Annotated in this window: 93 protein-coding genes and 1 tRNA gene (1 of these 94 running past the window's edge); 53 read left to right on the top strand and 41 right to left on the bottom strand. The window is 63.9% G+C overall.

Translation table 11 applies throughout. The features are described from left to right. The 5 genes from DC366_RS00465 to DC366_RS00445 all read right to left on the bottom strand — a co-directional run. Positions 1 to 347, bottom strand: the 5' portion of a protein-coding gene (locus DC366_RS00465; RefSeq protein WP_108690233.1) for an RSP_2648 family PIN domain-containing protein. 193 nt of this gene lie to the left of the window's left edge; 347 of the gene's 540 nt are visible here — the first part of the coding sequence; the start codon lies at positions 345 to 347; the stop codon falls past the left edge of the window. After that, positions 344 to 1558, bottom strand: coding sequence for an RSP_2647 family RNA methyltransferase (locus tag DC366_RS00460; RefSeq protein ID WP_108690232.1), 1215 nt, complete (start codon positions 1556 to 1558; stop codon positions 344 to 346). The genes DC366_RS00465 and DC366_RS00460 overlap by 4 nt, the downstream gene beginning before the upstream one ends. Positions 1559 to 1652: 94 nt before the next feature. Continuing rightward, entirely contained in the window at positions 1653 to 2300 is a 648-nt protein-coding gene (locus DC366_RS00455) for a DUF6778 family protein (RefSeq protein WP_243404990.1), read from the bottom strand. 222 nt (positions 2301 to 2522) lie between these two features. Continuing rightward, complete coding sequence (locus DC366_RS00450) at positions 2523 to 2798, bottom strand: hypothetical protein (protein WP_108690231.1); 276 nt, start codon at positions 2796 to 2798, stop codon at positions 2523 to 2525. Beyond that, positions 2795 to 5617, bottom strand: coding sequence for a [protein-PII] uridylyltransferase family protein (locus DC366_RS00445; protein ID WP_108690230.1), 2823 nt, complete (start codon positions 5615 to 5617; stop codon positions 2795 to 2797). Before DC366_RS00445 ends, DC366_RS00450 begins: the two co-directional genes overlap by 4 nt. A 177-nt stretch (positions 5618 to 5794) precedes the next feature. Here DC366_RS00445 and DC366_RS00440 point away from each other — a divergent pair, with 177 nt between their 5' ends. The 5 genes from DC366_RS00440 (at position 5795) to DC366_RS00420 (ending at position 10445) form a co-directional block, all read left to right on the top strand. Continuing rightward, entirely contained in the window at positions 5795 to 6241 is a 447-nt protein-coding gene (locus tag DC366_RS00440) for a DUF2852 domain-containing protein (RefSeq protein ID WP_108690229.1), read from the top strand. Between the two features lie 92 nt (positions 6242 to 6333). Beyond that, positions 6334 to 6807 carry an RDD family protein gene (locus tag DC366_RS00435; protein ID WP_243404989.1) on the top strand — a complete coding sequence of 158 codons (474 nt, stop codon included), beginning with the start codon at positions 6334 to 6336 and terminating at the stop codon, positions 6805 to 6807. 119 nt (positions 6808 to 6926) lie between these two features. After that, positions 6927 to 7757 carry an arginyltransferase gene (locus tag DC366_RS00430; RefSeq protein WP_108690228.1) on the top strand — a complete coding sequence of 277 codons (831 nt, stop codon included), beginning with the start codon at positions 6927 to 6929 and terminating at the stop codon, positions 7755 to 7757. A gap of 133 nt (positions 7758 to 7890) precedes the next feature. Then, the gene (locus DC366_RS00425) at positions 7891 to 9939 is read left to right on the top strand and encodes an ASKHA domain-containing protein (protein WP_108690227.1); all 2049 of its coding nucleotides are present in this window, start codon (positions 7891 to 7893) and stop codon (positions 9937 to 9939) included. Between the two features lie 95 nt (positions 9940 to 10034). After that, positions 10035 to 10445 carry a hypothetical protein gene (locus DC366_RS00420; RefSeq protein ID WP_243404988.1) on the top strand — a complete coding sequence of 137 codons (411 nt, stop codon included), beginning with the start codon at positions 10035 to 10037 and terminating at the stop codon, positions 10443 to 10445. Positions 10446 to 10475: 30 nt separating this feature from the next. On the opposite strand, the gene DC366_RS00415 is transcribed toward DC366_RS00420, so the two are convergent. After that, positions 10476 to 11102: a response regulator transcription factor gene (locus tag DC366_RS00415; RefSeq protein WP_243404987.1), complete on the bottom strand. Its 627-nt coding sequence runs from the start codon at positions 11100 to 11102 to the stop codon at positions 10476 to 10478. 248 nt (positions 11103 to 11350) lie between these two features. Between DC366_RS00415 and DC366_RS00410 the strand changes: the two genes are divergently transcribed. From DC366_RS00410 to DC366_RS19775, 6 genes are all read left to right on the top strand, one after another. Next, entirely contained in the window at positions 11351 to 12529 is a 1179-nt protein-coding gene (locus DC366_RS00410; RefSeq protein ID WP_108690225.1) for a pyridoxal-phosphate-dependent aminotransferase family protein, read from the top strand. Beyond that, positions 12526 to 13497 carry a 2-hydroxyacid dehydrogenase gene (locus DC366_RS00405; protein WP_108690224.1) on the top strand — a complete coding sequence of 324 codons (972 nt, stop codon included), beginning with the start codon at positions 12526 to 12528 and terminating at the stop codon, positions 13495 to 13497. Before DC366_RS00410 ends, DC366_RS00405 begins: the two co-directional genes overlap by 4 nt. A 240-nt stretch (positions 13498 to 13737) precedes the next feature. Continuing rightward, a complete protein-coding gene (locus DC366_RS00400; RefSeq protein ID WP_108690223.1) occupies positions 13738 to 14673 on the top strand; it encodes an HpcH/HpaI aldolase/citrate lyase family protein in 936 nt (311 codons plus the stop codon). A gap of 10 nt (positions 14674 to 14683) precedes the next feature. After that, positions 14684 to 15874 (top strand): malate--CoA ligase subunit beta, encoded by a 1191-nt coding sequence (locus tag DC366_RS00395; RefSeq protein WP_108690222.1) that lies wholly within the window; start codon positions 14684 to 14686, stop codon positions 15872 to 15874. Then, positions 15874 to 16755, top strand: a complete 882-nt coding sequence (gene sucD, locus DC366_RS00390; RefSeq protein ID WP_108690221.1) for a succinate--CoA ligase subunit alpha — start codon at positions 15874 to 15876, stop codon at positions 16753 to 16755. The genes DC366_RS00395 and sucD overlap by 1 nt, the downstream gene beginning before the upstream one ends. Before the next feature lie 178 nt (positions 16756 to 16933). Beyond that, positions 16934 to 17083, top strand: a complete 150-nt coding sequence (locus DC366_RS19775) for a hypothetical protein (RefSeq protein ID WP_165802817.1) — start codon at positions 16934 to 16936, stop codon at positions 17081 to 17083. 88 nt (positions 17084 to 17171) lie between these two features. Here DC366_RS19775 and ndk read toward each other — a convergent pair whose 3' ends face one another. Then, positions 17172 to 17594, bottom strand: coding sequence for a nucleoside-diphosphate kinase (gene ndk / locus DC366_RS00385; protein WP_108690220.1), 423 nt, complete (start codon positions 17592 to 17594; stop codon positions 17172 to 17174). Between the two features lie 172 nt (positions 17595 to 17766). Between ndk and DC366_RS00380 the strand changes: the two genes are divergently transcribed. The 6 genes from DC366_RS00380 to DC366_RS00355 all read left to right on the top strand — a co-directional run bounded on the left by DC366_RS00380 (position 17767) and on the right by DC366_RS00355 (position 22524). Then, entirely contained in the window at positions 17767 to 18045 is a 279-nt protein-coding gene (locus DC366_RS00380; RefSeq protein ID WP_108690219.1) for a hypothetical protein, read from the top strand. Between the two features lie 147 nt (positions 18046 to 18192). After that, positions 18193 to 20052, top strand: a complete 1860-nt coding sequence (locus DC366_RS00375; RefSeq protein WP_108690218.1) for an ABC-F family ATP-binding cassette domain-containing protein — start codon at positions 18193 to 18195, stop codon at positions 20050 to 20052. Between the two features lie 31 nt (positions 20053 to 20083). Then, positions 20084 to 20704, top strand: a complete 621-nt coding sequence (locus DC366_RS00370; protein WP_108690217.1) for a MarC family protein — start codon at positions 20084 to 20086, stop codon at positions 20702 to 20704. A gap of 64 nt (positions 20705 to 20768) precedes the next feature. Next, positions 20769 to 21350, top strand: coding sequence for a retropepsin-like aspartic protease family protein (locus tag DC366_RS00365; RefSeq protein WP_108690776.1), 582 nt, complete (start codon positions 20769 to 20771; stop codon positions 21348 to 21350). A 105-nt stretch (positions 21351 to 21455) separates the two neighbouring features. Further along, positions 21456 to 21911 carry a DsrE family protein gene (locus tag DC366_RS00360; protein WP_108690216.1) on the top strand — a complete coding sequence of 152 codons (456 nt, stop codon included), beginning with the start codon at positions 21456 to 21458 and terminating at the stop codon, positions 21909 to 21911. 25 nt (positions 21912 to 21936) lie between these two features. Beyond that, positions 21937 to 22524: a rhodanese-like domain-containing protein gene (locus DC366_RS00355; protein ID WP_207768639.1), complete on the top strand. Its 588-nt coding sequence runs from the start codon at positions 21937 to 21939 to the stop codon at positions 22522 to 22524. A 19-nt stretch (positions 22525 to 22543) separates the two neighbouring features. Here DC366_RS00355 and DC366_RS00350 read toward each other — a convergent pair whose 3' ends face one another. Next, positions 22544 to 23020, bottom strand: coding sequence for a DNA polymerase III subunit chi (locus DC366_RS00350; protein ID WP_108690215.1), 477 nt, complete (start codon positions 23018 to 23020; stop codon positions 22544 to 22546). Then, positions 23020 to 24492, bottom strand: a complete 1473-nt coding sequence (locus tag DC366_RS00345) for a leucyl aminopeptidase (protein ID WP_108690214.1) — start codon at positions 24490 to 24492, stop codon at positions 23020 to 23022. Before DC366_RS00345 ends, DC366_RS00350 begins: the two co-directional genes overlap by 1 nt. Before the next feature lie 197 nt (positions 24493 to 24689). On the opposite strand from DC366_RS00345, the gene lptF reads away from it, so the two are divergent. From lptF to DC366_RS00310, 7 genes are read left to right on the top strand one after another with little or no spacing between them, the layout of a single operon-like run. Beyond that, positions 24690 to 25808: an LPS export ABC transporter permease LptF gene (gene lptF / locus DC366_RS00340; protein WP_108690213.1), complete on the top strand. Its 1119-nt coding sequence runs from the start codon at positions 24690 to 24692 to the stop codon at positions 25806 to 25808. Continuing rightward, on the top strand, positions 25805 to 26896 hold the full coding sequence (gene lptG / locus DC366_RS00335; RefSeq protein ID WP_108690212.1) for an LPS export ABC transporter permease LptG: 1092 nt from the start codon (positions 25805 to 25807) through the stop codon (positions 26894 to 26896). Before lptF ends, lptG begins: the two co-directional genes overlap by 4 nt. Next, the gene (locus tag DC366_RS00330) at positions 26893 to 29064 is read left to right on the top strand and encodes an LPS-assembly protein LptD (protein WP_108690211.1); all 2172 of its coding nucleotides are present in this window, start codon (positions 26893 to 26895) and stop codon (positions 29062 to 29064) included. The genes lptG and DC366_RS00330 overlap by 4 nt, the downstream gene beginning before the upstream one ends. 5 nt (positions 29065 to 29069) lie before the next feature. Beyond that, positions 29070 to 30380 carry a peptidylprolyl isomerase gene (locus DC366_RS00325; protein ID WP_243404986.1) on the top strand — a complete coding sequence of 437 codons (1311 nt, stop codon included), beginning with the start codon at positions 29070 to 29072 and terminating at the stop codon, positions 30378 to 30380. After that, the gene (gene pdxA / locus DC366_RS00320) at positions 30380 to 31354 is read left to right on the top strand and encodes a 4-hydroxythreonine-4-phosphate dehydrogenase PdxA (RefSeq protein WP_108690209.1); all 975 of its coding nucleotides are present in this window, start codon (positions 30380 to 30382) and stop codon (positions 31352 to 31354) included. Before DC366_RS00325 ends, pdxA begins: the two co-directional genes overlap by 1 nt. Continuing rightward, positions 31351 to 32187 carry a 16S rRNA (adenine(1518)-N(6)/adenine(1519)-N(6))-dimethyltransferase RsmA gene (gene rsmA / locus DC366_RS00315; protein ID WP_108690208.1) on the top strand — a complete coding sequence of 279 codons (837 nt, stop codon included), beginning with the start codon at positions 31351 to 31353 and terminating at the stop codon, positions 32185 to 32187. The genes pdxA and rsmA overlap by 4 nt, the downstream gene beginning before the upstream one ends. 24 nt (positions 32188 to 32211) lie before the next feature. Continuing rightward, a complete protein-coding gene (locus tag DC366_RS00310) occupies positions 32212 to 32790 on the top strand; it encodes a nucleotidyltransferase family protein (RefSeq protein ID WP_108690774.1) in 579 nt (192 codons plus the stop codon). Between the two features lie 138 nt (positions 32791 to 32928). Here the strand turns inward: DC366_RS00310 and DC366_RS00305 are convergent, their stop codons facing one another. The 3 genes from DC366_RS00305 to DC366_RS00295 form a co-directional block, all read right to left on the bottom strand. Further along, positions 32929 to 35622: a Hint domain-containing protein gene (locus DC366_RS00305; protein WP_108690207.1), complete on the bottom strand. Its 2694-nt coding sequence runs from the start codon at positions 35620 to 35622 to the stop codon at positions 32929 to 32931. A 799-nt stretch (positions 35623 to 36421) separates the two neighbouring features. After that, complete coding sequence (locus DC366_RS00300) at positions 36422 to 36631, bottom strand: DUF6494 family protein (protein WP_108690206.1); 210 nt, start codon at positions 36629 to 36631, stop codon at positions 36422 to 36424. A 235-nt stretch (positions 36632 to 36866) separates the two neighbouring features. Continuing rightward, positions 36867 to 36950 (bottom strand) — tRNA-Leu (locus tag DC366_RS00295). Between the two features lie 182 nt (positions 36951 to 37132). Between DC366_RS00295 and DC366_RS00290 the strand changes: the two genes are divergently transcribed. Further along, entirely contained in the window at positions 37133 to 37711 is a 579-nt protein-coding gene (locus DC366_RS00290) for a YqaA family protein (RefSeq protein ID WP_108690773.1), read from the top strand. After that, positions 37711 to 38166, top strand: a complete 456-nt coding sequence (locus DC366_RS00285; protein WP_108690205.1) for a disulfide bond formation protein B — start codon at positions 37711 to 37713, stop codon at positions 38164 to 38166. Before DC366_RS00290 ends, DC366_RS00285 begins: the two co-directional genes overlap by 1 nt. Positions 38167 to 38178: 12 nt before the next feature. Here the strand turns inward: DC366_RS00285 and DC366_RS00280 are convergent, their stop codons facing one another. Continuing rightward, a complete protein-coding gene (locus tag DC366_RS00280; protein WP_108690772.1) occupies positions 38179 to 38616 on the bottom strand; it encodes an Lrp/AsnC family transcriptional regulator in 438 nt (145 codons plus the stop codon). A gap of 115 nt (positions 38617 to 38731) precedes the next feature. Between DC366_RS00280 and rocF the strand changes: the two genes are divergently transcribed. From rocF to DC366_RS00260, 4 genes are all read left to right on the top strand, one after another. Continuing rightward, positions 38732 to 39661, top strand: a complete 930-nt coding sequence (gene rocF, locus DC366_RS00275; RefSeq protein WP_108690204.1) for an arginase — start codon at positions 38732 to 38734, stop codon at positions 39659 to 39661. Positions 39662 to 39687: 26 nt separating this feature from the next. Further along, complete coding sequence (gene ctlX / locus DC366_RS00270; protein WP_108690771.1) at positions 39688 to 40599, top strand: citrulline utilization hydrolase CtlX; 912 nt, start codon at positions 39688 to 39690, stop codon at positions 40597 to 40599. Continuing rightward, the gene (ocd, locus tag DC366_RS00265; RefSeq protein WP_108690203.1) at positions 40596 to 41651 is read left to right on the top strand and encodes an ornithine cyclodeaminase; all 1056 of its coding nucleotides are present in this window, start codon (positions 40596 to 40598) and stop codon (positions 41649 to 41651) included. Before ctlX ends, ocd begins: the two co-directional genes overlap by 4 nt. Positions 41652 to 41748: 97 nt before the next feature. Then, entirely contained in the window at positions 41749 to 42411 is a 663-nt protein-coding gene (locus DC366_RS00260; protein ID WP_108690202.1) for an FkbM family methyltransferase, read from the top strand. Between the two features lie 117 nt (positions 42412 to 42528). Here the strand turns inward: DC366_RS00260 and DC366_RS00255 are convergent, their stop codons facing one another. After that, a complete protein-coding gene (locus DC366_RS00255) occupies positions 42529 to 42774 on the bottom strand; it encodes an EF-hand domain-containing protein (RefSeq protein ID WP_108690201.1) in 246 nt (81 codons plus the stop codon). A gap of 264 nt (positions 42775 to 43038) precedes the next feature. Here DC366_RS00255 and DC366_RS00250 point away from each other — a divergent pair, with 264 nt between their 5' ends. Next, positions 43039 to 43602 (top strand): RNA polymerase sigma factor, encoded by a 564-nt coding sequence (locus DC366_RS00250; protein WP_165802816.1) that lies wholly within the window; start codon positions 43039 to 43041, stop codon positions 43600 to 43602. A gap of 3 nt (positions 43603 to 43605) precedes the next feature. On the opposite strand, the gene DC366_RS00245 is transcribed toward DC366_RS00250, so the two are convergent. From DC366_RS00245 to guaB, 6 genes are all read right to left on the bottom strand, one after another. Further along, the gene (locus DC366_RS00245) at positions 43606 to 45672 is read right to left on the bottom strand and encodes an ABC transporter permease (RefSeq protein ID WP_108690199.1); all 2067 of its coding nucleotides are present in this window, start codon (positions 45670 to 45672) and stop codon (positions 43606 to 43608) included. Beyond that, positions 45669 to 46736 carry an ATP-binding cassette domain-containing protein gene (locus DC366_RS00240; RefSeq protein ID WP_108690198.1) on the bottom strand — a complete coding sequence of 356 codons (1068 nt, stop codon included), beginning with the start codon at positions 46734 to 46736 and terminating at the stop codon, positions 45669 to 45671. Before DC366_RS00240 ends, DC366_RS00245 begins: the two co-directional genes overlap by 4 nt. A gap of 197 nt (positions 46737 to 46933) precedes the next feature. After that, a complete protein-coding gene (locus tag DC366_RS00235) occupies positions 46934 to 47839 on the bottom strand; it encodes an ABC transporter substrate-binding protein (protein ID WP_243405023.1) in 906 nt (301 codons plus the stop codon). A gap of 237 nt (positions 47840 to 48076) precedes the next feature. Beyond that, complete coding sequence (locus DC366_RS00230; RefSeq protein WP_108690197.1) at positions 48077 to 50323, bottom strand: ATP-binding protein; 2247 nt, start codon at positions 50321 to 50323, stop codon at positions 48077 to 48079. Positions 50324 to 50480: 157 nt separating this feature from the next. Then, the gene (locus DC366_RS00225) at positions 50481 to 51644 is read right to left on the bottom strand and encodes an RsmB/NOP family class I SAM-dependent RNA methyltransferase (RefSeq protein WP_108690196.1); all 1164 of its coding nucleotides are present in this window, start codon (positions 51642 to 51644) and stop codon (positions 50481 to 50483) included. Between the two features lie 51 nt (positions 51645 to 51695). Beyond that, positions 51696 to 53147, bottom strand: a complete 1452-nt coding sequence (guaB, locus tag DC366_RS00220; protein WP_108690195.1) for an IMP dehydrogenase — start codon at positions 53145 to 53147, stop codon at positions 51696 to 51698. 135 nt (positions 53148 to 53282) lie between these two features. Between guaB and speB the strand changes: the two genes are divergently transcribed. The 3 genes from speB (at position 53283) to ilvN (ending at position 57033) form a co-directional block, all read left to right on the top strand. Further along, a complete protein-coding gene (gene speB, locus DC366_RS00215; protein ID WP_108690194.1) occupies positions 53283 to 54239 on the top strand; it encodes an agmatinase in 957 nt (318 codons plus the stop codon). Positions 54240 to 54632: 393 nt separating this feature from the next. Next, positions 54633 to 56387 (top strand): acetolactate synthase 3 large subunit, encoded by a 1755-nt coding sequence (locus DC366_RS00210; RefSeq protein WP_108690193.1) that lies wholly within the window; start codon positions 54633 to 54635, stop codon positions 56385 to 56387. An 85-nt stretch (positions 56388 to 56472) separates the two neighbouring features. After that, positions 56473 to 57033, top strand: a complete 561-nt coding sequence (gene ilvN / locus DC366_RS00205; RefSeq protein WP_108690192.1) for an acetolactate synthase small subunit — start codon at positions 56473 to 56475, stop codon at positions 57031 to 57033. An 82-nt stretch (positions 57034 to 57115) separates the two neighbouring features. Here the strand turns inward: ilvN and DC366_RS00200 are convergent, their stop codons facing one another. Next, positions 57116 to 57457 carry a hypothetical protein gene (locus DC366_RS00200; RefSeq protein ID WP_108690191.1) on the bottom strand — a complete coding sequence of 114 codons (342 nt, stop codon included), beginning with the start codon at positions 57455 to 57457 and terminating at the stop codon, positions 57116 to 57118. 389 nt (positions 57458 to 57846) lie between these two features. On the opposite strand from DC366_RS00200, the gene DC366_RS00195 reads away from it, so the two are divergent. The 3 genes from DC366_RS00195 (at position 57847) to DC366_RS00185 (ending at position 60142) form a co-directional block, all read left to right on the top strand. Continuing rightward, positions 57847 to 58668, top strand: coding sequence for a helix-turn-helix domain-containing protein (locus tag DC366_RS00195; protein ID WP_207768637.1), 822 nt, complete (start codon positions 57847 to 57849; stop codon positions 58666 to 58668). Between the two features lie 107 nt (positions 58669 to 58775). Beyond that, entirely contained in the window at positions 58776 to 59930 is a 1155-nt protein-coding gene (locus DC366_RS00190; RefSeq protein WP_108690768.1) for an aromatic ring-hydroxylating oxygenase subunit alpha, read from the top strand. Next, positions 59927 to 60142 (top strand): hypothetical protein, encoded by a 216-nt coding sequence (locus DC366_RS00185; protein ID WP_108690190.1) that lies wholly within the window; start codon positions 59927 to 59929, stop codon positions 60140 to 60142. Before DC366_RS00190 ends, DC366_RS00185 begins: the two co-directional genes overlap by 4 nt. Positions 60143 to 60147: 5 nt before the next feature. Here DC366_RS00185 and DC366_RS00180 read toward each other — a convergent pair whose 3' ends face one another. Further along, positions 60148 to 60948 carry a DUF2189 domain-containing protein gene (locus DC366_RS00180; RefSeq protein ID WP_108690189.1) on the bottom strand — a complete coding sequence of 267 codons (801 nt, stop codon included), beginning with the start codon at positions 60946 to 60948 and terminating at the stop codon, positions 60148 to 60150. A gap of 90 nt (positions 60949 to 61038) precedes the next feature. On the opposite strand from DC366_RS00180, the gene DC366_RS00175 reads away from it, so the two are divergent. Continuing rightward, a complete protein-coding gene (locus DC366_RS00175; protein WP_108690188.1) occupies positions 61039 to 61374 on the top strand; it encodes a DUF3140 domain-containing protein in 336 nt (111 codons plus the stop codon). Positions 61375 to 61418: 44 nt separating this feature from the next. On the opposite strand, the gene prfB is transcribed toward DC366_RS00175, so the two are convergent. The 3 genes from prfB to DC366_RS00160 form a co-directional block, all read right to left on the bottom strand. Further along, positions 61419 to 62543, bottom strand: a complete 1125-nt coding sequence (prfB, locus tag DC366_RS00170; protein ID WP_108690187.1) for a peptide chain release factor 2 — start codon at positions 62541 to 62543, stop codon at positions 61419 to 61421. A gap of 81 nt (positions 62544 to 62624) precedes the next feature. Continuing rightward, positions 62625 to 65141, bottom strand: coding sequence for a penicillin-binding protein 1A (locus DC366_RS00165; RefSeq protein ID WP_108690186.1), 2517 nt, complete (start codon positions 65139 to 65141; stop codon positions 62625 to 62627). Positions 65142 to 65248: 107 nt separating this feature from the next. After that, complete coding sequence (locus DC366_RS00160; protein WP_108690185.1) at positions 65249 to 66475, bottom strand: N-acetylmuramoyl-L-alanine amidase; 1227 nt, start codon at positions 66473 to 66475, stop codon at positions 65249 to 65251. Positions 66476 to 66674: 199 nt separating this feature from the next. Here DC366_RS00160 and DC366_RS00155 point away from each other — a divergent pair, with 199 nt between their 5' ends. Both DC366_RS00155 and DC366_RS00150 read left to right on the top strand, forming a co-directional pair. Further along, positions 66675 to 68009, top strand: a complete 1335-nt coding sequence (locus tag DC366_RS00155) for a M48 family metalloprotease (RefSeq protein ID WP_108690184.1) — start codon at positions 66675 to 66677, stop codon at positions 68007 to 68009. Between the two features lie 29 nt (positions 68010 to 68038). Next, positions 68039 to 68815: a DsbA family protein gene (locus tag DC366_RS00150; protein ID WP_108690183.1), complete on the top strand. Its 777-nt coding sequence runs from the start codon at positions 68039 to 68041 to the stop codon at positions 68813 to 68815. A 30-nt stretch (positions 68816 to 68845) separates the two neighbouring features. Here DC366_RS00150 and ispG read toward each other — a convergent pair whose 3' ends face one another. The 3 genes from ispG to hemA form a co-directional block, all read right to left on the bottom strand. After that, complete coding sequence (ispG, locus tag DC366_RS00145) at positions 68846 to 69973, bottom strand: flavodoxin-dependent (E)-4-hydroxy-3-methylbut-2-enyl-diphosphate synthase (RefSeq protein WP_108690182.1); 1128 nt, start codon at positions 69971 to 69973, stop codon at positions 68846 to 68848. A gap of 77 nt (positions 69974 to 70050) precedes the next feature. After that, on the bottom strand, positions 70051 to 71307 hold the full coding sequence (locus tag DC366_RS00140) for a helix-turn-helix domain-containing protein (RefSeq protein WP_108690181.1): 1257 nt from the start codon (positions 71305 to 71307) through the stop codon (positions 70051 to 70053). 112 nt (positions 71308 to 71419) lie between these two features. Then, positions 71420 to 72643 (bottom strand): 5-aminolevulinate synthase, encoded by a 1224-nt coding sequence (gene hemA, locus DC366_RS00135; RefSeq protein ID WP_108690767.1) that lies wholly within the window; start codon positions 72641 to 72643, stop codon positions 71420 to 71422. Between the two features lie 262 nt (positions 72644 to 72905). Here hemA and DC366_RS00130 point away from each other — a divergent pair, with 262 nt between their 5' ends. The 3 genes from DC366_RS00130 (at position 72906) to DC366_RS00120 (ending at position 77052) form a co-directional block, all read left to right on the top strand. Continuing rightward, positions 72906 to 74300, top strand: a complete 1395-nt coding sequence (locus DC366_RS00130; protein ID WP_108690180.1) for a M20/M25/M40 family metallo-hydrolase — start codon at positions 72906 to 72908, stop codon at positions 74298 to 74300. A 175-nt stretch (positions 74301 to 74475) separates the two neighbouring features. Beyond that, positions 74476 to 75411 carry an aminotransferase class IV gene (locus DC366_RS00125; RefSeq protein WP_108690766.1) on the top strand — a complete coding sequence of 312 codons (936 nt, stop codon included), beginning with the start codon at positions 74476 to 74478 and terminating at the stop codon, positions 75409 to 75411. A gap of 318 nt (positions 75412 to 75729) precedes the next feature. After that, positions 75730 to 77052: a tyrosine-type recombinase/integrase gene (locus tag DC366_RS00120; RefSeq protein WP_108690179.1), complete on the top strand. Its 1323-nt coding sequence runs from the start codon at positions 75730 to 75732 to the stop codon at positions 77050 to 77052. A gap of 166 nt (positions 77053 to 77218) precedes the next feature. Here DC366_RS00120 and DC366_RS00115 read toward each other — a convergent pair whose 3' ends face one another. Genes DC366_RS00115 through DC366_RS00095 form a run of 5 tightly spaced genes read right to left on the bottom strand, consistent with a single transcriptional unit; the run spans position 77219 to position 86131 of the window. Further along, positions 77219 to 79291 (bottom strand): AIPR family protein, encoded by a 2073-nt coding sequence (locus DC366_RS00115; RefSeq protein WP_108690178.1) that lies wholly within the window; start codon positions 79289 to 79291, stop codon positions 77219 to 77221. Continuing rightward, a complete protein-coding gene (locus DC366_RS00110) occupies positions 79275 to 80288 on the bottom strand; it encodes a PD-(D/E)XK motif protein (protein ID WP_165802815.1) in 1014 nt (337 codons plus the stop codon). Before DC366_RS00110 ends, DC366_RS00115 begins: the two co-directional genes overlap by 17 nt. Continuing rightward, positions 80281 to 83007 (bottom strand): Z1 domain-containing protein, encoded by a 2727-nt coding sequence (locus tag DC366_RS00105; protein WP_108690176.1) that lies wholly within the window; start codon positions 83005 to 83007, stop codon positions 80281 to 80283. The genes DC366_RS00110 and DC366_RS00105 overlap by 8 nt, the downstream gene beginning before the upstream one ends. Beyond that, complete coding sequence (locus DC366_RS00100; RefSeq protein WP_108690175.1) at positions 83004 to 84503, bottom strand: ATP-binding protein; 1500 nt, start codon at positions 84501 to 84503, stop codon at positions 83004 to 83006. Before DC366_RS00100 ends, DC366_RS00105 begins: the two co-directional genes overlap by 4 nt. Continuing rightward, positions 84503 to 86131, bottom strand: a complete 1629-nt coding sequence (locus DC366_RS00095; protein ID WP_243404985.1) for a DNA cytosine methyltransferase — start codon at positions 86129 to 86131, stop codon at positions 84503 to 84505. The genes DC366_RS00100 and DC366_RS00095 overlap by 1 nt, the downstream gene beginning before the upstream one ends. 35 nt (positions 86132 to 86166) lie before the next feature. On the opposite strand from DC366_RS00095, the gene DC366_RS00090 reads away from it, so the two are divergent. Next, positions 86167 to 86634: a very short patch repair endonuclease gene (locus DC366_RS00090; RefSeq protein ID WP_108690174.1), complete on the top strand. Its 468-nt coding sequence runs from the start codon at positions 86167 to 86169 to the stop codon at positions 86632 to 86634. 149 nt (positions 86635 to 86783) lie between these two features. Here the strand turns inward: DC366_RS00090 and DC366_RS00085 are convergent, their stop codons facing one another. The 7 genes from DC366_RS00085 to DC366_RS00055 all read right to left on the bottom strand — a co-directional run bounded on the left by DC366_RS00085 (position 86784) and on the right by DC366_RS00055 (position 102304). After that, positions 86784 to 87704: a phage exclusion protein Lit family protein gene (locus DC366_RS00085; RefSeq protein ID WP_108690173.1), complete on the bottom strand. Its 921-nt coding sequence runs from the start codon at positions 87702 to 87704 to the stop codon at positions 86784 to 86786. Positions 87705 to 87707: 3 nt separating this feature from the next. Further along, positions 87708 to 91586, bottom strand: a complete 3879-nt coding sequence (locus DC366_RS00080) for a hypothetical protein (RefSeq protein WP_133176143.1) — start codon at positions 91584 to 91586, stop codon at positions 87708 to 87710. Positions 91587 to 91672: 86 nt separating this feature from the next. After that, positions 91673 to 96535 (bottom strand): NACHT domain-containing protein, encoded by a 4863-nt coding sequence (locus DC366_RS00075; protein WP_133176142.1) that lies wholly within the window; start codon positions 96533 to 96535, stop codon positions 91673 to 91675. Positions 96536 to 97018: 483 nt separating this feature from the next. After that, complete coding sequence (locus tag DC366_RS00070) at positions 97019 to 98242, bottom strand: type II toxin-antitoxin system HipA family toxin (protein WP_108690170.1); 1224 nt, start codon at positions 98240 to 98242, stop codon at positions 97019 to 97021. Beyond that, complete coding sequence (locus DC366_RS00065; RefSeq protein ID WP_165802814.1) at positions 98242 to 98607, bottom strand: helix-turn-helix domain-containing protein; 366 nt, start codon at positions 98605 to 98607, stop codon at positions 98242 to 98244. Before DC366_RS00065 ends, DC366_RS00070 begins: the two co-directional genes overlap by 1 nt. 137 nt (positions 98608 to 98744) lie before the next feature. After that, complete coding sequence (locus tag DC366_RS00060) at positions 98745 to 100484, bottom strand: UvrD-helicase domain-containing protein (protein ID WP_108690168.1); 1740 nt, start codon at positions 100482 to 100484, stop codon at positions 98745 to 98747. After that, complete coding sequence (locus DC366_RS00055) at positions 100481 to 102304, bottom strand: AAA family ATPase (RefSeq protein ID WP_108690167.1); 1824 nt, start codon at positions 102302 to 102304, stop codon at positions 100481 to 100483. The genes DC366_RS00060 and DC366_RS00055 overlap by 4 nt, the downstream gene beginning before the upstream one ends. A gap of 593 nt (positions 102305 to 102897) precedes the next feature. On the opposite strand from DC366_RS00055, the gene DC366_RS00050 reads away from it, so the two are divergent. The 8 genes from DC366_RS00050 (at position 102898) to DC366_RS00015 (ending at position 114072) form a co-directional block, all read left to right on the top strand. After that, the gene (locus DC366_RS00050; RefSeq protein WP_108690166.1) at positions 102898 to 103857 is read left to right on the top strand and encodes an ArdC family protein; all 960 of its coding nucleotides are present in this window, start codon (positions 102898 to 102900) and stop codon (positions 103855 to 103857) included. 35 nt (positions 103858 to 103892) lie between these two features. Continuing rightward, entirely contained in the window at positions 103893 to 104381 is a 489-nt protein-coding gene (gene radC, locus DC366_RS00045; protein WP_207768649.1) for a RadC family protein, read from the top strand. A gap of 176 nt (positions 104382 to 104557) precedes the next feature. Further along, complete coding sequence (locus DC366_RS00040; RefSeq protein ID WP_108690165.1) at positions 104558 to 106666, top strand: ParB/RepB/Spo0J family partition protein; 2109 nt, start codon at positions 104558 to 104560, stop codon at positions 106664 to 106666. A gap of 99 nt (positions 106667 to 106765) precedes the next feature. Continuing rightward, positions 106766 to 107176, top strand: coding sequence for a hypothetical protein (locus DC366_RS00035; protein WP_108690164.1), 411 nt, complete (start codon positions 106766 to 106768; stop codon positions 107174 to 107176). After that, on the top strand, positions 107173 to 107391 hold the full coding sequence (locus DC366_RS00030) for a DUF6117 family protein (RefSeq protein WP_108690163.1): 219 nt from the start codon (positions 107173 to 107175) through the stop codon (positions 107389 to 107391). Before DC366_RS00035 ends, DC366_RS00030 begins: the two co-directional genes overlap by 4 nt. A 96-nt stretch (positions 107392 to 107487) precedes the next feature. Next, positions 107488 to 111765 (top strand): strawberry notch family protein, encoded by a 4278-nt coding sequence (locus DC366_RS00025; protein ID WP_108690162.1) that lies wholly within the window; start codon positions 107488 to 107490, stop codon positions 111763 to 111765. Further along, the gene (locus tag DC366_RS00020; protein ID WP_165802813.1) at positions 111762 to 112829 is read left to right on the top strand and encodes a DUF7146 domain-containing protein; all 1068 of its coding nucleotides are present in this window, start codon (positions 111762 to 111764) and stop codon (positions 112827 to 112829) included. The genes DC366_RS00025 and DC366_RS00020 overlap by 4 nt, the downstream gene beginning before the upstream one ends. Positions 112830 to 113151: 322 nt before the next feature. Further along, the gene (locus DC366_RS00015; protein ID WP_108690161.1) at positions 113152 to 114072 is read left to right on the top strand and encodes a DUF2493 domain-containing protein; all 921 of its coding nucleotides are present in this window, start codon (positions 113152 to 113154) and stop codon (positions 114070 to 114072) included. 49 nt (positions 114073 to 114121) lie between these two features. On the opposite strand, the gene DC366_RS00010 is transcribed toward DC366_RS00015, so the two are convergent. Next, complete coding sequence (locus DC366_RS00010; RefSeq protein ID WP_108690762.1) at positions 114122 to 114751, bottom strand: LysE family translocator; 630 nt, start codon at positions 114749 to 114751, stop codon at positions 114122 to 114124. Positions 114752 to 114972: 221 nt separating this feature from the next. Here DC366_RS00010 and DC366_RS00005 point away from each other — a divergent pair, with 221 nt between their 5' ends. After that, entirely contained in the window at positions 114973 to 115335 is a 363-nt protein-coding gene (locus DC366_RS00005; RefSeq protein ID WP_207768636.1) for a hypothetical protein, read from the top strand. The last annotated feature ends 8 nt before the right edge of the window (positions 115336 to 115343 follow it).

Raw genomic sequence — 115343 nt, 5'->3', positions numbered from 1 at the left:
AGGATCTGGCGGGGGAAATCCTTGGCGTTGAGGGTGACGATCATGTCGGCGGATCCGGCGATGGCGGCCGCCAGCACATGGACATCCGCAGGATCGGGCAGCCATAGCCGCGCCTCCAGCGATGGCGGCCAGGTCACCTCGGCCTCCGGCCACGCGGCGCCCATCAGCGCCGCCTCCGCCCCGGCCTGCGCGATGCCGTCCGGCCCCAGCCGGGCCGCGGCGCGCTGCCATTCGCCGATGATGCGCGCGGACCAAAGCGGCGTGTAGGCGCCGCCCCGCGTTGCGCCCAGCAGCATTTGGCGCATGACCGTCGGATAGATCACGCAAGTGTCCAGAAGCACCTTCACAGCCGAAAGAACAGCGCCTTGAGATAGCCCGATTCGGCCAGTTGCGGATGCATCGGATGATCCGGCCCCGCCCCGCCCGTATGGATCAATTGCGCGCGGCGCCCCGGCGCGCCCGTCTCATGCAGGCCCCGGCCGATGCCGCGCAGGCTGGCGCGGCGGAAGGCGTCCATATCGGCCGCATGGCTGCACGAGCAAAGCGCGAGGTATCCGCCCTCGGCCACCAAGGGCGCCGCCAGCCGCGCGGTGCGCTCATACGCGCGCAGGCCGGCCTCAAGCGCTTTTTTCGACGGCGCGAAGGCGGGCGGATCGCAGATCACCACGTCAAAGCGCGCGCCCTCGGCGCCCAGCTGCGTCAGCACGTCGAACGCGTCGCCCTTGCGGGTCTGGAGCCGTTCGGCCACGCCCATGGCATCCGCGCCGCCGCGGGCAAGCGCGAGCGCGGGCTCCGAGCCATCGACCGCCAGCGCCGATGCGGCGCCCTGCGCCAACGCGGCCAGCGAAAAGCCGCCGACATGGCTGAAGACATCCAGCACGCTTGCGCCCTTGCTCAGGCGCGCGGCGAAGGCGTGATTGGGACGCTGATCGAAAAACAGCCCCGTCTTTTGTCCCTGCATCAGGTCGGCCAGATAGATCGCGCCGTTCATCGGCACATGAACCGGCCCGTCCGGCGCGGCGCCGCTCAGCACGGCGCCGACATCATCCAGCCCTTCCAGCGCGCGCGCCCGTCCGCCTGCGTTCTTGAGGATGCAGGATGCGCCCGTCACCTCGGTCAGGGCGGCGGCCAGATCCTCCAGCATCGCATCGGCCCAAGCGGCGTTGGGCTGGATCACGCAGGTATCACCGAAGCGGTCGATCACCACGCCGGGCAGCCCGTCCGCCTCGGCATGGATCAACCGGTAGAAGGGCGCGTCGAACAGCCGCTCGCGCAGGCCGAGCGCGTGGCGCAGACGCGCCGCCAGCCACGCGCGGTTGATCGTTTGCGATGTGTCCAGGTCCAGCACGCGCGCTATGCGCGAGGCAGGGTTGACCGCGACCAGCGCCAGAGACGCGCGCTCGGCATCCTGGAGCAGCGCGATGGCACCCGGCGCGATGGCCTTTGTGCGCCGGTCCGTGACCAGCTCGTTGTCATAGACCCAAGGCGCGCCGCGGCGCACCGCCTGCGGCGAGGTTTTGGGTTTCAGGCGGATCACGGGATACGAGGGCTGTGTCATGCCGTCCCCTGTAGTGCGTTTCACACGAAAACTGAAGTGCGGCCTTGCGCGATGCGCATGGCAGCACCGGCGGCTTTGCCAAGGCGCGAAAAGCTCAATACCTGTCGAACACGCTCATCAGCCCCAGGTTCTCGGCCTGATAGCTGCCGGGCCGGGTCAGATCGGCGCGGATGACCTCGGCCAGATGGGCCGTGATGCGCACCTTTTGCGTCTCGCCGCGCTGATCGGCGGCAATCGCCGCCTGACCGCCGAATGCCTTCATGTCCGCCTGAAGCTGGCGCGGCGGGCTCAGCGCCTGCCCCGTTGCCGCGTCGCGCAGCGAGACGGAAAAGTTGATGTCGTGCACGCCGCCGGTGGAATAGCGTGCCTTTTCGGTCAGGGCGTGGAAGCGCGTGACCTCGATATCCAGGATCACCGGCGCGCCACTGGTCATGCCCTTGGTGCCGCGGCTGGCCCCCTCGCGAAAGATCGCCTCGACCTGGGCATGGCGGTCTCCGATGGGATCTCCGCGCCAGACGATGTCGCCGCCGGGATAATAGCGGTTGGCCTCCGACACTTGCAGCGTGCGCGGCACATTCACGTTGATCGCGGTAATGTTCAGCGATGCGGGCCATGCCGCCTGAGGCACGCCATCCGCGGCGCCGCGCGGGGCGGTATCGCCCGAGACACCGGCACAGGCAGAAAGGCCCAAGGATACGGCCATTGCGGCCAGCATGCGAAAGGATATGCGCTGCGCGGTCATGTCTGTTCTCCTTTGGCATCGGCCGGATCTGTGCTGGGCGCGCTGCTTCTCGTGGTTGGTGGCTCGCTGCCGCGACAGGCCTCTTTGTTGGAAGGCCTCAGATTACATTCAATCGGGGCGGCATCGCGGCGCCGCGGACACGTTCGCATGGTCCTTGTGCGGCAATACCGGGGCGCACGCGCGTCTCCGGCCCATATTGCACGCGCCGCACGCAGCCCCCGGTCAATCACGCGGCCGCGATTTCCAGCCGCCGCGCCTGCGCGGCTGCATGGCGGCCTCCTGGCCCTGTTGCAGCACCTGCGTCATGGGGTGGTCGGGAAAGTCCGCGCCATACCGCTCAAGATAATGCGTGATTGCCGCTTGCGTATCCTGCCCGTCCGGCAGGGACATCGCCCAATCGAGAAAGATCGAGCGGCATTCATCGGCCTTGATCCCGTCGATGCGGTAGGCCTCGAAGATCAGCGCCTTGCGATCCAGCGGATCGTCGTATCGCTTCATGCCCTGCCCTCCTGTGGCGCGCCCGCGCGGCCCAATGCGCTGTCGATGATCGCCGCCGCCGCCTCCGAGGCGGTGGCCAGCGCATCGATCAGCGAAGGAATATCCGCGCAGCCGCTTTCCCGCAAGACGAAGGCGCGCGCACCGGCGCCAAGCGCCTCCGCATCCAGCGCCTCGGTGCCCAAAAGCCGCGCCGCCATCCGCACGTCCCGGCACAGCGACGCCGTGCGCGACAAGGTGCGCGCCTCATCCTCGCTCCACCATCCCAAGGCGGTGCCGGCGCTCAGCCCGGCGGCCGTGCCCTGCCGCGCGCGGCCCGCCACCAGCGTTGCGGCCTGCGCGATCAGCTGCACATCCTGCAGGCGCCCCGGCCCCAGCTTGGCATCCAGCGGTCCTTCGGGCGCCTTGGCGGCGCGGATGCGCGCGCGCATCTCGCTGACCGCCTCGGCCATGCGATGCGCCGCGCCCTCGCGCGCGCCCAGATCGGCAATCAGGCGCGTGCGGAACGCCTCGATGTCGGCGCCCAGCTCCGACGCGCCGGCGATGCTGCGCGCGCGGGTCAGCGCCAGATGCTCCCACCCCCAGGCGCGCGATTGCTGATAATCCTCGAATGCGGCAAGCGAGGTGGCGACGGGCCCCTGATTGCCCGAGGGACGCAGGCGCATGTCCACTTCGTAAAGCCGCCCGCCCGCCATCTGCGCCGTCAAGGCCGAGATCATCGCCTTGGTCAGCCGCGCGTAATAGGCGCCGGGCGCAAGCGGGCGCGGCCCGTCCGAGCCTTCGGCCCCGGCCGCGTCATAGATCACGATCAGGTCCAGATCCGAGGTGGCATTGAGCGCGCGCACGCCCAGCGATCCCATCGCCAGCACGCAGGCGCCGCGCCCCGGCGGCGCGCCGTGCTTGACCGAGAATTCGCGCACGACCTCGGGCCAGAGCTCGGCCAGCACCGCCTCGGCAAGGTCCGCATAGTGGCGCGCGGAAGTGGCCGCATCGACCAGCCCGCGCAGGTGATGCACGCCGATCCGGAAATGCCATTCGCGCCGCCAGTGGCGCGCGGCGACCAGGCGCGCCTCATAATCGGCCTCCTGCGCCAGCCGCGCGGCCAGATCCGCGCGCAGCGCCGCCAGCCCCGACCAGGGCGCAAAGAAATCGCCCGCGATGACCGCGTCGAGCACAGCGGCATTGCGCGACAGATAGCGCGCCAGCTCGGGCGCGGTGCCGACGATATCGACCAGCAGCTCCACCAGCTGAGGATTGGCCTCGAAGAGCGAGAAGACCTGCACGCCGGCGGGCAGCCCGGCCAGAAACCCGTCGAAGGCGAGCAGCGCCTCTTCGGGATGCGACGTGCGCGACAGGCGCCGCAGGATATCCGGGCGCAGGCGCCGGAAGATCTGCCCGGCCCGGTCCGAGCGCAGGGCCGGATAGGTGGGCCAGCGCGCGATCACCTTGGCATCGAGCCACGCGCCCTGCTCGTCAGCCGCCTCCGGCGTATCCTCGGGCTTGAAGAACCGCTCTATCACGCGGTCCACCGCCATCAGGCGCGACAGAAGCTCGTCCTTCAGATCATGCGTCTCGCGGCCCATGAAGGCGGCCAGACGGTCCATGCCTGCCTCCGTCTCTGGCAGATCATGGGTCTGCTGATCGCGTAGCATCTGCAAGCGGTGCTCGACCTCGCGGTGGAACCGGTAATGCGCGGCCAGATCGCTGGCCACATCCTTGGGGATCCAGTCCTTGGCGGCCAGCCCCCGCAGCCCGTCCAGCGTGCCGCGCATGCGCAGCGATGCATCGCGCCCGCCCGCGATCAGCTGGCGGGTCTGGGTGAAGAACTCGATCTCGCGGATGCCGCCGCGCCCCAGCTTCATGTTGTGCCCCATCAGGTCCAGCGGGCCGCCCAGATCGGCGCCCAGACCCTTGTGCGCGCGGATGCGCAGGCGCATGTTATGCGCGTCCTCGATCGCCGCGAAATCCAGATGACGGCGCCAGACGAAAGGCGACAGCGCGTCCAGAAACCGCTGCCCGGCCGCCAGATCGCCCGCCGCCGGGCGCGCCTTGATATAGGCCGCCCGCTCCCATGTGCGGCCCAGACTTTCGTAATAGCTTTCGGCGGCGGCCATGGACATGCAGACCGGCGTGACACCCGGATCGGGACGCAGCCGCAGATCGGTGCGAAAGACATAGCCCTCGGCAGTATTCTCCGACAGGATCGCCGCCATCCTGCGCGTCGCGCGCACGAAAGCGGCGCGCGCCTCGTGGTTTGCCTCGCGGTCGAACCGCGTCTCGTCATAAAGGCAGATCAGGTCGATGTCCGAGCTGTAGTTCAGCTCGCCCGCGCCCATCTTGCCCATGGCCAGCACGCTCATGCCGCAGGCGTCCGGCAGATCCTCCTCGCCCATGCCGGGCAGCTTGCCCCGGCGCAGCTCATGGCCAAGCGCGTCGCGCAGCGCGAGCCCGCAGGCCAGATCGGCCAGATCGGTCAGCGCCTGCGTCACCGTCTCCAGCGGCCAGACGCCCGCCAGATCGGCCAGCCCGATCAGCAGCGCCGCGCGCCGCTTGGCCTGCCGAAGCGCAACCGCCGGATCGCCATCCACCGCGCGCAGATCCGCCATCAGCGCCTCCAGCGCCTTTTCGGGGGCGTCCAGCGCCGCGGGCAGCCACTCGGCCTCGGCCTGCATGAGATGGCGCAGATAAGGGCTGCACCCGGCAGCGCCACCGATCAGATCCTCCAGCGCGCCGACAAGATCCCCAAAGCGCGCCCGCGCCTCTTCAGCGTGATCGGGCTGGTAAGGGCGTGGCAGGCGCGTGATACGGCTGGCGAAATCCATGGCTCCAGTCATACCTAGGGGCCTGCCTGCGTCAATGGCGCAGTCTTCGCGGGCGGGGCGAATGTTTCGCGGCGTATGTTAATTTCTTTTACATACCCTCTTGCACCGCGCCTTTCGCGTTCCAATCTATTCCATGTGAAGCCAATTCACATACACCCTGGATGCAGAGGATCCCACATGAGCACTTATGCACAAACCCCAATAGCCTCCGGCGGACCGCTGCGCTGGCTGGCACGCGCCGCGGACTGGCTGGACCAGCGCGGCAAATTCGCCTGGATCGCCCTCATGGTGATCGGCTTTGTCTTCGTCTGGCCTGTCGGCCTTGCCATCCTTGCCTACATGATCTGGAGTAAACGCATGTTCGGACCTTGCAACAGCCGCCGCACCCGCGGCCACCGCGCCCCTTCGATGACCCGCAGCAGCGGCAACAGCGCCTTTGACGCCTACCGCGACGAGACACTGCGCCGCCTGCAGGACGAGCAGGCCAGCTTCGAGAGTTTCCTTGAGCGTCTGCGCCAAGCCAAGGACAAGGCCGAGTTCGACCAGTTCATGGAAGATCGCGCCAAGGCCGCGAAGGACAGCGCAGGCCCCGCGAATGACAACGCAGAAGGGCAGAACGCCTGAAACACCGCCCCCGGCGGTTGACATGACACGGCCGCGTCCTTTCTTAAAGGGTGCGGCCTTGCCTGACTGGCGCAGTTTGAAAGATCCCTTTGATGAGCTACACCGACACCAACCCACGCATGCAGACGCCGCCCCTCAGCGCCCTGCCCGACCCGGACGCCCAGCCTGAATTCTACGATTCCATCCCGACCAAGAGGTTGCTGGCCTGGATCGTCGATTCGGTCCTGATCGGGGTGTTCTGCGTGATCGCGCTGATCCTGACGCTGGGCATCGGGTTCTTTTTCCTGCCGCTGCTGATGCTGACGGTCGGATTTTGCTATCGCGCGGCCACGCTGGCGCGCGGCTCGGCGACGTGGGGGATGGCGCTGATGGCGGTCGAGGTCCGGCGCCATGACGGCGAGCGGCTGGATCCGCTGACGGCACTCCTGCACACGCTGGGATATTCGGTCTCGATGGCGTTCGTGTTGCCGCAAGTCGTGTCGGTGCTGCTGATGCTGCTCAGCGGGCGCGCGCAAGGCTTGACCGATTTCGTGCTGGGCACCGCCGTCATCAACCGGCGCGCCTGACCGGCCGAGGCGGGTCCGCGCCCCGCGCGACTGGATTGGCCGCCATTCCGAACCTATGTTGCATGTCAAACTCGAAACGCTTTAGGTTCGGGGAAACAGTGACCAGATGACGGCCCTTGATGCGACATACAAGCACCATAGCACCGCAGTTCTACGTGACCGCGCCACAGCCATGCCCCTATCTGGCAGGCCGGATGGAGCGCAAGCTGTTCACGGCCCTGCAGGGCGAAGGCGCGCAGCGGCTCAATGACGGGCTGTCCAAGCAGGGCTTTCGCCGCTCGCAGAACGTGCTGTATCGCCCGTCCTGCGCCGATTGCGCCGCGTGCCTGTCGGCGCGGATCGACGTGGCCGCCTTCACCCCGTCCAAAAGCCAGAAGCGCACCCTGCGCCGCAATGCCGGGCTGGAGCGGCGCGCAACATCGCCTTGGGCGACCGAGGATCAATACGCGCTCTTCCGCCGCTATCTGGAAAGCCGCCATGCCTCGGGCGGGATGGCGGACATGGACGCGTTCGAGTTTGCCTCGATGGTCGAAGAGACGCCGATCCGGACGCGTGTCGTGGAATATGTGGATGGCGAAACCGGCGCGCTGGTTGCGGTCTGCCTGACGGACGTTCTGGATGACGGGGTCAGCATGGTCTATTCCTTTTTCGATCCCGACCGCGAGCGCGCGTCGCTGGGCACCTATATCATCCTCGATCACATCCAGATCGCGCGCGAGACGGATCTGCCGCATGTCTACCTTGGCTATTGGGTGCCCGGCAGCGCCAAGATGAGCTACAAGGCCAAGTTCTCGGGGCTTCAGTTGCATGTCGGCAGCCGCTGGGAGCGGATGCGCGATCCGGCCGATTATGCGGCGCAGGCGCATCCCCTGAACAACGAGTCGATTTCCGACCAGGTGGCCGGCATCACCCTGCCCGATGGCGAGCCGCTGCGCGCCGGGCGCAAATAACGCCGCGAAACGGCGCCGCGCGGCGCCGCATGCCGCGCATGGGCAAGTTTGCGGCGTTCATGGGCTTTCCCTTTGCGCGGAAACCCCTAATGTCCGGCCGAACGCCCTTCGCCTCAAAAGTTGGACCAGCCTCATGACCACCGATCCCCTCGTCGTCTTCACCCCGTCCGGCAAACGTGGCCGGTTCCCCGTCGGAACGCCCGTCCTGACCGCGGCGCGGCAGCTGGGCGTCGATCTGGATTCGGTCTGTGGCGGGCGCGGCATCTGCTCGAAATGCCAGATCACGCCCAGCTATGGCGAATTCTCCAAGCACGGCGTGACCGTGGCGCCCGATGCCCTGTCGGAATGGAACGCGGTCGAGCAGCGCTATGACGACAAGCGCGGTCTGAAAGAGGGCCGCCGCCTTGGCTGTCAGGCCACCGTGCAGCGCGATGTGGTGATCGACGTGCCGCCCGAATCCCAGGTTCACCGCCAGGTCGTGCGCAAGGCCGCCGCCGTCCGCGCGATCGAGATGGACCCGGCCACGCGCCTTTACATGGTGCAGGTGGACGAGCCGGACATGCACATCCCCACCGGCGATTTCGAGCGTCTGGAACGCGCCCTGCGCGAGCAGTGGGAGATCCCCGGCATCCGCGCCGATCTGTCGCTTCTGTCCAAGCTGCAACCGGTGCTGCGCAAGGGCAAATGGCAGGTCACCGTCGCGCTTAACAAGGCGCATGACGATGACGTGCCCCGCGTGCTGGAGATCTGGCCGGGCCTGCACGAGGCCGGGCTTTACGGGCTTGCCATCGACCTTGGCTCCACCACCATCGCCGCCCATCTGACCGATCTGCACAATGGCGAGGTCATTGCGTCCTCGGGCATCATGAACCCGCAGATCCGCTTTGGCGAGGATCTGATGAGCCGCGTCAGCTATTCCATGATGAACCCCGGCGGCGACAAGGAAATGACCCGCGCCGTGCGCGAGGCGATCAATACGCTGGCCGAAGAGATCGCCAAGGATGCGGGCATCGCGCCCGAGTTGATCGTCGAGACGGTGATTGTCTGCAACCCGGTGATGCACCATCTTCTGCTGGGCATCGATCCGGTCGAGCTGGGCCAGGCGCCCTTTGCGCTGGCCACCTCGGACAGCATCTCCATCGACGCAGCGGAAATGGACATCACCGCGATCAACACCCGCGCCCGCATCTACATCCTGCCCTGCATCGCGGGCCATGTCGGCGCGGATTCCGCCGCCGTCGCGCTGTCCGAGCAGCCGGGCAAGTCGGACGATCTGGTGCTGATCATCGACGTCGGCACCAATGCCGAGATCCTGCTCGGCGACAAGCAGGGCGTGCTGGCCTGCTCGTCCCCAACCGGCCCCGCCTTCGAGGGCGCGCAGATCTCCTCGGGCCAGCGCGCCGCGCCCGGCGCGATCGAGGCGATCCGCATCGATCCGGTCACGAAGGAGCCGCGCTTCCGCGTCATCGGCAGCGATCTTTGGTCGGACGATCCCGCCTTTGCCGAGGCGGTCGGCGCATCCGGCATCACCGGCATCTGCGGGTCCGGCATCATCGAGGCGGTCGCCGAATTGCGCATGGCCGGGCTGCTGGATGAAAACGGCCTGATGGGCTCGGCCGAGGCGACGGGCACGCCGCGCATGGTAGCCGAGGGGCGCACGCACAGCTACCTGATCCACGATTCGACCGATGAGGGCGGCCCGCGCATCACCGTCACCCAAGGCGACATTCGCGCGATCCAGCTGGCCAAATCGGCGCTTTATGCCGGCGCGCAGCTTCTGATGGACGCGCGCGGCGTGGACAAGGTGGACCGCGTGGTTCTGGCCGGGGCGTTCGGCGCGCATATCTCGAACCTGCACGCGATGGTGCTGGGCATGATCCCGGACGCGCCGCTGGACAAGGTGACATCGGCGGGCAACGCGGCAGGCACCGGCGCGCGGATTGCCCTGTGCAACATTGGCGCGCGCGCGGAAATCGAGCGCATGGTGCGCCAGATCAACAAGGTCGAGACCGCGATCGAGCCAAAATTCCAAGAACATTTCGTCGCCGCCAACGCGATCCCGCACAAGACCGCGCCGTTTCCCGAACTGGCCAAGATCACGTCCCTGCCCAGCCCGAACTTCAATACCGGCTCGGGCGGCGGCGGCGAGGATGGCGGCCGACGACGCAGGCGCCGGGGCTGAGCCGGTCTGCAAAAGGCACAAAGTGCGAACATCTTAGGGAAATCGAAACGCTCATGCGTCTATTCATCGGGTTCTGACCCAAAGGATATGACACCATGACATCTCGCCTGCCCCTCGGCCTCGCCGCAGTTTTGTTCCTGACCGCCTGCGCCGGCCGCGACCCGAACCCGATCAAGGAAATCCAGGACGGCGACGCGCGCCTCGGCTGCGCCGAGCTTCGCCGCGAAATCGACGTGAATTCCGCGGCCGTGCGCGGCCTGATCGACGAAAAGCAAAGCAAGCAGACCCAGAATATCGTCGCCGGGGCCGCGGGGGCGATCCTGTTCGCGCCGGCGCTCTTCTTCATGGATCTCAAGGGCGCATCGGCCGAAGAGGCGCGCGCGTATCAGCGGCGCAATCAGGGCCTGCTCAACCGCTATAACGCAAGGGGCTGCCGCCCCCAGATCCGCATCGAAAATGAAAAACCGCCGCAAGCCGCGACGGCCAAGGGCGCCGCAGCGCCCTGAAGCGGAGCGGAGCAAAGCCCGGTCACTGCGTCAGTAGTTGCCCGCAACGTATTTCGCGATGGCGCCCCCACGCGAATTCACGTCGAGCTTCTGGTAAATTGCCTTGAGGTAATATTTCACCGTGTTCTCCGACAGGCCGAGCCGCGCCGAGATCTGGAAATTCGTCAGCCCGTTCACCAGCAGGCCCAGAATTTCATGCTCGCGCCGCGACAACGCGTCGTTCGTCTCGGTCGTCAGGCGGCGCATGATCTCGGTCGGAACGATGGTGTGACCCTCCACCAGCTTGCCCAGTATCTTGGGCAGGCTGATCAGGATCTGACCCATCATGCAGACCGAATTCGCACCCGCCTTGATGGCGGCGCGGATGAACGCAAATTCGGTATCATCGGCCACGACCACCACGAGGGCCGCCGGAAACTCGCGGCGCAGCATCTCAAGCGCCGTCGCCAGATCGCAGTCGGACAGGCGCACGCCCAGTATCACGATGACGCGCCCCTCCTGCGCCGTCAAAAGCCGTCGCAACCCCTCCAGATCGGTCGCGAACTGGCCCAGGCACGTATCGGGGATCTGGCCCACCAGCGATCCGATGCCCTGGCAGACAATCAGCTGGCGGTCAGCCACGATGACGTTTGATATGATCGGGTCCGGCGTGTTCATCAGGTGATTGCTGCACATAGCGCGCGACATGTCACGACATATTGTCGGATTTTTCGCAGGAACCATCTGATTTTCATGGCTTTTTTGGTGTGCAATCGTATGCAGCGCCGATCGTCACCCCACCGGGTAGCGCCGCCCTACCCGTTCGGCGCCAAGGCCCGCCAGCCGTCGGCCAAGGCCATACGCACGGGCGTTCCGCCCCGGTGCCGCCGCTTCCATACAAGGTGAAACCCATCAGGAGAGACATCATGCGCGGCACATCCCATCTATTCATCCCCGGCCCGACCAACGTTCCCGAAGAGGTGCGCCGCGCCATGAACATCCCGATGGAGGACATGCGCGCGCCCGATTTTGCTGATCTGACCTTTGGCCTCATGGCCGATCTGAAAAAGGCGTTCCGCCTCGAAAATGGCCGCGTCTTCATCTTCCCGTCCTCCGGCACCGGCGCCTGGGAATCGGCCATCACCAACACGCTGAGCGAGGGCGACACGGTGCTGATGTCGCGCTTTGGCCAGTTCTCGCTGCTCTGGGTCGACATGGCCGAGCGGCTGGGCCTCGAAGTCGATCTGTGCGAGGTCGAGTGGGGCAAGGGCGTGCCGGCGGACGAATACGCCAAGCGGCTCAAGGCCGACACCGATCACAAGATCAAGGCCGTTTTCGCCACCCACAATGAGACCGCGACAGGCGTGTCGTCCGATATCGCCGCCGTGCGCCGCGCGCTGGACGACGCGAACCATCCCGCGCTGCTCTTCGTCGACGGGGTCAGCTCGATCGGCTCCATCGAGTTCGAGATGGAAAAATGGGGCGTCGATCTGGCCGTCTCCGGCTCGCAAAAGGGCTTCATGCTGCCCGCGGGTCTTGGATTTCTCGCCGTCTCGGACAAGGCGCTGGCCGCCAACGCGTCGAACCGCGACAAGATGAGCCGCTGCTATTTCAGCTGGGAGGACATGATCAAGCTGAACGACACAGGATATTTCCCCTACACCCCCGCAACGCAGCTTTTGCGCGGGCTGCGCACATCGCTGGACATGATGCTGGACGCGGGGCTGGAGACGATCTGGAAGCGCCATCATTTCCACGCCGAGGGCGTGCGCCGCGCCGTCGCGGCCTGGGACGGTTGCGAGCTGGTCGCGCGCGGGCCGGAATGGGAATCAGATACCGTCTCGGCGATCTACACGCCCGAGGGGGTCGACGCGCGCGACGTGATCGCGCATGCGTATTCCAAGTATCAGACCTCGCTGGGCACCGGCCTGAACAAGCTGGCGGGCAAGGCGTTCCGCATCGGGCATCTGGGCTCGCTCAACCCGGTGATGCTGCTCGGCGCGATTTCGGCGGCCGAAATGGCGCTGGTGGATGCGGGCGCGAAGATCCAGCTTGGCTCGGGCGTGGCCGCGGCGCAGGATCATTACCGCACGGCGGAAGGATGAGCACGTTGCGCGCCCTCGTCACCCGCGCATGGCCGCGCGAAACCGAAGAGCGCCTTGCACATCTGTGCAAGGCGACCCTGCGCGATCCCGACACCGCGATGAGCGCGGACGAATGGATGGACGCCGCGGCGCAATATGACATCATCCTGCCAACCGTGTCGGATGCGATCCCCGCGGATTTCTATGACGCGGCCAAGGGCAAGGTGCGGCTGCTGGCCAATTACGGCGTCGGCTACAACCATATCGACACGGACGCCGCGCAGGCAGCGGGCATCACCGTCACCAACACGCCCGGCGTTCTGACCGATTGCACCGCCGATCTGGCGATGGGCCTGCTGCTGGCCGCCGCGCGCCGCCTTGGCGAGGGCGAGCGCGAGCTGCGCGCGGGGCGCTGGGACGGCTGGCGCCCGACCCACCTGATCGGCAAGAAGGTGGCCGGCGCGACGCTGGGCATCATCGGATTTGGCCGCATCGGACAGGCCATGGCGCAGCGCGCGCATCACGGCTTTGGCATGAAGATCGTGTTCCAGAACCGCAGCCGCGTGGACCCGGACATCGCCGCCCGCTATGGCGCGGTTCAGTTGAAAAACGTCTCGGAAGTAGCTGAAGTGTCGGACTTTCTGTCGCTTCACTGTCCGGGCGGCGAAGGCACCCGCCATCTGATCGACACCGACATACTGGCCGCGATGAAGCCCGGTGCGATCCTGATCAACACCGCCCGCGGCGATGTGGTGGACGAAGATGCGCTTTTCCAGGCGCTGGACAGCGGGCCCTTGGGCGGCGCAGGTCTGGACGTCTATCAGGGCGAGCCAAAGCTGGATCCGCGCTTTTTGAAATACGGCAATCTTGTTCTTGCTCCCCACCTTGGCAGCGCCACCGGCGCCACCCGTGCGGCGATGGGCCACCGTGCGCTCGACAATCTGGAGGCATTTCTGCGCGGCGAGACACCGCCCGATCGAATCGTCTGACAGCCAGCGAGCCGCCGTCCACGAATGCCCCGGTCAACGCCGGGGCATTTTGCGTCGCGCCCCGCTGCGGCCATTGCGCACCCCGCCGCATACCATCACGCGGGCAGCGGGTAGCCCCGCCTACCCGTTCGCGGCCCCACCCCAACCCTGATCCGCCTTTGCTACCCATGCGAAAGTGTTGCGGCGGCGGTCAATGCCGCACCTTCAGGGCAACACTTTATTCCAAGGGAGGAAATCGACATGAGCTATACACTTCACCCGCTGAAAAAGCAGCGTCTTCAGCGGTCCGAACTGGCCGTGCCCGGCTCGAACACCGAGATGTTCGAGAAGGCTGCCAACAGCGATGTCGATTACATCTTTCTCGATCTGGAAGACGCCGTATCGCCCTCCGACAAGGAGCAGGCGCGCAAGAACATCATCCAGGCGCTGAACGATATCGACTGGAAGGGCAAGACGATGTCGGTCCGGATCAACGGGCTGGACACGCATTACATGTATCGCGACGTGGTCGACGTGGTCGAGCAGGCCGGCCAGCACCTGCACACCATCCTGGTGCCCAAGGTCGGCGTTCCGGGCGATCTGTACTGCGTCGAGACGATGCTCAGCCAGATCGAGGTCGCCAAGGGTTTCAAGCATCAGATCGGCCTTGAGGCCCTGATCGAAACCGCTCTCGGAATGGCAAATGTCGAGGCGATCGCCGCCGCCCCCGGCCGCCTTGAGGCGATGCATTTCGGCGTCGGCGACTACGCCGCCTTCACCCGCGCGCGCACCGTCGTCATCGGCGGCCTGAACCCCGATTATCCGGGCGATCAGTGGCATTACGCCATCTCGCGCATGAACGGCGCCTGCCGTGCCTATGGCCTGCGCGCCATCGACGGCCCGTTCGGCGATTTCAGCGATCCGGACGCCTATGTCGCATCGGCAAAACGCGCCGCGGCGCTGGGGATCGAGGGCAAATGGGCGATCCACCCCAGCCAGATCAAGCTGGCGAACGATATGTTCTCGCCTCCCGAGGAGGAAGTCACCCGCGCGCGCCGCATCATCGAAGCGCTGCGCGAGGCGGAAAAGCAGGGCAAGGGCGCCGCGAACCTCGATGGCCGCCTGATCGACGCGGCTTCCGAGCGGATGGCGCAGAACGTGCTGGCGGTGGCCGATGCCATCGCAGCCAAAGGCTGAAGGAAACCCGATGGATATCCATGAGTATCAGGCCAAGGAACTGCTGAAGAAATTCGGCGTCAACGTGCCGCGCGGCGGCATCGCCTACAGCCCCGAACAGGCCGTTTATCGCGCGCAGGAACTCTCCGGCGAAAAATGCGTCGTCAAGGCGCAGATCCATTCCGGCGCCCGCGGCAAGGCCGGCGGCGTGCGGATCTGCTCGACCGACGACGAAATCGCGGACGCCGCCGCCTGGATGCTGGGCCGCAAGCTGGTCACGCACCAGACCGGCCCGCAGGGCAAGCTGGTCGGGCGCCTTTACATCGAGGAAGCCACAGACATCGCGCAGGAAATCTATCTGGGCTTCGTCATGGACCGCAAGGAGGAGCGCGTCGTCGTCGTCGCCTCCGCCCAGGGCGGGATGGAGATCGAGGATATTTCCGCCGACGAGCCCGACAGCATCATCCGCTCGGTCGTGGATCCCGCCGTCGGCATGCAGGCGTTCCAGGCGCGCGAAATCGCGTTTCAGCTGGGCCTTGATGCCGCGCTGATCCCGCAGGCGGTCAAGCAGATCACCGGCTGCTACAAGGCGATGGACGAGCTGGACGCGGCCATGCTGGAGATCAACCCGCTGGTCGTCACCGGCGCGGGCGAGATCGTGGCGCTGGACGCCAAGCTCAGCTTCGACGACAACGCGCTGTTCCGGCATCCCGACATCTCGGAGCTGCGCGACAAGAGCCAAGAGGACTCGCGCGAAACCTATGCCGAGGATCGCGGCCTCAGCTATATCGGGCTGGAGGGCGAGATCGGCTGCATCGTCAACGGTGCGGGCCTCGCCATGGCGACGCTGGACATGATCAAGATGTCGGGCGGCGAGCCGGCGAACTTTCTCGACGTCGGCGGCGGGGCCAGCCCCGAGCGCGTGCTGATGTCCTTCAAGGCGGTCCTCAACGATCCCAATGTCGAGGCGATTCTGGTCAACATCTTTGCCGGGATCAACCGCTGCGACTGGATCGCCGAAGGCGTGGTGCGCGCGGTGCAGGAGCTGAAGCTGACCATGCCCCTGGTCGTCCGCCTGTCGGGCACAAATGTCGAAGAGGGCCGCAAGCTGCTGAATGAAAGCGGGCTGAACATCACCACAGCCGAGACATTGGCAGAGGCGGCCGACAAGGTCGTCGCCGCCTGGAAGAAAGCATCAACCAAGAATGCGGAGGCAATCTGATGGCCATCCTGATCGACAAGACCTCCAAGGTGCTGGTCACCGGCCTTACGGGGCGCATCGGCAGCTTTCATGCGCAGGAGATGCGCGATTACGGCACAAACGTCGTCGGCGGCGTGACGCCCGGCAAGGGCGGCACCACCCATAACGGCCTGCCAGTGTTCAACACCGTCAAGGGCGCCGTGGCCGAAACCGGCGCCGATCTGGTCATCGCCTTCGTGCCGCCGCCCTTTGCCGCCGACAGTATCATGGAAGCGGCCGATGCGGGCATCAAGACCTGCGTCTGCATCGCCGACGGCATCCCCACGCAGGACATGATCCGCGTCAAACGCTACATGCGCCGCTACAAGGAAGAAAAGCGCATGCGTCTGATCGGGCCGAACTGCGCCGGGATCATCACGCCCGGTCAGGCCTTTGCCGGGCTGATGCCACCGGCGATCTACCTGCCGGGCCGTGTCGGCATCGTCGGCCGCTCAGGCACGCTGGGCTATGAGGCGGCCAGCCAGATGAAGACGCTCGGCATCGGGGTCAGCAGCTCGATCGGGATCGGGGGCGATCCCATCAACGGATCGAGCTTCCGCGATATCCTGGAGCTGTTCGAGAATGACCCGGACACCGATGCGGTCGTCATGGTCGGCGAAATCGGCGGCCCGCAGGAGGCGGAGGCCGCGGAATACATCCGCGATCACATGAGCAAACCGGTCGCGGCCTATGTCGCGGGCCTGTCGGCGCCCAAGGGGCGGCGCATGGGCCATGCGGGCGCCATCGTGTCGGCCTTCGGCGAGTCCGCCCAGGAAAAGGTCGAGATCCTGTCAGAGGCCGGCGTCACCATTGTCCCCACGCCCTCGGCCTTTGGCGAGACGGTGGAAAAAATGCTGGCCTGACAAATGCTTGGCAGGGCTTCGGCCCTGCCTTGCCCCTGCGGCCAAAGGTCCCTTGCCTTTGCCCTGAATATGTCGCAATTGCACCTTATTCACGCCCCGGTTCCCTGCAAGGCTCAGGGATCACCGGCTGCCAGCTGGACAATTGACCGGCGCGTGATCCCTTTGAAGGAGCACACCGATGCGTACGACGACTTCGGCGCCCAAGGCGCCACTAGCCAAACCCACACAAATCCTCCAGACGCAGATCAAACGCGTCCTGCCGCGCAAGCCAAAGGCCAAGCCGCAGCCGATCCCGCGCCAGATCTTCACGGATTTCGCCAGCATCTGACGCCGCAAGAAAAAGGGCCGCATCCAACCGGACGCGGCCCTCGCCGTATAGAGTGCATGGCGCGGCCCGACAGGCCGCGCGCCGCGTTTCAGCCGACCAGTTCCAGACCGGCGAAGAAATAGGCGATTTCCTCTTTCGCCGTTTCCGGTGCGTCCGAGCCGTGGACCGAGTTTTCGCCGACGCTCTCGGCGAATTCCGCGCGGACGGTGCCGGGGGCCGCGTCTGCGGGGTTGGTCGCGCCCATCACTTCGCGGTTCTTGGCGATCGCGCCCTCACCTTCCAGCACCTGCACGACGACCGGGCCGGACGCCATGAAGTCGCACAATTCGCCATAGAACGGACGCTCGGCGTGGACCTTGTAGAACTCGCCCGCCTGGGCAGGTGTCAGGTGGATGCGCTTTTGCGCGACGATGCGCAGGCCCGCATCCTCGAACTTGGCGTTGATCTTGCCGGTCAGGTTACGCTTGGTCGCGTCGGGTTTGATGATGCTCAGGGTGCGTTCGGTTGCCATGTCAGCCTCTTGGTAAGTGAATGTTGATATGGCGGCTGCGGTATCACGCAGAGCCTCAGGGATAAAGGGCAATTCGGGGTGCGACATCATGGCGTGATTTGCCCGCTTCCATTCCCGATGATTTTTGTCAGATTAGCGGTGCAACCCTGCCACTCACCCCAAGGACCATGCCATGATCTTCAAGCCCGCCCTCGCCGCCGCCCTCGCGCTCTGCGCCGCGCCGCTCTTTGCCGCCGGGACGGCGCAGCTGACCTATGCGCAGTTCGAGCTCGCCGTTCCGCATCTGGATCTGGAGGCCTGCCCGGCCTCGATGGCCGAGGATGGCACCTTCTGCCGCGCGACCCTCAGGCACGACGAAATCCACGTCTTTTCCTTCCGCGAGGATGGCGATCAGCCGATGACGGGGTTCCAGTCCTTTCCCGCCGACGGACTGCACGCGCTGCTTGACTAAGGCGTTTCGCGAAAAACCATGGATTGTCACAAAACGCCCGCGACATGTAAGCGTGGCGCGCGTTTCGGCTCTCGCTGATGGCTGGGGCCCAAAGACGAAACGCTTTAGGACGTTGACAAGCGCGGAGCGCCGGGGCATCGCTCCGCCATGCTGCGCATTGATGACATATCCTATTCCGTCGCGGGCCGCCCGCTGATCGAAAACGCTTCGGCCTCCATCCCTGACGGGCACAAGGTGGGCATCGTGGGCCGCAACGGCACGGGCAAGACCACGCTCTTCCGCCTGATCCGGGGCGAGCTGGCGCTGGAGGGCGGCAGCATCACCCTGCCCCAGCGCGCCCGCATCGGCGGCGTGTCCCAGGAGGTACCCGGCAACGAGGTGTCGCTGATCGACACGGTGCTGGCCGCCGATACCGAGCGCGCCGACCTTCTGGCCGAGGCCGAGACGGCGACCGAGCCTGCGCGCATCGCCGAGGTGCAGACGCGGCTGAGCGATATTGATGCCTGGGGCGCCGAGGCGCGCGCGGCCTCGATCCTCAAGGGGCTGGGATTCGACGACGACGCGCAGCGCCAGCCCTGCTCGGCCTTCTCCGGCGGCTGGCGGATGCGCGTGGCGCTGGCGGCTGTGCTGTTCGCGCAGCCCGATTTGCTGCTGCTGGACGAGCCGACCAACTATCTGGACCTTGAAGGCGCGCTCTGGCTGGAGACCTATCTGGCCCGCTACCCGCACACCGTGCTGATCGTCAGCCATGATCGCGGGCTGCTGAACCGCGCCGTCGGATCGATCCTGCATCTGGAAGACAAGAAACTGACGCTTTATAATGGCGCCTACGACACCTTCGCCGAAACCCGCGCCGCGCGGCTGGCGGCGCTGGAGAGCGAAGCGAAGAAACAGGACGCCCGCCGCGCCCATCTGCAAAGCTTCGTCGACCGCTTCCGCGCCAAGGCATCCAAGGCCGTGCAGGCGCAATCGCGGCTGAAAATGATCGCCAAGATGAAGCCGATCACGACCCCGCAGGAGGCCGCGCTCAAGCGCTTCACCTTTCCCTCGCCCGAGGAATTGTCTCCCCCCATCATCAATATCGAGGGCGGCTCGGTCGGCTACGATGGCAAGGCGGTTCTGCAGCGGCTGAACCTGCGGATCGATCAGGATGACCGCATCGCGCTTCTGGGCAAGAACGGCGAGGGAAAATCGACCCTTTCCAAGCTCTTGGCAGGAAAACTTGATCTGATGGGCGGCAAGATGACGACCTCGTCCAAGCTGCGCGTCGGGTTTTTCGCGCAGCATCAGGTGGAGGAGTTGCATGTCGACGAGACGCCCATCGACCATATCCGCCGCCTGCGCCCCGGCGAGACACCGTCGCGCCTGCGCGCGCGTCTGGGCGGTTTCGGCATCGGGGCCATGCAGGCCGAAACGTTGGTGGGCAAGCTCTCGGGCGGGCAGAAGGCGCGGCTGTCGCTCATGCTGGCCACGATCGACGCGCCCCATCTGCTGATCCTTGACGAGCCGACCAACCATCTGGACATCGAATCCCGCGAGGCGCTGGTCGAGGCGTTGACCGCCTATACCGGCGCCGTGATCCTTGTCAGCCACGACATGCACCTGCTCAGCCTTGTTGCGGACCGGTTGTGGCTGGTCAAGAATGGCGCGGTGGCCCCCTATGAGGGCGATCTGGAAAGCTATCGCGCCATGCTGCTGGCCGGGGACAAACCAGCGCCGAAGATCAAGGAGCAAAAGGTCAAGCGCCCCTCGCGCGATGCCATGAACGCGCTCAGGCAGGACGTGAAGAAATGCGAGGAACGCGTTGAAAAGCTGAACGAAATGGCGGAGAAGCTGGCCAGGAAACTGGCCGACCCCAAGATGTATGACGAGGACAAGAAGGACGAGGCGACCGTCTGGCAAAAGAAGTACTCCGAGGTGATGGACGCGCAGGCCCGCGCCGAAACGCTGTGGATGCGCGCGCTGGAAAAGCTGGAGCGCGCCGAGGATCCGGCGCACGCCGGTTGACAGCGCCCGCGCCCGCGCGGCAAGGATAGGAATGGACAGCGCCGCCCTCATCACCACCTTCGTCACGCTTTTCATCGTGCTCGACCCGTTCGCGCTGGCGCCGCTTTTCCTGGCTCTGACGCGCGGGATGAGCCCGGCGATGCGCCGCTCGGTCGCGATCCGGTCCTGCCTGATGGGCACCGCGCTGCTGATCGTGTTCGGCGCTTTCGGCGAGGCCGTGCTGGGATTTATCGGCATCTCCATGCCCGCATTCCGCATCGCCGGGGGGATATTGCTATTCCTCACCGCGCTCGACATGCTTTTCGAGCGGCGCACCAAACGGCGCGAGGATCAGGTCGAGCATGACGATCACGAGGATCCGTCGATCTTTCCCTTGGGCATCCCGCTGATCGCCGGGCCGGGCGCGATCGCGACCGTGATCCTTCTGACGGGCGAGCATCAGGGGCTGATCGGGCTGGTATGGGTGCTGGGCACGATGCTGTTCGTGATGCTCCTGGTGTTCGTGTCCTTCCTCAGCGCCGGCGCGCTGGAGCGCGCCCTTGGCAAGACCGGGATCAGCGTGGTCACGCGCGTCCTGGGCATGCTGCTGGCCGCGCTTGCGGTGCAGTTCGTGCTGGACGGCTTGCGTGGCTTTGGCCTGGCCGCCTCATAACGCGGCCCCATCTGGCGCGGCGCCTTGCGCGCCCTTATCTATGCGGCGGTGAAGGGAACAGATGATGGCAGATTTCGATACCGCGAACCTGATCTATCTCGTCGTGCTGGGCTGCGCGGTGATGATGTGGTTTTTCGCCGCCAACCGCAATTCGATGGGCAGGACGCTGCAACAGGCGGCGGTCTGGGGCCTGATATTCATCGGCGTCATCGCCGCCGTCGGCCTGTGGGATGACATCCGCCGCACAGTCGCGCCGATGCAATCGGTCAGCAGCAGCGACGGGCGGATCGAGCTGCCGCGCGCCGCAGACGGCCATTACTACCTTCAGGCCAGCGTCAACGGCGCCCCCGTGCGCTTTGTCGTCGATACCGGCGCCAGCGACATCGTGCTCAGCCGCGCCGACGCCATCGCCGTCGGTCTGCACCCGGACGGGCTGAACTTCACCGGTTTTGCCAACACCGCCAATGGCGTCGTGCGCACCGCGCCGGTGCGTCTGGACAGTTTCGACGTCGATGGGCTGCGCGACAGCGGCCTGCGCGCCGTCGTGAACGAGGGCGAGCTGGACGATTCCCTTTTGGGCATGCGGTATCTTCAGCGCTTCTCGACCATGCAGATCGCGGATGGAAAGCTGGTGCTGGAGCGCTGACGCGCGGCATCCTGTCGCAAAGGCGCCTGCATGGTGACTTAGTCACCTTCGGATGCCGCTGTGCCGGCGCAAGATGGCGGCGACGTTCCATCAAGGAGTTATCCCATGCGTATTCTGCCCGTCCTCGCCGTCTGTGCCGCTGCCGCAATCGCCCTGCCCGCCGCCGCCCAGCAAAAAGCCAACATGCAGCAGGGACCGGACAAGCTGGTTACCGTGATCACCAGCGAAAATGCCCAGTCCCAGCTGATGGGCATGGTGCTGACCATGCAGTCCATCAAGGCCGGCGCGTCCGCGCATATGCTGCTCTGCGGCCCCGGCGGCGATCTGGCGCTGAAGGACGCGCCCGAGGCCGCAACCGCCGCGCAGCCGCCGATGGGGATGAGCCCCCAGGGCCTCATGCAGCAGATCATGCAAGCGGGCGGCACGGTCGAGGTCTGCGCAATCTACCTGCCCGGCAAGGGCGCGGATGCCAGCGTGCTGCTGGACGGCATCACCGCCGCCGCCCCCGATGCCATGGCCGCGCGCCTGATGGCCCCGATGACGCGCGTGCTGTCGTTCTGATCGGCGCCGGACAAGGAGATATTCAATGATGCGCAGAACATTCACCGCCGCGATCGTCGCGGCGGCCCTCACCGGGTCCGGCATCGCCGCCGATGCGCCCGAAAACCCCGAGCACCAGACCGAATGGGGCCTCTACCTGACCGCGCGCGAAGCCTTTGACATGAAGCAGGCCGAGGGCGACAAGGTGCTTTTCGTCGATGTGCGCGAGCCGGTCGAGATCATGTTCACCGGCTCGACCGATGTGGTCGACGTGAACGTGCCATACATGCTGGTCGATCCCGCCGCCTGGCACCCGGAAAAGCCGGTTCTGGCCATGAACGAGAACCCCGATTTCGCCGCCGGTGTCGCCGCCGCGATGGAGGCGCGCGGGATGGACAAGGATACGCCGGTGATCGTCATGTGCCGTTCGGGCGGAGAGCGCGGCGCGCCCTCGGCCAAGGCGCTGGCGCCGCTGGGGCTGACCCAGGTCTATGTGGTGGTCGACGGGTTCGAGGGCAGCACGCTCAAGGACGATCCGCGGGGGCCCTGGAGGCTGAAGAACGGCTGGAAGAACAGCGGGCTTCCGTGGGATTATAAGATGAACAAGGACAAGATCCCGCTGCGCCGCGACTGATCCGCCAAGCGCCGCCGCATCAGGGAGAGGTGGCTTCCTTCTCGGCCCTCTTCTCCCAGCGCCCGGACGCCTCGGACCAGTATTGCGCGGCGCAGCCCGCCTCGGTCAGCGTCTTCCACTGGACGCGCGCATGCGCGACCGCGGCCTCGTCATTGCCGTCGAACAGCACACAGACCCGGTCGAGACGCCTGACCTCGGCCGGGTCCACATCGGCGCCATCCACCGCCATCAGGCAACTGGCGCCGTTGGGCATGTCCGCCAGCGTGGTCAGCAGCACAGGCTGATCGGCCTCGTGCGGCTGGCCCGCGCGGCCATGCGGCAGAAACGCATCCTCGCCCCCCGCCAGCCACAGCGCCTCGTCCAGATGGTCCAGATGCGGCGCCTCGCGGCCCCGCACGGCCACGCGCCAGCCCGCGCCGCGCGCCTTTTCCAGCAGCATCGCAAGCGTCGTCTCAAGCGGCGCGCGCGTCAGGTGATAGAAATAGGCGGCGCCCATCAGCCCTCCTCGATCATGTCCGCAACCAGCCGGTTCAGCGCCATGACGCCCCAGCCAGTCGCGCCCTTGGGCGCATAGGCGGTGTCGGATTTGACCGAGGCGACCCCGGCGATATCAAGATGGATCCACGGCGTGCCCTCCTGCACGAAGCGCTTCAGGAACTGCGCCGCCGTGATGCTGCCGGCCGCCTTGCCGCCGACATTCTTCATGTCCGCGATCTGGCTTTTCAGCTCGTCGTCATAGGCCTGCCCCATCGGCAGACGCCACGCGCCCTCGCCCACGGCCTCGGCAGCCTTCAGAAAGGCGTTGCAAAGCGCATCGTCATTGGAGAAGACGCCCGCATTCTCATGGCCCAGCCCGACGATGATGGCGCCGGTCAGCGTGGCCAGATCGATCATCGCGCGCGGCTTGTAGGTTTCCTGCGCGTACCACATCACGTCGGACAGAACGAGGCGGCCTTCGGCGTCGGTGTTGATGACCTCGACAGTGTCGCCCTTCATGGATGTCACCACGTCGCCGGGGCGCGTCGCGCGGTCCGACGGCATGTTCTCGACCAGCCCGACCAGCCCGACCACGTTGGCGCGGGCCTCGCGCAGCGCCAGCGCGCGCATGACGCCCGCCACAACGCCCGCGCCGCCCATGTCCATGGTCATGTCTTCCATCCCGGCCGCGGGCTTCAGGCTGATCCCGCCGGTGTCGAACACCACGCCCTTGCCGACCAGCGCCAGCGGCGCGTCGCCCCTGGCGCCGCCCATCCATTCCATCACCGCCACCTTGGAGGGGCTGGCGCTGCCGTGACCGACGCTCAGCAGGCAGCCCATGCCGAGCTCTTCCAGCTTGTCCTCCTCCAGCACCGTGACCTTCAGACCAAGGCCTTCCATATCCTTGATCCGCTTGGCGAATTCCGTGGTGGTCAGGTGGTTCGCCGGCTCGCTCACCAGATCGCGGGTGAAAAAGGTGCCCTCCGCGACCGCGCGCGCGGCATCCGCCTCCCCCTTCAGCTCATCGGGTTTGGCAACCATCATCACCACCTCGCCGGGGCCCTTCTGCGGGCCGGTCTTGCGCGCGGTGAAGCTGTAGGCGCGCAGCACGATCCCCTGCAGCAGGTCCACAGGCCGGCGCTGCGACGCGGCCAGCACAAGCGCGCCCTTTTCGCCCAGAAGCTTGCCTAAGGCCGCGCCGGCCTTGCGCGCCTCGACGGGCTTGGCGCCGCGCTCGACGCAGAGCACGTCCAGCGCCTCGGCCTTGAGGCCCGCGGGCCAGTTCAGGATTTTCACATCGCCCGGCTTCATGTCCTCCAGCGCGCCGCCCTCGATCATGCGTGCCAGCGCGCCGCGCGTCAGCTTGTTCACGCGGCGCGCTCCCGCGTCCAGCTTGCCGTCCTTGCCGATCAGCACCGCGACGCGCCCCGCCGCCTCGGCGATGGCGTCCAGATCTATTTCGATGAGGGTGGTTTTCGCGGGCGTCGTCATGGCGCGGCTCCTTTGTGGTGGCTGGGCATTCCTGTCTGGCGCGGACTCTGCCCATTTTGCGGCCAAGTGCAATGGCAGCGCGCCGCCCAAGTCGCGCGCAGGCGCGGATTTGCAGTTTTACCGCCCGCCCAATTGCGATAGCGTGCCACCAGATATTGCGTGTCAGGGGGAATGGAGTGGCCAGATTCGACAGATATATGCTGTCGCAATTCATGGTGCTGTTCGGATTCTTCGCGCTGGTGCTGGTGTCGATCTTCTGGATCAACAAGGCGGTGCGCATGTTCGACCGCCTGATCAGCGACGGCCAGTCATCCTGGATCGTCATCGAATTCACCGCGCTCACCCTGCCCGGCGTGATCGGCCTCGTGCTGCCGATCGCGGCCTTTGCCGGATCGGTTTACGTGACCAACCGTCTGTCGACGGAAAGCGAGCTGACCGTGATGCAGGCCACCGGATTCAGCCCCTGGCGGCTGGCGCGGCCCGTCCTTTATTACGGGGTGATCGTGGCGCTGATGATGTCGCTATTGCTGCATGTGCTGATCCCGCTCAGCCTGAAACAGCTGGAGCAGCGCCGCTCCGAAGTGTCCGGCAACATCACCGCCAAGCTGCTGACGGAGGGCGAATTCCTGCATCCCGCCTCCGGCGTCACCTTCTACATCCGCCAGATCACGCCGCAGGGCGAGCTGCGCAACGTGTTCCTGTCCGATCGCCGTCGGGGCGACGGTCCGACGACCTACACCTCCTCCAAGGCGTATCTGGTGCAGGAGGGCGGCAGCACCAAGCTGGTCATGCTGAACGGGCTGGCGCAGAACGTGGCGGCGGACGGCCAGCGGCTCTTTACCACGCATTTTGACGATTTTTCCTATGACATCAGCCGTCTGGTGGCGCAAAACGCGCTCAATCTGGACCGGATCGCGTTTGCATCGACGCCGGATCTGCTGCGCGATCCGGCCGCCGTGGCCGAACGGACGGGCGTGACGCTGGGCGCGGCGCTGACGACGCTGCATTCGCGCTTTGCGCAGGCGATCCTGTGCATCGTCGCCGCGCTGGTCGGCTTTGCCACGCTGCTTCTGGGCGGCTACAGCCGCTTTGGCGTCTGGCGACAGATCATCACCGCCTTCGTGCTGCTGATCGGCGTCAAACTGATCGAAAGCGCGGTGGCCGGCCCGGTTCTGGACGCGCCGATGATGTGGCCGCTGCTTTACCTGCCCAGTGCCGTGGGGCTCCTGCTGTCTGCCGGCCTGCTGTATGCGGCGGCGCATCCGGGCCTCTTGCGCCGCTTGCGCAGGCGCGACCGGGCGGAGGCGCTATCGTGACGCTGCACCTTTATTTCGCGCGCAAGTTCCTGTGGACCTATCTGGGGATCACCGTCATCTTCATCATCATCCTGGGGCTGATCGACATGGTCGACGAGCTGCAGGATTTTCCGGACCTGCCGGTCTGGAGCGTGGCGGAAATCGTGCTGCTGAACCTGCCGCATGCCAATTACGAGATCCTGCCGCTGGTGATGATCCTCGCGTCGGTCGCACTGTTCGTGCGGCTGGCCCGCTCGTCCGAGATGGTGGTGGTGCGCGCATCGGGCCTGTCGGGGTTTCGCGGCGCGCTGGCGCCGCTGGTGGTGGCGGCGCTGGTGGGCCTCGTGTCGATCGCGATCCTCAATCCCGTCGTCGCCGCGTCCTCCAAACGCTATCACGATCTGGTCGCCAGCTATAGCGGCAATGGCGCCAGCATCCTTGCGCTGTCCTCCGAGGGTCTGTGGCTGCGGCAGGGCAGCGCCGAGGGGCAGACGGTGATCCATGCCGTCTCGGCCAGCGCCGATGTCAGCACACTGTTCGATGCCACCTTCATCGGCTTCTCGCGCCAGGGCGAGCCAGTGCGCCGCATCGCGGCAGAGCGCGCGACGCTGGGGACGGGCGAATGGCTGCTGGAGGGCGTCAAGCTGTGGGAGCTGTCGGGCGACGTGAACCCCGAAGCGGGCGCGCAGCGCATGGATCGCTTTACGGTCCCGTCGGCCCTGACGCGGGACGGCATCGTCGACAGTTTCGGCAAGCCTGAATATATCGCGATCTGGGATCTGCCCGACTTCATCGACCAGCTTGAGCAGGCCGGGTTTTCGGCGCGCCGCTATGCCGTGTGGTTCCAGATGGAGCTGGCGCAGCCGATCTTCCTGATGGCGCTGGTGATGGTCGCCGCCGCCTTTACCATGCGCCATGTGCGCACCACCAATACCGGCATATCGGTGCTGGTGGCGATCATGCTGGGCTTTTCGCTGCATTACGTCCGCAATTTCGCGCAGGTTCTGGGCGAGAACGGGCAGATACCGGTCATTCTGGCCGCGTGGGCGCCGCCTGTTGCCTCATTGATGCTTGCGTTCGGCATCATGCTGCATATGGAGGATGGATGATCCGCCCGTTTCGATCCCTGCTGTCGCTGCTTGCCCTCCTGCCCGCCATGGCGCTGGCACAGGATGGCGGCGCGCTGCTGATTGCCGACGACGTGCTGATCGAGGGCGGCGGCACCCTGATCGCGACCGGCAATGTCGAGGCGGTGCATGACGGACAGCGCCTGAAGGCGCAGCGCATCACCTATGACAAGGCGATCGACCGGCTGGAGATTACCGGGCCGATCACCTTGTTCGACGGCGACTATACCACCGTGCTGGCCGATGCCGCCGAGCTGGACCGCGATCTGCGCAACGGCATCCTCAGCGGCGCGCGCGTCGTCATGGACGATCAGCTGCAACTGGCCGCCACGCAGGTGAACCGCAAGGACGGGCGGTATTCGCAGCTCTACAAGGCCGCCGTCACGTCCTGCCGCGTCTGCGCTGACGGCAAGACGCCGCTGTGGCAGATCCGGGCGCGCAGGGTGATCCATGACGCCGAGACCCGGCAGCTTTATATCGACGGGGCGCAGTTCCGGGTGGGCCCCCTGCCCATCGCCTATTTCCCGCGCCTGCGCCTGCCCGATCCCACGGTGACGCGCGCGACGGGATTCCTTGCGCCCTCGCTCTATAACTCCAGCCTGCTGGGGTTCGGCATAAAGGTGCCCTATTTCATCGCTATCGGCGATGACAAGGATCTGACGCTGACGCCCTATTACTCGGACATGACCCGAACGCTGGAATTCCGCTATCGCCAGTCTTTCGCCAGCGGCGGGATCGAGTTCGAGGGCGCGTTCAGCCGCGATGACCTGGTGCGCCGGGACAACCGGGCCTATGTCTTTGGCCGCGGCGTCTTTGCGCTGCCGCAGGATTACGTCCTGCGCTTCAACATCGAGGCGGTCAAGGATGACGCCTATCTGGTCGATTACAACTATTCCGACAAAGACCGCCTCCAAAGCGAGATTTCGGTCGAGCGGGTGCGCCGCGATGAGTGGCGGCGCGCGGCGCTGACCTATTTTCATACCCTGCGCCCCGACGAGGACAGCTCGACATTGCCGTCCAGCGTGGCCAATTTCGATTATGAGAAGCGGTATTTTCCCACCCGCCTGGGCGGCGAGCTGCGCCTGGCGGCGGAGGCGCACAGCCATTATCGCTGGTCATCGGAGATCACCGACACCGACCTGACCGATTTCGACCGTTTCTCGGACGGGCGCGACGTCACGCGCATCACGACCAGCGCCGATTGGATGCGCACATGGACGCTGCTCGGCGGGCTGCGCGCAGGTCTGCAGACGGGGCTGGCGTTTGACCATATTCGCGTGAACGACGCGGGCACCACGTCGCGCAGCAGCCTGAGCGACGTCACCCCCAGCACCGCGCTGACGCTGCGCTATCCGCTGGCCAAGACAACGTCGCGCGGCGTGACCCACCTGATCGAGCCGATGCTTCAGCTGGCCTGGGTCGGCGGCGAGACGCGCAACATCCCCGATGACGAAAGCACGCGCACCGAATTCGACGAAGGCAACCTGCTGTCGATATCGCGCTTTGCCGCCGCCGACCGCCGCGAGCGGGGGGCGAACGCCGCCTACGGGCTCAGCTGGTCGCGCTTTGCGCCGGCCGGGCTGCGCAGCACCTTCGTGGTCGGGCAGATCGCCCGCGAGCGCACCCAGCGCGATTGGGACGGCGGTCAGAGCTTCTCTCAGTCCTCCGGATTGCGCGGCAGCACGTCGGACGTCCTGCTCGCCGGGCAGATCCTGACGCGGAACGGGCTTAGCCTGACCGCGCGGGGCCTGCTGGACGGCGCGTTCGACACCACCAAGGCCGAGGCCCGCGCCGGTTGGCGCAATGCGGTCGTGGACCTTGGCGCCACCTATATCTGGCTGCGCGAGGATCCGCAGGAGGAACGGCCCTCCGAGATCTCGGAATGGGCCTTCGACGGATCCTACCGTTTGTCACGCCATTGGACAGGCAATGCCGAATGGCGCTATGACGTAGCAAGCGATCGCAGCGTCCGGGCCGGCGTGGGCGTGACCTATACCAATGAATGTGTCGATGTTTCGCTTTCGGCCTCGCGCCGCTTCACCTCTTCCACTATCCTCGAGCCGTCGACGGACATATCGCTTACCGTCGGCCTGCGTGGCTTCAGCGCGCGCACCGAGGACAAAAGCTATGTTCGGGAATGCAAGAAATGACCTCAATGATCCATGCCAAACCCATCCTGCGGGGCCTTGCCCTGGCCCTTTTCCTGCCGCTGGCGGGCGTGACCGCCTCGGCGCCGAACATGGCGGCGGCGCAGGGCCTGTTCGATCCGGTGATCAAGGTCAACGGCGCGGCCGTCACGCGCTATGAGCTGGACCAGCGCGCCAAGCTGCTTACGCTGCTGCGTGCACCCGCCGATCCGGCCAAACTGGCGCGCCAGCAATTGATCGAGGACCGGCTCAAGGCCGAGGCCGCGATCGCCACCGGCGTCAGCATAGACGACGCCCAGCTGCGCGCCGGGATGGAGCAATTCGCCGCACAGGGCAGTCTGGACGCCGATCAGCTGCTGGCGCTTCTGGCGCGCGGCGGCGTGTCCGAGGAGACGTTCCGCGAATTCGTGCGCTCCGGTCTGATCTGGCGCGAGGTGACGCAGGCCCGGTTCGGCCCGCGCGTGTCCGTCAGCGAAGAGGATCTGGAGCGCGCCCGCGCGGCCATCACCGACGGCACCGGCGTGCGCGTCCTGCTGTCCGAGATCATCATCCCCTTCGAGGTCGAGGGCGAAGAGGCCGCGATGGCCCGCGCGCGCCGGATCTCCGAGCTGACCTCGACCGCCGCCTTCTCGGCGCAGGCGCGGCAGGTGTCGGCGACGCGGACGCGCGATGCGGGCGGCCAGCTGCCGTGGCAGCCGATCACGCAGCTTCCGCCGGTGCTGCGCCCGCTCGTTCTGGGCCTTGCGCCCGGCGAGGTGACGGATCCCCTGCCGCTTCAGGGCGCCGTGGCGCTGTTCCAGATGCGCGACATTCAGGAAACCGATGTCGCCACGCCCGATTATGCGGCGATCGAATACGCCGCCTATTACATTCCCGGCGGGCGCAGCGCCGATGCGATCGCCCGCGCGGCGCAGATCGACGCGCAGACCGACACCTGCGACGATCTGTATGGCATCGCCAAGGGCCAGCCCGAAAGCGTGCTGGAGCGCGGCACGAAGGCGCCCGGCGAGATCCCTGACGATATCGCCATTTCGCTGTCGCGGCTCGATCCGGGCGAGGTGTCCTATGATGTGACGCGCGCGGGTGGCCAGACACTGGTCCTGCTGATGATGTGCGGTCGCAGCCAGACAATCACCGCGGAGACGCCGGAGGCGCCCGCGGACGGCACCGCCATCGACGCCGCTCCTGCCGAGGGCGCGGCCGCCGCGCCCGACGAGACCGCCCAGCTTTCGGCGCAGATCGCCAATCGGCGGCTGGAATCCTTCGCCAACGGCTATCTTGAGCAGCTCCGCTCCGAGGCGCGGATCATCGAATACTGATGCAAGCGCCCCTGCCCCCCATCGCGCTCAGCTGCGGGGAGCCGTCCGGCATCGGCCCCGAGCTGGCGCAAAAGGCGTGGCAGGCGCTGGGGGCGTCCCTGCCCTTCTTCTGGATCGGCGATCCCGCGCATCTGCCAGCGGGCTGCCCGGTCACGCTCATTGACCAGCCCGAGCAGGCCATCGGCGCGGCAGGATTGCCCGTGCTGGCCCACGCCATGCCCGGCCCCCTCACCCCCGGCAGGCCGAATCCCGCCCATGCCCAAGGCGTCATCGACGCCATCGCCCGCGGTGTCGCGCTGGCCCGGTCTGGCGCGGCGGGCGCGCTCTGCACCGCGCCCATTCACAAGAAGGCATTGCAGGACGGCGCCGGCTTTGCCCATCCCGGCCACACCGAATACCTGGCCGCGCTGACCGGCACGGACCGCGTCGTGATGATGCTGGCCAGTGATCAATTGCGCGTGGTGCCCACCACGATTCATCTGCCCTTGCGCGATGTGCCCGCCGCGCTGACGGCGGAGTTGTTGACCGACACGATCCGCATCACGCACGCGGGCCTTATCCGCGATTTCGGGCTGGCCGCGCCGCGCCTTGCCGTCGCCGGCCTCAACCCCCATGCCGGCGAGGGCGGCAAGATGGGCCGCGAGGAGCTGGACCTGATTGCGCCCGTTCTGGACACGCTACGCGCCGAGAGGCTGAACCTGATCGGGCCGCTCTCGGCGGACACGATGTTTCATCCCGGCGCCCGCGCAGGCTATGACGCCGCCATCTGCATGTATCACGATCAGGCCCTCATCCCGATCAAGACGCTCGATTTCGACCGGGGCGTGAACGTGACGCTGGGCCTGCCCATCGTGCGCACCTCGCCCGATCATGGCACCGCGCTCGACATCGCAGGGCGCGGCATGGCAAATCCCACATCGCTGATCGAGGCGCTGAAGATGGCCGCGCGCATGGGCGCGGCGCGGCGCGCATGAGCATCGATACGCTCCCGCCCTTGCGTGCCGTCATCGCCGAGCATGATCTGAGCGCGCGCAAATCGCTGGGCCAGAATTTCCTGCTGGATCTGAACCTGACGGCCAAGATCGCGCGGCAGGCCGGCGACCTGAGCAGCAGCGACGTGCTGGAAATCGGCCCCGGCCCCGGCGGGCTGACGCGCGGGTTGCTGGCCGAGGGCGCGCGCCATGTGCTGGCGATCGAAAAGGATCCCCGCTGCCTGCCCGCGCTGGCGCAGATCGCCGATGCCTATCCCGGCCGCCTGACCGTCATGGAGGGCGACGCGCTGAAGATCGACCCGCTCCGGCACCTGACGCCGCCGATCCGCGTGGCGGCCAATCTGCCTTATAATGTTGGCACCGAATTGCTGGTGCGTTGGCTGACGCCGGATGTCTGGCCGCCCTTCTGGCAATCGCTGACGCTGATGTTCCAGCGCGAAGTGGCCGAGCGGATCGTCGCGGTGCCCGGCTCCAAGGCGTATGGCCGTCTGGCCCTTCTGGCCCAGTGGCGCAGCGAGGCGCGGATCGTGATGACCCTGCCGCCCGAGGCATTCTCGCCCCCGCCGAAAGTCTCCAGCGCCGTGGTGCATCTGACCGCCCTGCCCGCGCCGCGCTATCCCGCGCAGCCGAAGCTGTTGGAGCGCACCGTTGCCATGGCGTTCAACCAGCGCCGCAAGATGCTGCGCGCCGCGCTCAAGGGTCTGGCCCCCGATATCGAGGACAGGCTGATCGCGTCGGGCATTCAGCCCACCGACCGCGCCGAAACCGTGGGCCTCGAGCAGTTTTGCGCCCTCGCGCGCACGCTCGAAGCCTGAGCCGCGCCGGTGCTGGCCATCCTGATGCCCGCCGCCGGCGCGTCTTCGCGCATGGGCGGGCGGGACAAGCTGATGGAGCTGGTGGACGGCGTGCCGCTTCTGGCGCGTCAGGCCGAGCGCGCCGCGCGCACCGGCGCGCCGGTCTATGTCACGACCCGCGGTGACAGGCCCGCGCGCATCGCCGCATTGACCGGACTGGATGTCGCGCTTGTTGCGGTGGCCGAGCCCGAGCAGGGCCTTTCCGCCTCCATCCGCGCGGGCACCGCAGCGCTGCCGGATGATGTCACGGCGCTGATGGTGGTCCTGCCCGATCTGCCCGATATCGACACGTCCGACATGCATGCCATGATCGCCGCCAATCTGGCGGCGCCGGACGCGATCCTGCGCGCCACATCTCAGGACGGCAGACCCGGCCATCCCACTGTTTTTCCACGCAGATATTTTGACGCTTTGACGCGCCTCACGGGCGATGCGGGCGCCGGGCCGCTCATCCGGCAGGAGGGCTTCACGCCCGTTCCGCTGCCGGGCCGCAGGGCGATCACCGATCTGGATACGCCGGAAGACTGGGTGCATTGGCGCGCCGGGCGCAAGAAAGAGACATGAACGCCGCTCAGTGACCCCATGGCGATCGATCTCTTCAAGCGCCAACTCAGAACGCAACAATCCCGGCCAATGACCGGGATTGTTGATGCCTTGGAACCGCAGAGCCCGTTTTCACGCGCACCGCCAGTTGCAACAGGGTTACTTCGTCAGCAACCGCGTTTCGTGCCGCTTCAGCGACCGGCGCGCGGCCTGATAGGCCTCGATCCCCGGTGCGTCGCGCAATTCGGGAAAGAGCGCGTAGATCTCGTCGCGCTGCGCCGAGCCCATGTCACCCAAGGTCTGCTCGCCGGGCTGGAAGCTTTCGGTCCAGGCGCCGTTGGACAGGACCACCTCATGCTGATCGAACATGAAGTGGATGTAGCTGACGGCGCTTGTGTCCACCGCGTCCACACCTGCCAGATCGGTCAGGTGCTTGGCCGCGGCCAGCACTTCGCGATCCTCGAAATAGAGAGCCGTTTTTTCGTTGTTCATCAGCACGCGGTGATTGGGGCTGACCAGCAGATCATGCTCGGGCAAACCGCGCCCGAGGCTCCCGGCGCGGATCAGCACCGGCCGCAGATGCGGCGCCTGCAACAGCTCGGCGCCGACCAGATCGCGGCGGCCGATCCAGCGGATTTCCTGCAACCCGTTGTCGCGGGTAATGATCCGGTCGCCGATCTGCAGCTCTTCGACCAGACGCTCGCCACGGGGCGTTGCAATCACGGTTCCCGGCGTAAAGCAGGGGATGATCTGCTCGATCTCGCGGAAGGTCATGCTGCCGGTGACGGCACCATCCTCGTCCAGGAAATTGACGGTGCCGCTGGTCGAGTTGCCATCGGGATCTTCGGTCTGGTCGACAATCTCGAAACGGCCGACATTGCTCAGATCCAGCCGGTCGAAATCATCGCCCGCAGAGCCGCCATCGACAAGATCGCCAAAGCCTTCGTCGGCCGAGCCGACAACGAAGGTATCGCGTCCCGCGCCGCCCAGAAGCGTGTCGGCGCCGAGGCCGCCCGAGATGACATCGTCACCGTCGCCGCCATAGATCGTGTCGTCGCCGACGCCGCCCTCCAGCAGATCATTGCCCGTGCCGCCGTCGATATAGTCGTCTCCGGCGCCGCCATCGACCTTGTCGTCGCCCTCCATCGAGAACACGGTATCATCGCCGGGCCCCGCGACGACGATATCGTCATTCGGGGCCTCGCCCGGCAGGATCGCGTCATTGGCGTCGATCCGGTCGCCATCGGGATCGCCGACATAGTCCAGATCGATCAGATCGTCGCCATCGGTGCCCGACACGATCCCATCGCGGCCGGATGGCGAGGTCGTCACCGTGACCGTGACGTTTTCTGTCACCTCGTTGCCGTTGCCGTCCGTGACGGTGTAGGTGAACGTGTCCTCGCCAACGAACGCGCCGGTGGGTGTGTATTTGACCGTTCCGTCGGGATTGACCGTCGTCGTGCCGTTGGCGCCATCGGTGGCGCCGGTCACGGTCAGCGGGTCGCCTTCGGGATCGCTGTCATTGGCCAGAACGGCGATATCCACCGCCTCGCCCTGCTCGGTCGTGGCCGTGTCCGCGGTGGTGACGGGCGCCTCGTTCGGGTCGGGCAGGATCAGCGTCTCGATCTCGGTAAAGGTCATGGAGCCGGTGACGGCCCCGTGATTGTCCAGAAATTCGACCGTGCCGCTGGTCGAGTTGCCGTCGGGATCCTCGGTCTGGTCGACGACCCGCAACGGGCCGCTGCCGGACAGGTCCAACGTATCGTTATCGTCCCCGCCCGATCCGCCATCGACCACATCGCCCGCGGTGCCGCCGATGATCGTGTCGGCGCCGTCGCCGCCTGAAATCTGGTCAGCGCCGTCGCCGCCGGTCAGGACGTCCGCGCCGCCCTCGCCCAGCAATGTGTCATCGCCATCGCCGCCAAAAAGGGTGTCATTGCCTTCGGCCACCGTGGGATAGGTGTCATAATAGACATCCGTCACCTTGATGCCCGATGTGCGCGGCCCGTCCTGGCTGTGCACGATCTGGATCTGCGAGACCGGGCCGGGGATGTCCACCAGCACCGAATAATCCGGGTTGGTATCGCTTCCATAGCCGCCCCTGCTGTCGACGGTGTCGTTGCCTGCGACGGCGTCGGTATCTTTCAGCTTGACCTTGCAGCCGCCCGTCAGGTTGACGGTGATCGGATTGCCCTCCGCGTCCAGCGCGGTGATCTTGACGATGCCGTCACCGTCGATGTCATTCACGCGGAAGGACACGTTTTCCACCGCTTTCGAGAAATCAAGCGTGTAGGTCGAGCTGGCGCCCTTCCCATTCAGCACATTGCCGAGCGAGCTGTTGGGATTTGCCTTCGCGCCGCCGGTGACGACGTCATCGACCAGATGGTAATTCGACTCGAACCGGGTGCTGCCGCGCACCGAGCTGCTGGAGAAGCTGACATCGACATTGCCGGTATTCTGCGTGAACGTGCTCAGCCGGTCGCCATCATCGATGCCGGGGGTGCAATCCCAGCCGTCCGGATCCGGTGCCTGGTCCCACTGGAGCACTTCGCGCGCCGGGATATTGTCGGTGATGTCCCGGTCGCCGAGCAGCAGATCGTTGCCGTCGCCGCCGTGCAGTTCATCGTCGCCCGCGCCGCCGAAGACTTCGTCATCGCCCGCGCCCGCATCGACGACATCGTCGCCGCCGCCCGCATTCACGATATCATCGTCGCCCGATTGGCCCTGAAGAATGGCATCCCCGCCGTCGATGACGTCGCCCTGCGGATCGCCGGTATAGGCGGCGTCAATCTTGTCGTCACCCTCGGTTCCGTCCACAACGCCCCGACCGATGTCCGTTCTATCGATACCCATAACATTCTCCTCGTAAACAGCCGTTTCCGGCACACCGCGCAATGCGTGACTTCAACTCGACGCAGGGCAAGCGCCGGTCAAGACGCAGCCAGCACGAACCTTGCATATAACCGGAGGGAGAAATGGCAGGCGCTTGAACACGCTACCGCCCGGCAGGATGGACCTGCCTTATCGCGTTAAGCACGTATTGCAGGCGCAACACGGCGATCACACGTCTCCCGTACCCGTAAGATACGCGGCTCGTGCGGCCGCCCCCGTGACCACAGACATTTGCCCCCCAGTGGGCAAATGTCTTTTACGTGACCTGCAAGGGCGGACAAAGTGAAATTTGTGCCAAAGGCGTTTCGAATGAGACCAATGATGCCGCCACCTGCCCCATTTCTGCCGTTATTCTTAATAGGACCACTATCAATTTTACGCGAATCCCAACCAATCCGGCGCGCTGAATATTCAGTGAAATATCGAGGTTTTTACATCAGATCAGAGTGGCGCCGGCCGAACCCACCATTCGCGCGGGCTGCGCCGGGGGTCCCAGGAAAGGCGGTTAACTATGGTGTAACAAAGGCAAATGATCTGTTGCCGAATAGCATCCAATCGGCCCGCTCTCGCAGATTTGACGCGATTTTAGAAACCGCGCGCCCGAATCAAACTGCTGCGCTGGACGCCGTCCGCAGCCTGTCCGAACGCAGTCTGCGCCGCGACAAAGCCGCGGCGCAAAGCGTTCCTCATAACCCATGGATAAAAGCGCGCAGCCGACACGAAAGAGCCATCAGACGTGGCCCGGCCGCGCCGCGCTGCGCTAGTCGTCCGGCTGGCTGATCTCGCCCTCGATCCGATGGGTCAGGTCGATGCCCTCGACCTTCAGCACCACCTCGGCCTTCAACGCCCCCGCGGGCAGCGTTCCGGCGTCGCGGGCCGCGCGCACCGCCTCTTCGATCTGTTGTTGCGACGTCACGCCGACCCGCTTGAGGAACTTGCGCATCGACATGTTGAAATCGTCATCAGCCATGAGTCTTTTCCCTACCTGTAATCGTGCCACGGGCCGCAGCGCATCGCCGTCCTACCGCTTCGGCGAACACCGTCCGTCGCGACAGCTTAGGCCGGGACGCCTTGGATGAACAATAGACCAAGTCGGCTTTTTGCCGTCAGGCGCGTGCCGCGATTTGAAAGGCAGGTGTCGCGCGCCTTCGGCGGCGCGAGCCAGAAGACACGGCAATTTGCGGAAAACCCCTGCATAATCGGGGTGGTACCCAAGGCCGGACTCGAACCGGCACGCCTTGCGGCGGGGGATTTTGAATCCCCTGCGTCTACCATTCCGCCACTTGGGCACACTGCGCGCCTGTTTAGCGAATGGCCCCGTGCCCGTCCAGCCCCGGCGCACATGGGCGCGGCGGTTTTTGTCGGCTATGCCCTGATGCCCGTTTTCGCAGCACGAGGTCGGCGGCGGGGCTTGACCGCCCGGCCTGCGCGTGGTCTGGACCGCGTCACCCTTGGGACACGCGCACCGCCGATGATACGACGCCTCTATGACCGCACGATAGCCATGGCCGAACATCCGCATGCGATGTGGATGCTGGCGCTTGTCGCATTTATCGAAAGCTCGGTGTTCCCGATCCCGCCGGACGTGTTGATGATCCCGATGATCCTGGCGCGCCCGCACCGGGCCTGGGCGATTGCCGGGCTGGCGATGCTGGCCTCGGTGCTCGGCGGGCTGGCGGGTTATGCCATCGGCGCGCTCGCGTTCGAGCAACTGGGCCGGCCCATCCTGGAATCGCTGGGCAAGGCCGATGCAATGTCGGAGTTCAACACAAGGTTCAACGATCTCGGCTTCTGGGCCGTGCTCGCGGCGGGGGTCACGCCTTTTCCCTACAAGGTGATCACCATCATGTCGGGCTGGACCGGCATGGCGCTGAGCACGTTCATCATGACGTCGATCCTGGCCCGCGGCCTGCGGTTTTTCATCGTCGCGGGTTTGCTGTGGAAGTTCGGCGCGCCGATCCGCAGCTTTGTCGAGCGGCGGCTGGGCCTTGTCTTCGTGCTCTTTTTCGTGTGCCTTGTCGGCGGATTTCTATTGGTAAAGGTGCTGTGATGCCGGGCCGGAATGCATGTATCGCGCTGGCAGCGCTCGGATCCCTGGCACTGTTGCTGGGCGCGCTGGCGTTTCAACATATCGGCGGCCTCGCGCCCTGCCCCATGTGTTTGTGGCAGCGCTGGCCGCATGTCGCCGCGGCGTTGATCGGGCTGTTCGCGCTGGCGCTGGGGCGCTGGTCGCACGGGCGCGTCATGCCGTGGCTCGGGATGCTGGCAGTGCTGATTTCCGCCGCGATCGGCGCCTATCACACCGGGGTCGAGCGGAAGTGGTGGCAGGGACCGACCTCCTGTTCGGGGGGCGGCGGCGGTGATCTGCTGCGCCTTGACGGGCCGCTGGATGTGGTGATGTGCGACCAGGTCGCATGGCAGATGCTGGGCCTGTCGATGGCCAGTTGGAACATGCTGGCGTCGCTGGGGCTGGCCGTGCTCTGGGCCATGGCCGCGCGGCGCTAGCGGGAAGGACCGTCAGCCGTCGCGCCCCGCCGATTTGCGCGTGCTCAGCAGGAGGCTGGTTTCGCTGCTGACGATGCCGTCCATGCGCCGGATCTGGCTGAGGACGCGATCGAACTCCTCCAGCGTCGGCGCGCCGATCTCCACGATGATGTCCCAGCGCCCGTTCGTCGTGTGCGTCGCGCGCACCGCGCTCTGCCCGCCAAGCTGGCGCAGGATCCGGTCCGTGCCGCGCCCCTCGATCCCCAGCATCATCAACCCGCGCACCGGATCGCGCGCCGCATCGCCCTTGAGCACGACGGAAAACCCGACAATGTCGCCGCTGCGCTGCAAACGCTCGATCCGGCTGCGCACCGTCGTGCGCGACACACCAAGGCCCGCCGCAAGATCGGACAGAGATGCGCGCGCGTCATGGCGCAGGGCCGAGATCAACGCCTGATCGGTATCGTCCATTTCGCCGGTCTCCACTTCCGTTTCGGTCAATCTTGTTCCTCTTTGTGCAATTTGGCCACTTCCATCCGCCCCCATTGCGCAACACATTGCACCCCAGCATATCAAGGAGAGCGACATGACCCCCAAGACCTGCATCTTGATCGGCGCGCCCATGGACAGCGGCAAGAAGCGCCAGGGTTGCCTGATGGGCCCGGACGCCTACCGCGTGGCGGGCATCGGTCCGGCGCTGGCCGATCTGGGCCATGACGTGATCGACATCGGCAATATCGGCCCCGATCCGGCCGAGGCGCACCCGGACCTGCCCGCGCATGTCCACGCCCCGGCCGAGATGATCGGCTGGACCCGCGCGCTGGCCCGCGCGGCGGGCGAGGCGCTGCCGCGCGGGCTGCCGATCTTTCTGGGCGGCGATCATGGGCTCGCGCTCGGCTCGGTTCTGGGTGCGGCGGATCATGCGGCGGCGATGGGCCGGCCGCTCTTCGTGCTGTGGCTGGATGCGCATACGGATTATCACACGCCGCAAAGCACGGCGTCAGGCAACCTGCACGGCGCGCCCTTAGGCTATGTCACCGGGCGTCCGGGCTTTCACGGTTTTCCCGAGGTGAAGACGCCGGTGCCGCATGAAAACATCTGCCTTCTGGGCCTGCGCTCGGTCGATCCGGACGAGCGCGAGGCGATGCAGGCGACCGACGTGCGCTATCACGACATGCGCAGCATTGACGAGACCGGCATCGCCCGCCCCCTCGCGGCCTTTCTTGAGGACGTGGCCAAGGCCAACGGGATGCTGCATGTCTCGCTCGATGTCGATTTCCTCGACCCGAGTTTCGCGCCCGCCGTCGGCACCACGGTTCCGGGCGGTGCCACCATGCGCGAGGCGCATCTGGCGATGGAGATGATCTGTGACGCGGGGCTGATGACCTCGCTCGATCTGGTCGAGCTGAACCCGTTTCTGGACGATCGCGGACGCACCGCGCAGGTGATGGTGGATCTGGCCGCCTCGGCCCTTGGCCGCCGCGTCTTTGACCGCCCGACGAGGGCCTATTCGTGACCGTTCAGGCCCCCTCCAGCGTGGTGATGATCCGCCCCAACCGCTTTCATCCCAACCCCGAGACGGCAGCCGACAACCGGTTTCAGTCGCAGTCGGCCGTCAGCGCGGACGAGATCGCCGAAAATGCATGGCGCGAATTCGACGGCGCCGTCGCGCGCCTGCAAGCCGAAGGCGTGCAGGTGCATGTGTTTCAGGACACGCGCGACGACACCCCCGATGCGGTGTTCCCCAACAACTGGTTTTCCACCCATCCGGGCGGGCATGTCGCCGTCTACCCGATGTTCGTGCCCTCGCGCCGCCGCGAGCGGCGCGGCGATGTGATCGACATGCTCAAGGATCAATACCGCGTGCAGGTCGTCACCGATTATTCGGGGCTGGAGCAGGACGGTCTGGCGCTGGAGGGGACCGGCGCGATGGTGATCGACCATATCGGGCGCATCGCCTATGTCGCGCGCTCGCACCGCGCCGATCCGATATTGCTGGAGCGGTTCTGCACCAATTTCGGCTATGAGCCGATGGTGTTCGATGCCGTCGATGAGGATGGCGCGCCGGTTTATCACACCAATGTGGTGATGACGATCGGCACGCATTTCGCGATGATCAGCCTCGACGTGATCGAGAACAACACCCGCCGCGCCGAGATCGCCGAGCGTCTGGCCGAGCCGGGCCGCGACGTGATCGACCTGAGCCATCACCAGATCGCCGAATTCGCGGGCAACGCCATCGAGCTCAGCACGCCCTCCGGTCTGATCACAGCCATGTCCTCGCGCGCGCTTGCCGCCTTGGACAAAGGCCAGACCGGGGTGATCGAGCGGTCCACGCGCATCATCCCGCTGGACATTCCGACCATCGAAGCCGCCGGCGGCTCGGTCCGCTGCATGATCGCCGGGCTGCACCTGGCAAAACGTAATTCCACCCTTGGAAAGGCCCCGAAATGAGCAATCTCGCCCCCTCCGACAAGGCCTATGTGCCCTTCGTCAGCGTCGACAACATGATGAAACTGGTTCACCATATCGGGATCGAGCCGATGCTGGCGGGCCTTGCCGACTATATCGAGGAAGATTTCAAACGCTGGGAACTGTTCGACAAGACGCCGCGCGTCGCCAGCCATTCCGAGGAAGGCGTGATCGAGTTGATGCCGACCTCGGACGGCGAGGTGTACGGCTTCAAATATGTGAACGGACATCCCAAGAACACGCGCGAAGGATTGCAGACCGTCACCGCCTTCGGCCTTCTGGCCAATGTCGGCAACGGCTATCCGGTTCTGCTGAGCGAAATGACGATCCTGACGGCGCTGCGCACCGCCGCAACCTCGGCGCTGGTGGCCAAATACCTGGCGCCCAAGGGCGCGGATACGATGGCGATGATCGGCAACGGCGCGCAGTCCGAATTTCAGAGTCTTGCGATGAAGGCCATCGCCGGGATCAAGACCGTGCGGCTGTTCGATATCGACAAGGGCGCAACGCGCAAGGCGGCGAAAAACCTTGCCGGTCTGGGCCTGAACGTCGTCGAATGCGACAGCGCCGAGGCCGCAATGGAAGGCGCGCAGATCATCACCACCTGCACCGCCGACAAGCAATACGCGACCATCCTGACCGACAACATGGTCGGCGCGGGCGTGCATATCAACGCGATCGGCGGCGATTGCCCCGGCAAGACCGAGCTGGCCCCGGCCATTCTGGAGCGCTCGGACATCTTCGTGGAGTTTCCGCCGCAAACCCGCATCGAGGGCGAGATCCAGCAGATGGCGCCGGATCATCCGGTGACCGAACTGTGGCAGGTCATGACCGGCGCCGCCAGGGGCCGCACGTCGGACGCGCAGATCACACTGTTTGATTCGGTGGGCTTTGCGACCGAGGATTTCAGCGCCTTGCGCTATGTGCGCGCGCAGATCGAAGGCACCGATTATTTTCAGGATCTGGACATGCTGGCCGACCCGGACGATCCGCGCGATCTGTTCGGCATGGTCCGCCGCGCCGCGCCCAAGTGACCGGCCCGCGCGGGCGGCGCCTTGCCGCTCGCGCGTGGTTTCGCTTTTCTTGGCGTGCCCGGGCCGATATCTAGGACCGGCAGAACAGGAGACGCCAGTGGCATCGCTCAAGAAATTCTTCGAACGTCGCCGCAACCCGTGGAAGGGGATCGCGTATGACGCCTACGAGGCGTTCAGCAGCGAAGGCGCACAATCCCGGCTGGAGGAATATCCCGATCTGCCCGAAGCGCCCATGGTGCTGGATTTCGGCGGCTATCTTGGCGAATGGAGCGACCGGGTGCTGGCCCAGTACCACAGCGCGACGATCCACATGTTTGAGCCGCATCCGGATTTTGCGGCCAAGCTGCAGGACAAGTACGGGCCGGATGCGCGCGTGCATGTGCATGATTTTGCCTTGGGCGCGCGCGCCGGGACGATGGATATGCCTGATGCTGCCGATGGCTCGTCCGCCGTCGCGGCGCATGAGCGCAGTTTCCAGGCGCGTATCGTGGCGGTCCAGGATTTCTTTGCGCAGCACGATCTGCTGACGGCCGATCTGGTCAAGATCAATATCGAGGGCGGCGAATACGATCTGCTGCCCGCGCTGATGGATAGCGGCGACATCACGCGCCTGAACCGGATTCAGGTGCAGTTCCACCTGTTTTCAGAAGACCTCATCGCCGCGCGGGACGCGATCCGCACACGGCTGGAGCAGACGCATGACTGCGTGTGGTCCTATCCCTTCGTCTGGGAGGAGTGGCGCCGCAAGGCTGCCCCCTGAGGGACCGCCCCGCGGCCACCTTTTCCCGCGCATCGGTTGTCTGTTGGAGAAGAAACTAAAGCGCCGGAAAACCGGGCGGCCCCGCAGCGCGGATGCGTTGCAGGGCCGCTTGGCTACTTAGCCTTCGGTCGCGGGCAGCAGGCCTGCGTCCTGAGCTGCGGACATTTCCGCATCATCCACGGCGCCGTCACCATTGGTGTCGATTTCGCTGAACTGCTCGGCGGTCACTTCGGGGTAAGCTGCCTGAATCTCGTCCATGGTCACGAGGCCGTCACCGTTGGTGTCGATTGCCGACATGTCGGCGAATGCTGCGGTTGCTGCCAGTGCGCTCATGCCCAGAACGGATGCGATGAATTTCGTCATTTGGTCTCTCCTATAGTCTTTTACTTTAGGAAGGGGCTGCATTGCCCGCTTCACCTCACAAGACGCAGCAGCAGCGATTTGCGTCCCGGCCCAACAACTTAATCATCCAAAGCGGCGGCAGATTGCCGATTGGCACATCCCGGAGCGGCGCGGGTCCGCGCAAAAAACGCGTTTGAAGCACGTCGGCGAAAACTCCCCGATTGCGGACGCCTCGCGGACACACAACATACGCTTGGACCCATGAAAGCCCGAAAGGCCGATTCCATGCATCTACCCCTGTCCCTCACTGCCGACCGGATCCAGACTGTCGCGCCGCCGCTGCCGCAGGCCCTCGCGCAGCCCCTGCCCAAAACGCTGGCCGAGCTTCACCCCGATCTCATGCGCCTTGCCCGGCGCCTTGCCGGAAGCGAGGCCGAAGCGCAGGATCTGGCGCAAGAGACGCTTCTGCGCCTGTGGCGCCGCCGCGAGGAGGTGGCGCAGGTCAGCGATCTGCGCGCCTACGCGCGCGCCACGTTGCGCAACCTCTTTCGTCAGGGCCTGCGCCGCGCGCCGCATCTGCCGCTGGAGGAGGCCGAAGGGCCCAGCGTCGATCCCGAAGTTTTCGGCACGCTGGCGCTGTCGGATCTGCGCGGTGCGATCAGCCGCCTGCCCGCCGATCAGGCGCGGCTGATCACGCTGGTCATGTCAGGCGAAACCAGCCCCGCGGCGCTCGCCCGGCAGATCGGATGCGGCGTCAACACCGTGATGTCGCGCCTCGCCCGCGCCCGCGCGCAGTTGCGCCGCGACATGGATCTGGCGCCCGGCGCGCCGGTGGCCAGCCTGCTCTAGCCCTCAAAGGCCGAGCGCGCGACGCCGCTCGGCCGCGAACCCCTGCACAAGGCGGTCCGCCACCAGCGCAAGGATCGCCATCGCCGCGCCCGACGTGACGCCCAGACCCACATCCGCCTGCCCCAGCGCGAGGAAGATTGACTGCCCCAGCCCCGTCGTGCCGATCAGGGCCGCGATGACCAGCATCGCAAAGGCATAAAGGATCGTCTGGTTCAGCCCCAACAGGATCGTCGGCGCGGCATAGGGCGCGCGCACCTCGCGCATCGTCTGCCACGTGGTCGCGCCCGAGGAGGTCGCCGCCTCGATCAGGTCGGGCGGCACGCTGATCAGGCCATGGCGCGTGTAGCGGATCATCGGCACGATGGCGTAGAAGATGATCGCAAGAAAGGCCGAGAATTCGCCGATTTGGAAGAACATCAGCACCGGTATCAGGAACACGAACAGCGGGATGGTCTGCAGCATGTCGCAGATCGGCTGCACCACCCGCCACGCCAGCGGGCTGAGCGCGCAAAGCAGCCCGATCGCGCCACCCAGGATCGCGCAGGTCAATACCGCGGCGCCTGACAAATAGAGCGACCACAGCGCCTTGGCCCAGAGGCCCGACAGCAGCACCGCCGCCAGCATCAGCACCGCGTAAAGCGCCAGCTTGCGCCCGCCCGCGACCCAGCCGATGGCCCCCGCCCCGATCAGAACGAAGGGCCAGGGCAGCTCGGCGATGCCCGTCTCGACGATGCCGGCAAGGATCGGCACCATCAGCCCGGCGGCCACCCCGCCCCGCCACGCGATGAACGCGCCGATCGCGGCGGCGGCCGCGTAGAACCCCGCGCTCATCCCCGGCGTCCACTGAAACCCCCAGGTGAAGGGCAGCACGGCCCCGTCAAGCCCGATCCGAAGCGGCAAGAGGCCATAGAACATCGCGCCGTTCTTTATCGCATCAAGCGCGGCGCCCTGGGCGCGCACGAACTGCGTCAGCCGCGCATCGAGCCATTCGGCCGCTGGCACCAGCAGCTGGATCTGGCCTGCCGCGGGCAGGTAGAGCCACGCCAGAACGGCAAGCGCCGCCCCCGCGGCCACGATCAGCAGCGCGATGCGCCGCGAATGGCGCGGCTGCTGGCGGGCCATGCCCGCGCTGATCCGGTCGATCACGATGGCAAAGGCCACGATCACCAGCCCCGCCAGCAGCGCCGCGCCGAACTGCGCCTTGCGCATGGTCAGCAGCACCTCCCAGCCGATGTCGTCAAAGCCGCCGATCACCGCCGCGATGATCACCATGCTGAGCGCCGCCATCAGCGATTGGTTGACACCCACCATGATCTGGGTGGCCGCCGACGGGATCTCGATCAGGAACAGCTGTTGCAGACGGCTTGCGCCGGACATCACGGCCGCCTCCTTGATATCGGTCTCGACCCGCTCCAGCCCCAGCATGACGTTGCGCGCCATCGGCGGCGCGGCATAAATCGCCGACGCGATCAGCCCCACCACCGGGCCAAAGCCGAACAGCAGCAGAAGCGGCGTCAGATAGGCAAAGGTCGGCACCGTCTGCATCACGTCCATGATCGTCTGCACCGCGGACTTCACGCGCGGCACCTCGTTGGCCAATATCCCCGTTGCCCCGCCCAGCAACAGCGCCAGAGGCACCGATACCGCAACGAGCGACAGGGTGTTCATGCTCTCGGTCCAGTAGCCCGACGCGACGACAAAGCTGAAGCCGGCGAAGCCCAGCAGCGCAAGGCGCAGACCGCCCACATACCATCCCAGCGCCGTCACCAGCGCCACCAGCAGCGGCCAGGGCGTGTGCAGCAGCAGCACGTTGGCCCATGTCATCGGATAGGACAACGCCGCCGACAGCATCCGCGCGCCCGGCTTGATGAGGCCCAGAAACCACGTCAGCCCGGTATCGACCCAGCGCGTGACGGGCAGCGCCCACGCGTCGGGAAAGCCCCCCAGCCACGGCAGATGCGGCACCAGAGCCAGACACAGCGCCCCGACCGCCAGCACCACCAGCGCCGCAATGACGCCGCGCCGCGGCGCCGGGCCCGTGCCCTGCGGAGTGGCGCGCGCTGCGCTCATACCGGATCGACCTGCACGGCGCGCGCCAGCTCGGCAGGATCGACCATGCCAACGATCTGCCCGTCCGGGCCATGCACCGGCACCGGATCATAGAGCGACATGCACGCGCTCAGCGCCTCGTCCAACGTCATGTCCACGCGCAGGCCCGGATCATCCGCCGGCGGCGGCGCGTCGGGGGCGAGCGGCGTCAGCACCGAAGACAGGCGTGCATGGCGGCCCTTGGCCACGTCCTTGGTGAAATCGCGCACATAGCCGTCGACCGGCTCCAGCACGATCTGGCTGGGCGTGCCGATCTGCACGATCTGCCCGTCGCGCATGATGGCGATCCGGTCCGCGATCTTCAGCGCTTCGGCAATGTCATGGGTGATGAACACGATCGATTTGCGCAGGCGCGCCTGAATGTCGATGAACTCATCCTGCAACTGGCGCCGGATCAGCGGATCAAGCGCGCTGAACGGCTCGTCCAGAAACCACACGTCGGGATTGACGGCGAGGCTGCGCGCGATGCCCACACGCTGGCGCTGCCCGCCGGACAATTCGCGCGGATACGCATCCTCGCGCCCCTTAAGGCCGACCAGCTCGATGACCTCGCGCGCGCGCGCTAGGCGCTCGGCGCGGGCCTGCCCCTGCATCTTCAGGGGAAAAGCGACATTTTGCAGCGCGCTCATATGCGGAAACAGGCCAAAATGCTGAAACACCATGCCCAGTTTGCGGCGGCGCAATTGTGTCATGCGGGTTTTGGCGGCGCCCAGTACATCCTCGCCGTCAATCTCGATCTCGCCCGCGGTCACATCGATCAGACGCGAGATGCAGCGCACCAGCGTCGATTTGCCCGATCCCGACAAACCCATGATCACGAAGATCTCGCCGCGCTTCACGTCGAAGCTGACATCCTGCACCGCCGGCACCAGATCCAGCGCGCGCAAGGCCTGCGCGGTGGCCCCCGCATCGCCGCCCGTCTGTTTCAGCGCCTGCGCGAGATGGTCTTGCGCGCCCGGCCCGAACACCTGCCAGACATTGCGGCAGCGGATCGCAGGCTGCTGTGCAGATGCTTGTTCAGGCATGATATCTCCGGGTGATCAAAAGCGCGGCTGTGCGCGCGGCGTGTTGATGACAGCGGGCGGGCCGCCTCCGAAAGTGGATGGATTTGGCCGGGCATGCAACCGACGGCTTCCGTCATCCGGCGCAGTGACAGACGCTTTTGCCCGCTGCGATTCGGCCTGCGGCCGGTGCCCCGAAAGGCACCGGAATGACGTCCGGATCATTGGATCGCGGCATCGACCACTGGTTTCCACTTGTCCGGGTTGGCCTGCATCCAGGCGTCCACCGTCTCCTCGACCGATTTGCCATCGACATCGACGGCGCCCATCATCGGCTGCTGCTCCTCGACACTCAGCTGCAGGTTCGCAAGGATTTCGGCAGCGGCGGGCCACTTGCCCGCAAGGCCGGACCATGTCGCTTTGAAGACCCGCGTGGGCGCGAAACCGCAATCATGAGTCGCGTTCGGATTGCTCCCCCAAGCGGGATCCTCGAAACATGCCTCTTCGCCGACCGGCAAGTCGACAAACTTGATGTCATAGGCCGACATCGCCCAATGAGGCTGCCAGAAGGTGATGAGCAGCGGCGATTTCTTCTCGGTCGACGCGCGCAATTCGGTGATGAGCGCCCCTTCGGAGCCTGCCGGCACCGCCTTGAACGGCAGATCGAAACCGGTGATGCGCTCTGCGCCCGGCGTGCCCCAATCGGCCGGATAGTCCACCAGGCGGCCGGCGGGCAATGTCTCGGCTGTGGCGAATTGTCCCGCGCAATCGCGCAGCGCCTCGACGGCCGGCAGGCCCGGGCAGATTTCGGCCACATGGGCCGGATAGGCGATGCCCTCCTTGGCCTCGAGCCCCAGATCGCCGATCTCGGTAACCTTTCCGGCCGCAAGCTGCTTGCCATATTCATCCGAGACGTTGGACGACCAGATTTCCATCGCCGCGTCAATCTCGCCATTCCCCAGCGCCTGGTACATGTTCATGTAGCCGGCGGTGACGTATTCCACCTTGTACCCAGCCGCCTTCAACATCTCGCCGGCGATCCGCGTCGTGACATGCTGGCCGGTCCATTCGTTCACCGCCAGCTTGATGGGCGTCTCGATAGCGCCCATCTCGGCCGCGTGCCCCATGCCGGTGGCCAGCGCTGCGGTTGCAGTGACACCAAACCAAAATCTTTTCACGGTTTTCATCATCATCTCCCTGTTTCGGGCATTATTCACGCGGAACGGCTCGCTGTCACTGCCTAATGCGTGCGGCCTCGATCCCAAGATAACCAGCCCAGCTAAAATGTTCGCCATCTATACATGCTGCTCCGCGATCGCCGAGAGACAGCCAAACAGCGCGCAGTCGCCGCTCCGGCGAGGCGGTCACTGCATCTGGCGCTGGACGATATCGGTCAGCTCGGTCAGGGAAAACGGCTTTGGCAGGAAAACGGAGTTGGGAATGCGCGCCTGGGTGTCGCCGAAATCCTCTTCGGCATACCCGGACACAAAAACCACACGTGTATCCGGCCGCGTCTTCATCGCTTCCTGCACCCAACTGGGGCCATCCATGCCCGGCATGACCACATCGGTCACGAAGACATCGACGCAGATCGTCTCGTCCTGCAGGATTTCAAGCGCTTCCTCGGCCGATTCCGCCTCCAGAACCGTGAATCCCCGCATCTGCAACGCGCGCGACGCAAAGGCGCGAACAGGTGCCTCATCTTCCACGAGCAGCACCAGCCCTTCGGCCGAGGCCGCTTCGATCTGCGCCGCGGGCTTCGCACCGGCGCGCGGGGCGACCGTCTCATGCGCCGGGAACATCAGGAAAAACGTGGTGCCAACACCTTCCTCGCTGTCGGCAAATATGAAACCGCCGGTCTGTTTCACGATCCCATAGGCCGTCGAAAGCCCCAGCCCGGTGCCCTCTCCGGTCCGTTTCGTGGTGAAAAACGGCTCGAACACCTTTTGCAGCCGGTCCGCCGGAATCCCCGTGCCCTCATCCGTCACGCTGATCCGAACCCACGGGCCGGCGGAAACCTCGGCGCGGTCCCGATGCATCGGGGCATCCAACGTGATGTTGCGCGTCTCGATCCTGATTTCGCCGCCATCCGGCATCGCATCGCGCGCATTGACGACGAGATTCATCACGACCTGCTCGAACTGGCGTTTGTCCGCACGGATCGACGACAATGTCGGATCATGGTTCAACGACAGCACCACCTTTTCACCGACCAGACGGTTCAGAAGGTGGGTCAGATCGGACATCGCGTCGCGCAGATCCATGACTTCGGGGCGCAGTGTCTGTTTGCGCGAATAGGCCAGCAACTGGTTCACCAATGACGCCGCCCGATTGGCATTCTGATGGATCTGCAGCAGGTCACCATAGTCCGAATCGCCTTGGTCATGGCGCAGCAGCAGCAGGTCGCAATGACCGGAAATCGCCGTCAGCAGGTTGTTGAAATCATGCGCGACCCCGCCGGCCAATTGTCCGATCGCCTGCATTTTTTGCGACTGGACGAACTGCGCCTCCAGGGATTTCAGTTGTGTTGCGTCATTCAACACCGCGATCAGCACGGGCTCGCCGTCCTCGAAGGCGCGGTTCAGGGTGACCTGTATGAAAACCTCGCGATCGGAGCGGCGCACCCGCAAGAATTCTGAGTGAAGCGCGCCGCGGGCCAGTGCGGCATCCTCCAGCCAGTCGGGGATCGACCGCCCCAACCCTTCCAGAAGGTCGGTAATCTGACGCCCCGTCGAGGCATCGCAGCCCAGCAGATCGTTCGCGGGCTGATTGCTTTGCTGGATCGTTCCGTCCCGGGTCAGCTTCAGCAGCGGCACGGGCAGATCGTCAAAGAAGGTCCACCCGGTTTTCGTCGGCGCATGCTCGGCCAGACCGGGCAGCAGGAACACCTCACGGCGCCCGGCGATGCCTTCCAGCTCAACCACGAGGCATGGCTGCGGGCCGGTCTGCGTGCTGATGTCGTTCATCTGCCCGGTCCGCAGCGGCAACGCCGGACAGATGCGGTCCAGCGTGCGCGCCCGCTCACCGATCAGCAGCCGGGCTGCGTCATTCATGAAAAGGATCGCGTTGTTGCGTCCCACAGTCAGCATCGGCAGCGGAACCGCGTCGCTGCGCCGCGCGGCCATGTCGGCCGATTTCTCGATCCGCCAAAGCATCGCATCGGTGCCGGACTTGTGCACCGACAGGCGCACGTGGCCCGAGCCCGTAACGACATCCTCATGGGCCGATCCGCGTGCACCGGCGCGTGTCTGCAGCCTGTAGAGAAGCGCGCCGGGATTGGCGATCAGCGGCTGCAGCGCAGCGGCCAATGTCGGGCAGCGCCGCGCCTTGTAGGTCCGCTCGGCCGCGTCGTTGCAATAGACGATCCCGCCATCCGGCCCGGTCAGCACGCTGGGCGCCGCGTCATGCTCGATCAGGGTGCGGACGGATCCCTCTGCACGCGCACCGGCGCGGTCCTCGACCCAGGACAGCAGGAAGATCCAGCCTGCGCTGAACCCCAGCATCAATGCAACAAGCGCCATCACCTGCTGTTCCAGCCCAGGCCGGATCAGGAACGCGGATATCGCGAACAAAATGGCCGAACCCAAAACCAGCCCGGCATGCGGCCTCATCTGCGCCGCCGCCCGCTTGATCGGGTCAAGTGTCGTCGAGGAAATGGTCAAACCTGAAAGCCCTGCACTGCGACTCGTTTCCCAAACTAGTGGTGCAAATCCCTTAATTCCGACTTAACGCCGGTCGGATTGCCCGCTTGGGTTGCGCAGGATCGTATCAATCGCGCCCAAGATGCGCCACGAAGAAGCCATCGCCACCATCGGTCACGTCGAACCTGTGGGTTTTTCGCCGCACCCAGCCGGGCGTCGCCGCCAGAAACGCGTCAATCTGCGCCTCGTTCTCGGCCGCCAAAACCGAGCAGGTCGCATAGATCAGCTGCCCCCCCGGCGCCACCAGCGGTGCGGCCTCGGTCAGGATCTGCGCCTGAATTTCGGTCAGTTCGGACAGCCTTGCGGGCGTAAGGCTCCATTTCGCTTCTGGCGTGCGGCGCCAGGTGCCGCTTCCTGAACAGGGAGCGTCGCATAAGACGATATCAAACAGATGCTTATCGGGCGAAGGTAATGTGTTCAGAGGCTCGATCCGCACCCCGGCCCGCGCCGCGCGCTCCGGCAGATCCTGCATGCGCCCGGGATCGATATCATGCGCAAAGATGCGGGCATCACTGCGCGCCGCCAAGGCCAGCGCCTTGCCGCCGCCACCGGCGCAGTAATCAAGGATGGTTTTCGCCCCAGACAGATCGATACCGTCCATCGCCGCCTGGCTCGATCCGTCCTGAAGCTCGACCAGCCCGTCGTGATAGGCGCGGCTCTGAGCCACTCGCCGGGCGCCTTCGGAGACAGTCAGCGCCGTCTCGGCGACGGGGTGAGAAGCGCTGATGATCCTCTCATGCGCCAATGCGTCGATGGCGCCCGTCACGTCAGCCTTTCGGCGATTGACCCGCAACATGACGGGCGCGCGCTCCCGCAGGGCCATGACCGTCTGCTCGGCACTGGGTCCAAGCGATGCGTGAAATTCCGCCAAGAGCCAGTCCGGCATGTCGCAGGCATCCGCGCCGGTTGGCTGCGCACCGGCGGCGCGCTCGTCCGCGCTCAGGGGCGCGGGGGCATAGCCTTCGCCGGTAAAAAGCGCCGCCGGATCGTCGCCCGCGGCGCGCAAAGCGCCGATCATGCGCGCGCGCCCCGTCTCGGCCCCGCCGAGCACGGCATAGGATCGCCAGCAGCGCAGCGCCTGAAACACGTGATCGCGCACGGCCGCCCGGTCACCCGATCCGGCAAAGCGCGACCGCCGCGCCCAGCCGATCAGCGCCTTTTCAGCGACGGTGCCCGCTGCGATCAAATCCAGCACCTCGATCGCCGCCAGAACGCGGGCGCCGGGGGTCATCCGCGAGCGTCCGACAAAGCAACATGAAGAACCGCCAGCAACATCTTGATGTTACGATCCTATCCGATAGTTCGGCGACTCGCGCGTTATCTGAACGTCATGCACATGGCTCTCGCTCAGCCCGGCTCCAGTGATGCGCACGAACTCGCAATCGCGGCGCATCTCGGCAATCGTGCCGCAGCCGGTATAGCCCATCGCGGCGCGCAAACCGCCGACCAGCTGATGAATGACCGCGCCGGCCGAGCCCTTGTAGGGCACCTGCCCCTCGATGCCCTCGGGGACCAGCTTGTCACTGGCGGCGTCCTTCTGGAAGTAGCGGTCGGCGCTGCCGCGCGCCATGGCACCAAGGCTGCCCATCCCGCGATATGCCTTGTAGGAGCGGCCCTGGAACAGGATCATTTCGCCGGGCGCCTCGTCAGTGCCGGCGATCATGCTGCCGACCATGGCGCAGGAGGCGCCGGCGGCGATCGCCTTGGCAAAATCGCCCGAGAACTTGATGCCGCCATCGGCGATGATGGGCACGTCGCCCGCGGCCGCCACGCAATCCATGATCGCGGTCAGCTGCGGCACGCCGACACCGGCAACCATGCGCGTGGTGCAGATGCTGCCCGGCCCGATGCCGACCTTGACGGCATCGGCGCCCGCGTCGATCAGCGCGCGCACCGCGTCGCCCGTGGCGACGTTGCCGGCCACGATCTGCGTCTCCCCGGCCATCTTCTTGGCGCGGCGCACCGCCTCGGCCACGCCGGAGGAGTGGCCATGCGCGGTGTCGATCACGATCATGTCGCAGCCCGCATCGATCAGCGCCTCGGTCCGCTCGAACCCGGCATCGCCGGTAGTGGTCGCGGCGGCCACGCGCAGACGGCCCAGCCGGTCCTTGCAGGCCGAGGGGTTCAGCACCGCCTGCTCGGTATCCTTCAGCGTCAGAAGGCCGGTCAGCTTGCCCGCCCCGTCCGTGACCAGCAGCTTTTCGATGCGCCGCGCCTTCATCAGCGATTTCGCCTCTTCCAGATCGGCGGGCTCGTGCAGGATCGCCAGATCGTCCGAGGTCATCATCACGCTCACCGGCGTGTCGGCGTCCTGCGCGAAGCGCATGTCGCGGTTCGTGACGATCCCGACGACACGGCCCGATCCGTCCACCACCGGAAATCCGGTGACGTTGTACTGCTCCTGCAGCGCCTTGGCGTCGGCCAGCGTCTGGTTCGGCGTCAGGGTGATCGGGTTATAGACGATTCCGGACACGAACCGCTTGACCTGCCGCACCTCGGCCGCCTGGCGCTCCACGTCGAAATTGCGGTGGATCACGCCCATGCCGCCGAACTGCGCCATGCAGATCGCCATGCGCGCCTCGGTCACCGTGTCCATGGCCGAGCTGAGCAGCGGAATTGTCAGCGAAATCGATTTGGTCACCTGCGTGCGAACATCGGCGGTGCTGGGCAGCACGGTCGAGGCGGCGGGAACCAGAAGCACATCATCGAAGGTCAAAGCCTCACGAATCTTCATCACGTTTCTCCATGAACAGATCGTTTGGCCATTCCCTATTTCACGGATACAACCGGGGCGAAAGGCAAAAGGTGCCTTGCCTGCGGGCGCGGGCGATGGCTACCTGATGGCGCAGACAACAGCGGAGATTTCGGCATGAGCGGACATGACTACGATACCGGGCGGATGAACCTGCCCTTCGTCGGCATCTCGACCTTCGGCAAGCGCCCCTATGTCGAGGACTGGAGCGCCATCGACGCCGATATCGCCATCCTCGGCGCGCCCTTCGACGGCGGCACGCAGTTTCGCCCCGGCGCGCGTTTCGGGCCGCGTGCGGTGCGCGAGGCGTCGACCCTCTTCAGCTTTGGCCATGGCGGCGCCTACGATCACGAGGATGACGTGACCTACCTGCCCTCGGACGTGCGCATCGTCGATATCGGCGACGCCGACATCATCCACACCGACACCGCGCAAAGCCACGCCAACATCGCGTCCGGGGTGCGTGCGATCCTTGATGCCGGCGCCCTGCCCGTCGTCATCGGCGGCGATCACTCGATCAACATCCCCTGCATCGACGCCTTTGAAGGGCGCGGCGACATCCACATCCTGCAGATCGACGCGCATCTCGATTTCGTGGACGAACGGCACGGCGTGCGCAACGGGCACGGCAACCCGATGCGCCGCGCCGCCGAAAAACCTTACGTCACCGGCCTCACGCAGGTCGGCATCCGCAACGTCAGCTCTACCGCGAAGGACGGCTATGACGCCGCCCGCGCCATGGGCGCCGACATCGTCTCGGTCCGCCAGACGCGTGCCATGGGCACCGAGGCGCTGGCGGCGCGCATCCCCAAGGGCGCGCGCGTCTATATCACGCTCGATATCGACGGGTTCTGCCCCTCCATCGCCCCCGGCACCGGCACGCCCAGCCATGGCGGCTTTCTCTATTACGAGGTGCTGGAGCTGCTGCAGACCGTCGCGAAAGCGCATGAGATCGTCGGCATCGATTTGGTCGAGGTCGCCCCGGCCTATGACGCGGGCGACACCACCTCGGTGCTGGCGGCGCAGGTGCTGCTGAATCTCCTCGGCTTCATCATGCATGCGCGGCGCGGATAAGGCGCCCTCTCTTGATCCAAGACCCGTGGGTTCAGACGCCGCGCGACCGCCGGACGCCGCTCGGCCCGCCTTCATCTTGGCCAAAATACTCCCGCCGGGGGCGTCCGGCGGGTCCAACGATCAAAACCTGACGGCAAAACGCAACAAATGCAAAGATCGGCGCCCTCCTGCGACACTTTATCCGCGCCATGCGCTTGACGCGCCCCGGCGGCGGCCATAATGTCCGCCTCGCACGCATAAAGGAATGGTCCAATGGAGCCGCTCGTAGTAATCACCGGGAAAACGCGCATGGGCCGCTAGTCAGGCACCCTGAGGATCCCCCCATGCGCCCCCGCCAAAACGGGGGCTTTTTTATGCGCGCAAGCGAATTGATGTCATGAACGGAGCAAAGCGATGACACGTCAGATGACCGGAGCGAAAATGGTGGTTCAGGCCCTCAAGGACCAGGGCGTGGACGTCGTCTTTGGCTATCCCGGCGGCGCTGTCCTGCCGATCTATGACGAGGTATTCCAGCAAAACGGCATCCAGCACATCCTGGTGCGCCACGAGCAGGGCGCGGTCCATGCGGCCGAGGGCTATGCGCGCTCCACCGGCAAGCCGGGCGTAGTGCTGGTCACTTCCGGGCCGGGCGCGACCAACGCGGTGACGGGCCTGACCGATGCGCTGCTGGACTCGATCCCGATCGTCGTGCTGACCGGACAGGTGCCCACCTTCATGATCGGCTCGGACGCGTTTCAGGAGGCCGATACCGTCGGCATCACGCGCCCCTGCACCAAACACAACTGGCTGGTCAAGGATACGGCCAAGCTGTCCGCGATCATCCACGAGGCGTTCCATGTCGCCACCGCCGGCCGCCCCGGCCCGGTGCTGGTGGATATCCCGAAGGATGTGCAATTCGCCTCCGCCATCTACACGCCGCCGCAAAAGGTGCGCACCGGCCACTATCAGCCGCAGGTCAAGGGCGATCTGGATGCCATCACCGAACTGGTGGCGGCGCTGGAGACCGCGAAACGCCCCGTCTTCTACACCGGCGGCGGCGTCATCAACTCCGGCCCCGCGGCCAGCCAGCTTTTGCGCGAACTGGTGGATGCGACGGGCATCCCGATCACCTCGACGCTCATGGGCCTTGGTGCCTATCCCGCCAGCGGCAAGCACTGGCTGGGGATGCTGGGCATGCACGGCCTTTATGAGGCGAACATGGCGATGCATGATTGCGATCTGATGATCAATATCGGCGCGCGCTTTGACGACCGCATCACCGGGCGGCTGGACGCCTTCAGCCCCGGCTCGAAAAAGGCGCATATCGACATCGACCCTTCCTCGATCAACAAGGTGATCAAGGCCGACATTCCCATCGTCGGCGACATCGCCCATGTGCTGGAGGATCTGCTGAAGGTCTGGAAATCGCGCGGCCGCAAGGTGAACGCCGAGGCCATCGCCAAGTGGAACGCCCGCATCGACGAGTGGCGCAAGGTCGATTGCCTCAGCTTCAAGCAGGACGGCCCGACGATCAAGCCGCAACATGCCCTCGCGCGGCTTGAGGCGCTGACCAAGGGCCATGACCGCTATATCACCACCGAGGTCGGCCAGCATCAGATGTGGGCGGCGCAATATCTCGGCTTCGAGGATCCGAACCGCTGGATGACGTCGGGCGGGCTTGGCACGATGGGCTACGGATTTCCGGCGTCCATCGGCGTGCAGATGGCGCATCGCGATGCGCTGGTCATCAACGTGGCGGGCGAGGCAAGCTGGCTGATGAACATGCAGGAGATGGGCACCGCGATCCAGTTCCGCCTGCCCGTCAAGCAGTTCATCCTCAACAACGAACGCCTCGGCATGGTGCGCCAGTGGCAGGAGCTTCTGCATGGCGAGCGCTATTCGCACAGCTGGTCCGAGGCCCTGCCCGATTTCGTGAAACTGGCCGAAGCCTTCGGCGCCAAGGGCATCCGCTGCTCGGACCCCGCCGATCTGGACGATGCGATCATGGAGATGATCAATTACGACGGCCCGGTGATCTTCGATTGCCTCGTGGAAAAGCACGAGAACTGCTTCCCGATGATCCCCTCGGGCGAGCCGCATAACAAGATGCTGCTGGGCGAGGCGTCGACCAAGGATGCGATCGGCTCCAAGGGCGCGGTAATGGTTTAAGAGCGGCGCGCATCCCACGCCACCCAAAGGATTTTTCGCAGAAAAATCGCGCCCCCGGGGGCGCAGCTGCAAAGGAGACAAGGCAATGTCCGCACTGAACATCAAGAAAGGCTCGAACAAGCATTCGGCCTATAACCTGCGCCCCAACTTCTCGGATATCGAGGAGAGCCATACCCTCGCCGTCATCGTCGACAACGAGGCCGGCGTTCTGGCCCGCGTCATCGGCCTCTTTTCCGGGCGCGGCTATAACATCGACAGCCTCACCGTGGCCGAGATCGACCACGAGGGGCATACCAGCCGCATCACCATCGTCACCACCGGCACGCCGCAGGTGATCGAGCAGATCAAGGCGCAACTCGGCCGCATCGTTCCCGTCCACCGGGTGCGCGATCTGACGGTCGAGGGCCGCGCGGTCGAGCGCGAACTGGCCCTGCTGAAGGTCAACGGCGAGGGCGAGAAACGCGTCGAGGCGCTGCGTCTCGCGGATATTTTCCGCGCGAACGTGGTGGACAGCACGCTGGACAGCTTCACCTTCGAAATCACCGGCACGTCCGAGAAAATCGGCGCCTTCGCCGATCTGATGCGCCCCTTGGGCCTGTCCGATCTTGCCCGCACCGGCATCGCGGCCCTGCCGCGCGGCGCCTGACGGCTACGGCCTTGGTGCCGGAACGATGAAGGGCGGACCTTGGCGGGTCCGCCCTTTTCAATGGCTGCGCGGCGTCAAAATGTCAGGCTGACGCCAGAAGGCGCGCCCGCTCGAACGGGATGATCTCGGCCGGAGTGCCATAATTGGCCGCAACCGGCGGCGCGGACCTGCCCGGGCGCATCCGCGCGCCCGCTTTCTTCAGCTCTGCGTTCAGCGTGGGATGGCTGCGCCGGGTTACGAGGCGCGGCATGTCCGCAAGCCGCATGTCGCCGCAATCGCGCAGCTCAAACTCGACCAGATCGCCGGCCGTCATCCCGGAATCGCCGTCCTTGGCGCCCTTGTAGAACGCCAGATCCCCGTGATCCTCGCACCAGATGACAGCGCGATTTTGACGCGCGTCAGCCCACAGAACGACTCCATACATATATTGATCCCCAATTCTTTCCGTCTTCTGGCGCCCTGCCAATGCGCCATACTCGATGCTGCCCCGCGGCGCATTTGACGCTTGCTAAGCCTTTCCGCCCGGGGCATTCCCTGCATCCAAATTGGGATGTTATGCAGCGTTGCGCCATGTCTTAATGCGCATCGCACATGCCCTTTTTGTGTCATGCCCGTCAAAATCTGACGCCAATGCGCGTCAGCACAGTGACAAGCTGCTGCGAACATGGTCAGATGGCACGTGGCAGCACCCGCCCCGCAAGGTATGAGACAGACGGCGATGACACAGCGCGACACCCTTTTCAACCGGCCAACATTCTGGCATTGCAGGGTATTTGTGTCACGCGAAGGCCCCGCGCGGCCCCGAATCCCGGCATGACGGACACCCCGAGTCGCCAAGGTGACACCCAGACCGACCCGGCCCGTTTGCGGGCGATATTCGGCGAAAACCTGCGCATGCTCAGCGCCGAATACCCCTCGGTCGCCGGGATGTGCCGGGATCTGGGAATCAACCGGACGCAATTCAATCGCTATCTCAGCGGCGAGAGCTTTCCGCGCCCGGACGTTTTGCATCGCATCTGCCAGTTCTTCGGTACGGATGCGCGGATCCTCCTGGAGCGCGCAAGCGGTCTCAGCCGCGCGTCCTATGATCTGCTGGGTCATCCCGCCCTTGCCGGATTCTTCGGCGGCGCGCCGATCGGAGTGCCCAAGGAGATCTTTCCCAATGGCGTCTATCGTTTCGTGCGCCGCAGCTTCATCGACGAGGAGATGTTCGTCATGGGGCTGGTGCTGATCCACCGCGAGGACGGTTATACGTTCCTGCGCGGCTACGAGCCGCGCGAGGCCTTGCGCAAACAGGGCCTGTCCACCGCACCGCGCGACCGCGAGTATCGCGGCATCGTCATGCGGCAGGAGGAAGGCCTCATGATGATCGTCACCCACCGCAATTCGATGGCCTGCTCGTTCAATTTCCTTGCGCAGGACACGTCGTTTCAGCGCAACCTGTGGGAAGGCTATGTCACCCGCACGGTCCGCGAACGTGTCAGCGGCATCCGCGCCGCGCGCATGGTGTACGAGCATCTGGGCGACGATATGACCACGATCATCGCCACCGCGCGCACCACCGGGCTGATCGCGCGCGAAGCCGTGCCGCCCTTCCACGCGCGCCTGTTGCGGCTGGACCAGCCCTTTCGCTGAAAACGCCATTCATGTCGCAGTGAGCAAAGTCACGTCGCGTCCGTTCGGTCCGCGCCGGCAAATCCCTGCTTAGCTGGCTGCGTCACTGATCGCCAATGGAGCCTGACATGACCCTGACCGACCTGTCGAACGTCCGGACATCCGTGGACCGCGCCAACGGCCTGCCGAACGCGCATTACATCGATCCCGCCGTGTTCGAGGAAGAAAAGCACGCGCTGCTCTTTTCGCAATGGGCCGGGCTTGCCGTCGCCGCGGACGTGCCCGAGCCGGGCGATGCCGTCCCGCTGACGTTCCTTGGCATGCCCCTGCTGCTGATCCGCGACAAGGACGGCGATGTGCGTGTGTTTCAGAACATCTGCCGCCACCGCGGCATGATCCTGGTGGATGCCCCCCGCAAGATCGAGGGCGCGATCCGCTGCCCTTATCATTCATGGTGCTACTCGACCAAGGGCGAGCTGGTCTCGACACCCCATGTCGGCGGGCCGGGCCAGAACACCCATGCGGCGATCAAGCGCAGCGAGCTGGGCCTGAACGAGGTGCGCGCCCATGTCTGGCGCGATGTGGTCTGGATCAACCTGTCCGGCGATGCGCCCGAATTCGAAACAGCCATGTCGCATATCATCGAGCGCTGGCGCGATTTCGACCTGCCGCTGCACCACGGCGGCCATGGCAGCCGCTTCACGCTGGAGGTGCAATGCAACTGGAAACTGGCGGTCGAGAATTACTGCGAAAGCTATCATCTGCCTTGGGTGCATCCCGGCCTCAACAGCTATTCGCGGCTGGAGGATCACTATCACATCGAAGAGCCTGCGGCCTATTCCGGTCAAGGCACGATGGTCTACCGCCAGCTGACCAATGAGGATGGCGACAGGTTCCCCGATTTCGAGGATGTCGGCGCCAAGTGGAACGAGCAGGCCGAGTACATCGCCGTCTATCCCAACGTTCTGCTGGGCGCGCACCGCGATCACGCCTATGCCATCATCCTTGAGCCGCAAGGCCCCGAGCGGACGGCCGAGCATGTGCATATCTACTATGCCGTTCCCGCCGCCGACGACGGGCTCAAGATGCGCAACACCCAGCTGTGGAAAGGCGTCTTCGAGGAGGACATCTTCGTTGTCGAGGGCATGCAGAAGGGCCGCCATGTGACGCAGTTCGACGGCGGCCGTTTTTCGCCCGTGATGGACAGCCCGACGCATTGCTTCCACGCTTGGGTGGCCGGCAAGGTCGAGGCGCATCGCGGGCTGAAGCAGGCAGCGGAATGAGCGGCGATCTGCATAGCCGCATGCTGGATGCGCATGCGCGTCCCGATCCGGCCGCGCTGATCGCGCTTTATACCGAGGCCGCCGATTGCGCCAATGATCTGGACGCGTCCTGCTTTTACCTGACCCACGCCTATGTCTTTGCGCTGGAGGCCGGCGCGCCGCAGGCCCGGCATCTGCACCGGCGCCTTGTGCGTCACGGGCGCGAGGAATAGCGCGCTCAGCCCGCCTCGCACAGCAGCCGGTAGAGGTGCCATGTCGCGTGGCCCAGCAGCGGCAGCACGATGAAAAGGCCCAGGAAGCCCGGTAAGAGCGCGAGAAACGTCGCCACCGCGATGAACAATGCCCAGCCCAGCATCACCACGGGATGCGCGATGACCACGCCAAAGCTGGTGATCATCGCGGTGACGAAATCCACCTCCCGGTCCAGAAGCAGCGGCAGCGCGATCACGGTGATCATGTAGATCAGCAGCGCGAACAGCCCGCCGACGACGCTGCCCACCACCAGCATCCCCATGCCTTCGGGCGTCAGGTAGATCTGAAAGGACGTGGACACATTCGTCATCGTCGAAAAGCCCATGAACAGCGCAAAGATCATGTGCGCGATGAAGAACCAGAACAGGAACGCCATCACGATGATGACGCAGATCGACGGCAGCTGTCGCTGCCCCTGTCGCCGGATGACGCCGAAGATCGCGCCGGGTGTCAGCGGCAACCGCTGCTCCAGCCGGTTGCTGACCTCGTAAAGCCCCACGGCCGCGAATGGCCCGATCAGCGGGAAACTGACGGCCGCGAAGGTCAGCCAATAGGTATGCCCCGTCGCCACCGTGACCCAGACCATCAGCCACCCGATCGCCACGTAAACCCCGGCAAAGACCACCGCATATCCCGGCGCGCGCGTCATGTCGCGCCAGCCGCGGCGCAGCGCCTCGCGCAGCATCGCCAGATCGGGCGTGCCCAGTTCCGGCACCCCCATTTCAGGCAGCGCGCCCTCCAGCGCGGTTGCGTCCCTCTCCTGCATCCCTGCCCTCCTGCAATGCGCGCCGTGAAACTTTGGGCAAGCTGTACAGTTACCCCCGCAAGACATCACCATAACGAAAGGAATTGTCCCATGTCATCGTCCAAATCCCAGGAAGAGATCTGGCGCGAATGGCGCGATCTTGTGAACATGGCGCCGCAGGAGCTGGAGGATTGGCTGGAAACCGATGCGTCGAAATCGGTCGGAGACAGCGATCAGGGCGAATCCACCGGCCACGCGTCAGGCCGCCGCATCGTCCGGATCAAGCGAACGAACAAGGATGATCTGAGCCAAGATCAATGGGACCACATGGCCAAGGTCGTCGGCTATATCAAGCGCCACCTGGCCCAGGGCGGCCCGGACAATGACACCGAACATTCCGACTGGCGCTATTCGCTGATGAACTGGGGCCACGACCCGCTGAAGTAGCGCGGGGGGGCCTTCATCTTGGGAAAAATACTCAATTTGCCCGGTCAGTCGCCCTGCGCCTCTGCCCGGCTCTTGCCGCTGACATCCATGGCAAGCGTCGCGGCCATGAACGGGTCCAGATCGCCGTCCAGCACGCCCTTGGTGTCGGACGTCTCGTGCAGCGTGCGCAGGTCCTTGACCATCTGGTAGGGCTGCAACACGTAGCTGCGGATCTGGTTGCCCCAGCCTGCGTCGCCCTTGGCGTCATGCGCCTCGTTGATGGCGGCGTTGCGGCGGTCCAGCTCCAACTGATAAAGCCGCGATTTCAGCGCCTTCATGGCGATATCACGGTTCTGGTGCTGCGATTTCTCGGAACTTGTCACGACGATCCCGGTGGGATGGTGCGTGATCCGCACGGCCGAGTCGGTGGTGTTCACATGCTGCCCGCCCGCGCCGGAACTGCGATAGGTGTCGATGCGGATATCGGCGGGGTTCACCTCGATATCGATATCGTCGTCGATCACCGGATAGACCCAGACCGAGCAAAAGGAGGTGTGCCGCTTGGCCGCCGAATCGAAGGGGCTGATGCGCACAAGGCGGTGCACGCCGGATTCGGACTTGAGCCAGCCATAGGCGTTGTGCCCGGCGATCTTGTAGGTGGCCGATTTGATGCCGGCCTCGTCGCCCGATTGCTCGGCCTGAAGATCGACGGTAAAGCCGCGCTTCTCGGCCCAGCGGACATACATCCGCGCCAGCATCCCGGCCCAGTCGCAGCTTTCGGTGCCGCCCGCGCCGGCGTGGATTTCAAGGAACGTGTCGTTGGCATCCGCCTCGCCGTTCAGCAGCGCCTCCAGCTCCTTCTTGGCCGCGCGCTTGCCAAGCGCTTTCAGCGCGGTTTCGGCCTCGGCGACGATGTCGGCGTCATCCTCGGCCTCGCCCATTTCGATCAGCTCGATATTGTCCGAAAGCTCGGCCTGGATCGCGTCATGTGTCTCCAGCGCGTCGACCAGCGCCTGGCGCTCGCGCATCAGTTTCTGCGCCTTGACCGGATCATCCCACAGGTTCGGATCCTCGACCCGCGCGTTGAACTCCTCCAGCCGGTGCTGGGCGGTCTCCCATCCCAGACGCTGGCGCAAAAGCTCCAGCGACGTCTCAATCTGCTGAGTGATGTTCTGTATTTCGGCGCGCATATGGGTTTTCCTGCTGGGATGCGCGCCTGATACCGCAGCGGGCGGCGGCGGGCAAGCGCCTGCCGCCCGCCCGGACGCCTGTCAGTAGAGCCCGCCGGAGGACATCGAGCCGAACGTCGCCTTTTCGCCCACCTGCCCGGTGCGCCCGCTGGAGGTGGTCACGTCGCGGATCTGCTCGTCCTCGCCATCGCGGAACAGCTCCAGATCGTTGCCCATGGCAAAGCCGCCATCGAACATCAGGCCAAACATCGGATCCTCGCCATCGCGGAAATACTCGGCCACCACGCTGGGGCCGGAGGCGTCATCGGGCAGACGCGCGCCGGTGCGCCGGTCGATCTTGATGAAATGGCCGCCGGGGGGCACCGCGAATTCGCCGCCGCCGTATTTGGCCGTCGCCTTGCGCATGAACTGGGTAAAGACCGGACCGCACATGCCGGCGCCGTAAGCGCTGCGCCCCAGGCTGCGCGGCTGGTCATAGCCGATATAGCAGCCCGCGACGATATTGCTGGTAAAGCCGATGAACCACACATCGCGCGCATCGTTGGTGGTGCCGGTCTTGCCCGCGACGGGCACGGACAGGTTGACGTTGCCTGCCGCCGTGCCGCGCTCGACCACGCCGCGCATCATCGAGGTCAGCTGATAAGCGGTGATCGCGTCGATCACCCGCTCGCGGTTGGACACGATGCGCGGGGCGCGGCCCGGCGCGATGCGCGGATCGTCGCAATCGGTGCAGGTGCGCTCGTCATGGCGGTAGACCGTGCGGCCATAGCGGTCCTGCACCCGGTCCACCAACGTCGGCTCCACCCGCTCGCCGCCATTGGCGAACATCGCATAGGCGGCCACCATCTTGTAAACGGTCGATTCCTCGGACCCCAGCGCGTTGGCCAGATACGGCCCCATGTTGTCATAAACGCCAAAGCGTTCGGCGTAGGCGGCGACGGTATCCATGCCCACCTCCTGCGCAAGGCGGACAGTCATCAGGTTCCGCGACTGCTCGATGCCCGTGCGCAGCGGCGTCGGGCCATAGTAGCGATTGGACGAGTTGCGCGGGCGCCACAAGCCCTGCGGCGTGTTCACCTCGATCGGGGCGTCGACCACGATGGTCGCGGGGCTGTAGCCACTGTCCAGCGCGGCAGCATAGACAAACGGTTTGAAGCTGGAGCCGGGCTGACGCTTGGCCTGCGTGGCGCGGTTGAACACCGAGTTCTGATAGGAAAAACCGCCCTGCATGGCCAGAACGCGGCCCGTGTTCACGTCCATCGCCATGAAGCCGCCCTGCACCTGCGGCACCTGGCGCAGGGTCCAGCGGATGAATTCGCCGTCCTTGGTCATGCGGCGCACATGCACCACCTGCCCGACCTTGAAGGTTTCCTGAAAATTCTTCGGCAGCCACGCGATATCGTCGCGCGGGATCACCTGCGGCTCGGCCTCGGAGATCGGCACGCTTTCGATCCCGATGCGCATCTGCTGGTCCTCGATGCCAAGGATGACGGCCGGAAACCAGTGGCTTTCCAGATCGATATCGCGCGCGACGCTGATGTCGGCCAGTGCCGCGCGCCATGCCTCCTCGCTCTCCAGCGCCTCTGGGGGCAGCGTCTTGCCGGTCCCGCGCCAGCGGCCAAGGTTGCGGTCATACTGCTCCAGCTTGCCTTGCAGGGCGATCGCCGCCTCCTCCTGCATTTCGGGATCGACCGTTGCGCGCACGCTGAAGCCGCCCGAAAAGAACTCGCCTTCGCCGAAATCGCGGCTCAGCTGGCGGCGGATTTCATCGGTGAAATAGTCGCGCGGCGGCAGATCGGCCGAGAACGGCTCGAAATCGCCGTTCTGGACGCTGCGCAAAGGCTGCGCGATCTCTGCGTCATAGACCGCCTTGGTGATATAGCCGTTCTGCTGCATCTCGCGCAGCACGTAGTTGCGCCGCGCCAGCAGCCTCTCGCGGTTGCGCACGGGGTGAAAATTGCTCGGCTCGGCGGGAAGGGATGCCAGGACGGCGACCTCGTGGGGGGCCAGATCGCGCAGGGGCTTGTTGAAATAGGTCTGCGCGGCGGCGGCCACGCCATAGCTGTTCTGACCAAGGAAGATCTCGTTCAGATACAGCTCCAGGATCTTTTCCTTGCTCAGCGCCTCCTCGATGCGGGTGGCGAGTATGATTTCCTTGATCTTGCGCTCGATCTTGCGATCGCCGGACAGAAGGAAGTTCTTGACCACCTGCTGGGGAATGGTCGATGCGCCGCGCACCCGCGCGCCGCGCGTCTTGACCGCCTCGATCACGGCCGCGGCGATGCCGCGCGCGTCATAGCCGCCATGGGTATAGAAATTCTTGTCCTCGGCCGAAATGAACGCTTCCTTCACCAGCTGGGGAATATCCTCGGCGGGGGTGAACAGGCGGCGCTCGCGGCTGAATTCGTCGATGATCCGCCCCTCGCCCGAATAGATGCGGCTGATCGTGGGCGGGGTGTAATTGGCCAGGCTCTGATGGCTGGGCAGGTCGCGTCCATAGATGTAGAAGATCGCGCCGATGCTGAGCGCGACGACCATTACCCCCATGGTGATCAGGCTGAAGATCGACCCGAAGAACGTCAGTATGAATCTAAGCACGCACGCCCGCCTTTTTGGTTCTACGCGTCATATATGCACCCGCGCGCCTGCCGTCAAAACACAAGCGCGCCAGCGCTGCGCCGGTATCCGCCCACGCGGGGCCGCGATCACTGCCGCACCAGCCGCGCATTGGCCGCATCGGCGATGGTCCAGGCGCCGACCGCATCGGCAATCGCCTGCGCCATGCCCGCGCGCCATTCGGGATCGGTCAGGTTGTCCAGGTCGCGGCCATTGGACAAAAACCCCAGCTCCAGCAGGATCGACGGGATGTCCGGCGATTTCAGCACCGAAAAGCTGGCGCTGCGCAAGGGGCGCGAATTGACCGGCAGCCCGGCATCCTTCAGCGCCACCACCAGCGCGCGCGCCATGAGGTCCGCGCGCGGCTGCGTCTCCATGCGGGCAAGATCCATCAACACGTCCGCGACGACATCGTCGGTGCCCGACAGATCGACCCCGGCCAGCATGTCGGCGCGGTTGTGCCGCTCGGCCAGCGCGGCGCTGGCGGCGTCGCTGGCATCGGCGCCCAGCTTGTAGATCGTGGCGCCGCGCGCCATTCCCTCGCCCAGCGAATCCGCGTGCAGCGACAGGAAAAGATCGGCGCGCGCGCCGTGCGCGATGCTGACCCGCCGCTCCAGCGAGACAAAGCTGTCGTCCTCGCGTGTCATCACCACCCGGGTGTTGCCCGCGCGCAGCAGCGCCTCCTTCAACTCGCGCGCAAAACCCAGCATCAGATCCTTCTCCAGCGTGCCGCCCGCATCCGCGCCGGGATCGATGCCGCCATGGCCGGGGTCCAGCACCACCACCAGCGGCCCGCCCTCGCCGCGCGGCGCATCTGCGGGCGCCACATCCGCCGGGTTAGGCAGATCCCAACCTGGCTGCGCCGGCGGCACGCCCGCGCCTGCGGCGAAATCCTCGGCCGAGGTATGCGCGAGCGTCAGCACCAGATCGGCGCTGCCATCCTCGGCACCCGTATTCAGCACCGCATGGGCCAGCGCGAAGGGCCCCGCCAGTTCCAGCACCATGCGCGACCAGCCGGGCCGGAATCCGCCGACGCGCGCCGTGCGCACCAGTTTCGTCTGCACCAGTTCCGGCCCCAGCGTGCCGACCCAGTCCACCTCGCGGAAATCGACGACCAGCCGCTCGGGCGCGTCCAGCGTGAAGATGCGGAACGGCACCCCCTGGCTGAGCGAAAGGCGGATCTGCACCTCGCCTCGCTGGGCGGTAATGGCGCTTGCCTCGGGGTTCAGCCGGGCGAGGCTGCCAAAGCCGCCCTCCTGTGCGCTTGCACCGCCCGCGACCAGCGCGGCGATCAGCGCGATCGTCCATCTCAACATTCTGCTCGATCCAAAATCTTGGCCGGCTTCCCGGCAGTTTCGTTGCGCGCGATCATAACAGCGCGCGGCGCCACTGTCCCGCCCTTCCCGCCGCCAGATCACGAAAACGCGGGCGGCGGCCGGCGCCGCTTGATGCCTGCCGCGCTTTGTCCTTACACTGACGCCGCATCTATCCCTGCCACTCGCGAAAGGCCCGCCCATGCGCCCTGCCCGTCTCATCGTGACCCGCCTGCTCATGATTGCCTCGCTGGTCACGCTGATCGGGGCGCAGCCTGCGCGCGCGCTGTCGCTGCTGCGCGATCCGGATATCGAATATGCGCTGATGGAGCTGGCCGAGCCGATCCTGCAACAGGCGGGCCTGAGCGCGTCGCGCATGAACGTGCTGGTGATCGACGACCGGACGCTGAACGCCTTCGTCGTGGACCGCGATACGATCTTCATCCATTCGGGCCTTCTGCTGAAGATGGAGACGCCGCAAATGCTGCAATCGGTGATCGCGCATGAGGCCGCGCATATCGCCAACGGCCATCTGGTGCGCCGCCCGCAGAACATGCGCAACGCGCGCACGGCCGCGGGGCTGGGCCTTGCGCTGGCCGCGGCCGCGGGCGCGGCGTCCGGCAATGCGCAGGCGGCGGCGGGCATCGCGCTTGGCGCCCAAGGCAGCGCGCAGCGGATGTTTTTTGCCCATACCCGCGCCGAGGAAAGCAGCGCCGACAGCGCGGGGGTGGCCTATATGGCGCGCGCCGGGCGCGATCCGGGCGGCGCGGTGGCGGTCATGGACATCTTTCGCGGGCAAGAGGCGCTCTCGGCCGCGCGGCAGGATCCCTATGCGCGCACGCATCCGCTGTCGGCCGACCGGGTGCGCGTGCTCAAGCGGCAGGCCGCCGCCTACGCGGGCAAGAACGCGCCGGGCAACGCCGATCTTTACTGGTTCGCGCGCGCCAAGGGCAAGCTGTCGGCGTTCACGCGCGATAGCAAATGGACGCTGTCGCGCGCGGGGGAGTCGGGCTTTGCCGATGTGGGGCATATGCGCGCGGCGATCGCCTGGCACCGCCAGTCCAACCTCAACAAGGCGCTGGCCGAGATGGACCGCGCCATCGCCCTGCGCCCCGACGATCCCTTTTATCACGAACTGCACGGCCAGATCCTGATGGAGAGCCGGCAGTTCGATGCGGCCACCAATGCCTATGCCCGCGCCGCCCGCGCGGCGCCCGATCATCCGCTGATCCTGGGCTCCTACGGGCGCGCGCTGGTCGCGCAGGGCCAGTTCGGCAAGGCGCTGAGCATACTGGAAAAAGCGCGCGCCCGCGACGGGCGCGATGCGCGCGTCATGCGCGATCTGGCCGTGGCCTATGCCAAGTCCGGGCAGAACGGCATGGCCTCGCTCGTCACGGCCGAGCGCTATGCGATGATCGGGCGTCTGGAGGACGCGGAAATCCACGCACAGCGCGCGTCCGGCCTGTTGCCGAACGGGTCGGGTGGTTGGCAACGCGCCCAAGATGTGCTTTCTGCCGCCAAAGCCGCCCGCAAATGAGCGGGCCCTGACAGAACGGAGTTATCCAGATGAACCGCACCGCCATCCTGACCGGAGTCGGCGTCATCGTCGCAGGCGCCGCGCTGACCGCATGGGTCACGCCCAACACTGCGCCGCCGCCCCCGCCCGCGCCCGAATACAGCGAGGCACAGGATGCGGCCTTCGGCGAACGGGTGCGCGCCTATCTGCTGGAAAATCCCGAAGTCATCTTCGAGGCCGCCGCCGTCATGGAGCAGCGCCAGCAGGAAGCGCAAACTGCCAATGACGGCGAGCTGATCGCCGCCAATTCCGAGGCGATCTTCAACGATGGCCAGTCCTGGGTCGGCGGCAATCTGGATGGCGACGTCACCATCGTGGAATTCATGGATTACCGCTGCGGCTATTGCCGCCGCGCCTTTCCCGAGGTCGAGGAGCTGATCGAGAGCGACGGCAATATCCGCGTCATCATCAAGGAATTCCCGATCCTGGGCGAGCAATCGGTGATCGCCGCACGCTTTGCCATCGCCGCGCAGCAGGAGCTGGGCGATGAGCCGTATAAAACGCTGCATGATGCGATGATGACCTTCAAGGGCGACATGTCCGTTGACGGCTTGCGCGGGCTGGCCGAGACGCTGGAGCTGGACGCGGAGAAGATCATCGCGCAGATGGACAGCGACGCCGTCAGCGACGTGATCGCGGCCAACCGCCAGCTGGGCGAGACGCTGCAGATAACGGGCACGCCGTCCTTCATCATGCAGGACCAGATCCTGCGCGGTTATGTCCCGCTGGAAGGGATGCAGGAAATCGTCGCCGACATCCGCGACTGATACCGCGCGCCGTCCCGCATCGAGGCGGCACTACTCCGCGGCTTCCTGCGCGGCCTCGGCGTCGATCTGCGCCGCGCGCTTTTCGACCTGCTCGACGATATGGTCGATCATCTGCTCATTGCTCAGCTTGTGGCTTTGCTTGCCCGCAAGATAGACCATGCCGGACCCCGCGCCGCCGCCGGTGAACCCGACATCCGTCATCAGCGCCTCGCCCGGCCCGTTCACCACGCAGCCGATGATCGAAAGGCTCATCGGCGTCTTGATATGGTCCAGCCGCTGCTCCAGCGCCTCGACCGTCTTGATCACGTCAAAACCCTGCCGCGCGCAGCTGGGACAGCTGATGATGTTGACGCCCCGGTGACGAAGGCCCAGCGATTTCAGGATCTCGAAGCCCATCTTGACCTCCTCGACCGGATCCGCGCTCAGGCTGACGCGGATCGTGTCGCCGATCCCGGCCCACAGCAGATTGCCCATGCCGATGGCCGATTTCACCGTGCCGCTGACCAGCCCGCCCGCCTCGGTGATGCCCAGATGGATCGGCGCGTCGGTCGCCTCGGCCAGTTGCTGATAAGCGGCGGCGGCCATGAAGACGTCCGATGCCTTCACGCTGATCTTGAACTCGTGAAAATCATTGTCCTGCAGGATGCGGATATGCTCCAGCCCGGATTCGACCATCGCGTCGGGGCACGGCTCGCCGTATTTTTCCAGAAGATGCCGTTCCAGACTGCCTGCGTTGACACCGATACGGATCGAGCAGCCGTGGTCGCGCGCCGCCTGGATCACGTCGCGCACGCGGTCCGGGCTGCCGATATTGCCGGGGTTGATCCGCAGGCAGGCGGCGCCCGCCTCGGCGGCCTCGATGCCGCGCTTGTAGTGGAAATGGATGTCCGCGACCAACGGCACGGGGCTTTCGCGGACGATCTCGCGCAGCGCCCTGGAGGATGCCTCGTCCGGGACCGAAACGCGCACGATGTCGGCGCCCGCCTCTGCCGCGGCCTGAATCTGCGCGATGGTTCCGGCGATGTCGGTCGTCGCGGTGTTCGTCATCGTCTGCACCGAGATCGGCGCGCCGCCGCCCACCGGAACGCTGCCGACATGGATCTGGCGGCTCTGGCGGCGCTCGATATTGCGCCAGGGGCGGATGGGGTTCAGCGACATTGCGGCAATCCTTCCTGCGGCGGCCACGCCGCCAGCTACTTGCGTGCCTTGTCAGATAGGACGATCCGGCGCCGGATTCAATCGCTGACGACGGGCGCGCCCGGCAAACGCTCGGGCGCGGTTTCCAGTTGGGCGACATAGCGCTCCAGATCGGAATCCTGGCTCAGATCGGCGACGGTCAGCATGTCGGTCAGGCCCTCGGGCGCCAGCGGCAGGCTGGCGGTGACCGCGCCGCGCGGCCCGGCGGGGCCGTAATGCTGCCCTGCGACGTTGAAATAGATGGCGCCCGATTCGCCCACGCGCAGCGTCGGCGGCACCTCGGTCAGCGGCACGTCATAGGTGTCGCCCGCGTTCATGATCCCCTCGTAGATCACGCTGCCATCTGCGGACCGCACACGCACCCAGGCAGGGCGCACCGCGACCATCTGAACGCCGGTCGGCGCCTCGGCCACGACCTGCGGGCTGATGACCGAGGCGATGGCGGCGTCAATCGCGCTTGGCTCGGGCGTGGCGGCGGGCGCCTCGGCGATGGCGCGCGATGCACCGGGCAGCGTGCCGCCCTGCATCGGATCCAGGGTCGAGATCGGTCCGTCCCGCGCCACCAGAACCGGCACGTCAAGCGCCTCGGGGCGGTAGAGCCGGTCAAGCGTCTCGCCTTCCGGCGCGGTCATGCCGGCGCCCGCGGCGGCCACGTCGTCCGTGCCGGTGTCGCGCGCGCCGCCGCGGGCATCGGCCAGCGGGTCCAGATCGGCCAGAACGTCGGGGGTGTTTTCCACGGCAGACACCTGCACGCGCTGCACTTCGCTCAGCACGCTCCAACCGCCATAGCCGATGGCCGCAATCAGCGCGATCAGGACCGCAACGGACCCGATGGCCCCCGGCTCGATCCGCGACAGGATGCTTTCGCTGGCGGGGATGAACGGTGTGCTCGGCGCGGTCAGGCGCGCATCGCCCCGTCCGGCCACCCGGCCCAAAGGCGCATCGCTGCGCCGCACCGAGGATGCGGCGGCCGACATGCCGTGGGCGGTGTAAAACCCGCTTTCGTTGCAGAAAGTGGCAAAGGCGCGGTCGGGGTCCATGCCCAGATAGCGCGCATAGGAGCGCACGTAGCCGGGGATGAAACCGGGTGTGTCGAAGGCTTCGGGATTGGCGTTTTCGATGGCGGCGACATAGCTGGCCTTGATGCGCAGCTCGCGTTCGACGTCCAGGAGGGACTTGCCCATCGTCGCACGCTCTCCGCGCATGAGATCGCCAAGCCGCAAATCAAAGGAATCAAAGCCACGCGGCTCTGATTCGGTGGTTGCGCTGCCTCGCGAAAACCGACGCAAAATCATGCAAACTGCCCCTCAATGTCGATTAGCCTCAGTCCGAATTTCCCGATTCGAACGTGCCCTTTGTTTTCAGGCAAGCTAGCATACCGCAAGCACATTTGCACCATTTAGGGATCTATGCGCTCAGTTCGGCGCGATTCAGCGCACACTGGCTCCACAACTGGTCCATGGCCGTGACCAGATGATCCAGCTCGCCCGGACCATGCACAGGCGACGGCGTGAAGCGCAGCCGCTCGGTGCCGCGCGGGACGGTCGGAAAGTTGATCGGCTGCACGTAGATACCATACCGCTCAAGCAGCATGTCGCTGAGTTTCTTGGTATGTTTGGGGTCACCGACGATCACCGGCACGATATGGCTGCCATGATCGATCAGCGGCAGGCCGAGGCCCTTCAGGCGCATTTTCAGAATCTTTGCCTGCGTCTGGTGCCGCTCGCGCAGCGTCTCGTCGCGCTTCAGAAACGCGACGCTGGCCGCCGCCCCCGCCGCGATGGCCGGCGCCAGCGACGTGGTAAAGATGAAGCCGGGCGCATAGCTGCGCACCGCGTCGCACATCCGCGCGGAGGCTGCGATATAGCCGCCCATCACGCCATATGCCTTGGCCAGCGTGCCGTTGATGATGTCGATCCGGTGCGCCAGCCGGTCGCGTTCGGTCACGCCGCCGCCGCGGGGACCGTACATGCCCACGGCGTGCACCTCGTCGATATAGGTCAGCGCGCCGAATTCGTCCGCGGCATCGCAGATCGCCTCGATGGGGCCGAAATCGCCATCCATCGAATAGACCGATTCGAAGGCCACCAGCTTGGGCGCGGCCGGATCGTCGGCGGCCATCAACTCGCGCAGATGCTCCACGTCATTATGGCGAAAGATCCGCTTGGCCCCGCCATTGCGGCGCACGCCTTCGATCATCGAGGCGTGGTTCAGCGCGTCCGAATAGATGATGAGACCGGGAAAGAGCTTGGGCAGCGTGCTGAGCGTTGCGTCATTGGCGATATAGGCCGACGTGAACAGCAGCGCCGCCTCTTTGCCGTGCAGATCGGCCAGCTCGGCCTCAAGCCGCTTGTGATAGACCGTGGTGCCCGAAATGTTCCGCGTGCCGCCCGACCCGGCGCCGGTGGCCTCGATCGCCTCATGCATGGCGGCCAGAACCTCGGGGTGCTGGCCCATGCCCAGATAATCGTTGCCGCACCAGACGGTGATCGCGGTCTGCGTTCCGTCCGGTCGCGTCCACAGGGCGTGCGGAAACTGGCCCCGGCGCCGCTCGATATCGATGAAGGTGCGATAGCGGCCCTCGCCATGAAGGCGCTCCAGCGCCTCGTCCAGCTTTGCCGTGTAATCGATAGGCTGATCCAACGGAGGGTCCTTTCCTTGGTCGCGGCCCGGCAGCAACGGCAGGCCCGGCGGCACTGTCGCGCTGCCTCTCAGGTGTCGCTTCCGTGATATAGTCCGCGACATTTTCTTGCAACAGGCTACAAATTGCCGCGCCATGCCTTGATGTGCATCAAGCGAAACGGTGCTTTTCCACCTGTGGCCGTGCCGCCGTCTGGACAGTCCGGCGCGTGCTGTTAGGTTTGCGCCAGATATCAAAAATCCGAGGTGCCCCATGTCCCTGACCGCCGTTCTGGACCGTATCGATGCGCAAATGCCGGACGCCACCGCGCGGCTGCTGGAGTTTCTGCGCATCCCGTCGATCTCGACCGATCCGGCCTATGCCGAGGCGTGTCAGGATGCCGCCGACTGGCTGGTGGCCGATCTGCAAAGCATTGGCATCGCGGCAGAAAAGCGCGCAACGCCCAAGCATCCCATGGTGGTCGGCCATGCGGGCCAGGACGCACCCGACGGCGCGCCGCATCTGCTGTTTTACGGCCATTACGACGTGCAGCCTGTCGATCCTCTGGAGCTGTGGGCGCGCGATCCGTTCGATCCGGCGGTCGAGCAGACCCCCAAGGGCGAGGTCATCCGCGGGCGCGGCACGAGCGACGACAAGGGCCAACTGATGACCTTCGTCGAGGCCTGCCGCGCCTGGCGCGAGGTGCATGGCGCCCTGCCCTGCCGCATCACCTTTTTCTTCGAGGGCGAGGAAGAATCGGGCTCGCCCTCGCTGATCCCCTTCATGCAGGAGAACGCCGAGGAACTGCGCGCCGATATCGCGCTGATCTGCGATACCGGCCTCTTTCAGTCGAAAACGTCCGCCATCGTCACCATGCTGCGCGGCATGGTCAGCGAGGAGGTGACGATCACCGGACCCGACAAGGATCTTCACTCGGGCTTTTTCGGCGGTATCGCGGCCAACCCGATCCGCGTTCTGTCCAAGGTTCTGGCGGGCCTGCATGACGACACCGGGCGCGTCACCCTGCCCGGCTTTTACGATGGCATCCCCGAGCTTTCGCCCGAACTGCGCGCGCAGTGGGAGGGCTTGGGCTTCGATCACGCGCAGTTTCTGGGCGATGTCGGCCTCAGCCAGCCCGCGGGCGAGGACGGGCGCATGCCGCTGGAGATGATCTGGTCGCGCCCCACCGCCGAGGTGAACGGTATCTGGGGCGGCTATACCGGCGACGGGTTCAAGACGGTGCTGCCCAGCCAGGCCAGCGCCAAGATCAGCTTTCGCCTGGTCGAGGGGCAGGATCCGGACGCCATCCGCGACGCGTTCCGCGCCCATGTCAACGCGGCGCTGCCGGTCGATTGCAGCGCCGCGTTTACCGCCCATGGGGGCAGCCGCGCCGGGATCATGGACATCTCCGATCCCGCCTTCGAGGCGGCGCGCGCCGCGCTGTCGGAGGAATGGCCGGGCGACGCGGCCTATGTCGGTTGCGGCGGCTCGATCCCCATCGCCGGGCATTTCGGCGAGATCCTGGGCATGACCGCGATGCTGATCGGCTTTGGCAAGGATGACGACGCGATCCATTCCCCGAACGAGAAATACGACATGGAGAGCTTTCACAAGGGCACGCGCAGCTGGGCGCGCATCCTTGATGCGTTATCCGGCGCGAAAGAATGACGATGGCGGGCCATCGCGGAGCGGCCTCGCTGCGCGCAACTGTCTGATGTCGTAGCTCTTTGACGCGATAATCTATGTCACAAATGACAGGGCGCATATGGCATGGACATCCCACACCCTCATTGCTCTGTAGAGGACGCGATATCTAAATTTCCGATGATTGGAGACGAACGACATGACCAAAATGCCCGCGCTGTCCGCTTGTCATTCTGACCCGGCAACCTACCCTCCCGGCATTGCCTTCATGGACGGCCAATATCTTCCCATCAGCGAGGCAAAGATTTCGGTGCTGGATAACGGGTTCCTCCATTCAGATGCGACCTACGATGTTGTGCATGTGTGGAAGGGAGCATTTTTCAGGCTTGATGATCATCTTGACCGCTTCTTCTCGGGGATGGAAAAACTGCACATGTCGATCCCTTTCGGCCGTGCAGAAGTGATCGAGATCTTGCACAATTGCGTGGCTCTGTCAGGTCTCGAGGACGCGTATGTCGAATTCATCTGCACACGCGGTACATCGCCGACATTCAGCCGCGATCCTCGCGATGCTGTCAACCGCTTCATCGCCTTCGCAATTCCATTTGGATCGGTTGCCAACCCGGAACAGATGAGCCGTGGCTTGCACGCAGCCATCACCGAGTTTGTCCGCATTCCACCCAGCTCCGTTGATCCAACTGTAAAGAACTATCACTGGCTGGATTTGGTCAAAGGTTTGTATGCGGCCTATGCACAGGGAGCCGAAACCGCCATTCTTCTGGATGCCAACGGAAACATTGCGGAAGGTCCCGGTTTCAACGTCTTCGCCGTGAAAGATGGTAAAATTTCTACGCCCAAGTCCGGGGTGTTGATGGGGATAACGCGCCAAACAATCTTTGATCTGTGTGCCGAGCTTCAGATCACCTGTGCGGCGCATGATCTGGCACCAAGCGAATTGAGGGCGGCGGATGAAGTGTTCGTGACCTCAACCGCTGGTGGCGTCATGCCCGTCACCAAGATCGATGAAACTTCCATTGGAACCGGATCAGTCGGCCCGTTAACCAACGAGATCACCGAAGCGTATTGGCGGATGCATGAGAATGATCGTTTCCGGCAAGCGATCCGTTATCCCTGATATGGTTTCTCACAAACCAGCCGTTTGCGTGTAGTTTGGGTGATGATCTGACAGAAAAAACGGTTTTGCCTGACATCTGACAAAAACCGCTTGAATGGTGCACCCATCAGGATTCGAACCTGAGGCCTCTGCCTTCGGAGCTGGTCTAAGGACCTATCCGAATTGCACGATAGGGCACGCCAGAGCACGCTAACTATCTGAAATGGATTGATTTTCAGAATCGGAGCTCCGAAGTCTCTATCCGAGAATACGCCTTGATTTCCGCCCGCGTGCTTGCGTGGTGCTTACTCGAAATCGGGGCCTCCGAGGGACGGGAGCATGACCAAACTGACCAAACGGTTCGTAGAGACCGTCGAGCCGCAGAGCAACGGTCACGTCGTCTGGGACGACGAATTGCCAGGTTTCGGTCTTCGCGTCTATCCCTCCGGCAAGCGCAGCTACATCGTCCAGTATCGGTCTCGTGGCCGATCGCGCCGCTACACGATCGGCCTCCACGGCGTATGGGCACCCGAGACTGCGCGCCGCGAAGCCAAGGCCCTGCTCGGACAGGTCGCTCATGGCGGCGATCCTGCTGAAGAACGCGAGGAAGATCGCAAGGCGCTGACCATCAAGCAGCTCTGCGAACAGTACATCGCCGACATGGAAGCTGGTCTCATCCTGGGAAAAGGCGGCCGGCCAAAGAAGGACACCACCATCGCCACCGATGTCGGCCGTATCCGCAGGCACATCATTCCCCTTCTCGGGACACGGCGTGTGCGGGACATCACCAAGCCGGACATGAACAATCTGATGAAGGACATCATTGCCGGCAAGACCCGCGTGACCATGAAGACCGAAAAGCTCCGCGGCAAGGCCATCGTCCGCGGCGGCCGCGGCACCGCGATCCGGACGATGGGTCTGCTTGGTGGCATCTTCTCATACGCAGTCGAGGCTGGGGTGATCGAGCACAATCCCACCCATGGCCTCCGCAAGCCGAAATACCAGGTTCGCGACCGTCGCCTCAGCGAAGCTGAGTACCGTACTTTGGGAGACATCCTTCGTCAGGCTCAGCAAAGCGACCGCTACGGGATACATGCCGAGATACTCAGGCTGATTACGCTGACCGGCTGCCGGCGCGGAGAGATCGTCAACCTCAAATGGAGCGAGGTCGATCTTGAGGGTAGCTGCCTGCGACTGGTCGATAGCAAGGAAGGCTCCTCGGTTCGCCCGGTAGGCCTTCCGGTGGTGGAATATCTGGAGAAGGAACGACCGCACAGAACCGGAACGTACGTCTTTCCCGGCCAGGGCATCGACAACGCGGTCGGCAACTTCCCGCAAAGTTGGAAGAAACTGTTCAAGGACACGCCGCTGTGGGACGTGACGCCTCACGTACTGCGGCACAGCTTCGCGAGCATCGCGAACGATCTGGGCTTCACCGAGATCACGATCGCCGCCCTGATTGGTCACGCCAAGGGGTCGGTCACGAGCAAGTACGTCCACACACTCGACTCCACGCTGATCATGGCTGCAGACACCGTGTCCGGCTACGTGAAGGCTCTGCTCGAAGGGGTCGAGTTCAGGCGCAACACCTACACGCTGGATCGCCAGTCCCGGAAAAGCGCCATCGATCAAATGCTCACGGAATCGCGACCAGCACTTTAGATGGGCGAAACCAAAGCGGCCCGATCGCCCGCCTGGTGAAGGTTTCGCAACATTCCATCCTACCTGCCAGATTTGGCACCTATGTCCATGATAGCCATCAAAAATGACAACTAGCGATGATTGATTTGGGACAATAGCGTTGAAAGCTCGGACGTGAAAATATTCACTACGGAATATCCAGATCCAAGCCTTCCAGTTTCAAGCGCGAATATATGTCGACAATAAGCGCAGCCTGCTTTTCGCTTGGCAACTTCTCCGGTACCCGACTTGCGGCCGTCAATACACCGATATCACGCTCCGAGAGGAGCCTGCGGCCAAGGCCCCATTCCCTCACCTGCTGCCAGAAGGAGCCACCTGCGTTCACAACGGCAGTCTGTGCCTCTATTCCGTTGAGAAGCTTCTGATCCTTGCGGCCTTCGCGCTTGCGATCCTTCTGCTCCTCGCGGGAAATGAGCTCCTCAAGGAAGCTTTCGGGCCAGTCTATACTCATCTTCTGCACTCGATCCCAGCACGCCTGCTTCTTGGCCCACTCGGTGATGTTTCGGATCCCGGACGGTGGATCGATCAGGATATCGTGTACTTCTCTCGCTGCCTGCGCAAGGGCCTGCTCCATCGCCGCCGAGATGGACTGACTGTTCCAGATCGACTGGAAGTCCACAACGCGCTTCATCTCTTCGGTATCACGGGCCATCTTGGCGATTGCATAAGCGACGATGTTCGCGCGGTAACCGCCTTCATACCACGGTTGATCGGACACGATCTTTTCCGTGCTCTTGAACACGATCGCCTTGGCCACGGCTTCCTTGAAGAAGGCCTCGTTGAAATTGTCGTCGTTCTTCTTCCAAGCCTGACCAATTCCGTGCGCAAAGTGGGCGAAATTCTTTTGTGCCCCAAGGCTCACCTTGTCCGGCTTTTGCTCCCAGACATTGAGGAATTTGGCGAGGTCGGTCTTGGAGAACAGCTGCGCACGGGGATGCTCCAGATCGAATTTCTTCCTTTGAGCTGGTGTCAGCCTTGAACGCGCATCATTGAACTGTCCTCGCGCCCGTTCATAGAACCATCTGGTTTCGCGGAAGGTACCATCCGGGGAAGGCGCATAGATCCGGCGCGAGAAATCCTCCATCCTGACGTGGAAGGGATGGTTGGCAAAGAAGTCAGCCGCGTTCACGCGGTTCTGGCTGTTGGCAAACTCGGATATCTTCGGGACGACTTCTTCGGTCTGCTCCTCATCAACGATGGAAAGCTTCATCTGCACGAAGACTTTGGAGAGATCTACCTTGTTGCGCATGGCCATGTGAATCGACGCCGTTGTCTGGCCGCCATTCACGATCTGCAGGTTTCGAACCCCCGTCAGAACGAGCAGTCCGTTTCGCTCTTCGGTTGTGACGGCCTCCGCAGTTGCCGTGATGCCGTTGTTGTAGGCGAAGAACATTGAGGGGTCGTTCTCGAGCGTGTTTCTTATGCCCTTGTTTACATTGCCGCGCGCCTGAAGGAATACCCGCACGTTCTGTTCAAGCAGCCGCGCCCCCCACCGATCATATATGGATGCGAGCATCTGGCCCGGCACGACGGCCAGATACGCTTCGTATTCATCGGCAGAAAGGTGGGCTGGCAATAGGGACAGCACACCGCCGAAATCCTTCTCGAGATCAATCTCGATCTCCTCACGCCCGTGTCCCACCGTCGCGAAACGATGCAGGCGCTTGATGTCCCACACACTGTAGGTAACGGTCCTCCCGTCAATCTTGTCGGCCTCTCGACCTTCGACCCGGTCGCTGAGTTCGCGGTTGCTAATCAGGAACATGCGGATGTGAGTGATCCTGCTCCAGCGCTGAGCGATCAAATCCGCAAGACCGAAAGCAGGGCTGGTTTCCTCGAGTGCATTCCGCCACTTTGGATCCAGCGCTCTTTGCAGAAACTTGTAGAGCCTCTGAAAGATCGCGTTCATCTCGGTCTGGATGAGGCGGCCGATCTGTGCCGACTGATGGAAATCGGCGATGATTAGGCTGAGCGTTCCGGACGCGTTCACGGGATCTCCGCCGTAGCCGTCGACGCGTATGCCGCTGTTCGGAGGACCGCGATAATCGGCCCTGTCAGCAGTATCGAGTTCACCGGCGTCAGTGAGGAAAGTGCAGAACTTCTCGAAGAAGACGGTTTCGACGAACTGGCCGGCGGCATCTGCCTCGCTCAGGATTTCCTGGAAGAAATCCTTTGCAAATTCGTCAACGCCGATCGCCATTCGTGCCTCCTGCCAACAGCGATGTCATCCGAGCGTGATCGGTCCGGAACGCCTCGCAATCCTGAAGCGCGATCGAATATCGCACGCTGGTGACACCAGCGGGGTACATGTCCGGCGTTATCCGCGGAAAGTCCCCGACCACCTCGAACAGATGGTCGGGGCCCATGAGCCATTTCCTGTCGGAGTAGTCGTCTGCCCAGTCGAACCCGACCGCGAGCAATCTTTCCTCGAACAGATCAACAATAGAAGGGCCGTGCGCCTGAATCTCATCCAGAACGCTTTGCACGACATCCGTCATCGAAAGCCCCTTGGGATCATCCTCGGAAGTACCGGTCACCTCGGCAACATTCAGGAACAGGGCATCGACCCCGGTTGTGTCGAGCTGGTGCTCAGTCGAGATGGAGACAAAGGGAGTAGCGGCACCCCGTCGCGCCTTCACTTCGATGCAGACACGTCCAACCTCGAAATCTTTTGGCGCATCAAGAGGCCCCGTCCAAGACCTGATGGATGCGTCGATGCCGATTGATGGAAACAGGTGCTGCCCCATCAAGCGGAGTTCCCCGATCAGGCCCTTTTGCTCTTCGTCGGACAGCCTCTCGTCTCGGCCTCCGCGCAGAAGCCGGTGCCAGCGCCAGGTACGGGCGAGGAACCGTTCGATGGCGTCCTGTTCGGAGCGCGCGAGACGGGTTGCCGCGATGATATCAAGGCACAACCGATGAAAGATCTCCCGCTGCTCATTGTCCCTGAGACGTATGACCAGAAGCGCATGGCTCCCGCCCTGCGGCAGGCGCGTTTCGATCCCGAGACCTCGCATGTTAGGCAGCTTGTTCCTGGGCCGGTTCTCCGGCGCATGCTGCAAGATGAGAAGACAGCTGCCATCGACGTCCACGGCCCAGAACAGACCCCACTGCAACTCCGGATCCACACGACGGCCACTTGCGGTAGACGACTGCGCCGGCGGTGACAGGTCTTTCCAGGGATCGGCGGCTTCAGTCATCGTCACCCTCTGCCTCGTCCTCGTCCTCCTCTTCCTGGTACCTCTCGCGGAACCAAGTCGTGTTGACGACGTACTCGACCTTCTTCTCTTCATGATCGGTACGCGGGAAGCTTATGCTCCATGCTACCACGGGATCGGATTTGCTCAGATCCTCGTCTTCCTCACCAATGGCAAGCAGATGCACAACCAGCAAAGGCCGCTTTCGCACGCGGCGATAGATTCGGTCGGGATAGTTCAGGCGATCACTGGAACGCGGCGGGTCGGTCTCATTGCGGTACCCCTTTCTCGCCGCGGATACTTCGTCTTCGGTCAACCCGACCGCCTCGATCCCGCGCGACGAGACACGCTGCTTTTCGGTGACGAGCAGTGTCTTGTCATCACTTCTTTTGCCGGCCGCCCTGCGCTGACAAATGATCTTGAAGCCGAGACTGTCGTCGACGAGTGATCTTTCGGTCGCGCGACGCAGGCCCGAGAAGAAGACGTCCCATTCGGACAATTCGGTCCCAATTCGATCTTCAATATATTTCCGAATGGGATCCGTCTCGGTCAGGAAGGAGCCCTGATGATTCTGGAAGGCCGCCAGAAAGTCGATCACATGAGAAACGGAAACCTGCCTGACAAGCTTGCCACCCCCGATGTCTTCTCCCGTCTCGGGCGCATGTCCAGTTGATCTGAGGCATTTTGCGAGGTCGACGGCAGCCTTGCGATTGGCCTTGAGACTCTTATCATCCCGACGAAGCATCGCAGTCTCGACAAACTGATTGGCCAGCCCGATCGAAACCACCAGGCGTTCCCCGGACCCCATCTTGTTCCGTGCGGTCACGATGAGAGTGTCGGGATGGCTGCGTACCTTGAGGCCAAACTCCCGCGGAGTTGCATTCGCGGCCTCCATGCGGCGCAACTCATCGCGCAATTCCTCGATCGACTCAGCGATATGCGCGTACCAGCCCTCAGCTTCCTCCAGCATCCAGACGCGGCAGAGGTCATCGTAGCCAGGCCGATAACCGAACCAGCGTCCCATTTGCATCAGCGTGTCGTACATCATCGAGTTTCGCAGGAAATAGCTGACCATGAGCCCTTCCAGCGTCAGGCCGCGGGAAAGGGAGAATCCCCCGACTGCGATGATGTTCAGACCGGTTCTCCTGTGCGCGTCGTAGTCGAGGGAATCGGACGATCGACTGTTTACCTCGACCACGTTGATCGGGCTGATACTGTCCCAGAGGCGGTTCTGCACCTCCGTCCATGAAACCCCGCAAGCGGCGAATTCAGCGTCGAACACGCGTTTCAGGGCTCCGATTTCCGGATCTCGGAGCGCCTCCCGTTCCGGGCTGGAGCCATTGACCCGAATGTTGCCTCTGATCGTGTTGATGCGATTGTGGATTTCATTGCGCAGCTGGCGCTGAACATCGGTGAAGCGCGACGCGTTGACCAGCATGGAATTGTGCACCCGTTCATGCCCACGAACGAGGCGAATGGCGCGTCCGACGATGAACGATCTGACCGCATTTTCGAGGCTCTCGGGCAGTCCGGCTACGACGTGGGTCCTAGGGTGCTTCAGGGGCAGCAGGTCTTCGTTGTCCTCGATATGGCGCACGACCGACGTTCCGGATGCATCATCCGGATCGGTCAGGAAAACCCGGGAGGCGCCGAAATAGTTGTCCGGCGGATCGAGGCTGACGATAAAATCTCGGGGGAAGAGGTCTGCGCCGAACATCTCGTCGTCGCTGTCGGGATCGATGAAGATGTTCGCGAAGGGGGTCGCGGTGTAACCGACGTAGCAGCTGCGGTCGAAGACATCGAGCAACTGGCGGATCTGCCCGTTTATCCGCGACACTTCATCGTTTCCCTTCTTGATGTTGATTGACGCGTTGTCGGCCTCGTCATCAATCAGCAACATGGGGGCACTAATCGATGACGTTCCTCTCCTTGCATTGTGCTCCTTCAGCCATTCGAGAAGATTCTTCAGCGTGCTTGAATTCTTCTTGATCACGAAAACCGCCGGCTGTTTCAGGTTCTCGAGCGGAATGCCGATGCTGGTGGCGGTCTGCTTGTTGAAGTCCCTCAGGGTATTGGTGAAGGCGTTCGGCCGTCGGCTGGAATCGTAGCGTCCGACGCCAATGATGCTCTCGGCCCCGTGGCGATTCATTTGTAGCTTGGAGCTGTCGAACCCTGTGAACCCCTCATCAATTCGCGACTGTGTCTGACTGCGAAGATTGTTATGAATTCCGGCGATGATGATAATCACCTCGTAACCGGCATCCGCCGCCTTCGACAGGAGACCGATGTAATTCGCCGTCTTGCCGGACTGGACGTGTCCGACGACCATTCCCCGCCGATCCCACTTTCCCTCCTTCTTCGGGTTTTCGAGAAGGCCGAGGGTGCGATCCGTCACGCTGTCCAGCGTGGCAAGTACCTGGCCGGAGAAACCTCGTTCGGCGAGCAGTCGCCGATAACGCTCCCAGAAAAAGAAGTCGATCTCCGACCGTGCATCATCGAGCCATTTCTCGAAGCCGGGATCTTCAAGCGTTGAACCGATGTCCATGGTGACGCCATGAACATGTTCGAATTCCATGGCGAGCGCTTCAGCCTGCTCGTCGGTCACGGAAGAAAAGAGCTTCCGGACGTGCTCGATCTGCTCGCGGATCATGTCGGGCGTTGGCAGCCGCCTCGCGAGAACGGCGCCCACCATGTCGCGGAGATCCCGCAGTTCGTTGCTCATCCCTCATTACCCCTCGCTAGAACGCTAATGGCTTCTTCTGCCGCCTTCCAGTTCGAGCGAAATGGTTCGGCGGAAGACATCATCAGCCGAACATCATCGTCGGACAAATCACCGGACTTCAGGGTCAGGTAGGTTTGCGTGACAAGGCCCGCGAATGCTTCTTCATCCAGCATCCTTGTGGACACACTTTCCGGATGGGAGCTGACGTCGGCAAAGAACGTATCAATTGGAATTGTCGATGCTATTAAATCAAGCAACCGGGCAAACTCCCGCTTCTGCTCATCGCCAAGGGTGTTCGAGAAATGACTGAATGCCGGATGATCCGGATTCAGCCCATAGGAAATCTGGTTCTTGTCCTGGCTTCTCGTCCAGACAGGCAACCGATTATCGCTGACCAGTTTCCGTCCGCGTGAGGTATAGGCGCGCCTTGAGCCTGCCCCGATGACTTCGATGATCCTGCGAAGCCGGTCTCGAACTGGTGCCGGCGGCTGGGCGGACGCCTTCTTGACATCGATCTTCCACTCGGCATCCATGCCGTTGGGCATGTCGATCCGGACACGGGAAAGCTTCGTCAATTCCGACTGCCGGGCCAGATTGAACCAGGTTCCGTGAATGATTAGACGCTTCTCACGGTAGAGATAGAACCCCTGGTTCTTGATGTACCCTTCAGGGCCGGCATATCGATTCCACTCATCGGCCGTTACCTTCTTGTGGTGCGGGAGGGTCACGGGCTGGATGCGGATCTCCCCGTCACCGAGACGGAACACCTCCTCGTCCCCGAATGTCGTCGCCAGATGGCGGGAGTGAAACGGATCGAATGGCTTCAACCTGCGGCCATTCAGGAATATCGAGACACGTTTCAGACCCGGCTCCCCGGCAAGGAACCTGTGAAACACGAGTTCCAAGTGGGATGCTGTCTCATCGATCTGTCGAACAAGGTTTCTTCTGTCGGCCTCGTTCCTAGGGTCAACTAGGCGATCGAGTTTCTCCCAGACCACGAGCGTGCCGTCTTGCTGGAGCCGGTCTGCCCAAGGGGTGCCGGCGGTGCTGTCCGGAAACTCCACATACCATTCATCAGTCTCGGCAACGGTATCGAGATCCCAGGCGGCACAGGAGGTGATCCCGGCCTTGCGCGTAACCACCGTCAGCCTTCGGCATTGCGAAAAGGACGCCGTCTTCAGGCCCAGTCCGAAGCGGCCAAGATCATGATCTGGCCGATCTTCGAGCGGGCTGCGTGTTCCGGGACGCATCGCCTCGAGCAACTCACTCTCAGACATGCCCGAGCCGTCATCGATGAGACCGATAGCGGGAACATCGCTTGTCGTATCCGCAAGGAGTTCGATGTTCCTCGCGCCGGCCGTGATGGAATTGTCGATGACATCGGAAACCGCCGTCTGCAGGGAATAGCCGATATCCCTCATGCTCTCGATGAGGAGGGAGGCACGCGGGGGAACCCTTTCCCGCCTCAGGACCGCTTTCAGATCATCTGTTGCCATCAACTCTCGATCGTCCCCTGCACTGGTAGATCGGCGACGCCTTCCGTACCGCCCTCGGTTTTGCCGATGATCTCCCAGAGGCATTCTGCAATCTGCAATGCGAGAAATGGCGGAACGGCGTTACCGACCTGAATGTATTGCTGCGTCCGATTCCCCTTGAAGAAATAGTTGTCGGGAAAGGTCTGAAGTCGCGCCGCTTCCCGGACCGTCAGACTCCGGCACTGGGAAGGGTCGGGATGAATGAAGTAGTGGCCGTCCTTCGAGATGTGACTGGTTACCGTGCTTGCCGGTCTGGTCGCGATCTGCACCCTGAAACGGTCCGCGAATTTTCCGCTTCCCCAGTTTCTGTGGTTCGGCGCGAGCGCCGTGGGAAATTCCGATGCCTTGGGCGAACGTCCAGCTGCACGTCCGAACGCGGCGGCAAACAGATATCGTGCGAGGTCACTCGCCATATGGCCACGTGTTTCGTTGTTGGGGAGTCGTTCGAGATTGGCATCGATCAGCCAGTCGCGCAGCCAGGTAGGGCACGAGTTCGGCAGGCCTGTTCCGTGGTCAGCCGAGCGCTTCAGGATGGGCGTCGCCTCGAGCGCTGTACCTGCCTCCAATGCAGCGGCAGCGAATTCATCTCTGAATTCCTCGGGAACGCCAGCAGCTTCCCGGGTCACAGTATCCGTTGCGTTCAGAATGGCCTCTCGCCACGCATCGGGATTGTCGTTTCGGCTGAGACCACTGCGCAGCCGCGGCATCGTTCCGATCAGATCCCCAACCGTGACTGACGGATTCCAGGGCGACAGCCGTGGGAGGACGCCGTCGCGGAGATTGTCCGCAATATCGTGACGCAATCCGATGATGATGACGCGATGGCGGGCCTGTGGCACGCCATGATCCTCCATCCGAACAATGAAGTCCTGCGGCGCAACCTCCCTGCCGCGATCTGCCATCTTCCCTCCTGGAGCAAGAGCCACGAGGCGATAGCTATCAGGTCCCGCAGCCGATCTGAGGTCGGCCATCACCCTGTGAAATATGCGATCACCCTGGATTGCAGACGACAGCATCCCCTTCACATTCTCCATCACAAAGGCTGCAGGCTCCAGCTCTCGCAGGACATCCACATATTTCTGATAGAGAAAATGACGTTCGTCCTTGTGTGGCAGATAGTCGGCTATGCCCACGTTTCTCGAGCGACCAACAAGCGAGTATGCTTGGCAGGGCGGACCTCCGATAAGCAGGGTACGGTCGCCGTAGTGTCTTCGGATTTCCGCGATGCGCGACGCCAGAAACTGGCTGGTCGGCTCCGAGCCAAGCTCCATGCAGCGCGCTTCGTGTCTCGCGGCCTCCCACTGATTCGGATAGAGACGCGACCAGTCCGGCTCACTTTCACTGCCGTTGAGGAACTCGTAATATTCTGCGGGAGGCTTGCCACCAAATTTTCGGAAGAAACTGCGCAGCAGAAGCGTTGCATGTGCCGCGCAATCCTTCTCGATCGATACTTCAATCGAGAATGGACGAAAGCCAGACTTATCATGAAAGGCGGAAAAGCCTTCGCCAAGCCCTCCAGGGCCTGCAAATAGATCAACGATGCCAATACTGGAAGACAAGCCGAACCCTCCGAATGCGTACTGAAACATGTATAACACTTGTGAAATCAATGGCCAGGTGACTTGTGGCTGATATCGTGGACACGGCAACCCGTTCCCGGATGATGGCCGGGATCAGAGGCAAGGATACAAAGCCCGAGAAGGCGCTGCGCAGCGCGCTGCATGCCATTGGCCTGCGCTACCGCCTGCACGCTAGGGATGTACCCGGACGTCCCGACTTGCTCTTTCCCAAGTTCGGCGCTGTCGTTTTCGTACATGGCTGTTTCTGGCATCGTCACCAAGATTGCCGCTACGCGACCATCCCGGCGAGCCGCCCCGAATTCTGGCAAGCTAAGTTCGCAGCCAATGTCGCGCGTGATCAGAAGGTTCGGGAGGCTCTTGCTGAGGCGGGATGGCGTGTGGCCACGGTATGGGAATGCGCGTTGCGAAAGCCGGATCAAGTCGCTGAAGCGACGGCACGGGTTGCCAGTTGGTTGAAAACTGACAATGCGCTACTGGAAGTTCCGGAGAGCAGCACTCCGAAAAGATTTTGAATTTCGACACCAAACCAGTGCTCTAAAGGCTCGTGAAGAGGTGAAGGTTCCACCGCGACGGGTCTTGCGGCAAATGGTTGCCGGGGAGTAGTCTTGCGGCTCTCGACCAACCGCGCCGGACGCATTATCGGGGCCGGCATTCCGGTCGCCTACAGACCTGCCAAAAGATGACGCGTGAGCGAGCGAGGCTTCGTGGGCGGCGCCGAAATCGACTGCCCCTTCTGCCGAAATATCCCGATTAGCAATGAAGCGGCGAGCACCCAGAAATGGTCGTCGTCGGGAAGCGGCGTGTTCTCGATGATTGTCTGCAGACGGGTCCCTACCGAAAAATAGGCATTATTGCCGCCGTGATCCCAGACCGGAGTGATCTCATGGAGTATCAGGGCTGCAAGAGCGAAGCCCATTGAGCGCTTGCGCAATACCTCGTGATAGTCATGGCCGTGATATTGCGCATAAGCTGCGAGTTTGGCGGTCATGAATTCACGCGCCCAGACATCGCATGCGAGTTCCTCTTCTCTTAGATCCTGCGGACGCTGTTCGTCCCGATCGAGCATGACGTGGCGGAATTCATGGAACAGCGTGAACGCTACGGCGAGGCAAGTGAGATCGAAAGCAGCCTTGTATTGAGGATCACAGGCAGCGTCGCGACTGGAGTTCGGCCGCGGCAAGTCGGGCGGCCATGGTGCGGTTGCCTGGTCAGTGGCGTCGATCAGTGATTGCGCAGCGGCGCGCCGCTCCTTGTATGCAAACTCAATCTCGGCAAGCCCCTCATCGTCCGCAATGATCCGTTCGATCGTTTGGCCTGAGACGGCTGATACTGTGACATGGGGCGAATAGCACTCGATGGCCCGCCAGCCGCTGAAGCCGATAAGCCAGAATACGTCCATCGTCTTCGCATCGAACTTGATCCGGTCTTTGGTTGCATTCAGCGTGATGTGCTTCGCATCCTGAGCTACGATGACTTCCGGGTGATACCGTATCCACAAAGCCCTTATCTCATCACTGCGTTCCGGTACGGCCCCCGCCATATGGGCGGCAACGATTTCTTCTGGCGACGGCGAGCATCCCATCGGTCATAATGCTCGTGTCGACGAAGTATCAGCGTACGCAGCCGTGCTCATGCACTCAGCCTGCAACATAAAGATGCGCACTGCGGCAAGGTCCATTGTGTGATCATTCGTCTGCCCGGCAAGCGCGAGATGGGCATTCATGCAGAGCGGCTGAGAAACGGGCTGCCCGGCCTTTGCGGCCTCAAACTCATGGACAACCTGGTCCCAGGATTCATTCAGATAGCTGCATGCCAATGCCAGATGCTCGGCGCCCGTCGTTTCAGCCGCCTCAGCGACATGGTCACGATTGCGCTCGAACGATTCAACGGACTTCGAAAACACTTCTTGTTCATCCGGGTGCAGGTTCTCGGGGTCGCGGCAGGCCAGTATTCCGGATAGTTGGGTACAGGCTGTCAACGCCTCGTCAAACCGATCGACGATTTCCGGCGAGAGGAACGGACGGTCGATCAGATCCCGCCAGTCCTTCGCGAAGTCATGATCCGGCAACGGCACATGTGAGGACGGAAGAACGGCCAAGGCCGGCACGACATAAATATTGATGACGGGCACAACTCTGAAGCGCCAGTCGGTTCGGAGGTGATCCTGTGCCGCGGCGAGAGAGGCTTCGATATATCCTGCGTCCGTTTCAAAATCCGTTATCTCGACAAGAATCGCCACCTCCCGGGCGGGCCAGTACACACTGTCCACCTCGTCAGTTGGCCGCGACCAGCACCGGGCATTCCACCTTTCGTTCTTGAGGGCACTTTCCAGGTCCTGCAGCCTTTGGCGAAACCGCTGTTCGGCAAGAGATTGACAGCGCCGAGCGGCGGCACGGATTGCCTTACCGAGGCTGCCTTTCCGCGCAGCCTGAACGATTCCCTGAATTGATGATTGGCCACTGTCATGCGCCATTTCGTGCAGAATGCTGGCAACATCGCCGAGACGCTCTCCCAAAGCGCCGAGCTCACGAAGGGGTGGCTCTGGATTTGTCCGCCATATGGTTGACTGCCCGTGGTTATGCGCCTGTGCGGCAAGGCTCCCGGCGAAGGTAGCTGCGCCTTTGGCTCCTTCTCCAGGAACCTTGCTCATCCTTCTCATGAGGTTGCCGAGTACGCCGGTAAGCAGCGCGCCAAGTGTATCGTCCTCCCCTGCACCTGCCGCCGGGACAGTCATTTCGGATGTGGGTTTTTCGGGCGTAGCGTAAGCAAGAGCATTGACCGCCTCTATAATCTCATTGACTTCCTCGGCCAGCGCCTCCGCATTTGCGATACTTTTTCCCTTGATCCATTTCTCGGTGAAGGTTCGAAAGACCTTCTCGGTTCGCTTTACCAGCCCAGCCATTTGCCGGGTGTAGTCGGTGAGAGTGTCAGAGGCTGATCTGGCCAGCAGTATTTGCCGGAACGCCACATTCCAGGCCACGCGCGCTTTTGCGGGAAGATTCGACCGCGGCATATTTTTGGACCATGGTCTGAAACCACCGACGGCAATCGGCCGGCCTTGCGGATTCACTGCGTCGGATGCCGCGGCATCTGAGCCCGGTGAAATGGCAATCAATGTCTCGCAAATGCTGCAGACGGTTTCATGCGGGTCAGGCTGTTCGACTTCAGCTACATAGTGCCAGTCTGATCGGACCGTGCGTCCGTGCGATCCGTTGGGCTCGACCGCCGGCGTGTTAATCCATGGCGTTTGAGACCGGAACCACTCGAACAGGACCTGCTCGCCGCCAAACGCCTGCACTAGGTGTTCAGCCACACCGGGCCCAATCAGATAGGCCGTAGACAGCAAGGACGCAACCTGGCCAATATCCTGCTCTCCGTCGCCAACAAAGTCAGGTGCGATTGTTAGTGGGACGGGGTCTCCCCCGCATATCGGCGTAAGGCACGAGAGGAATTTGTTGGCTTGCTGCAGATTCTGGCAGCAAGGCACAACGCTTCCAGCGGGAAGGCACTCAAGGCATGCGGGACGCAGATCGTCCTTCGGCAAAGCACGGAAGGCAAGTACAGCGTCCCGGATACTTTGCCACTGCTCAAAGTCCGAGAGCTCGGGAATGTCGATACCCGGATCGCCGAACATCGAAGCAAGTGACCATTGAGCGCGCTGCACCCCGTGCTGCGTAAGAACATCCATAAACGAACTGACACGACGTTCGAGGGTAGCTAGCCCCAGCCCGGTCAGTATGCCTGTCCATGTATCGACGTCTGTGTCGGCGCCAAGTATTTCCGCGAGCTTGCGCAACGCCGCAGTCTCATCTTCATCCCGAGCTTCCGCAAGAATTGATTGAACGGTAAATGGCACGGTTTCGCCGGTCACCGCCGGCAGGCTTTGCCAAAGAGAATCATTACTCAGGAATACCGCCTCGTCATGTGAAGCCTTGGCGAGAGCCTGAGAGCGGAGCATATGCAGGCCGCCCAGCACACCGGGACGGCTTTCTCTCACCAGATGTTCGTCAAGAAGCCTGGACAACGCTCGGCTGGCATCGTCAGGTTTCATATTGAGCACTTCAAACAGCTTGCTTGCCCGTACCTCTCCGCCACGCGCGCAAATCACCGCTGAGCTTCGTATAATTGCCAGTTCGTCGGTCCGCTTTTCCTGTTGTCGTTGCTGCACCTGCTCATCGATTACGGCCTGAAGCCGCCGGCCCTGCGTCAGCACATGTACATATTCGAGCATGAGGCCTTCGGACTGCTCGAACGGCTCTCGCCAGTGCTCCCAGCTGGTCTGCCTCTCAGCGTGAAGCTTCTGCCACACAGTTTCGGCCAGCTCTTCATCAAGGCTGACACCTATGAACTCCGTATCTGACTGGTTGGCGATAAGGGAGACATCTTCCTGGCGTACCGAGCCAAGAAAATAGACTGCAGGAATACCTCTCAGCTCGCGGACGAGAACGTCCCACAGGTCATTGTTGACAGAACTCACATCATCGAACGCCAAACCAATCGGGGCGTCTTCGTTGGGGAGGCGGGCACGTACAAAGCGAATGATGGCATCGGCGTCAGCGGCAACAGCTCGTGCAGTGATCTGATACCATCTGAATTCGCCGGCAAGCAGGCTGGCGGACAGCCACATGAGCGCGGATTTTCCGGCGCCTGATGGACCCGATATGAGAACATGCCGTCGCCGCCTGAGCGCGCAGATAACGGTATCCGAGTCATCTGGGCGATCAAGCACAAGCCCGGCTGCGACATGCCCAGGACGGACCTTCACGCCTTGATAGAACGCCGGCTCGCTGATTGCGCTCCTGAAATCAACCGGCTCCAGAGCGCCGGATGCCATGGCGCGGTTTATCGCGGAAGGATCTTCGGCCTCCAAACGTTCAAAGATGCGGCGTTCAATCTCGGTGGTAGATATCCGCCGTCGTTCTTCAAAGGGTAAGGACGCGTTCTCCTGCGACGCCTCGGCGACCAGCCTATAAAGATCACTGACAATGCCGCCGGCAATGACTTCCGCTGTGTCGAGCTTTGCCGTTAGCAGCTTGACACCTTCTTCGCCCGGCTCGGCGCAAGAAAACACGGATGGGTTCTCACCGGCAAAAATCTGGTCGATCCCGTCCTCAATGTGACCGGTCCGCGGATGCTCAAGAACAACGGCGGCGTGATTTTCCTTCACACCTTTGATCGCCGCGACCTTGGCACGGGTAGCGGTCAGAAACGTCTGCACTTCTGTGTCGTTGAATGCACCGTCCTTGCGTGATTTTATCTGAAGCCAGATGTCACGATCTCCAAGCTCCAAGACGCAGTCGTCCAAACCTTCGGGCACGAGGAAACCAGATGGGGCAAGTCCGGCCCACTGACGAATTAGGAGTAAAGTTGAAATGAGATGCTGGTAATGAAAACCGCGTCCAGCCCAAGCGCCAGAGCGTGATCTTCTCCATTTTTCGCTCGCGCTATGAACTTCTTCTTTCATCTACCCCATTTCACTTTGTAAAGGCCGATAAACCCATAAATTACAAAAAGCACGAGGCAACCCGGCGTGTAAAGATCACTGCTAATCTATCCCTGAAGACGCCTTAGGAAATCGGCGCCTACTGTCACACCAGCGGCTAACAAGGCGTCGCAGACTACGCTCCACGCCGCTTTGTTAGTCAGGGTCACAGCCTTTGATCCAATTGTAAGAGCACGCTTGCCGATGCCGAGCTCGTTCCAGAAACGATTGTTTGCCGTTTTTGCCCATCGCTCCGCCACGGCTGCGAGCGGCCCCTCAGCGGTCGATGGCTCCAGGCATTCCAGGACATTCAAGTAAAGATAAGCAATGGTCGGGCACGACGGCGCCTCACTGGCGATCTCCGACAGCAGGGACAGAAACGGTGTCAATTCGGGGTCGGATAAACCCTTTGTATAAGACTGCCCATCGCCAAACCCGTAGCTCAAACGCATATAGAATGCGCTGACGAGTTCCTTCAGGTGTATCTCCATGCCGTCGCTCGACGACCACAAGTGGCTACGCCAATGCCATGTTTCCTCGAGGCGCGGCCAAAATGCCTCACGCACCGACAAGAGATAGGCCCGATCCTCCAGGTCGCCTTCAATAAGACGAAGATCGCTCTGCACGATGAACGCCGCCGCGGCGTCAATGAATGCCTCATCAGAAAAGGCTCTGAGCACGCTGACTACAAGCTCTTGGCGCAGTTCATCCGGCCAGTTGCGGGCATGCACCGCCGCGTAGTCCATCAGGCCGCGCGTCCAGACACGCTCAATATCGCTGTCGTCTTCGCCATCCTCCCCCGGCCTGTTCGTCTCCAGAAGCCAGTCGCGATTGGCGCGCATAACAGCCTGCGACGTGGATCCGCCTTTTGAGCCGAGGCGTTGGAGAATCCGCAGCCAGGCCGTCGCGGTTCTCTCATCGTAATGGTAGTCGGGCCACTGCGGGTCGCGCGCGGCGCGTTTCTCAGCACCACGTTTTCTGCCGATCGTCAGGGTCCGTATCGGACGCCTCGACCTGCGTGACGAGGGGGTTGGCCAATCTGGCTCCATTCCGCCTTCCCGCCATCGCCGCTCCGCTTCGATCGCGGATTCGACGCGCGATTCAAGGTCTGCGCGGCGCTTTTGGTAAGCTGCCTCGTCCTCATCATAATGCGCACGCCGAGGGATCCTGCAGGCGAGGAGCGCCAGGCGGCTCAGTGAGATCAACAGTTTTTCGTCGATCTTTTCGACGGCGCTGCCATGTCTCAGAAACGCCGGCGCAGCGCTCGCCGGAAATGCCACAACGGATTGCACGAGGTGCTCCGCATCCGCCTCATCACCGGAGGCGGCCGCGAGATATAGACGTCCGGCGATCGCCATCGCGTGCGGGTCGTACATGACGTCATCGCGCGGCAATGCCCTGGATTGATCTCGAGACTGCAGCGCCTGCTCGAAGACCGAGGTAATCTCGGATCGGTGCCGCGCCAGATCGTCCGGGGAGCCAACGCGGGCGAGGAGCGCTGCCGCGGATACACGCGCAAGCCAGGGATCATCCGGCTCATGCGACGCATCGTCGTCCGTCCCAGGTACGGCGGCGGCCGTTTCGGTCAGGATCATTTCCGCATCGGCAACGCTGACATTAACCGCCCTGGTTTCGTCATCCATTGCAGAGCGAACGGCCAGCGACCGGGTGAACGTCGATTGCTCCGCACTCACCTTCGCCGCCTCTTCCTCGAACCATTTTTTCTGTCCGCGTGGCCACTGATAACTCCATCCTTTGCGTTCTTCGCCCGCAGCGTCTCTTTCAGTGATCAGCTCATAGTTGTCCCGTGAGGCGAGGCGAAGCGCATGGGATGCCATGAACTCCGGCGACGCCCAGTCAACCCTGTCTTCGGTCCAGGGCCCAAGTCGGCTCACCGCCGCCTCAAGATGCTCACGCAGCGCACCCAACTCCTCCTCGGGCAGATTGAAGACGAGCTGTCGGAATACATCATGCAGCGCGATGCTCCGTGATACGCGGCCCGCCAAATCCTGCTCAACAGCTTGATCGGCCGTCGGCGACGCCCGCCAGGCTCCTCCCAGAACACCCCCGTCCATTCGATCGATTGCATCGAGATTGGCGCGGCCGGCGTCGAGCGCCAGGGTTTCCGGAGACGTCAGAAGATCCCGCAGGATCGATCCGTTCAGGGATGAATGCGACAAGACGAGATCGACAATGACAAGCCACAACGCCCCGAGGATCGGCGCCTCACCGGCGACCTCTTCAATGACCGCTTCAAGCGTCTCACCTTCATCAAGTCTCCGATGCGCCCAATGCTCCACTGCCGACAACGCCTTGGTCAGCATGGCCGACGGCGCGCGCCCACGCGACCAGCCATAGCTGAACGGCGCCTCAATCCTCCGGGTCTCTCCCAGGAGCTGAACCGAAAACTCCGGATCGCCCTTCTCAGGCCCACATGTACGCTCGGTCAGAGTTCTGATGAACGCCGTGCCTGCAGCGGGCGCGGCCTGAAGAATCTCCGCGAATACGCCAATGCCACACCGGCCAAGCACGAAAGGACCGTCGATGCGCGACATCGCATAGGAGCGGCGGCGCTTCGGCCTCATGCGATATTCGTCTTCCTCGTCATCGTCTTCGAGCGCGCGTAGAAAGGCGGCCGTGAATTCGGCAGGCGCAGCACCAGGCAACCGTCCCGGGAATTCGAGGATCTGACTCATCGCCGCTTCAGGCCGTTTCGAATGCGCTACAGCGTTCAGATACCGTACTGCGGCGCCGGGGGAAGACGGCGCCCAAAGCGCCAGGTAGAGCCGGGCCGTCTCAAGCGCATCGCCGCTTACCGCATATTTGATCTCTGGAAGGCGCGCGCCATACCGCGGCAGCGGACGATCCCTCTGCTCAATATCTGCGATCAGAATATCGGCATAGCGATCGAGCAAGATCGGCGTCACGGTCTTTTCGCCGAACGCTGCAAGAACAAGCCAGTTCTGGAAGAGATCGACCGCAGCGGACAAGGCAGTTGCCCCCAAGCGGTCGAAACGCTGCAAACACCACAGGATCAGACGCATCCACTCCGGTCCGGTTGGAATGGTCATCCCCTCCGGCACGACGACCCCCTCCGGCAGAACCTCCTTGAACAAGGATGTGGCTGACTGGGTGTGCGACGCGACAAAGCGTCGGATCAACCGCGCCGCGCGGCCCCCTTCATCTTCAAGCAAAAGAGCGTCGTATCGCTCGAGCAACACGTCCGCACGTTCGGATCGGACCAGCGCTAACAATGCGAGCCCTGCCCATCCGGATGCGACCCCCTCAGCCTCCAGTCGCTCGAGCAGTTCCGGCCACGCCTCGGCCGTGCCGCTTTCGGCGAGCATCCGGCACGCCAACTCAAACCCACGCGCCATCCAGAAGGGCGGCGGCGCGTCCAGTGCCAGCCTGTCGATCACGCTTGGATCATCAGATAGAACGCAGGCGACCGCCCAGTCCGTAAACAGATCATGCCGGTACCGGACTCTATCGGAATGGATCTCGACCAGCACCTCGTCCGCGATTAATTCTGCAACGGCCTGCGCGTCTTGTCCGGAGACATCGACAAGGCCGGCATTGTCGATGAGACCGTTGGCGACAACATGAAGCACGCGCTTGCGGGCATGAAGCACGCCTTTTGTGCGCTCGCCGATCCCCGCGCCGGAAGCTTGCCAGTCCTGCGCCAGCGCCGCTTCGCTAATCGCTTTCGCCGCATCCAGTCGCGTTCTGACCAGTAGCCGCAACTTCAGCGGATTTCGGGCGAGCGGTTTCGCCGGATGGTCCGATCTCAGCAGGGGTGCAAGCTGCGGGGCCATCTTCGCGAGTGCTTCGGCTTCATCATCGTCGAGCCTTTCCACAATCAAGCGGCTACGCGCAGACAATTGTGTGAAAATCTCTTCGCCAATCCAAAGGGCGCTTTCCTCCTCCCATCCGGGCTGCGCGGTGAACAACACCGTGACGCCTGGACTGTGCAGCGCCGCCCGCAAGAGGTCGATCACGGTCTTTCGCTGCGCGCCGTCGCGAAACCGGTCCAAGCCGTCAATACAGAGATAGCCGCCGCCGTCGCAGGCAAGATCGCTCAGAAATTCCTCAGCAGTCGCCTCAATGCCAAATAGGGCCCGCATCGCCGGCCAACCGCCAGCCGGCGTCCGATCTGGCGCCAGCACCACAATGCGCGACGTCGCCTTGCGCGCCTCGATCGCAGTTCTCATGAGGGCGGATTTGCCGACACCGCTGGGCCCAGTTATTTCAACCACGCCGCCTCGGATTTCCGCCGTATGAAGTAGCGTCTCCAAATCGCGCCTGGGCTTTTCCCGAGCGAGCCGGCAATTACTCACCGTAAGAACGATATCATCGAGCGCGTGGCGGCTCAGTTCCTCGATATGACGGCGCGCGGCGGCTAGCCTTGGCGCGGAACCGATGCTCACGCCAAGGTCGTTCAGCTTGCGAACCAATTCGCTCCGGTTCAATTCGCCGCCGATCGCGTCGGTGCGAAGAACGAGCCCGAACAACGCGTCATAGGGATCAGCGCCGCTTTTCCCAGACGCCAGTTGCTGCGCCCGTATGCGGTCATGCTGCTCGGCTATGGAATGCGGTCGCGAATAATCGAAAGTCAGTACTGAGAATGATCGCAGCACGTCATGGAGAACGTCGTCCCCAGTCTCTCCCTTCGCCGCGAGATGAGCTTTGAACGCAGCCACAAAGGCACGCATTTCCTTGTTGCCGCGCCCGGGCGTCTCCAGGAGTTTCAGGAACGACGCAGCGTTGATTGTCTGCTGGGCCAGTTCTAGCGCTTCCTGCACGCCATTCTCGATCGCGCCCGTCGTCCGCTCTATGGCGACGGCAAAGCGTCGGTCCGGCTCTATCTTTCGAGCCTTGACGATCCCATCCACGATTGATGCGAAATTGGCGTCGCCTTCCGTGAAGGCCATCGATCGTTTGACCTGGACCTCAAGACACCGATCCTCGCCCTGAGATGTCGCGCCCCGCGCGATCACGTCGTCAAGCGGATGCCCCTGACCGCCCCTCTGGAACTCAAGTCGATCGACAACGACGCCCGGCAGCCCGAATGGCTCGGTGCTCGCCAACAGGGCAAGGGCATAGTGTGTGCCGACCTTGGCTTCAAACTGCGGACCGGCGGGTCCCGTCGCTCTCGGGCTTGAATCGGCTATCGGTCGCGCTCCTGACACGTGCTTAGGCACCAACTGATGTTAATTCCAACACGGTTTCATGTGGCGCGCCAATATTAAGAACTCAACCTGATGACTTCTATTCAGCGCGGTATTCGTGATACGAATGAATGTACCTATCCTCAAACACTTCAACCTCTCAACCAACATCCGCTTGCGAAGTTCACCAACGCCGTTTTCCTTCCCAAGTGTATTTGCACGAGTTCTTTGCTCAGAATTCAAAATTTAAGCCTCCAACGCACGTTTGCTCTCCTCGTGTTCGAAGGCTTCGGAGTAGCTCTGCGCATCCGCAGCGGAACAACCTTCATCGCGCAAGGCCTGCCCCCAGTTGCTCGCAATCGTCTCGGCCATCCGAAACGCCTGCTGCCTGGCGTCAGCGGACGTAAGATCGAAGAACTCGCATGCCTCCAAGGCGATATCGAGTGACGCGTCGAACGAGCCGCCCTGGATAATCCCGGTTTCCAGCACTCGGTGGCGCGACGGAGAGGGGTTGATGTCGAAGGCCGGCGACAACCGCCATCGATCCCCACCGGCATAGATGAAACCATGGTTCTTCAGATGGTCGTCCGAGTTGGACACGAGGATGGTGAAGACGATCCGCCGCCAGAGTTCATGCAGATCGTCGACAGGCTTGCTGGAAATCTGCCGGATGACGTCGGCGATATCGGTGTAGAATCCGCCTTCGTCGCTGTCCCAGGCGAGCGCGGTGCGGGCCGAAATATAGGGGATGCGTGTGTTGCCGCGCCGATCGAACCGTCGGATCAGCGCAATCGGGCTGTCGCTGTCGCGCAGTTCGAGCTTCGCCTCGGCGGCCCGCAATCCGCATTTTGCCGCGAGTTTCAACGCGGCCACCTCGACGCGCTCGACAGGTCTGGTGTCCTGGGCGGAGGTGAACTTGGCGATCCAGAGATGTCCGTCGCCCTCGACATTGGCCTTCGGCCGGGCGCCGCCCAGCGATCCGGCGACACCGGCCAAGTCGCGCGCTTCCGCCTCCGCGCCACCGGGATCGCGCTCGAACCGCTGCGCAAGTGCGCGCAGGCGTTCCAGTTCGACCAGTCGCGGGATGGGCGGCGTCAGATCGGACAGCGGCTCCATGTCTTCCCCCAGAAACCGCAATGCGCCCTGCCGCGTACGATCATCGGACAACACCAGATAATCGAACTCGCTGAGACCGCCGCCTAGCGCTCTGGTCATCAGCGCGCGACCCCAGGAATCCGGGGCGGCATCGGCAAAGCATCCCGGCAGCGCCGAGCGCCTGTCGCTGCGGCCCGCGCTGTAATGGCTTCCCTCGCGCAGAGGCAGGCCGGGAGAGAGCGCGAAGCGGTCGGGCGCCGCCAGCCACTCGGCGGCATATTCGAATTGCGAATGCTGGCGCCGACCGTCGGTCTCGAACCGCAGCCGCCCGACGATCCGCTTGCCCTCTCCGAGGGCGACGATCGCTTCGGGCATCAGAAGCCGACCCCTTCGTCATCGTCGTCACCGTCCGGGAGAATGGTGTCACTCTTTGTGGTTCCTGTCGGCCTGGAGCCCCGTTTCCGATCTATCCGCTTGGGCAGTGCCTCTCTGTCGAGCAGCAGTCCGGTGTCGTCGGATCCCGGATCGAGGAAGTCCGAAATCCGTCCGATCTCGCCGAGCACGAGGCAGGCCATGGCCAGCGTGCCGATGCTGACGCCATCGTCTCCTTTCTCAAGGCGGCTGATGGTACTCTCGGACACACCGACCCGTTCGGCGAATCCCTGCACGGAGATGCGCCGCTTCAAACGGGCCGTCTTGATGTTCGCGCCCAGAGCCTCAAGGGCTCGCCGCGCGTTCAAGGAACTTACCTTAACCGCCATATCTGATGCTCATTTTGCATTTAATCGTCAAATATGACGGTTAGCAGAGTGCGCGAGCAAATGCAACGACCGGGGCGTCGGAGGGATACGGATCCGACCGGTTGGGAAATGTGTGCTCAGTCATCGAAAAGGACATCCAACGTGGCGTTCTTCGTCGCTGATAGGACATAGGCGAGATGCCGAGCCCTCGTCAGCGAGACCTGCAGCAGTCGCCTCGTTTCCATGTAAGGCGGTTCTTGGTCTCTTCCCCGAAATGTCCTGTGCTGGTCCTCGACAAGAAGGACGGCATCATATTCCCGGCCCTTTAGCTGATGCATCGTCATGACGCTGATGCTCGAGACTTCGCGGTGGCTGTCTGTCATCTGATCTTGAAGGATCGCATTGTCCAACGCGGCTTCGGCGCCGGCGTAGGTTCCAGTCTGCTTCCACAATTCCGCCAGTTGGTCCTCGATTGCCGAGCCACGCCTCAGCAATCGGAGATACCGAGCATGATCTCCGGTGCGTTTCAGTTCATCAGCGTCAGCCCGCTCCAGGGCTCGGCGGACCAGGAGCCAGTCTTCGGTCGGTGAACCTGAAAATCCGTGGGTATCGATCGCATCAAATGCGACCGTCAGCGCCGTGACGCATTTCGTGCCTGGCACCTTTCCGTCCCGACACTTCTCCGCCCAACCCAACAAGCGATCGGATGTCTTGATCGCCGTCTTCTTTCCAGAGGACCGGAAAACGGCGCTGATCCTTTCCAGTGCACCGGCCAGCCTTTCATCTCGCGAGTCTTGCTGCGAAGCCAGCAGATAGGCGATCACCCGCGATGCAAGGGTGATCTGCATCTGGTCGAACATCACATCGTGCGGAACCGGTCCGTGCTCCTTCACCCCCAGCGTGAGTTTTTGTGCCAACGCGTCCGAGATCAGGCGCACCATCGTTCGGCTGCGGGCGGCGACCGCCACCGTGATGTCGCGATGTCCCGTTCTCTTCACGGTCTCGTTCCACGTCTTGATGAGCCCGGCGCGAAGGCCAATCGCAAACTGGCCAGGCCGAAATCGCTTGAATGCAATGTCATCGGGCAGCTCAAGATGGACGTCAGGAGACAAGAGACCGCGGGCGTATCCGGCAATGCCCGTTGCCGGGCTGCGATTGTTCTCGTTCTGAAAATCATAGGTGGCCGCGCCCAGCGTTTCGGCAAACTCATTCAGACGCTTGGGGCTGACTCCCTTTCGCCAGGCGTAGATCCGCTGCTCGGTATCACCGAGAGCGATGATCTCGGAATTCTCCGACAATGCCCGAACCAGTCTCCATTGATCCTCGTCGGTGTCCTGGAACTCGTCGACCAGGATCAGCGGATGCGCCGAGCAAAAACAGTCGCGAACGACGGCGGATCTTTCAAGAATATCCGCGGCGCGCGGCGCGAATTGATCGTAGGTGGCGCGGCCGTCTTCCTGAAACAGCCGATCTTCCTCGGCAAGCCACGCGTCATCTTCCAGCCCTGCTCGGATGACGGCGGCATCCTGCGCCGCGACGATCCCAAGCTTTCGCTGTGATGACAGCAGATAGCCATGAGACTGCAGGATGTCCCACGCGAATGAATGATAGGTCTTGATCTCCACCTGGCGGCCGACTTCGCGCGTCAGCACGCTCCCCGCACTTTCCAGAATGCGCCGTATCGCAGCGTTGGAGAAGCTGAGAAAGAGGACCGACTGTTCCGGTTGCAGTCGCTCGAGGACCATCCGTCTTGCCTTCAGGAGCGCGATGGTCGTCTTGCCGGACCCGGGCCCACCCAACACCAGCATGTGACCCGCATCACCCAGAATGGCACGGCGTTTGTCGCAGAGGTCGAAGCGATCTTCCGGATTGGTCATGTTTCGTCGTCGGACGTTTCTGGATCATCATCATCGTGGTCATCTCCATCGCCGGCCGAAAGCTCGTTGGGAAGATCCTCGCTGATGCGCTCCAGGGCTTCGACGATGATGGCCGGCAGATCCGCTTCTGAACAGATTTCGACCAGCCGCTGCGCATAGCCCGCACCCTTCCGGGTCTTGAGCACCCTCTTGCAGAGTGCCTTTACGGCTTCGTCATCCGCATCGGGGTCGTACTCGAACAGGTTCGCGTTCTTCGCGTTGTGCGGATAGTCGTCCCATTCCGAAGCCTCGATGAGGAATGTGCGGATGACGTCGACCGTTATCTCGTCGGCAAGCAGATACTCGATCCCCGTCTGCTCCAGTTCCCAGGCCGCATCGAAGACCTCGACTATCTCCTCGCTGATCGCTTCATTCTTCTGTCGGTCGTAGAAGGCGTAGGTCTTCAGGCCCAAGCCAGAGAAGAACTCGCCGTACCGCAACAGCCCGCCATCCCCCTCGCACTGCACCACCGTGACGCCAGACAGATCGAGCGGCGTGTACGTACCCTCGGCACTGTGCTCTTCCAGAACGGCGGAAGCGGAGTAGATCGCTTCGCCGTCGGAAACGCCCTCTACGCAAAGCACACCGTTGCCGAGCATGGCTTCGGAAAGGACGCGGCGAAGGTTTCCCCTGTAGGCCTTGGCCTTGATGCCGGTGACTTCGATCCGACGGCCTGCGACCTTCCCGCCAGTCCCCCTTTCCAGGAGGATGACGTTTTCCGGGTCGTATTGCTCGAGCACGAACGGGGAATGGGTCGTGAGGATCGACTGATCCATTTCCCTTTGAAGGAATTGGACAATGCGGCGCTGCGTATGCGGAGGGATCGCGATCTTCGGTTCCTCCATCGCGAATATCACGTTGGACTTGAGGTCCGCGATGAACGTCAGGAGCGAGAACACCATAGAATTGATGACACCCGACCCCAGACGCCAATACGGAACAGGGATGTTCGAGCGCTCCGAGGAACCAAACAGCGTAATCGAGCGACGCAGGCTCTCTCGTGTCAACGCGGACGGATAAAGGCGGAAGGTACGATCATCATCGGAAAGACCCACAAATCGACGCACGCGCCTGTCGACTTCGTCCAGGATCGCTCTGAGCTGGGGTATGGCGTCAATCGCCGGATCCAGATCTTCCATTGCCCCAAGCGTCTGCTCCCACATGGCGGAGCGATCATCGTCCTTGAGCTTCAAGATGATGTCGAGCAGGGAGCCGCGTTCCAGGCTGAGCGCTCTGGAGCCGGTCCTCAGCGCGCGAAGATAGATGAACCCGAACTGACGTTTTGCGGGACGCGTGACCCTGGCGCGTCGGCTTTCGTCGTCCGGCGGCGGACTGGCGAAGTAGGTCTCCGCACGGAACTCGTCCTCCTCAATATCGTATGCGCCCTCGAACCTGATCCGAAGCGCCGGCACGACGTCGTCGGCCTCGACATCTTCCGGCGTTGCTGTCTCATCCAGCAGCGTGTTCGTGGTCGTGTTCCAGTATTCGCGGTGGGTTCGGAACTTGGTAAGCACGTCAGCGGTAAGATCGGTCAGAACCACTTCCAATTCGATGACGATGGGATCACCATCGTCATCGAGGTACCGGCGCTCGAAGAAATCATGCTCGTCGATAGGTGATGCCCGCGACAAGCGATCCGGACCGAGCAGCAGGTCCAAGGCTTCGCACATCGTCGATTTGCCGACGCTGTTCCCGCCAATGATGACCGTGTGACCCGGGAAGATCACCTCACCGTCGGCGACGCTTCGGAAGTTCGACAGTCTCAGTCGGCGGATTCTCATTATCCGTTTCCCCCCTCCTGCATTCCAAGGTTCCGCAAGGCGCGGGATTCCGTGCGTCTCAAGGAGATCCAGGACTCGTGCTGGGATCGAGCTGGACCACCGATATTTATTCTCTCACCTTGTCATTCACCGTGTGAGGTTATGTATCACACAAACAAAATACAAACCCGGACTTCCGACTGACTGAATACCTCGACAAGCTTTGTGATGAAACCTCTGCACTTGCCGACAAAAGCATAGCAAATGTCACAGCAAGTCGAGACACGGCGCGATGTGATCCGAGAGCCTTTAGGCCAGAAAGAACTCGCGCCAGTCTCCGCGCATTGGTTAGTCCCGATTCGCCGAACCGCAAGAACATCGATCTCGGCTGATCGGAAGACAACGCGCCGCGGATTGGAAGCGTGTGGATCGCGACGTGGAAAGACAAGGAGGGGAAAGCCTTCCCCTGCGGTCGAGCCTGTAGTCTCGGCCGACCCCTTCGAGCGGGGGATTCCCCCGCAACGCCCCCATTGAGAGTGAGAGTGCGGACGGGTTTGCCGTGACGGGATGAGGACCGGAGGAGAGGCCTCCGGCGCCCGTCACGGAGACCCGCGATGTCCAGACACAACCGCAAATCCGGCGCCCGGCGCGACCGGACCAATCTCTATTCCGAAATCACCGACAAGATCATCGCCGAGTTGGAGGCCGGCCGTGTGCCTTGGGTCCAGCCCTGGGGAACGGCGGCGGCGAAGGCACCCCTTGGCCTTCCGAAGAACGCTTCCACCGATCGTCAGTATTCGGGCATCAACGTCCTGCTGCTCTGGGGCGCCGTGATCGAACGCGGCTTTACCGGTCAGAGTTGGCTGACCTTCCGCCAGGCGCTGTCGCTTGGCGGCAATGTTCGCAAGGGCGAGCGCGGCACCACCGTCGTCTATGCCGACCGCTTCGTGCCGGAGGACGAGAAGCGCCGTGCGCGCGAGACCGGCGAGGACGCCCATGCGATCCCGTTCCTCAAGCGTTTCACCGTCTTCAACACCGACCAGTGCGAGAATCTGCCCGAGGATGTAGCGACCGCCGCGCCACCCGCGCCGACGGGGCTGATCGAACCGAGCGTCGAGGCGCTGATCGCCGCCACCGGCGTCGACTTCCGCATCGGCGGCAATCGGGCGTTCTACGTGCCGGCCCACGACTATGTGCAGGTGCCGCCACCGCAGGCCTATTTCGAGCCCATCAATTGGCACCGCACCGCACTGCACGAGATGGGCCACGCGACAGGCCATGCCTCGCGTCTGGGGCGGGATTTCTCGGGCTCTTTTGGCTCGAAGAAATACGCCTTCGAGGAGCTGATCGCCGAGATCAACGCCGCATTCTGCTGTGCCTCGCTCGGCATCGCGCCGACCGTCCGGCACGCCGATTACATCGGTTCCTGGCTTGAGGTGCTGCGCGAGGACAATCGCGCCATCGTCCGCGCCGCAAGCCAGGCGGGCAAGGCCGCCGACTGGCTTCTGGCCTTCGCCCCAGCCGATGCGGAATCCAGCCTGATCGAGACCTCCTGCGACAGGAGGGTGGCATGATCCTGTTGACCGATGGCCTGCGCGGCCGGTTGGACATGACAAGACATCACAGGACGCTCGGTATGGAGCCTCAGTCCGGACCGCTCTCGGCCCAGGAGCAGGTCGTCATCTATGAGGCACGCCAGATCCTGCTGCGCCACCTCAACCAGAACCCGGTGTTGTCATCTTGGCAGGCAGTGCTGGATTATTGCGCACTCACCATCCGCGGCGAAGTGGAGCGGTTTCATGTCCTCTATCTCGACCGGAAGAACCGTCTCGTCTCGGATGAGTGCCTCGCCATAGGCACGGTCGATCACGTTCCGGTCTATCCCCGGGAGGTATTGAGGCGTGCTCTGGCACTCAACGCGACTGCGCTGATCGTCGTCCACAATCATCCTACCGGTGATCCTGAACCTTCAGCATCCGACATTGCGATGACGAGGGAAATCCAGAAAGGCTGCAAGCTTATGGGTCTGGCGCTTCATGACCATATCATCGTCGGCATCGGCCGGGAGGTTAGTCTGCGCGGCCGAGGCGAAATCTGACTGCGCATCGGGCAGACACTTGGTGCTCGCTTTATCCGCATCCGATTTTCCCATGTGGCGGCGAGTCGCAGGGCGGCTACCGCGTCGCCCGGAGAGTGAGAGGGCTGCGCCCTGTTTCCGTGACGGGTTTCGAGCCGAGAGAGAGGCTCTCGGCGCCCGTCGCGGAGTAACTTACCATGGCCACAGCAGCCAAAAAGATCACCCTCAGCGCCTCGCGCGACATTCCCTTCAACAAGCTGGTGCTCAGCCAGTCCAACGTCCGGCGGATCAAGGCCGGCGTCTCGATCGAGGACCTGGCCGAGGACATTGCCCGCCGCGGCCTCCTGCAGAATCTCAACGTCCGTCCGGTCGTGGACGCCGACGGCAAGGAGACCGGAATGTTCGAGGTTCCGGCCGGCGGTCGCCGTTTCCGGGCGCTCGAACTTCTCGCCAAGAAGAAGCGGTTGGCCCGAGCCGCGCCGGTTCACTGCAACGTGCGCGCGGCGGACAGTGACATCTCGGCCGAGGAAGATTCCTTGGCCGAAAACGTTCAGCGCGCTGCGCTGCATCCCCTCGACCAGTTCCGCGCGTTCCAGACGTTCCGGGACCAGGGCATGAGCGAGGAAGACATCGCCGCGCGCTTCTTCGTCTCGGTCAACACCGTCAAGCAGCGTCTCAAGCTCGCTTCGGTATCGGAGAAACTCCTCGATCTCTACGCCGAGGACTCCATGACGCTCGATCAGTTGATGGCCTTCACGGTTTCCACCGACCATGCCCGCCAGGAACAGGTCTGGGAGGCCATTGAGCATAGCTGGTCGAAAGAGCCCTATCAGATCCGTCGCATGCTGACGGAGAACACCGTCCGGTCCTCCGACCGGCGTGTGTGCTTCGTCACGATCGAAGCCTATGAAGAGGCCGGCGGCACCGTCCTGCGCGATCTCTTCCAGGATGATGATGGCGGCTGGATCGAGGACGTGGCCCTGCTCGAACGACTGGTCGGCGAAAAGCTCACCGCCGAGGCGGAGACCATCGCCGAGGAGGGCTGGAAATGGATCTCGGTTGCCGCTGATTTCCCCTATGGCCATACCAACGGCTTGCGGGCGCTCACCGGCACGCCGGTCGATCTGACCGACGAGGAACGCGCCACGCGCGAGGCCCTTCGTGAGGAATTCGACCGTCTCGAAGCCGAATATGCCGAGGCCGACGAATTGCCCGACGAGGTGGATGAACGGCTTGGCGAGATCGAGGTGGCACTCGACGCCTTCGAAGATCGGCCCAAGCAATACGATCCGGCCGAAATCGGCCGCGCCGGCGCCTTTGTCAGCATCCGCCACGATGGACAGCTTTCCGTCGAGCGTGGCTATGTCCGTCCCGAGGATGAAGTGCCCGAGGGCGACGATGACGCGGGACGCGATGGCGATGCAGGAACCGATCCCGGCGCCGTGCAGCGCACCGTCATTTCCGTCGGCGGCGAAGCCGAGCAGCAGGACGAGGAGGACGATGCGATCAAGCCGCTGCCCGAGCGGCTGGTGATCGAGCTTACGGCGCATCGGTCCCTGGCGCTGCGCGATGCGCTGGCCAGCAACCCCTCGGTCGCCATGACCGCGCTGATCCACAAGCTTGTGCGCGACGCCTTCCAGCACGTCTCAACACCGGGATGCCTGGAGGCGTCGGTCCGACAGGTCTATTTCCCCGTCCAGGGCAATGACCTGAAAGACAGCGCGGCCGCCAAGACCGTCGACGATCGGCACGAGGCCTGGAAGGCCGACCTGCCCCTAGGGGATGACGAGGCGCTCTGGGCCAAGATCGACGGTCTCGACGATGCAAGCCGCATGGCGCTCCTCGCCCATTGCGTCTCCTTCGGCGTCAACGCGCTCTACGAGAAGGCCAATCCCTATGGCGCGGGGCCGTCAACGCGCGGCGTTCAGCAGCGCATCCACGAGGCGGATCGGCTCGCCCGTGCCGTCGGGCTCGACATGGTGGAAATCGGATGGCGACCGACGGTCGACAATTATTTCGGCCGGGTGACCAAGCCCCGCATCCTCGAGGCGGTGCGCGAGGCCAAGGGCGAGGAAACGGCACAGCTCATCGGCCACCTGAAAAAACCGGACATGGCCAAGGAGGCCGAACGTCTGCTCGCCGACAGCGGCTGGTTGCCCGAACCGCTGCGCCTGCCCGCCATTGACGATGGCACCACCCCGGATGCCGAGGGAGATGACCCTGAGGCCCTGCCGGCCTTCCTCTCCGACGAGGACGACGACGAGGAAGAGCCGGTCGACGAGCCGCAAACCGTGGCTGCCGAGTAGCCGCTCAGGCGGGGCGGCCAGGGCCGCCCCGCATCTCACCCCGTCAATCCCAACATGGCCCGGTCACCGCACCGGGCCTTTCTGTTTCAGGAGCCTGTCATGGCCGACTACTTCACGCACTTCTCGTGCGTCCTCGACGTGCGAACACCCGAGAACGCGGCGCGCGCGCTCGATCTCTACAATCGCCTTTCCGACGAAAACGCCTCGGAAGACCCGCCGTCCGAAGGCTTCGATCTCTCCATCGTGCCCGAACATGGCGGCACCTGCCTCTGGATGCGCGACGATGTCACCGGCGATCCGGAACATGTCATCCAGTTCGTCAAGCGCTGCGCGGCCGCGTTCTCGCTGACCGGACGATGGGGCTTCCAATACGCCAATACCTCTTCACGGCCACGCATCGATGCGTTCGGCGGCGGAGCCCATGTCCTCAATCTCGCCACCGGCGAGACCGTGGCGTGGACCTACACCGGCGAATGGCTCGCCGAGACACTGGAGGGAGATCGGCCATGAGCATTCCCGACCATGCCCGCGCCAATTTTCAGACGCTTTTGCGCGCCGCCGCCGACAGCAACCTCGCCCTGCTCGAATACACCGACGCCGAGACCGGGGCGGTACGCTACGTGATCTGCGCGGTCGGCCGGGATGGCGGCGATTTCCTCTTTACGCCCTTCGGCCATCTTGCCGACGGTAATCCCTACGACGCCTATCGACCGCCCGAGCCTTGAGAGGGAGAGGGTTGCCGGGACGGGTTTGAGCCGGTGCGGTCAAAGAGAGAGCGCCGCACGGCTTGTCTCGTTCCCGCTCTCCCGAGGTTCTCCCCCATGACAGAGATCGTTCCCGCGGCGGCGCTCGCCCGCGCTGCCCATCAACTCCTTCCGCTTCTCGAACAAGGCCGCCGCATCGACGCGCCCGCGCTCCGCATCGCGATGGACGCCGCTTTCGGCGGCTCCGATACCGATGGCGCCTGGGACTGGAAGACCGCCTATGACGTCTGCGAAGGTGCCGCCGTCCTGTTTTTGCGCAAATACGGAAAGGCGCTTCTGCGCAAAGCCGGGTCTCCGGCGGGCGCGTTGCCATTGCTCACCAGAATCGCAGGCCTTCAGCCCTCTCACACCCGCCGTTCCGAGGAGAGCGAAGCCTTTCAGCAATTCTCGACGCCGATCCCCCTGGGATTCGCCGCGGCGACCGCCGCCGCGATCACCGCGGACGATATCGTGCTGGAACCCTCCGCCGGCACCGGCCTGCTCGCCATTCTCGCCGAAATCGCCGGGGGCCGGCTCCATCTCAACGAACTGGCCGAGACGCGCGGCGCGTTTCTCTCTTCCCTCTTTCCGGCTCTTTCGGTCACACGCTTCGATGCGGCCCAGATCGACGACTATCTGGACGCCAGTGCCGTTCCCAGCGTCGTGCTGATGAATCCGCCATTCTCGGTGATGGCAAACGTGTCGGGCCGCATGGCAGATGTCGCCTATCGTCATGTCGCCTCGGCGCTCGCGCGTCTGGCACCCGGCGGACGCCTCGTCACCATCACCGGTGCCAGCTTCGCACCCGATGCGCGGAATTGGCGGGATACCTTCGTGCGTCTGCAGGAACGCGGCCGCGTCGTCTTTACCGCTGCGATCGACGGCGCGGTCTATGCGCGCCATGGCACCACCATCGATACGCGGCTGACGGTGATCGACAAGATCGCCACCGATGATCCCACCGCCTTTCCGGCGTCGCGGGGCATCGCCCCCGATGTCGCGACGCTGCTCGGCTGGATCGAGGCGGATATGCCACCCCGTGCCCCGGTCTCCTTGCCGGCGATCACCGAACAGCGGATCACCGCGGTGAGCTCGATCTCGACCGCTCCCCGCAACCACGGCGATGTCAGCACCGCATCTTCCATTGCCGACCCGACGGGTGAAGAGCTCTCCTACGAGACGGTCGACTGGACCCCGCCGCAGGGCGCACGCCTCACTGATGCGCTTTATGAGGAATACGCGCTTCAATCGATCCGTATTCCCGGCTCTCAGGCGCATCCCACCAGGCTCGTCCAGTCCGCCGCCATGGCCTCGGTCGCGCCGCCGAAGCCAGAGTATCGTCCGCATCTGCCAGCCGCACTCACGGCCGATGGCACTCTCTCCGACGCCCAGCTCGAAAGCGTGATCTATGCCGGTCAAGCCCATGCCCAACATCTCACCGGTGCCTGGACCATCGATGAGACCTACGATGTCGTCACCGCCGCGGCGGAGGATGCCGACGACGCGGTCCGCTTCCGGCGTGGCTGGTTCCTCGGCGACGGCACCGGCGCGGGCAAGGGCCGCCAGGTCGCCGGCATCCTGCTCGACAACTGGCTCAAGGGCCGCCGCCGCGCTGTCTGGGTGTCCAAGTCCGACAAGCTGCTTGAGGACGCACAGCGCGACTGGTCGGCGCTCGGTCAGGAACGGCTGCTGATCTCACCGCTCTCGCGGTTTCGCCAGGGCACGCCGATCCGTCTGGCGCAGGGCATCCTTTTTACGACCTATGCCACGCTGCGCTCCGACGAGCGCGGATCGAAGGTTTCGCGCGTGCAGCAGATCGTCGATTGGTTGGGGGATGATTTCGATGGAGTGATCATTTTCGACGAGAGCCACGCCATGCAGAACGCCGCCGGATCGAAGAGCGAACGTGGCGACCAGGCCGCCTCGCTGCAGGGCCGCGCGGGACTGCGCTTGCAGCACGCGCTCCCCGACGCGCGCGTAGTCTATGTCTCGGCGACCGGCGCGACCACGGTCCACAATCTCGCCTATGCCCAGCGACTCGGTCTGTGGGGCGGCGAGGATTTTCCGTTTGCGACGCGGGCAGAATTCGTCGAGGCGATCGAGGATGGCGGTGTCGCCGCCATGGAGGTGCTGGCGCGTGACCTCAAGGCGCTCGGCCTCTATCAGGCCCGTTCGCTCTCATATGAAGGGGTCGAATACGAGCTGGTCGAGCACCGGCTCACCGACGAGCAGCGGCGCATGTACGACGCCTATGCCGGCGCCTTCGCGATCATTCACAACAATCTCGACGCCGCCATGCAGGCGACCAATATCACCGGCAGCGAGGGCACGCTGAACCGGCAGGCCAAGTCTGCGGCCCGCTCGGCTTTCGAGAGCGCCAAGCAGCGCTTCTTCAACCACCTCATCACGGCGATGAAGACGCCCTCGCTGATCCGCGCCATCGACGCCGATCTCGAAGCCGGCCATGCCGCCGTCATCCAGATCGTCTCGACCGGCGAAGCGCTGATGGAGCGGCGGCTCGCCGAGATCCCCACCGAGGACTGGAACGACGTCCAGGTCGACATCACGCCGCGCGAATATGTGCTCGACTATCTGGCCCACTCCTTCCCGGTGCAGCTCTACGAGCCCTTCACCGACTCGGAGGGCAATCTGTGTTCCCGCCCGGTAACCCGCGACGGCCAGCCCGTTCAAAGCCGCGAAGCCATCGCTCGGCGCGACCGGCTGATCGAAAAGCTTGCTTCGCTGCCGCCCGTGCCCGGCGCGCTCGACCAGATCGTCCAGCGCTTCGGCACCGATGAGGTGGCCGAGGTGACCGGCCGCTCGCGCCGCATCGTCCGCAAGGGTGATCGCCTCGCCGTGGAAGGCCGCGCCGTCGCCGCCAACCTCGCCGAGGCCGCAGCCTTCATGGATGACGTCAAGCGCATCCTGGTCTTCTCGGACGCCGGAGGCACGGGGCGCTCCTATCATGCAGACCTCGCGGCGAAGAACCGGCGGCTGCGCGTCCACTATCTGCTGGAGCCGGGCTGGAAAGCTGATGCCGCGATCCAGGGCCTGGGCCGCACCAACCGCACGAACCAGGCGCAGCCGCCACTCTTCCGGCCGGTCGCCACCGACGTGAAGGCGGAAAAACGCTTCCTCTCGACCATCGCCCGCCGCCTCGACACGCTCGGCGCGATAACACGCGGCCAGCGCCAGACCGGCGGCCAGGGTCTGTTCCGCGCCGAGGACAATCTTGAAAGCGCCTATGCGCGCGACGCGCTGCGCCGGCTCTATCTCATGATCGTCGGCGGCAAGGTCGAAGGTTGCCCGCTCGAGACATTCGAGACCTCGACGGGACTGAAGCTCATGGATGATAACGGCATCAAGGACGACCTGCCGCCGATCACCACCTTCCTCAACCGGCTGCTGGCGCTCACCATCGATCTGCAGAACATCCTGTTCGCGCATTTCGAACAGATCCTCACCGCCCGGATCGAGGGTGCCATCGCCAGCGGCACCTATGATGTCGGGCTGGAGACGCTGAGGGGCGAGCAGTTCACCGTCACCGACCGGCAAGTGATCCACACCCATCCAGCCACCGGGGCGGAGACCACGCTGCTCACCATCGCGCAGCGGGAGCGCAACCATCCGGTCGCGCTGGACGAGGCGCTCGACCAACTTGCCGATCCGCGTGCCGCCCTGCTGATCAACGAGCGATCGGGCCGAGCCGCGGTGCGTGTCCCGACCACCAGCGTGATCGACGACGACGGTGTCGTCGAACGCCGGGTGCGCCTGATCCGGCCGATGGAATCCACCAAGGTGCCCACTACAATGATGGGCGACACGCACTGGGTCGAAACCGACCGCGAGACCTTTGCGCACATCTGGGACACCGAAGTGGCGGCGGTCCCGGAATACACCGACAGCACGGTCCACATCGTCTCCGGACTGTTGCTGCCGATCTGGAAACGCCTGCCCAATGAATCGACGCGGGTCTACCGGCTCCAGACCGACGATGGCGAGCGGATCATCGGCCGCAAGGTCTCACCGGCCTGGGCCGCGAACGCGGCGACGACGGGCGCCGCCAGCCTCTCGGCGGACGACGCCTTCGCCGCGCTGACCGAGGGTCGCACGATCCTCGACCTCGCCGAGGGACTTCAGCTTCGCCGTGCCCGCGTCATGGGCGCGAACCGCATCGAGCTCACCGGCTTCACCGACACGATACGCGACCGCCTCAAGGCCTATGGCCTCTTCGGCGAGATCATCTCGTGGAAGTTCCGGCTGTTCGTCCCGACCGACGCATCCGGCGCGAGCGTTCTCGCCAGGTTGCTGGAGCGGTTTCCGGTCGAGCGCATCGCCGAGCGGGAGGCAGCATGATGACCCGCGACGCATCCGATCTTGCACATCGTCTCGGCCGGCAGGCCGAGGCCGTGTGCCGCGAATATCTCTCCAGCGGGCGGCGCGAGGGCCGCTACTGGATGGTCGGCGATGTCCGCAATACGCCGGGCCGCTCCATGTTCGTCCGGTTGATCGGCCCCGAATCCGGCAAGGGCGCGGCCGGCAAGTGGACCGACGCGGCCACCGGCGAGCATGGCGATCTCTTGGACGTCATTCGCGAGAGTTGCGGGCTGGTCAAGTTCAGGGACGTGGCCGACGAGGCGCGGCGGTTTCTCAGCCTGCCGCATCCCGAGCCGGGGTCGGCATCATCGACCGGACGCAAATCGCCCGCACCAACGGGTTCGCCGTTGGCGGCGAGACGCCTGTTCTCGATGGCGCAGTCGATTACGGGCACACTCGCGGAAACGTATTTCCGTAAGCGCGGCATTGCGGCTTTGCACGGAACCGGATCGCTGCGGTTTCATCCGCGCTGCTATTACCGGCCTGAGGAGCATAGCCCGACAGAGACCTGGCCGGCCCTGATCGCGTCCGTCACCGATCTCGACAGCCACCAGACCGGCGCCCATCGCACCTGGCTCGATCCGACCGGGTTCAGCGAGGCGACACTCGGCAAGGCTCCCATCGAGACGCCGCGACGGGCAATGGGCGACCTGCTCGGCCATGCCGTCCGGTTCGGTGTTGCGGGGGATGTCATGGCGGCGGGCGAAGGTATCGAGACCATGCTGTCGCTGCGATGCGTACTGCCCGAGATGCCGATGGCAGCCGCGCTGTCTGCTGCGCATCTCGCCGCCATCCTGTTCCCCGATACGTTGCGCCGTCTCTATATCGTCCGTGACGACGATCCGGCGGGAGACGGCGCGCGGGATACGCTCGTTGAACGAGCCGATGCGCTTGGCATAGAAGCGCTGCCACTCTCGCCGATGCTGGGCGATCTCAACGAGGACCTCCGCCTGCGTGGTCTCGACGCTTTTCGGGCCTCGATTCGGGTCCAGCTCGCCCCGCAGGATGTCGCGAGGTTCATGGAGTCCGTTCTGTCCGCCTGAACGGGGCAGCGATGAAGTCTATGGCGGTGACGTCGCAGCATTCGTTAACGGCTCCCCGAGGATGCCGGAGAGGGCCGCGCCCCGGCCTTCCTGAGAGGCGACCGGACGGCAAGCAGCCCGGTCCGGCAATGGCTACGGCCAACGATTTTCCCTCGGCCCTTCGGGCCTTTCCATCGCGAAACAAAATCGCCGCCTCCGCCATCCTCCGCTGACGCTCCGGTCCTTCCGCTACCGCTCCAGGATGCAGGCCCGGTCCGCCCGCCGTCTTTCGGCGCCATGAAGGCCGCGGCGGGCGCGGCCAACCGACAAAGGGAGCCACCCGATGACACTCTACGACGACACCTTCGAACCGTATCACGAATCCTCACCGACCGAGCACGCGCTGAACGAACTGGAACTCCATGGCTACCGCCACGACGGTCACGGCCCGGACCCGCGCCTCGTCCCGGAGGACAATGTCATCGCCGGAGCAGTTTCCGACATCTTCGACGCCCTGATCGCCACCATGGCTGATACCGCCCTCGATGGCGAACTCGACGACCTTCTCTGGTCAACCGTCAACATGTTCCACCGCGCCGCCGACCGGCTCGAACGCAAGCTCGACGACAACGAGCAGGCCCAGAAGCGCGGGCAGCGCGAACAGGACGGCTCCGAAATCAAGGCGGTCGAACTCGAACGCCTTATCGAGACCGGCCAAGGTCTCATCGAACGCCGCGACAGCCTGGAAGTCTTCCGCGACAGCGCTGCCGAGCAGTATCTCCGCACGACAGGATCGCCCTGGTCTCCGCGCACCGGCTCGCAGGTGAACCATCGCGCCCTTACATCGGCGATGATTGACAGCCGCGACTTCCTTGCCGAGCGCAAACGCGCCAACCGCGAAGTGCTGTTGCCCGCAGGTCCGAAGGTCGCCGTGTCAGGCGGCGCCGAGTTCAACGATCACAAGCTGATCTGGGATAAGCTCGACCAGGTGCATGCCAAGCACCCGGACATGGTGCTGATGCACGGCAAATCGCCGAAGGGTGCCGAAAAGATCGCCGCTCGCTGGGCCGATCATCGCAACGTCACCCAGATCGGCTTCGCGCCGGACTGGGCGAAGCACGGCCGCGCCGCGCCCTTCAAGCGCAACGACCAGATGCTCGACGTCCTGCCGATCGGGGTCATAGTGTTCCCCGGCACCGGCATTCAGGAGAACCTCGCCGACAAGGCCAGGAAGCTCGGCATTCCGGTGCGGCGATTCGGATGAACCGCCGCAAATAGTGGCCTTACGGGACGGAGCTGACCTTCAGTTTGGGTTACTGCGAACGCTTGAATGCTGCTGTCGCTACGCCCATTGCTATCAGGGCGCTTCCGCCCAGCCGGGAGAACCAGGCCAAAACTGATGGGCGAGCAATTTTCGCCCGTAACTTGTCAGCCAATAGCGCATAGGCAAGTGCGTTGATCGCGGCCAGTCCGACGAATGTGACAACCAGAATTGCGAACTGCGGGATAAGCGGACGATCAACGACCACAAACTGAGGAACGAATGCGATGAAGAACACGATCGACTTGGGATTGAGTGCTGTCACAGCCGCGGCGTGTCCGAACACGCTTAATGCGTTCGATTCCGTGACTTTCTCCAATTCGTCAAGGGAGGCCGTTGATGCACTTCGGAATAGTTTGATCCCGAGATAAATCAGATACACCGCGCCGACCCACTTCAGGGCCGTAAACAGAGTGGCCGACGCAAGAACCAATGCCCCCAAGCCAGCAAGGGAAGCTGACATTGCGATAAGGTCACCCAACGCCACGCCACCGACAGTCGCTAACGCCACCCGTTTTCCTTGGCTGATCGCATAGCTGAGGACCAGTAGAACGGTGGGTCCTGGAATGAGCAAGAGCGCGATGGAGGCTGCAACAAACGCAAGCCAGATCTGAAAATCCATGAGAACACCTTTCGAGATTTCCAGCGAGCCAGCCACAGGGATGACATGATGTAAAGAAGAAATATGGGATCGCTTTGTGCTGGGTAGCACTAGTCACTCTCGGGCTCGTAGCGGCCCGACCCGCTCGCGGTTCAACCCTTGGTATGGTAAAGTTATGACGTGCGCCGAGGTGGTGGTGGAGGCGCGACCGTCAGAGTCCAAAGTCTCACGGAGATGCCACCATGATTATCGCTATTCTTGGGTCCATCGCTGCAATCGCCGTCCTCTGCTGGTTGCTGTTCACACTTGCTATTTACGCCTTGCCCGGGCTCGGCGGTGTGGTGGCCGGAATGTGGGCCTATCAGACGGGTGCTGGCCTGCCGGGCAGCGTCCTTGTCGGACTTTTTGGCGCGGCCCTTGTGTTCGGCTTTGCGCAGTTCCTCATCCTGTTCGCTCGGGCCATGTGGCTGAAGCTTGCCGTCGCGCTCGCCTTCGTCGCGCCTGCCGCGATCGCGGGCTTCCACGCTACCCTTGGGTGTCCGTCGTCAAATAAAATGGGACATCAGAGCGGCTTGAGCATTGGAGGCTCTGGCTCGTTCGTGTGATTGATTAT

The organism is Pelagivirga sediminicola (assembly GCF_003072125.1).
GTDB classification, from domain to species: domain Bacteria; phylum Pseudomonadota; class Alphaproteobacteria; order Rhodobacterales; family Rhodobacteraceae; genus Roseovarius; species Roseovarius sediminicola.
The sequence above is the reverse complement of the archived record's forward strand: the minus strand, read 5'-3'. Positions and strand labels throughout refer to the sequence as shown.

Coding starts and splice junctions, on each gene's coding strand:
- DC366_RS00460 (WP_108690232.1), bottom strand. CDS start 1,558: ATGACACAGCCCTCGTATCCCGTGATCCGCCTGAAACCCAAAACCTCG.
- DC366_RS00455 (WP_243404990.1), bottom strand. CDS start 2,300: ATGACCGCGCAGCGCATATCCTTTCGCATGCTGGCCGCAATGGCCGTA.
- DC366_RS00450 (WP_108690231.1), bottom strand. CDS start 2,798: ATGAAGCGATACGACGATCCGCTGGATCGCAAGGCGCTGATCTTCGAG.
- DC366_RS00445 (WP_108690230.1), bottom strand. CDS start 5,617: ATGGATTTCGCCAGCCGTATCACGCGCCTGCCACGCCCTTACCAGCCC.
- DC366_RS00440 (WP_108690229.1), top strand. CDS start 5,795: ATGAGCACTTATGCACAAACCCCAATAGCCTCCGGCGGACCGCTGCGC.
- DC366_RS00435 (WP_243404989.1), top strand. CDS start 6,334: ATGAGCTACACCGACACCAACCCACGCATGCAGACGCCGCCCCTCAGC.
- DC366_RS00430 (WP_108690228.1), top strand. CDS start 6,927: ATGCGACATACAAGCACCATAGCACCGCAGTTCTACGTGACCGCGCCA.
- DC366_RS00425 (WP_108690227.1), top strand. CDS start 7,891: ATGACCACCGATCCCCTCGTCGTCTTCACCCCGTCCGGCAAACGTGGC.
- DC366_RS00420 (WP_243404988.1), top strand. CDS start 10,035: ATGACATCTCGCCTGCCCCTCGGCCTCGCCGCAGTTTTGTTCCTGACC.
- DC366_RS00415 (WP_243404987.1), bottom strand. CDS start 11,102: ATGAACACGCCGGACCCGATCATATCAAACGTCATCGTGGCTGACCGC.
- DC366_RS00410 (WP_108690225.1), top strand. CDS start 11,351: ATGCGCGGCACATCCCATCTATTCATCCCCGGCCCGACCAACGTTCCC.
- DC366_RS00405 (WP_108690224.1), top strand. CDS start 12,526: ATGAGCACGTTGCGCGCCCTCGTCACCCGCGCATGGCCGCGCGAAACC.
- DC366_RS00400 (WP_108690223.1), top strand. CDS start 13,738: ATGAGCTATACACTTCACCCGCTGAAAAAGCAGCGTCTTCAGCGGTCC.
- DC366_RS00395 (WP_108690222.1), top strand. CDS start 14,684: ATGGATATCCATGAGTATCAGGCCAAGGAACTGCTGAAGAAATTCGGC.
- sucD (WP_108690221.1), top strand. CDS start 15,874: ATGGCCATCCTGATCGACAAGACCTCCAAGGTGCTGGTCACCGGCCTT.
- DC366_RS19775 (WP_165802817.1), top strand. CDS start 16,934: ATGCGTACGACGACTTCGGCGCCCAAGGCGCCACTAGCCAAACCCACA.
- ndk (WP_108690220.1), bottom strand. CDS start 17,594: ATGGCAACCGAACGCACCCTGAGCATCATCAAACCCGACGCGACCAAG.
- DC366_RS00380 (WP_108690219.1), top strand. CDS start 17,767: ATGATCTTCAAGCCCGCCCTCGCCGCCGCCCTCGCGCTCTGCGCCGCG.
- DC366_RS00375 (WP_108690218.1), top strand. CDS start 18,193: ATGCTGCGCATTGATGACATATCCTATTCCGTCGCGGGCCGCCCGCTG.
- DC366_RS00370 (WP_108690217.1), top strand. CDS start 20,084: ATGGACAGCGCCGCCCTCATCACCACCTTCGTCACGCTTTTCATCGTG.
- DC366_RS00365 (WP_108690776.1), top strand. CDS start 20,769: ATGGCAGATTTCGATACCGCGAACCTGATCTATCTCGTCGTGCTGGGC.
- DC366_RS00360 (WP_108690216.1), top strand. CDS start 21,456: ATGCGTATTCTGCCCGTCCTCGCCGTCTGTGCCGCTGCCGCAATCGCC.
- DC366_RS00355 (WP_207768639.1), top strand. CDS start 21,937: ATGATGCGCAGAACATTCACCGCCGCGATCGTCGCGGCGGCCCTCACC.
- DC366_RS00350 (WP_108690215.1), bottom strand. CDS start 23,020: ATGGGCGCCGCCTATTTCTATCACCTGACGCGCGCGCCGCTTGAGACG.
- DC366_RS00345 (WP_108690214.1), bottom strand. CDS start 24,492: ATGACGACGCCCGCGAAAACCACCCTCATCGAAATAGATCTGGACGCC.
- lptF (WP_108690213.1), top strand. CDS start 24,690: ATGCTGTCGCAATTCATGGTGCTGTTCGGATTCTTCGCGCTGGTGCTG.
- DC366_RS00330 (WP_108690211.1), top strand. CDS start 26,893: ATGATCCGCCCGTTTCGATCCCTGCTGTCGCTGCTTGCCCTCCTGCCC.
- DC366_RS00325 (WP_243404986.1), top strand. CDS start 29,070: ATGATCCATGCCAAACCCATCCTGCGGGGCCTTGCCCTGGCCCTTTTC.
- pdxA (WP_108690209.1), top strand. CDS start 30,380: ATGCAAGCGCCCCTGCCCCCCATCGCGCTCAGCTGCGGGGAGCCGTCC.
- rsmA (WP_108690208.1), top strand. CDS start 31,351: ATGAGCATCGATACGCTCCCGCCCTTGCGTGCCGTCATCGCCGAGCAT.
- DC366_RS00310 (WP_108690774.1), top strand. CDS start 32,212: ATGCCCGCCGCCGGCGCGTCTTCGCGCATGGGCGGGCGGGACAAGCTG.
- DC366_RS00305 (WP_108690207.1), bottom strand. CDS start 35,622: ATGGGTATCGATAGAACGGACATCGGTCGGGGCGTTGTGGACGGAACC.
- DC366_RS00300 (WP_108690206.1), bottom strand. CDS start 36,631: ATGGCTGATGACGATTTCAACATGTCGATGCGCAAGTTCCTCAAGCGG.
- DC366_RS00290 (WP_108690773.1), top strand. CDS start 37,133: ATGATACGACGCCTCTATGACCGCACGATAGCCATGGCCGAACATCCG.
- DC366_RS00285 (WP_108690205.1), top strand. CDS start 37,711: ATGCCGGGCCGGAATGCATGTATCGCGCTGGCAGCGCTCGGATCCCTG.
- DC366_RS00280 (WP_108690772.1), bottom strand. CDS start 38,616: ATGGACGATACCGATCAGGCGTTGATCTCGGCCCTGCGCCATGACGCG.
- rocF (WP_108690204.1), top strand. CDS start 38,732: ATGACCCCCAAGACCTGCATCTTGATCGGCGCGCCCATGGACAGCGGC.
- ctlX (WP_108690771.1), top strand. CDS start 39,688: ATGATCCGCCCCAACCGCTTTCATCCCAACCCCGAGACGGCAGCCGAC.
- ocd (WP_108690203.1), top strand. CDS start 40,596: ATGAGCAATCTCGCCCCCTCCGACAAGGCCTATGTGCCCTTCGTCAGC.
- DC366_RS00255 (WP_108690201.1), bottom strand. CDS start 42,774: ATGACGAAATTCATCGCATCCGTTCTGGGCATGAGCGCACTGGCAGCA.
- DC366_RS00250 (WP_165802816.1), top strand. CDS start 43,039: ATGCATCTACCCCTGTCCCTCACTGCCGACCGGATCCAGACTGTCGCG.
- DC366_RS00245 (WP_108690199.1), bottom strand. CDS start 45,672: ATGAGCGCAGCGCGCGCCACTCCGCAGGGCACGGGCCCGGCGCCGCGG.
- DC366_RS00240 (WP_108690198.1), bottom strand. CDS start 46,736: ATGCCTGAACAAGCATCTGCACAGCAGCCTGCGATCCGCTGCCGCAAT.
- DC366_RS00235 (WP_243405023.1), bottom strand. CDS start 47,839: ATGGGGCACGCGGCCGAGATGGGCGCTATCGAGACGCCCATCAAGCTG.
- DC366_RS00230 (WP_108690197.1), bottom strand. CDS start 50,323: ATGAGGCCGCATGCCGGGCTGGTTTTGGGTTCGGCCATTTTGTTCGCG.
- DC366_RS00225 (WP_108690196.1), bottom strand. CDS start 51,644: ATGACCCCCGGCGCCCGCGTTCTGGCGGCGATCGAGGTGCTGGATTTG.
- guaB (WP_108690195.1), bottom strand. CDS start 53,147: ATGAAGATTCGTGAGGCTTTGACCTTCGATGATGTGCTTCTGGTTCCC.
- speB (WP_108690194.1), top strand. CDS start 53,283: ATGAGCGGACATGACTACGATACCGGGCGGATGAACCTGCCCTTCGTC.
- DC366_RS00210 (WP_108690193.1), top strand. CDS start 54,633: ATGACACGTCAGATGACCGGAGCGAAAATGGTGGTTCAGGCCCTCAAG.
- ilvN (WP_108690192.1), top strand. CDS start 56,473: ATGTCCGCACTGAACATCAAGAAAGGCTCGAACAAGCATTCGGCCTAT.
- DC366_RS00200 (WP_108690191.1), bottom strand. CDS start 57,457: ATGTATGGAGTCGTTCTGTGGGCTGACGCGCGTCAAAATCGCGCTGTC.
- DC366_RS00195 (WP_207768637.1), top strand. CDS start 57,847: ATGACGGACACCCCGAGTCGCCAAGGTGACACCCAGACCGACCCGGCC.
- DC366_RS00190 (WP_108690768.1), top strand. CDS start 58,776: ATGACCCTGACCGACCTGTCGAACGTCCGGACATCCGTGGACCGCGCC.
- DC366_RS00185 (WP_108690190.1), top strand. CDS start 59,927: ATGAGCGGCGATCTGCATAGCCGCATGCTGGATGCGCATGCGCGTCCC.
- DC366_RS00180 (WP_108690189.1), bottom strand. CDS start 60,948: ATGCAGGAGAGGGACGCAACCGCGCTGGAGGGCGCGCTGCCTGAAATG.
- DC366_RS00175 (WP_108690188.1), top strand. CDS start 61,039: ATGTCATCGTCCAAATCCCAGGAAGAGATCTGGCGCGAATGGCGCGAT.
- prfB (WP_108690187.1), bottom strand. CDS start 62,543: ATGCGCGCCGAAATACAGAACATCACTCAGCAGATTGAGACGTCGCTG.
- DC366_RS00160 (WP_108690185.1), bottom strand. CDS start 66,475: ATGTTGAGATGGACGATCGCGCTGATCGCCGCGCTGGTCGCGGGCGGT.
- DC366_RS00155 (WP_108690184.1), top strand. CDS start 66,675: ATGCGCCCTGCCCGTCTCATCGTGACCCGCCTGCTCATGATTGCCTCG.
- DC366_RS00150 (WP_108690183.1), top strand. CDS start 68,039: ATGAACCGCACCGCCATCCTGACCGGAGTCGGCGTCATCGTCGCAGGC.
- ispG (WP_108690182.1), bottom strand. CDS start 69,973: ATGTCGCTGAACCCCATCCGCCCCTGGCGCAATATCGAGCGCCGCCAG.
- DC366_RS00140 (WP_108690181.1), bottom strand. CDS start 71,307: ATGATTTTGCGTCGGTTTTCGCGAGGCAGCGCAACCACCGAATCAGAG.
- DC366_RS00130 (WP_108690180.1), top strand. CDS start 72,906: ATGTCCCTGACCGCCGTTCTGGACCGTATCGATGCGCAAATGCCGGAC.
- DC366_RS00125 (WP_108690766.1), top strand. CDS start 74,476: ATGACCAAAATGCCCGCGCTGTCCGCTTGTCATTCTGACCCGGCAACC.
- DC366_RS00120 (WP_108690179.1), top strand. CDS start 75,730: ATGACCAAACTGACCAAACGGTTCGTAGAGACCGTCGAGCCGCAGAGC.
- DC366_RS00115 (WP_108690178.1), bottom strand. CDS start 79,291: ATGGCGATCGGCGTTGACGAATTTGCAAAGGATTTCTTCCAGGAAATC.
- DC366_RS00110 (WP_165802815.1), bottom strand. CDS start 80,288: ATGACTGAAGCCGCCGATCCCTGGAAAGACCTGTCACCGCCGGCGCAG.
- DC366_RS00105 (WP_108690176.1), bottom strand. CDS start 83,007: ATGAGCAACGAACTGCGGGATCTCCGCGACATGGTGGGCGCCGTTCTC.
- DC366_RS00100 (WP_108690175.1), bottom strand. CDS start 84,503: ATGGCAACAGATGATCTGAAAGCGGTCCTGAGGCGGGAAAGGGTTCCC.
- DC366_RS00095 (WP_243404985.1), bottom strand. CDS start 86,131: ATGTTTCAGTACGCATTCGGAGGGTTCGGCTTGTCTTCCAGTATTGGC.
- DC366_RS00085 (WP_108690173.1), bottom strand. CDS start 87,704: ATGGGATGCTCGCCGTCGCCAGAAGAAATCGTTGCCGCCCATATGGCG.
- DC366_RS00080 (WP_133176143.1), bottom strand. CDS start 91,586: ATGAAAGAAGAAGTTCATAGCGCGAGCGAAAAATGGAGAAGATCACGC.
- DC366_RS00075 (WP_133176142.1), bottom strand. CDS start 96,535: ATGGCCTTCACGGAAGGCGACGCCAATTTCGCATCAATCGTGGATGGG.
- DC366_RS00070 (WP_108690170.1), bottom strand. CDS start 98,242: ATGCCCGAAGCGATCGTCGCCCTCGGAGAGGGCAAGCGGATCGTCGGG.
- DC366_RS00060 (WP_108690168.1), bottom strand. CDS start 100,484: ATGACCAATCCGGAAGATCGCTTCGACCTCTGCGACAAACGCCGTGCC.
- DC366_RS00055 (WP_108690167.1), bottom strand. CDS start 102,304: ATGAGAATCCGCCGACTGAGACTGTCGAACTTCCGAAGCGTCGCCGAC.
- DC366_RS00050 (WP_108690166.1), top strand. CDS start 102,898: ATGTCCAGACACAACCGCAAATCCGGCGCCCGGCGCGACCGGACCAAT.
- radC (WP_207768649.1), top strand. CDS start 103,893: ATGACAAGACATCACAGGACGCTCGGTATGGAGCCTCAGTCCGGACCG.
- DC366_RS00040 (WP_108690165.1), top strand. CDS start 104,558: ATGGCCACAGCAGCCAAAAAGATCACCCTCAGCGCCTCGCGCGACATT.
- DC366_RS00035 (WP_108690164.1), top strand. CDS start 106,766: ATGGCCGACTACTTCACGCACTTCTCGTGCGTCCTCGACGTGCGAACA.
- DC366_RS00030 (WP_108690163.1), top strand. CDS start 107,173: ATGAGCATTCCCGACCATGCCCGCGCCAATTTTCAGACGCTTTTGCGC.
- DC366_RS00025 (WP_108690162.1), top strand. CDS start 107,488: ATGACAGAGATCGTTCCCGCGGCGGCGCTCGCCCGCGCTGCCCATCAA.
- DC366_RS00020 (WP_165802813.1), top strand. CDS start 111,762: ATGATGACCCGCGACGCATCCGATCTTGCACATCGTCTCGGCCGGCAG.
- DC366_RS00015 (WP_108690161.1), top strand. CDS start 113,152: ATGACACTCTACGACGACACCTTCGAACCGTATCACGAATCCTCACCG.
- DC366_RS00010 (WP_108690762.1), bottom strand. CDS start 114,751: ATGGATTTTCAGATCTGGCTTGCGTTTGTTGCAGCCTCCATCGCGCTC.
- DC366_RS00005 (WP_207768636.1), top strand. CDS start 114,973: ATGATTATCGCTATTCTTGGGTCCATCGCTGCAATCGCCGTCCTCTGC.